We start from the raw sequence: 111,482 nt of genomic DNA, 5'->3' as shown, positions 1-111,482 counted from the left end.
CAGATCCTGCTGCAGCGCCTTGGCGCGGCGGTTCCATTCACGCATACCCGGCGGGCGCTCGCGCTCTTCCACCGGGATCGCGTCGCGCCGCGGCACGTCACCGCAGAAGATCGCGAACACCAGTTGCTCGCCGCTCGGCATGTCGACAAAGCCACCAAGGCCGCTGACGAAGTTCAGCGTGCCGGTCTTGGCGTGCACCTTCAGCGGGTGATCCTGCACCGGTCGCCCGCGCCCATCGAGCATGGTGATCGGTTTCAGCAATGGCTTCAGCCCCAGCCGCCGCTCGGCCTGCAGCAGCGCCGAGGCCACATCCGCCGCCGCAACCCGGCTGTTGCCGCCAAGGCCCGAATGGTCGGTCATGGCAATATGGGTCAGCCCCAACTCGTCGCGCGCCCAGGTGTTCATCACCTCGGCGGAATGCACGATCGATTCGGCATGCCCCAGCCGCTTGCGGGTGGCGGTCAGCCCGACCAGTTCGGCGGTCAGGTTGGTGGAATACTTCAGCATCTCCTTGAGGATCACATGCAGCGGCTCGCTCTCGCGACGCGCCACCAGATCCACCGTCTCGACGCCATGTTCGATCACCGGCTCGGGCAGTTGCAGCCCTTGCGATCCGGCCAGTGCCTGAAACACCTCACCGGCGTAAAGCTCGGGCTTGCGCACCGGCAGCCAGCGCGAGCCGCCCTTGCCAAGCGCGTGGCTGGCCACGCTCCATTCGTCGCGCCCGTCCTGATCGGCGTAGGTGTAGATCGGCCCATTGCGGTCCGAGACCGCCATATGCGCCATGCGCACTGACTGCCGCCCCGCCATCGAGGGCGCGTCCATGCTGACATCATAGCCGTTGCCGTCGCGCTCCCACTCAAAGCTGACGCGGTTGTAATTGAGGTTGATCGCCGAAACGGCCGGGTTGTAGCTGACGTGCACCGGCTGCTCGAGGTCGATCTGCGCCGCATAGGGCAGCGCGCCACCATCGACGATGAAGCGCCCGGTCACTTTCTTGATGCCGATCTCGGCAAGGCTGCGCGCCATCTCGGCCAGCCCGTCGGTGTCCAGCGTCGGATCGCCGCCGCCGACCAGCACCAGATCGCCCTTCAACTCGCCACCGACGATCGCGCCCGTGGTCCAAAGCTCTGTGGAAAAACGGTAATCCGGGCCCAGCGTGTCAAGCGCATAAGAGGCGGTCAACGACTTGGCGACGCTCGCGGGCGGCAGGCCCAGCGTGCCCTGATGGCTCTCGAGCAGCTTGCCCGTCGCGGCGCTGAGCACCGCGTAGCCGACCAGCCCGTCACCAAGATTGGCCTTGGCGATCAGGTCTTCGGGCGAGTCGAGCGTGCGCAGCGCGACATTGTCGCCGCGCCCAATCGGTCGCAAAGACCGGTCGACCGCGCCAGCAAACGCCGGGGCCGCAGCCGCGGATACACCGGACGCAGCGAGGAAAGACAAAAAGTGACGACGAGACAGACCGCGGTTCATGCCGCCGATCTAACCGAAGCGGGCGAGGCGCAGCAAGCGTCCTGCACGCGCGAATACTTCACATTTGCGCCGGTTCGGCACGCGTCCGCGCACGAATGGCCGTGGAACTGAGGTCCGACATCGGCAGGTTCACGAAGCACCAGCGCGGCGGCGAGGCAAGCGGCAGCACCGCCGCGGCACGGCTCGGCAGGCGGGCGTGGCGAAACACCGTCGCCGCCACCGACTCGCGCGCGGCCAACCGGCTGCCCGGACGCGCCAGCACCCCCACCGGCACCCGGCGCATGATCTCGCGCCAGTCTTCCCAGCGGTGCAGCTGCGCCAGATTGTCGGCGCCCATCAGCCATGTGAAGCGCACACCGGGGTGCCGCGCCTGCAGCAGCGCCAGCGTGCGGGCCGTGTGCCGCGTCCCGGCCAGTGCCTCAAAGCCGCTGACCATGACCCGCGGATGCTGGATCAACGCGCGGGCCGCCGCGATCCGCGCCTCCAGCGGTGCCGGGCCCTGAACCTTGAGCGGATTGCCGGGGCTCACCAGCCAGATGATCCGGTCGAGGCGAAAGCGCTTCAAGGCCTCCAGAGTGATGCGCACATGGCCTTCATGCGGCGGGTCGAACGATCCGCCGAGCAATCCGATCCTCTGTCCGGCCCGCAGATGGAAGCCGGTTTCATACGCATTCCAGAGCATTGCGCCCCTTCCTTTAGGAATGAATGCCCAAAGACACAGGATTTCGCTCGGGGATCAACCGCATTTTTCCACAGGGAGCGGGCCGCATCCCGGCAAACAAGGCATTTGCTTTCCCCCGTCGCGGTGCCATACACCCCCGCAAAGCTTTTTCACCGGAGGAACCGATGGCCAGCTATCAGTACGTCTACCACATGGACGGCGTCTCCAAGACCTATCCCGGCGGCAAGAAATGCTTCGAGAACATCCGTCTCAGCTTTCTGCCCGGGGTGAAAATCGGTGTCGTCGGCGTCAACGGCGCCGGTAAATCGACCCTGCTCCGCATCATGGCGGGCATTGACAAGGACTTCTCGGGCGAGGCCTGGGCCGCCGAGGGCGCCAAGGTCGGCTACCTGCCGCAGGAGCCCGAGCTTGACGCCTCGCTCGACGTGCGTGGCAACGTCATGCTTGGCGTGGCCGAAAAGAAGGCCAAGCTCGACCGGTTCAACGAACTGGCGATGAACTATAGCGACGAGACCGCCGACGAGATGGCGCAGCTGCAGGACGAGATCGATTCGCAGAACCTGTGGGATCTCGACAGCCAGATCGACGTCGCCATGGAAGCGCTGCGTTGCCCGCCGGACGAGGCGGATGTGACCACGCTTTCGGGTGGTGAGAAGCGCCGCGTCGCGCTCTGCAAGCTGCTGCTTGAAGCGCCTGACATGCTGCTGCTCGACGAACCGACCAACCACCTCGACGCCGAGACCATCGCTTGGCTGCAGAACCACCTCATCGAGTACAAGGGCACGATCCTCTGCGTCACGCACGACCGTTACTTCCTCGATGACATCACCGGCTGGATCCTCGAGCTCGACCGTGGCCGCGGCGTGCCCTACGAGGGCAACTATTCGAGCTGGCTGGAGCAGAAAGCCAAGCGCCTCGCGCAGGAAGCCCGCGAAGACAAGGCCAAGCAGAAGACCCTCGAGCGCGAGCTTGAGTGGATGCGTCAGGGCGCCAAGGCGCGTCAGGCCAAGTCGAAAGCCCGTATCGCCGCCTATGAAGAGATGGCGGGCCAGTCCGAACGCGAGCGCGTCGGCCGCGCCCAGATCGTCATCCCCAACGGCCCGCGCCTTGGTGGCAAGGTGATCGAGGTCGAAGGCCTGAAGAAGGCCATGGGCGACAAGCTGCTGATCGAGAACCTCGACTTCTCGCTGCCGCCGGGCGGCATCGTCGGCGTGATCGGCCCCAACGGCGCCGGTAAATCGACCCTGTTCAAGATGCTCACCGGTCAGGAACAGCCCGACGAGGGCACCGTCACCTACGGCGACACGGTCAAACTGTCCTATGTCGACCAGTCGCGCGACGATCTCGATCCGGACGCCAACGTCTGGGAAGCAATCTCGGGCGGTGCGGAAATCATCCAGCTCGGCGACGCGCAGATCAACAGCCGCGCCTATTGCGGTGCGTTCAACTTCAAGGGCGGCGACCAGCAGAAGAAGGTCGGCCTGCTTTCGGGTGGTGAACGCAACCGCGTGCACATGGCGCGCCTGCTGAAAGAGGGCGGCAACGTCCTGCTGCTCGACGAACCGACCAACGATCTCGACGTGGAAACCCTGCGGGCGCTCGAAGACGCGCTTGTCGATTTCGCCGGCTGCGCCGTGGTGATCTCGCACGACCGCTTCTTCCTCGACCGTATCTGTACCCACATCCTCGCCTTCGAGGGCGAAGCGCATGTGGAATGGTTCGAGGGCAACTTCGAGGACTACGAAGAAGACAAGAAGCGCCGTCTCGGTGCCGATGCGCTGGAACCGACGCGGGTGAAGTTCAAGAAATTCGCCCGCTGAGCGGCACTCCGCCCAGCATTTCAGAAAATGAAGATGACCCCGCGTACACATTCGTGCGCGGGGTCTTTCGTTCCGGCGCGTGGATCATTAGGTGCCCGCTCGCGGAAGATGCGGCGAAGCGCCCGGCCTTCCGCGAAACACACGCATAGACCTCAAGAGTTCAAAATGAGCACGCAGTCCGCACAGAAACAGCGCCAGTCGGCACCGAAGAAACGGGATCCCGAGCCAGAACCCACGTTCCGCTTTACCGACTGGGCGATGATCTGACACTCAGGTGGCGATCAGCGCCACCGCATACATGCCCAGACCAAAGACGGTATGGGCGATGAGACCAAGCGCCCGCCCCTTCCAGGGGGTGGGCGTTTTCGACAGCGCCCAGCCCAGCCCCATGCCGGGGTGCAGCAAGAACCATCCCGCCGCGATGGTGACCAGCGCGAAGGCCCAGAGCGGCGCCCATGTGGGCGCTTCCAACCAGCCCTTCCCCGCGAGCAGCACGAAGAGCACGCCGTAGATGGCCCCCACCACGTAGTGGAAGGCCCAGCCGATGGCGCTTTCGCCCGGCACAGGTTCGGCAGCGTTTATGTCGTCGTGGAAAACCTTGCCCCGCGCCACATGCGCGACCCAGCGGCCGGGGTTGCGCCATGCCGGACGCGGATAGCCCAGCACGAAATGCAGGCAGAGCGCCCAAAGGTCCATGGCCACGGTGCCGCCCAGCCCCATGGCGATCCCGATCATCAGTTGCTGCATCGATGGTCTCCCTGTTTCGCCTAGAGGTGCCGCAAGGGCAGCCGCGCCGCAAGCCCCCTCCCCGCCCCGTCCCGGCCCCATCCTGCCCGCGAAGAGGCGTGGGCCGATCTGATCGGCGCGCTGCGCCCCTGCACGGCACCGGCGATCCTTCGCCAAACGCTGTGTGTAAATCCCGATTATCTTCAGCGCGCGAAGGCCGGGGCCCGCCCGGAAGTGGCCGAATCCCCTTGAAATTAGAGAATTGCCATGTAACGCTTGAGGCCGCTTAGGCTTCTATTCGACGACCCAGTTCCGACCCGGCACGCAGTCTATCGATACAGACGTTTCTACGCCGGGCTGCCGCAGTTCCGTGGGCAGCACAAGACAGGAAAGGGGTTTAACCCATGGCAACTGGCACCGTGAAGTGGTTCAACACCACCAAGGGCTACGGCTTCATCGCACCCGATGGCGGCTCCAAGGACGTTTTCGTGCACATCTCGGCTGTTGAGCGTTCGGGCCTGACCGGCCTCGCCGACAACCAGAAAGTGACCTACGAGCTGCAAGCCGGCCGTGACGGTCGCGAAAGCGCCGTGAACATCCAGCTCGCCTGAGCATCGGATTTCGCGGGGGACCTCCCCCGCACAGGAAAGGGGCGGCCCGTTTGGGACCGCCCCTTTTTCATGTTTGGATATACCTGCTTTGATATATCTGCGCCGCGTCGGGCGTCAGACGCGCCGCTTCACCTCCCGCAGCGCCCGTTCGGCCAGCCGCAACTTCTGACTGTGGCTGCGCTTCACCGGACGGCGGCGCACGGGTCGGTTGCTGTGATGGGTGCTCGCAGCATAGCTCTTGGCGGCACGGCGGATGATGTTTGCAAAGGACATGGGTTCCTCCGGGTTTCGTCCAATGCCCCTCCCGGGGCTTGCAGGACAAACCCGCGCAGGCCCGCCACGGTTCCCCGCCTGCCGTTCCGAAGCGGAAAACCGCCCGTGTGGCTTATGTGAAAACGGTGCCCGACTTCACACCCAGCTTGCGGAACATCATCGCTGCCGGGCAGAACCCGGTCACCGATGCCTGCATCAGATTGAGCCCGACGAAGACCGTCAGCCACACCCAATAGGGCGACACCCACACAGTAAGCGCCACGCTCAGCAGCACCATGAACCCGGCAAACAGCATGACAGCACGATCAAGTGTCATATCCTGCACTCCTTGCAATGCCCGGATGCCCCGGCGGCATCCGCCTGTCAGGAATCTAGGCGCATCCCCTTTCACATTCAATATACGGAATGTCGCACCCCAACGCCTATGCACCTAGAGTGAGGCGATCAGCGGAACAGCCGCCATCCCGCCAATATGCGGGTCGCCGTGGTGATCGCGCAGGCCGCCGCAAAGATGCAGGCCAGCGGCGCGAAGGCACCCGGCCAGAGGCAGATCGCCGCCAGAAAGACGATGGTCTCGGCGCCTTCGGTCAGCCCGCCAAGGTAGTAGATGCCCTTCGAGGGGTACTCCGCCGCCGTCATCCCGCGCCGCTCGGCGATAAGCGAGAAGGCGAGGAAGGACGAGCCGGTGCCGATGAAGCTGGCGATCACCAAGGCCGCTGCGAGCGCGTTGGCCTCAGGATCGGCGAGCGCGAAGCCCAGCGGGAAGAGCGCGTAGAACAGAAAATCCAGCGCAATGTCGAGAAAAGCGCCCCGGTCGCTCGGCCCGGCCATGCGCGCCACCTCGCCATCCAAGCCGTCTGCGAGACGGTTTGCCAATAGCCCCGCCAGCGCCAGCCCCGGAAGCCCAAGCGCCGCCGCCCCGGCCCCGGCAAGACCAAAGCCAAAGCCCGCCAGCGTGATCCAATCGGCCTTTATCCCGGCGGCATAGAGCGTGCGGGCGACGGGATGCAGCAGGCGGCGCTGCAGCGGCAGGAGGAAGGCATCAATCATCGGCGCAGTCTTGGGCTGCCTGCGCAGCGCGATCAAGGGGGCCGCGACGCGAGACCGGTGCTCAGACCCGACGGGCGCGCAGCGCCAGCACCTGCCGCAGCGTCTCGGTGGGCGGCACGGTGCGGAAAATATCCCCCAGCATCGCCGCATCGGCGCGCAGCCCGGCAATCCAGCCGCCGCGCTTGTCGTGCTTATAGGGGCTTTCCACCTCGGGCCAGCGCACCACGGCCACGCGCAGCCCCGCGTCGATCCACAGCCGGTTCATGAACACTTCGAGCCCGAAGCGCGGCAGCGCCTCGAGCGTTGCCAGTTGCGACGCCAGAACCGCGCGCGGCATCACCCGCTCGCCCGAGATATAGTCGATGCCGATCATCCGCCACAGCAGCGGCGCGTTGCGGCGCAGGCTGATCGCCGCCCCGGCATGGCCCTGCAGCACGGGGGTGGCCAAGGCCGACAGATGCTCTGGCCCCAGTCCCAGCAAATCGCTGTCCAGAAGCAGCACATGCTGCCCGCGCGCCTCGGCGATGCCGCGCGCGACGGCGCGTGTCTTGCCGCCGTTGCGGGGCTGACGCAGCACCCGCAGATGCCCGTGCCCCTGCCCCGCCGCCTCGGCGGCCTCGGCAGTGCCATCGCCAGAGCCGTCGTCGACCACCACGACCTCTCCGACCAGCGGATGGTCCAGCACCGCCTCCAGCACCCCTCCGATGCGCGGCGCCTCGTTATAGGCGGGGATGATGCAGCTGAGCGCGATCTCGGTCATTTCTTCACTCCCACCTTCAGCCCGCGGCGCAGCCCCCAGCCCACGGCGAAAAGTACCAGCCCGCCCAGAAGCACCAGCGAGGCGCGGGCGATCCAATTGTCGATCTGACTGTAGGCCGAGCCCAGCGTGTAGCCGAGCGCCACGAAGAACAGGCTTTTGGGGATGGTCGCCAGCGTGTTGACCCAAAAGAAGCGCCACAGCGACATGCGCGCCATGCCCGCGGCCACGAGGATCGGCGCGCCAGCGCTATGGGTGATCTTGCCGATCACCAGCGTGCGCCCGCCCTTGTGGTGGAAATGCCCCGCCAGCGCCGCCAGACGCGCCCGGTTCAGCCCCATCTTCATCAGCCAGCGCTGCGGCAGCCGGGTCAGCCCCCAGCGCCCGATGCCGTAGTAGAGCACGTCGCCAACCACATCGGCGACGATCACCACCAGCGTCACGCTCCAGATGTCCAGCAGGCCGCGGCTCGCCAGCCACGCGGCGATCACCGTCACGATCGGCCCTTCGAGCATGGCGATGGGGGCGAGGATCGCCAGCCCCTCCTTGGCGATGAGGGCGGTTACCGTTTCCAGTCCGATCAAGGTCTTACTCCGCAGGCCCCGCAGCCGAGGAGGGTGTGCTGCCGGGAGCCATATCCGTTCCGCGCCAGGATATTCCGCGCCCCGCCCATGTGGCCACCCAGATCGCCGGAAGCAAGAGGTCGCGCATCAGCATGGCCGCGACATCCCGCGCTCCGGCAGGCCAGCCCGCCACTTTGCACAGGGTCCATTCCGCACCGTACCACAGGATCAGAAGCACCGGCAGCGCCCACAGCGGCGCCGCCCCAAGGCTGATCAGCCCGATAAGGCCCAGCAGCGCCAGCAGCGGGCCCTGCGCGATCTCACCGATGAAAAGCCCCGGAAACCCGTCGCGCCGCACCCGCGACCAGCGCAGCTGCCGGTCCCAGACCGTGCGCGCAGCCCGGCTGCCGATGGGCTGCGAGAACAGCCTCCGAGACAGCCGCACCTTCAGCCCCTGCGCGCGCACCAGCTTGGTCGCGGCGACGTCTTCGGCGAGGTTGCGCCCCAGCGCCCGCAGCCCGCCGCCCGCCTCCAGCACATCGCGGCGCCAGAACAGCGTCTTGCCCTGCGCAAAGCCCAGCCCAAGGCTGTCCGCCGCCAGTTGCCAGCGCCCCTGCGAGCTGTTGAGGAACGCGCATTCCACCGCGCCCCAGAAGTTTTCGGGGCGGCTGCCCGCAGGCGGGGCCGAGACCAGCCCGGTACCCTCGCGCCATGTGGCCACAAGCCGCGTCAGGTAATCGCGATCAAGCAGCAGGTTGCTGTCGGTCATCACCAGATGCTCGCTGCGCGCCGCCGCGATCCCCTTGAAGAGGTTGTTGAGCTTGGGGTTGCCGGTCTGCGCCACGTCGCCGATGAGCAGCTGCGCCTGCACGTCAGGATGCGCCGCGATCAGCCGCCGCACCAGCGGCACCGCGGCGTCCTGTTCTCGCGCGGCGCAGAAGATCACCTCATAGCTCGGGTAGTCCTGCACAAAGGACGAGGCCAGCGTCTCTTCGTCAAAGGCATCGAGCCCGCAGACCGGGCGGATAAGCGACACGAACGGCAGGTCCGCCTGCGCAGGCCCCTGCTCGGGCCCCACATAACGTGCGCCCGCGAGCACCGCACTCAGCAGGTGGATCATCAGCGGCACAAGCACCAAAAGCAGCAGCAGCGTCAGCATCACATCGCCCCCTCGGCCAAAGCGCCTTTTTCGGGTGTGGCCTCGGCGGCACGAGTGGGCATCGGGCGCGGCAGCGCCGCCGCCGGGGCGCGCTCATAGCTCACCAGTTGCAGCCGCCCGTCGAAATCCTCGGCCAGCGCGGTGAGGCTGTCGACCCAGTCGCCGCAGTTGGCATAGGTGATGCCGCTGCGCAGGCGCACGCCCGGCTTGTGCGAATGACCGCAGATCACCCCGCGCGCACCGGCCGCCTCGGCCAGCCGCGTGAGCTTGCGCTCAAATCCGTCACCCATCGCTAGCATTCCGTTGGCCCAGGCAAAGACCCGGTCCACAAAGCTCTGCTCCCATTCGGTCAGCCCCGCGCGGCGGCGCAGATAGGCGTCGAGCTGGCGCAGCGAGGCGTCGATGCGGCTGCCAAGCCGGGTCATGAAGTGCCAGCGCAGAATCCGCGGATCGCATTGATCGCCATGCAGCACGAGATAGCGCCGCCCGTCCGCGCCGTGGTGGATCACCGCCTCACGCAGCTCCCACCCCTCGATCGCCGCACCGGGCGCGCGCATCTTGGCGTCGTGGTTGCCGGGCAGATAGACCACCCGCGTCCCGTCCTTCGCACGGTTCCGCAACTCGGCCATGATCTGATCATGCGCCGCCGCCCAATGCAGCCGCCCGCCGTGCCACAGATCGAAGATGTCGCCGACGAGATAGATGGTCTCGGCCTCGACCCCGCGCAGAAACTCGAGGATCGGCCCCGACCGGCAGGCACGCGCGCCGAGATGGAGGTCGGAAATGAACAAGCTGCGGTACGAGGTGCGGGCAATCTTGCCTGCGGAAAAGGTCGGCATCCGGGCATGTTCCTTCACTGTTCGCCCGCCTTATGGCGAATCGATGTATCGCCAATGTGACGAGGCACCGACGAGAACGCGCAGCCGCCGCGAGCAGTTCCTCACACAAGGAAAACTATTTTGTGATTTCGGGAGCTTACCGTGCATCACGCCAGATATGACAAAGCGCCAAAAGGCGCCGCGGAGCGCGGGAAAAGATGGCCGGAGCCGCGGGCTGGCAACGCTCATGTCGGTGTCTCGGAAATCAAGATCTCGGTAGAATTCGTAAAATAACGTCTCGCCGTGACCTTAGGGCAATTCCCGCAAGAGGCGAAACATGTTTTCCCAAGGCAGCTTACATTGGCGGAAAGCCGACCGATCGGCCTCGCCAGACGCAACGAAGGGCGCAAGCAGATAAACCGCGCAAACCATGTCAGCAATCTCGGAAAGAGTGGTGCACCAACCCGGCCCTCTGGGCGGTGGTACGTGGCAGGGGCAGCAGGGTTCGAACCCGCGACCTACGGTTTTGGAGACCGTCGCTCTACCAGCTGAGCTATACCCCTACTGTGTTGCGCTCTCTAGAAGGTTCTGCGGGCGTGGTCAACCGGATATCTCCCAGAAATCCGGCTTCCGTTGCGCAGGCTGCAGCCGCCAGAGATATCCCTCCGCCAGAGCCCGCCGCGCAGGGCTATTTCCCATCCGCCGGAGGCTCATAGGCGATGAGCAGCTTATAGGCGCAGATCGCCCCCAGCCCCAGAAAAACCACCGCCCAGCCCGGCCCGCCGATGGCGATCTCCAAAAGCCCCCAGCCGAGGCAGATCGCGGTGATCGCCACGCGCAGCCAGAGCGGACGGAAGAACGGGTGTGAAAAGTCGAACATGCGCCTGAACCGCCGGGTACGCCCCGGCCCTCCTCCTGTGGTCCTGCCCCTCCTAGCAGCATCACGCCGCGCAGGCACCCTGCAACCTTGCGACGCGCGACGCGAGACCCTGCGCCGGTGAACAGGCCCCCCGCGATGGCGCGCAGGACGGCGGGGCGACAGCAGCACCGCGCGCGCCTATCTTCTTGCAAGCAACAAACTCGGACACGCGCCATGACCACTGCCGCCTTCGCCCATCACCTGCACCGCCCCGACGCCGCGGATGGCTCCGCGCTGCTGCTCTTGCATGGCACCGGCGGCACAGAGACCGATCTCATCCCGCTGGGGCAGATGTTGGCGCCGCAAGCCACGCTTCTGGGCCTGCGTGGCCGCGCCACCGACGAGGGGGTGACCCGCTGGTTCCGGCGGCTGGAAATGGCGCGCTTCGATCAGGCGCAGATCCGCAGCGAGGCGCAGGCCTTCGCCGAGGCCCTGCCCGCGCTGCTGCAGCACGAGCGCATCGACCCGACCCAGCTGACCGTCCTTGGCTATTCCAACGGCGCCAATTTCGCCGCCGCGCTCATGGCGCTGCACCCCAAGCTGCTGCGGCGCGCGATCCTTTTGCGTCCGATGCTGGTGCTGGAAGAGCCGCCCGAGCCGGATCTGTCGCATCTCGAAGTGCTGACACTCGCCGGTGAGGCCGATCCCTATGGCCGCTACGCCCCGGCGCTCAATGACTGGCTGGAGCGTTGCGGCGCGGCGCTCGACGCCCGCCTGCTGCCCGCCGGGCATGGTCTCGGACAGGGCGATCTTGCAGCGGCCTCGGACTGGCTGGCCAAACGCGCGAACTGACGCCGAAGCGCGACAGGTCTTGCGATGGGCGTAGCAGATCGCCCCGGCCTGTGTCACTCTTTGCGTATGAGCCCCGAAACCCCGCAGTCCGCAGATCTCAAAACCCTATGGCCCGGCGCGGCGACTCGCTTCCTCGCGCTGCGCCTGCTGCCCGGCGATGATCTGCGCGCCGCCCTGCAGGCGGCGTTCGCCGCCGAGCGCGAGCACGCGGGATTCGTCGTCGCCTGTGTCGGCAGCCTCTCCAAAGTCGCCCTGCGCCCCGCCGGAAAAGACAGCGCAATGCTGCTCGAGGTGACGCTCGAGATCGTCTCGCTGTCGGGCACCTTCTCGAAGGACGGCCCGCATCTGCATATCTCGGTGTCGGATTCGCGCGGCCAGATGCTCGGCGGGCATCTGCTTGAAGGGTCGATCGTGCGCACCACCGCCGAGGTGATCCTCGGCCTCGCCCCGGTGCACTTCCGCCGCGCGCCCGACCCGCGCACCGGCTACCCCGAGCTTTTCTTCGACTGATCCGCAAAACGGGGCCGCGCAACCGGGCCCTTCTTCTCTTTGAAAATACGCCGGGGTGAATGCCCGCAGGGCAGAGGGGCAGCGCCCCTTACCCGCCCTCAGCCAAAAAACGCCCGCCGCAGCAGGTTCAGCGCCGCCACCAGCAGTACGATCAGCGTGATCCGCCGGAACATCGCCTGATCGATCCGGTCATGCACGCGGCGGCCCAGCCACATGCCCCCCAGCGCCGGAATCAGCAGCGCCGCCGAGAAAGGCGCAGTCTGCGCGTTCAGCACCCCCGAGAGCGTATGCGCGGCGGTCAGCGAGATCGCCCCAAGCCCATAGGCCACGCCCTGCACGCGGATCTGATCGCGCTTTTCGGTGCCGATCGCCGTCAGATAGGCCACGAAGGGTGGCCCCCAAACCCCCGACATGCCGCCGATGAACCCGGCCACCGCGCCCACCGTCGCCTCGAGCCTCGGGGTCGAGCCGTTCGGCAGGTTCGGACGCCATCCCGCCAGTTGCATCAGGCAAAAGAGCGCCACCGGCCCGCCGATCATCGCCAGCAGCACCTGCGACGGCAGCACCCGCACCAGCTGCGCCGAGAGCGCCAGCATCACGAAGGCAACGATCAGAAAGACTTTGAAGCGCTTCACCGTCTCCCATGCCGCGCGCGGCCCCTCGCCAAAGGCCTGAAAGGCGTTGGTCGCCAGCGTCGGCAGGATCAGCCCCGCAAGCGCCAGTTCGGGACCGACCACCGATCCCAGCCCCGAGATCATGATCATCGGCATGGCAAAGCCCACCATGCCTTTCACCGTGCCCGCCAGTGCTGCGACAGCGAAGGCGAGGGCAAAGGTCTGCGGCGATACGAGAGAGAAAAGCGCGTCCATAAGTGGCTCATATCACGGGCGCTTCGCCGCGACAGCCCCGAACGATAGGGTAATATTAAGTCGCATGATTTTATCACAGGGTATTTTTGTTGCGCTGCGACTGCAAAATCGCTATCCCCTCTCTGGCACGAGGAGGAGATGATTCATGGCGCATGACGGACAGGGTGACATGCTGAAGGACGGCACGATTCTGGACGATCTTCTGGGGCTCACCGGCGCGGCGCTGGCCCCGGTGGAACAGATCTTTGAAGAGGCCCGCAGCGCCCTGCGCGCCCTGACCGAGGAAGACGGCCGCGTCTCCGGTCGGCTGATCGAGGAAAACCAGTTCGCCGCCCATGGTCTGGCATGGCTCGCCACCTATGCCGAGTCGCTGCGGCAGCTGCACGGCTGGGCCGAGCGCATGGCCGCCGAGGGCACCTTCGGCGAGATCGAACAGCTGCTTCTGCAGATCGGCTTTGGCGAATACCTCAGCCAGATCGCCGGGGGCATCCAGATGAATCAGGGCGAGATGGTGCGCCTCAGCGATCTCGGCCTGCCCGTCTCCGCCGCCGCGCCGCTGATGACCGGCGCCGCCGGAACCCTCGCCGCGCGCGGCAACAGCCAGAGCGCCCGCACGCGCCTTGTCGAACTGATGCAGGAGCGCGCCGCCGAGATCACCGTGGGCCGCACCGGGCTCGACGACGAGCTAGAGATGATCCGCGAGCAGTTCCGCCGTTACGCCGTGGAAAAGGTCGAGCCCTACGCGCATGAATGGCACCTCAAGGATGATTACATCCCCATGGAGGTGATCGAGGAACTGGCCGAGATGGGGGTCTTTGGCCTCACCATCCCCGAGGAACACGGCGGCTTTGGCCTCAGCAAGGCCTCCATGTGCGTGGTCTCCGAGGAACTCTCGCGCGGCTATATCGGCGTCGGCTCGCTTGGCACCCGGTCCGAGATCGCCGCCGAGCTGATCATCGCGGGCGGCACCGAAGAGCAAAAGGCGAAATGGCTGCCCCGCATCGCCAGCGGCGAGACGCTGCCCACCGCGGTCTTTACCGAGCCCAACACCGGCTCTGACCTCGGCTCGCTGCGCACCCGCGCGGTGAAGGACGAGAGCGGCGATTACACCATCACCGGCAACAAGACATGGATCACCCATGCCGCCCGCGCCCATGTGATGACGCTGCTCGCCCGCACCGATCCGGGCAGCGACAACTATAAGGGCCTGTCGATGTTCCTCGCCGAAAAGACCCCCGGCGACGACGACACCCCCTTCCCCACCCCCGGCATGACCGGCGGCGAGATCGAAGTGCTGGGCTATCGCGGCATGAAGGAGTTCGAACTGGGGTTCGACGGCTTCAAGGTGAAGGGCGAGAACCTGCTCGGCGGCGAAGAGGGCAAAGGCTTCAAGCAACTCATGGAGACCTTCGAGAGCGCCCGCATCCAGACCGCCGCCCGCGCCATCGGCGTGGCGCAATCGGCGCTCGACGTGGGGATGCGCTATGCGCAGGAGCGCAAGCAGTTCGGCAAGCCGCTGATCGCCTTCCCGCGTGTTTCGGGCAAGCTGGCGATGATGGCAGTGGAGATCATGATCGCCCGCCAGCTCACCTATTTCTCGGCCCGTGAGAAAGACGAGGGCATCCGCTGCGACCTCGAGGCCGGGATGGCGAAACTGCTCGGCGCCCGCGTGGCTTGGGCCAATGCCGACAACGCGCTGCAAATCCACGGCGGCAACGGCTTCGCGCTGGAGTATTCGATCAGCCGCATCCTGTGCGACGCCCGCATCCTCAACATCTTCGAGGGTGCAGCCGAGATCCAAGCGCAAGTGATTGCACGTCGCTTGCTCGGCTGATCCCGGCCATATCGGACCACCGGCAAGGCCCCGCCCAGCGGGGCCTTTTGCCCTGCGCGCCACGCAATCCGGCTACCCTGCTCTTGTCTGATCTGCATCAAGGCTGCGCCGCCGCCATCATGGTCTGGAGGGGCGAAATACATTCCAGGAGACTGATATGTCCTACAAGGAACAACTCGCCGACAAACGCCGCGAACTGCGCGAACTGCGCAAGGCCATCCCCGACACATTCGCGGGTTTCGTCGAACTGGAAAAGGCCGCCTCCGCCGAGGCCGCGCTGGACCACAAGCAGAAGGAATATGTGGCGCTCGGGATCGGCATCGCCATCCGCTGCGATTCCTGCATCCTCAGCCACGTCAGCGCGCTGGTCCGGCTCGGCGCCACCCGCGAAGAGATCGCCGACGTCTGCGGCATGGCGATCCAGATGGGCGGCGGGCCGGGCCTGATGTATGCCGCCAAGGCGCTGGCCGCCTATGATGAGTTCACCGCCGAAGGCTAAGCCCGCGACGGAATGCTCTGCGCGCTGCGTATCAGAGGGGTCACAGGCAGAAAGGACGCCCGATGAACCCTCTGATTGCAGCCGCCGCCGCCCTTCTCGTTTCCACCACCGCCCTCGCAGCGCAGCCGCAGGCCGCCGCCCAAGCCGGCCCGGGCGGTGACCCCATCAAGCAGATGGACGCCAATGGCGACGGCAGGGTCACCCTTGCCGAGGCCGAGGCGCAGAGCGCGCGCATGTTCGCCCGGCTCGACGCCAATCGCGACGGCAGGCTCTCGCAGGACGAAGCCCGCCCGCGCGGCCCGCGCCAAGGCTCGGCCAACCGCCCCGCCCCGCGCGACGGCGCGCCTGCGGGCCGGCCCGGCGGTCCGCGCATGGACAGCAACGGCGATGGCGTGATCACGCAGGCCGAGTTTACCGGCGGCGCACGGCAGATGTTCAAGCGCATGGATCGCAACGGCGATGGGGTGCTGAGCGGCGCCGAAATGACCCCGCCCAAGCGCCCGGGGAACTAGGCCGCACTCCGCCAGCCCCCTGCGCAAACAAAAAGGCCCCGGCGGATCGCTCCACCGGGGCCTTTGATCTCTCAAAGCCAGAGGTCAGCCGCGCAGCGCGCCGCCGGTGGCCTTTTCGACCTTGGCGACGATCTTGGCCGCCACCTCCTCGATGTCCTTTTCCTTCAGCGTCTTATCGCTGGGCTGCAGGCGCACGGTGATGGCGAGCGACTTCTTGCCCTCGCCGAGGCTGCCGCCGATGAACTCGTCGAACACGCGGACCTCTTCGATCAGCGCCTTGTCGGCACCCGCAGCGGCATTCACCAGATCGAGCGAGGCGACCTCCGCGTCCACCACGAAGGCAAAGTCACGCTCGACCGCCTGCAGATCGTTCTGCGCCAGCGCCGGGCGGGCCGCATCGGTCTTGCGCGGCAGCGGGATCTCCTGCGGGTAGAGCGTGAAGGCCACGACAGGGCCTTTCACGTCCATCTCCTGCAGCACCTTGGGGTGCAGCTCGCCGAAGACGCCCAGCACCTTCTTGGGGCCGAGGCAGAGCTTGCCGTGACGGCCCGGATGCCACCATTCCTCGGCGCCGCGCAGGATCTGCATCTTCGCCGGGGCCCCCATGGCCGCAAGCAGCGCCTCGGCATCGGCCTTGGCGTCGAACACATCCACCGGGCGCGAGGCGCCATGCACGTCCTTCGGACCGGTGCGCCCGACAAGGATGCCGGTCACCTGCGTCGCCTGCTCGCCCGGCTCACCGCCAGCAAAGGCCGGACCGCATTCAAAGAGCGCCATATCCGCAAAGCCGCGCGCCTGATTGCGCGAGGCCGCCTGCAGCAGCCCCGGCAGCAGCGAGGGGCGCATGTGGCTCATCTCCGAGCTGATCGGGTTGGCCAGCATCGTCGCATCGGTGCCGCCGCCAAACATCTCGGCCGCCGCCTGATCGATGAAGCTGTAGGTCACGCACTCGTTGTAGCCCAGCTCCGCCGTGGTGCGGCGGGCCACCTGCTCGCGCTTCTGCATCGGCGAGAGGATCGGCTTCGGCACGCCCGGCTGCGCGCGGCGCATGGGCTGCGGCTGCAGCTTGGTCAGCGAGGCGACGCGGGCCACCTCTTCCACCAGATCCGCCTCACCCATCACGTCGGGACGCCAGCTCGGCACCGAGGCCATGTCGCCCTCGAACGTGAAGCCCAGAGCGGTCAGCGTGGCGCGCTGCTCCTGTGCCGGGATCTCCATACCGACGAGGCTGATCACCCGGTCGGTGTCGAGCTTATAGGCGCGGCTCACGTCGGGGATGGCCCCTGCCACGATCACCTCGGAGGCCTCGCCGCCAGCGATCTCGAGGATCATCGCGGTCGCCGCCTCGATGCCCGGCGCCACCGAGGCCGGGTCGATGCCGCGCTCAAAGCGATAGCGGGCGTCGGAATTGATCTTCAGCGCGCGGCCCGTGTAGGCGGTGCGGACGGTCTCGAAATAGGCCGCCTCGAGGAACACATCCACGGTCTCGTCCGAGACGCCCGTCGGCTCGCCGCCCATGACGCCGCCGAGGCTTTCGACGGTGTCCCCGGCCGAGATCACAACCATGCCCGGCTCGAGCGTATAGGTGCGCTCGTCCAGCGCCTCCAGCGTCTCGCCGCCCTTGGCGCGGTGCACGCGCAGATCGCCCTGCACCTTGCCCGCGTCAAAGACGTGCAGCGGGCGGTTGCGGTCGAAGGTGAAATAGTTGGTCACATCGACGAGGAAGCTGATCGGGCGCAGGCCGATGGCCTTCAGCCGGTCCTGCAGCCATTCCGGCGACGGACCGTTCTTCACGCCGCGGATGACGCGGCCATAGAACACCGGGCAATCGTCCAGCGTGTCTTCGTCGATCGTCACGTTGATCGGCGAGGCGAAACTGCCGGGCACGGTGACCTCGGGCAGCGCCTTCAGCGTGCCAAGACCGCGCGCCGCGAGATCGCGGGCGATGCCATGCACACCCAGTGCGTCGGGCCGGTTCGGGGTGATGGCGATCTCGATCACCGGGTCGACCTTGGCCGGATCATTCGCCGCCAGCCAGTCGATGAACCGCTCGCCGACCTCGCCCGAGGGCAGCTCGATGATGCCGTCATGTTCCTCGGACAACTCCATCTCGCGCTCGGAGCACATCATGCCGAAGCTCTCGATGCCGCGGATCTTGCCGACCTGAATGGTGGTGTCGATGCCGGGCACATAGGTGCCGGGCGTGGCCACGACGACGGTGATCCCCTCGCGCGCGTTGGGCGCGCCGCAGATGATCTGGCTCTCGCCCGCATCGGTCATCACCGTGCAGACGCGCAGCTTGTCGGCGTCAGGGTGTTTCTCGGCCTTGACCACCTTGCCGATTTTGAAATCGGACAGGCGCTCGGCGGGGTTTTCGACCCCTTCGACCTCGAGCCCCAGATCGGTCAGTGCTTCGGTGATCTCGTCCACCGTGGCGGAGGTGTCGAGGTGGTCTTTCAACCAGGAAAGCGTGAATTTCATCTCTCGGCCCGGCTTGGTTTCGCTTGGGTCCGGTCCTTAGCGGAATGAGGCGGAAGGGGAAAGGGGGTTGGCCTCAGCGCGGGGCGTGCGCGGCCTCTGTGCTGCCCCAAGGGGGTAAGGGGCGCTGCCCCCTCGCCGCTGCGCGGCTCACCCCCGGCGTATTTTTAAAGAGAAGAAGCGCAGAGGTGGCGTAGAAGAAGAGTGGGGCTCCGGCCCCCGCGTCGCCACGCGGGCCGGAAGTGAATTGTCTGCGGCTCAGACGATCTTGCAGGCGTCTTCCATCTTCAGGCGCGGCAGGCGGTCGAACACTTTCGACGGCTCGCCATAGCCGAGGTTAATCATGAAGTTCACCTTCCACGTGGTGCCGGCAAGGAAGGCCTCCTCGACCGCCGCCGGATCGAAGCCGGACATCGGGCCGCAGTCGAGCCCGAGCGCGCGCGCGGCCAGCATCAGGTAAGCGCCCTGCAGCGAGGAGTTGCGGAAGGCGGTGTCGTTGATCATCGCCTCGGACCCGGTGAACCACGGCTTGGCATCGGCGTGGGGGAAGAGCTCGCCCAGCTTTTCGTAAAACTCGATGTCGTGGCAGACGATCACCGTGACCGGCGCGGTCATGGTCTTCTCGCGGTTGCCGCTGGACATGGCCGGGCTGAGCTTTTCCTTGGCGTCTTTGCTGCGCACGAAGACGAAGCGCGCCGGCGCGCAGTTCGCCGAGGTCGGGCCCATCTTGGTCAGGTCATAGAGCTTTTCGAGGATCTCCTCGGGGATGTCCTTGTCCTGCCACGCGTTCTGCGAGCGGGCCTCGAGGAACAGCGTGTCGAGGGCGGCGGTGTCGAGCGCGCCGGGGAGTGCGATATCTTTCATCAATTTATGCCTTTCGAGCGGTCATGCGGGTTCGGCCACCGCGCCCTGCATCTGCGGGCGGGCGACCTCGAAGGTCTGTGCGAGGTCGGCGATCAGATCCTCGGAGCCGCGCGGCCCCATGATCTGCACGCTGAGCGGCCCGTCCGAGGTCCATGCCACGGGCAGGGTCAGAACCGGAAGCCCAAGGATCGAGCCGGGACGGGTGAAGCCGGTCATGCCCGAGATCATCCGGGCGATCTCGGCCCCCTGCGCGTGCACCAGCGCCTCGGCCTGCGGCGCCACATCGGCAAGGCCGGGCAGCACGATCAGATCGGCGGCGCCGAAGATCTCGGCCTCGGTGCGGGCCATGGCGATCTCGCGGATCTGCCGGGCGCGCAGATAGGCCTGCGCCGGAATGCCCGCCGCCTGCGCCAGCCGCGCACGGACCTGTGTGCCATAGGTTTCGGGCGTGTCGCGCAGCCGGTCGGCATGCACCGTCGCCGCCTCGGAGATGGCGATGACATTCGCCGGTTCGGTCAGGTCCGAAAAGAACCCCATGTCGAGCGAGACGGTCTCATGCCCCTGCCCGCCAAGCGCGGCGCGCAGCTCGGCCATGGCGGCGCGCATCCGCTCCGAGGCGCCCTCGACGAAGCCGCCGCGGTCGAACCCGATACGCAGGCGGCCGGGGTCTTGGGCGGTGGCGCGGGTGCGCCCGCCGGAGATCACCGACAGCACGCGCCGGGCGCAATCGACGCTGGCGGCAAGCGGGCCGACGGTGTCCTGCGTCCAGCTCAGCGGCATGGCCCCGGTCAGCGGCACCACACCGAGGCCGGGCTTGAAGCCGACGACGCCATTGCAGGCGGCGGGCACGCGGATCGAGCCGCCGGTGTCCGAGCCGAGCGCCGCGGGCACCAGCCCCATGCCCACCGCGACACCCGAGCCGCTGGAGGACCCGCCGGGCACGCCGCCGGGCACCGCCGGGTTCTCGGGCATGCCGTGGTGGTGGTTCTGCCCGGTCGGGCCCATGGCGAACTCGGACATCTGCAGCCGCCCGAAATCCACCGCCCCCGCAGCGTCGAGCCGGTCGAGCACCGCCGCGGTGCCCTGCGCGGTCTTGCGCGCCGAGGGGTGACCGCCGCACCCGACGGTCGAGCCCTTGCGGTCGAACATGTCCTTATGCGCCATAGGCACCCCATGCAGCGGACCCAGCGGGGCACCGTCGCGGCGGGCGAGATCGGCGGCGCGGGCCTGCTGATAGGCGCGCTCCCATTCGAGCCGTTGGAACGGCGAGAGTGTGCCGCGCGCGGCGATGCGCGCCTGCAGATCCTCGAGCAGCGCGACCGAGGTGGTCTCGCCCCGGTCCAACCGTCCCTGAAGCTCGGCGATGGTGATCAGCGTCATGCCCCGCCCTCCGCGAAGGGATCGGTGGCCGCCAGCGCGCCGCAACGCCCCATCGGGCGCAGCGTGCCATTGCCCGGCGGGTCCAGCAGCGGGTTGGCGAAAATGCCGGTCTCGACCCGCGCGCGCTGGTCGCGGGCGATGGCAAGCTCGTCTTCCGAGGGCGCGCGGCCCAGCAGGGCGGTCAGCTCCTGTTCCATGTCAGAGGTCCTTTCCCAGCCGTGGGGATACGGCTGCTCTTGCGGCTGTGCTGGGTGCGGGCGGGGGCAATGACCAGAGCGGCGCGGGAAATTTTCCGCACGCCGCGCCAGCCTGCCAGCGGCGCGGTCAAGCGCTGTGCACCCGTGATGAGAAAATAGACGTTTGCCGGATATGCGCCCCGTGCCGCTGCCTGTCCCCGCGGGGACAGCCGTGTCCCGGCGGAGCCGCGCCAGAGGTGTCCCCGCGGGGACGGCGCTGCGGTGCGGGTGCCGCTGGGGGTGGAGGGGATTGAGCATGTCTTGTCCGCGGTCTCGGGGCATGGGTCTTAGGGCATGGGTCTCGGGGCATGGGTCCGGATGGCTGCAGCGGGTGGCATCGCGCCGCTGCTGCTTTCGCTATTGTCCGTACTAATGCAGAAAGGATGTCAACGGCGCCCGGACGCCTTCGGGGGCACGATGCGCGCGGACGTCCCGCTTAGCCTGAAAATTCATCGCTGGCTTGCCGCGCCGCGAGAGACGCGCCTAGGCCGCCTGCCCGGCCCGCGCCTGTGCGCGCACTTGCCGCCATGAGAGCAGCGCGCCGAAGAAGCCCACCGCCGAAAACAGCGTGAAGCCCAGCCCGTAGTCGCCGACCATCCCGTAGATGAAGGCAAAGCACGACGGGCCGATAATGACCCCGATGAACGTGTAGACCAGCAGCGCGCCGGTGTTGGCGCCCACCTTGCCCTGCGGCGCGGTGCGCGCGGCGGCGGCGAGGAAAACGCCGTTCCAGCCCGAGGCCACGCCGCCAAGCCCGGCCAGAAGGATCACCTGCAGCGCCGCGGGGAACTCGGCGATCCAGTAGAGCGAAAACAGGATGCCCCCGGCGATCAGCCCGATCAGCGCCAGCGTGCGGAACCCGCCCAGACGGTCCGCCGCCACACCCCATGCGACGCGGCCAATCGCGCCCATCAGTTGCGAGGCGGCGGCGACGCTGCCTGCGGCCACCAGCGTCCATCCATGCTCGACCAGCATGACCACGATGAAGGCGGTGGCGATGAGTTGCAGCGCCGAATAGAGCCCTCCGAGCAGGGCGAGCGTCTGCAGCCGTGGGTCCGCGTGGATGGCCTTCTGCTCGCGCAGCATGCGGCGCCAGACCCCCTCGGAAGCGGCACCGCGCTGGATCGGTTCGGGCCGGTCGGTGAGCAGCGACCACAGCAGCAGCAGCGCCGGTGGCAGCGCCGCAAGCATCAGCGCCACGCGCCAGCCCGCCCCAAGCGCCACCGCCAGCGCAGGCAGCAGCACATTGGCCAGCACCGCGCCAAGCGGCACGCCGCTTTGCTTGATCGAAAACACGAGGCTCTGGCTGCGGCGCGGGGTGAACCGATGCAGGATCACCGAAGAGGCCGGATTGTTGAGCCCATAACCGATGCCAAACAGCAGCGAGGCAAGCACCATGAGCACCGGCTGGCCGCTCGCCAGCATCAGCAGCCCGAGCACGAAGATCGCCAGTTCGAGCCGGATCACCCGCTCGGCGCGCAGGGTCTCGACCACCGCACCGGCAAAGCCCGAGGCGAACATGCCCGAGAAGTAGATCAGGCTGATCTGATAGCCGATCCAATGGGCGCCGATGCCAAGGCTTTGCGCGACTTCCGGCGCCAGCGCGGTCAGCGCGAGAATGCTGCCCGTGGCGGCGATCTGCACCAGCGTCATCACCGTCAGAGGCTTGATCCACTGGGTCGGCGCAGCAGGCGCGCCTTGGGTCGACAAGCTGTCGGTCATTCGCGTAAAGTCCGGACTTGATGGGGTGCCAGAGGGCGGAAACTGCGCACCACTAGTAAATAAGTCCGTACTTATTGACAAGATTTTGATCCGTGGGAGGGGAGCAAGCGTCATGAGCGATCTGGACAGCGACCAATTGCCGGGCAGCGCATCGGAAGAGGGCAGCACCTCGACGCCGCTCTATTTGCAGGTGGCGCATCGGCTTGAACGGCAGATCGTGTCGGGCGAGCGCGCGGTGGGCAGCCTGCTGCCGCCCGAGGCGGAACTGGCGGTGCAGCTTGGGGTGAGCCGACACACCGTGCGTCAGGCGATTGCGCAATTGCGCAAGCGCGGAATGCTGGCGGCGCGCAAGGGCGTAGGCACGCGGGTCGAGGCTTCGAAACCCGACTGGCGCGACCGCTTCCGCAACGACAGCCGCGACGACCTTTTCGATTTCGCCAGCCAGAGCGAGTTCTTCATCGAGCAGAAAGAGCGCCGCGAGGTGCGCGGCAAGACCGCTGCCGAGATCGGCTGCCGCCCCGGGAAACGCCTGATCTATATGGCCGGGCCGCGGCATTTCATTGGAGAACCTGCGCCTTTCTGCTGGAACGAAGTCTATCTCGATCCGATTGCGCAGGACGTGGTGGCCGACATGAGCGTGCTGCGCTCGTCGCTGTTTCAGCTTGTGGAGCAGCGCACCGGCGAGCGGATCGAAGAGATCCAGCAGGAGATCCGCGCGGTGGAGATCGACGCCGAGGTCTGTGCCGCCTTGGGCCGCCCTCAGGGCACCATCGGACTGCGCATCACCCGCCGCTATCTGGCCTCGGGCGGGCGGCTGCTGGAATACGCGATCCAGACCTCGCCCGCGGAGTCCTTCGCCTATCGGACGAATCTCTCGGCTGAATAGGTGCGGCCCGCACGGCTTGCGCAGCGCCCAAGCGGGTGACAGCGCGCCGCCGGTTTGCCCAGAAAATCACCAGCCGACTGGACAATGCGCAAAAGTCCGGACTTTCCTGCGGTCCCTGCTGGACCTGCGTCGCAATGCCCGGACTAAGTTCGGACATACAAAAAAGACGATACGTCCAGCAGGAGAATTCACATGGATATGGGTGTCTTCATTCCGATCGCCAACAACGGCTGGCTGATCTCCAAGGGTTCGCCGCAGTACATGGCGACATTCGACCTCAACAAACAGGTGGTGCAGAAGGCCGAGAGCTATGGGCTGGAGTTCGCCCTGTCGATGGTCAAGCTGCGCGGCTTCGGAGGCGAGACCGAGTTCTGGGACCACGCGCTGGAAAGCTTTACCCTGATGGCCGGGCTTGCCGCCGTGACCTCGGAGATCAAGCTCTTTGCCTCCACCGCCATTCTGACGCTGCCGCCGGCGATCGTGGCGCGCATGGCCTCGACGATCAGTTCGATCGCGCCGGGCCGCTTCGGCGTCAACATCGTCACCGGCTGGGCCGAGGGCGAATACAGCCAGATGGGCCTGTGGCCGGGCAATGAGTGGTTCGGCTACCGCTATGATTACGCGACCGAATACGTGCAGGTGATGAAGGACCTCTGGGGCACCGGAAGCTCGGACCTCAAGGGCGAGCATTTCACCATGGACGACTGCAAGCTCTCGCCGCCGCCGCAAGGCGATGTCGAGATCGTCGCCGCTGGCATGAGCCCGCGCGGCATGAAGTTCGCTGCCGAATACGCCGATTACAACTTCATCCTCGGCAATGGGATCAACACGCCCACCGCCTTTGAGGAAAACTCGAAGAACCTCGTCGCCGCAGGCAAGGAGTCGGGCCGGGACGTGGGCGCCTATGTGCTGTTCATGGTCATCGCCGATGAGACCGACGAGGCGGCCATGGCCAAGTGGCAGAAGTACCACGACGAGGCCGATATGGATGCGCTGAAGTGGCTGATCGACCAGTCCAACGTAGATCAGGGCCGCGACGGCACCTCCACCGCCAAACATATGGCTGTCCCCGAGGGCGCGGTGAACTTCAACATGGGCACGCTGGTCGGCTCTTATGCGACGGTCGCCAAGATGCTCGACGAGGCCGCCGAGGTGGAAGGCGTGAAGGGCATCATGATGACCTTCGACGACTTCCTCGAGGGGATCGACACCTTCGGCCAGAAAATCCAGCCGCTGATGCAGTCGCGCAGCCACAAGCTCAAGGCCGCCTGAGCCTGCGGGCTTCATTCAGCTGACTGGCGCGGCCGCCCCTTTGCTCCCCTCTGTGTTTTTGGGGGCGGCCGCACATACCACGGACCACCCGATGACTGACCTTTTCCGGCTCGACGCCACCTCCGCCCGCGCGCTGATGCGCGATGGTCGGTTGACGCCCCGAGACCTGACCCGCGCCTGCCTTGCCCGGATCGCCGAGCGTGACGGCGAGATCAGCGCGTGGCTGAGCCTCAACCCGCGCGCCGAGGCAGAGGCCAGCGTCGTTGCCGCCTCGGATCCGCGCCCGCTGGCGGGGATCCCTGTCGGCATCAAGGATGTCATCGACACGGCAGACCTGCCGACCACCCACAACTCGCCGCTCTACAGCACCCGCCGCCCCAGCGATGACGCGCCCTGCGTCGAACTGCTGCGCGCAGCGGGGGCGATCATTCTTGGCAAGACCGACACCACCGAGTTCGCCGCCGCCGGGCGCAACGCGGTCACCGGCTGCCCCGCCGATCCGTCGCGCACCGCAGGCGGCTCTTCCGCGGGTTCCGCCGCTGCCGTGGCGGATTTCCATGTGCCGCTGGCGCTTGGCACCCAGACCGGCGGCTCGACCATCCGCCCCGCAGCCTTTTGCGGCGTGCCGGCGATGAAGCCAAGCTGGGGGCTAATCTCTGCCGAGGGGGTGAAGCTCTATGCCGCCAGCCTCGACACGGTGGGTCTGTATGCGCGCTCCTATGCCGATCTTGACCTCTTGGGCGAGGTCTACGGTTTCCCCGGCGGTGACGCGCCCCCTGCCCGGCCCCGGCTGGCGCTGTGCCGCACGCCCTATGCCGACGAGCTGGCCCCCGAGATGCTGGCGCTGCTTGAGGCGCTGCCCGAGCGGCTGGCGCCGCTCGCCGATGTGGACTGGCTCGACCTGCCCGAAGTGATGGCTGATCTCGATGCGCTGCACCGCTGCGTGCTGCTGAGCGAGGGGGCCGCCGCCTTCCGCAACCTGCGCCACCGTGGCCCGCTGGTTCACGATGATTTCATCGCCCGCGCAGACCGCCGCGAAGGCCATAGCGCGCGGCAGATGTTCGAGGCCTACGACCGGCTTGCAGACCACCGCCGCGCCTTTGAAACTCTTGCCGCGCCCTATGACGCGGTGATCGCCCCCTCGGCCCCCGGTTTTGCGCCGCCGGGCCGCACGCCGGGCAACCCGAAATTCAATGCGCTCTGGACGGCGATGCAACTGCCCTGCATTCATGTTCCAGTAAGCGCGGACCCGCTGCCGCTGGGTGTACAACTGGTGGCAGCGCGCGCGCAGGACCGCCGGCTGATCCGGCTGGCCGCGCAGATCGCACCGGCGATGGCTCTCTCCCGGCCCGCCGTGATGGAAAGAAAGGACGACTGATGGACCCCAATGATTTCAAGAACGGCATGCGCCGGCTCGCCGCCGGTGTCTCGCTGATCACCTGTGAGACGGGTGGCGCGCGGCATGGGCTGATCGCCACCGCCGTGACCTCGCTCAGCGCCGAGCCGCCGAGCCTGCTGATCTGCGTCAATGCCTCTGCCTCGATCCACGAGCATCTGAGCGAAGCCGAGTCCTTCTGCGTGAACGTGCTGTCGCGCGACCAGCAGGACATTGCCACGCGCTTTGCCATGCCGAAGGACCGCGAGACCCGTTTTGAAGTGGGCGAGTGGAGCGAGCTTGAGACCGGTGCCCCGGCGCTGCGCGGCGCGCAGGTGAGCTTTGACTGCCGCCCGGCGCAGAAGAGCAGCTTTGGCACCCACACGATCTTTATCGGCGAGGTGATCGCGGTGACCGACTGGGGCAGCGACTCCGATCCGCTGCTCTACCACGACGGCAAGTTCGAGCATCTGGTCAAGGCCGAGGTGGTCTGAACATGAGCGGCGCGGCGGAGAATTATGCAGGTGTCTACGACCGGCAGGTGGGCTTTGGCGCACGTCCGGCGCTGGTGCTGATCGACTTCGCCCACGCCTATTACGACGAGGCCTGCCCGCTGTTCGCCGGACCCGGCGCGGTGAACGCGCTGGCGGCGGCGCTGGACCTGCGCGCCGCGGCGCGGGCGGCGGGGGTTCCGGTGGTGCTGACGCGCATGGCGCTGCACCCCAGCGGCATCGACGGCGGGCGGTTCTTTGAAAAGGCCGCCCCGCTGGAAGCGTTTCTGCCGGGCCGCGCCACGGCAGACTTCGCCGAAGGTCTGCGGCCCGAGGACGACGAGTTGGTGGTTCCCAAGCAATACCCCTCGGCCTTCTTCGGCACCTCACTGGCCTCGACCCTGCACGCCATGGGCTGCGACAGCGTGATCCTGACGGGGCTGACCACCTCGGGCTGCGTGCGCGCCTCTTGCGTCGATGCCATGAGCCACGGGTTCCGCACGCTGGTGGTGCGCGAGGCCTGCGGCGACCGGCACGAAGGCCCGCATGAGGCCAATCTTTTCGATATGAATGCGAAATACGCCGATGTGATCGGTCTGGACGCCTGCCTTGCGGAATTCGAGCGCAGGGCGGGCCATGTTGCGGTCAGGGCCTGACGTCCCTAGCAGGGTCTGATCCATTCGGGGACCGGGGCAAACGCCCCGGCACCCCGTTTTTTGATCCGGCGCAGATCAGCGCGGGTCGAAATAGTTGAGCGGGATCTTCAGGTAGCTGCGACCGTTGTCCTCGGGGTCGGGCAGACGCCCGCCGCGGATGTTCACCTGCAGCGCCGCCAGCATCAGTTTCGGCAGAGGCAGCGTGCCGTCGCGCTTGTCGCGCACCGCGCGGTATTCCTGCTCGGACGGGTCGTCCTTGAGGTGGATGTTCTTCGCCTTGTGCTCGGCCACCGTGGCGCAGCACTGCGCCTCGCGCCCCTCGGGGGCATAGTCATGCCCGACGTAGAGCCGCGTGTCCTCGGGCAGCGAGAGGATCTTCATCAGGCTCTCATAAAGCTGCGCGGAACTGCCGCCGGGGAAATCCGCGCGCGAGGTGCCGCTGTCGGGCATCATGAAGGTGTCATGCACAAAGGCCGCATCCCCGGCGACATAGGTGATCGAGGCCAGCGTGTGACCGGGGCTGAAGATCACCTTCACCGGGATCGCGCCGACGGTGAATTCGTCGCCATCGGCAAAGAGCACATCCCATTGCGCACCGTCGGTGGGCAGATCGGGCAGGTTGTAGATGCCCTGCCAGAGCTTCTGCACGTCCTTCACCTTTTCGCCGATGGCGGTGGTGCCGCCGATCTTCGACTTGATGTAGGGCGCGGCAGAGAAATGGTCGGCATGCGGATGGGTGTCGAGGATATGGGTGATCTCGATCCCGGCCTCCTGCACATAGGCGATGATCGCATCGGCGTTATGGGTGCGCGTGGCCCCGGCCAACGGATCGAAATCCAGCACCGGATCGACGATCGCGCCCTTCATGCTGTCGGGGTCATGGAAGACGTATTGCCAGCTTCCGGTCGGCTCGTCCCAGAAAGTCTTCACGACGGGGCTGATGGTCATTTGGCTTTCCTTCTTCGGCTGTCTGGCGGGTCGGTGCCGCGCTTACATATTCATCACGGGGAATGTATTGCGGGCAAAGCCGAAGTCATCCCCCCACCTGCGGAAATTTTGTCGCAGGGTTTGAGCGGTCAGCTGTCCACCACCTTGCGGGCGAGCGCGATGAACTGCGCCCGCTCTTCTTCGGTCAGCCCGCCAAGGATATCGGGCTGCAACTGCGCCACCAGCGGCGCCACCTCGGCCCGCGCCGCCTCGCCCGCCTCGGTGAGGCTGAGGCTGCGGGCGCGGCGGTCTTCTTCGTTGACCTGCCGGGCCACCAGCCCTTTTTGCACCAGCCGTTTGACCACCTCGCCGATGGTCGCCCGATCATAGGCGATGAGCGCCGCCAGCTTCGCCTGATCAATGCCGGGGTTCTGCGACAGCACGTCGAGCGCGGCATATTGCACCGAGGTCAGCTCTATCGGCGCCGCTTTCATCCGCTCGTGGAACACCGCCGTCGAGCGCTGGTTGAGCCGCCGGATCAGGTGGCCGGGCATCGAGGACAGGTCGTTGCGCTGGGTCAAAGGGTGGGTCTCCAAATATGATACGTATACTTACCATATTGACTCCAACCCGGTCCAGCGCTGTATAGTAAGTACACGTATCATCTGGGAGGACCTCGCCATGCAATTTCACCTCAACGGGTTCCGCCCCGGCGATCCGGCCATCGCTGAGCCGCAGGAAGCAACCACATCGCAAGACGTCGACGTTCTGATTGTCGGCTGCGGCCCGGCCGGGCTGACGCTGGCGGCGCAGCTTTCGGCCTTCCCCGAGATCTCGGTGCGCATCACCGAGCGCAAATCCGGCCCGCTGGAGGTGGGACAGGCCGACGGGATCGCCTGCCGCTCGGTCGAGATGTTCGAGGCCTTCGGCTTTGCCGAGAAGGTCATGAAAGAGGGCTATTGGGTCAATGAGGTCTCTTTCTGGCGCCCCGGCACAACCGGCGCGCTGCACCGCGCCGACCGCATTCAGGACGTCGAGGACGACCTTTCGGAGATGCCGCATGTGATCCTCAATCAGGCGCGGGTGCATGACTTCTACCTCGAGATCATGCGCAATTCCCCGCGCCGCCTGACCCCGGACTACAACCGCGACTTGGTGGAACTGACCGAGACCGGCGATGCCGACCACCCGATGCAGGCAACGTTCAAATGCCTCGATGGGACCGGCACCGAGACGATCCGCGCCCGCTATGTCGTTGGCTGCGACGGCGCGCGCAGCACGGTGCGCGCCTCGATGGGCCACGCGCTGAAGGGCGAGTCGGCGCGCCAGCTTTGGGGGGTGATGGACGTGCTGCCGGTCACGGACTTCCCCGACATCCGGCTCAAGGCGGCGATCCAGTCGGCTGATGAGGGCAGCGTGCTGATCATCCCGCGCGAGGGTGGCTACATGGTGCGCATGTATATCGAGCTGTGCGAATTGCACGGCGACGAGCGCGCCGCCGACCGCGATGTCAGCGCCGAGATGCTGATCGCCAAGGCGCAGGCGATCCTTGCGCCCTACACGCTCGAGGTGCAGGAGGTGGCGTGGTGGTCCGCCTATGAGATCGGCCAGCGCGTCTGCGATGCGTTCGACGACGTGCCCGAAGCGATGCGCGGCAGCCGCAGCCCGCGCATCTTCATCGCCGGGGACGCCTGCCACACCCACAGCCCCAAAGCCGGGCAAGGCATGAACGTCAGCATGGCCGATACCTTCAACCTCGGCTGGAAACTTGCCGCCGTGCTGCGCGGGCGCGCGGCCCCTGCCCTGCTCGACACCTATTCCGAAGAGCGCCGCGCCAAGGCCAAGGAACTCATCGATTTCGACCGCGACATGGCGCGCCTGTTCAGCGCCAAGCCCAAGGATGCCGCCGAGGCGGAGCAGTTCCAGCGCTATTTCAAGCAGCACGGGCGCTACACCGCCGGGGTCGAGACGCGCTACGACCCCTCGCTGATCACCGGCGGCACCGAACATCAGGAGCTGGCGGCGGGGCAGCTTGTCGGCAAACGGTTCCATTCCGCACAGGTGGTGCGGCTGGCGGATGCCAAGCCGGTGCAGCTTGGCCATGCCTTCAAGGCGGATGGGCGCTGGCGGGTGCTGGCCTTCGCGCCCGCTGGCGACGCCGGGCAAGCGGGCGGTGCCGTAGCGCAGCTTTGCGCTGAAGTGGCGCCTATGATCGCGGACTTCACCCCCAAGGGGGCAGACCCCGACAGCGTGATCGACCTGCGCGCCGTCTTCCAGATCCCGCACCGCGAGATGCGACTCGAGGAGCTGCCGGGCCCGCTGTTGCCGAAGAAGGGAAAATACGGACTCACCGACTATGAGAAGGTCTTTTGCCCGGCGCAAAATGGCCCCGATATCTTCGATCTTCGCGGCATCGACAGGGCCCGCGGGGCGCTGCTGATCCTGCGCCCGGATCAATATGTGGCGCAGGTGCTTCCACTCGATGCGGCAGAGGAAATCTCTCATTTTTTCAAGGGCTTCCTGCTGCGCGCGTAAGCCCGAACGCCCCTTTGAAATCTCCTCGGGCCGCCGCCCCCAACGGCGGCCCGCAGCGCACCTTCGGAAATAGTTATTGACTATAACTATTATCCTCCATAGCCTTTTGAGAGAGGAGGAACCCGATGACGCATCCCGACGATATTTCGGAGGCGCCCAAAGGGCCGAAAGTGGAGGATACGGTGCTCGGCAATCTGATCGGCTACCGGCTCAAGCGCGCCTATATGCAGATCCAGCCCGAGGCACAGCGCGTGCTGGCCGAGGACGATCTGCGGGTGGTCAGCTTTTCGTGCCTGTCGATCATCACCGACAACCCCGGCATCGTTCAGTCCGAGCTTGCGGACGCCCTGCAGATGGAACGCTCCAACCTCGTCGTGATCATCGACGAGCTGGAACAGCGCGGGCTGATCGCCCGCAAGAAGGTTCCCACCGACCGTCGGCGCTATGCGCTGACCGCCACGCTGCGCGGACGCCGCTTGCGCGACCACGCCGCCGAGAGGGTGAGAACGGCCGAGGACGAAATCATCGGCCGCCTCAACGATGAAGACCGCGCCCACCTGATGACCGTCCTCGGACGGCTCGAGGACAAGGCGCGCTAGAGGAGTTGCGCGGGCGGCAGAGGAGGCCGGCCGTGTTGTTCAAACGGGAGGAAATTCATGAATAAGCGCATTGCCGCGAGCCTGCTCGCCTGCTCGATCTCGGCGCTGGCCGTCAGCGCCTCGGCCGATACCATCCGCGCCACCAGCGCCTTCGGCCCCAACCACGCCATCGCCAAGGATGTCTATCCGGTGATGTTCAAGAAGCTCGAAGAGCTGACCGACGGACGCTGGACCGGGATGGATACGCCCTCGGGGCTGGTCGCACCCAACGAGATGTCCACTGGCCTGCGCGACGGGGTGACCGAGTTCGGCCCGCTGCTGATGCCCTATTTCGTCGCCGAATATCCCGACAGCGTGCTGGTGTCAGAGCTGTCGATGCTTGGCTCGAGCGCCATGGTCGTCTCGTCCGCCGTCACCGAATACATCGCCACCTGCGAGCCCTGTCAGGCCGAGTTTTCGCGCAATGGGCAGGTCTATCTCGGGTCCGACACCACGCCGCTTTATGACCTGCTGTCGACCAAGCCAGTGAAGACCGCCGACGACATGAAGGGGCTCAAGGTCCGCTCGGGCTCGCCCTTCTACGCGGCCTTCGTGGAAAGCGTCGGTGGTGCGCCGGTGCAGATGCAGTCGAGCGAGCTGTTCGAAAGCCTCAGCCAAGGCGTGATCGACGCCACCTTCTCGTCGCCGCATGAGATCATCGCCAACCGTCTGGGCGATGTGGTCGACTATGTGACCGAGATCGAGCAGGGCGTGTTCAACGGCGCCGCCGTGGCCACCGCCAGCAAGATGCTCTGGGATCGCATGGATGGCGATGACCGCAGCGCGCTGGCCACCGCTGCGCAATACGGGCTCGCCGCCGGTCTGGCCGGGTTCGACACGCAGATCGAAGAAGTGCGCGCGGGCGATATGGTCGAGTTCATCGAGCCCGACCAGAGCCTGATCGACGCCCGCGACACGTTCAACGAAGACCGTCTCGCCAATGCCGCCTCGATCCTCGAAGAGCGCGGCGTCAGCGACGCGCAGACCAAGATCGACCGCTACAAGGCGCTGATCGACAAATGGGAAGAGCTGGTCACCCCCGGCATGACCCCCGAAGAACTGGGCGCGCTGCGTGCCGAGGAGATCTGGTCGAAGATCGACCTCTCCAGCTACGGCAGCTAAGCCCAAACGGCACGCGCTGGCGCTCCCCCGGCGCGTGCCCCCTCTCGCAAACCCCGACATTCTCCGGAGGATCGGATGTTCACCCCGATTGAGTCCGCCGTGGCGCGGATCAGTATGGTATTGGGCGGCTTCGTGCTGCTGGCGATGATGGGACAGGTCGTTGTCGACGTGTTCATGCGCGCCTTCCTTGGCGCGGGCTTTCCCGGCACCTCCGACCTTGTCGGCAAGTATTACATGGTCGCCGTCAGCGTGCTGCCGCTGGCCCTGACCGAACTGAACCGCCGGCATATCGAGGCCACGGTGTTCACCCAGACCCTCACCGGCGTGCCGCTGAAGCTGGTGCAACTGCTGGGCTTCGGCGTCTTCGCTGCGGTGCTTGCGGTGCTGACCTACGGCTCGGGGCTGGAGGCGATCCGCCAGATGGAGCGCGGCGCCTACATCGAGGCGGGCACCCTGCGCTTCGTCACATGGCCGAGCTACTGGATCCTGCCGATCTCTTTCGCGCTGGCCCTGCTGATCATGGCGATCCGCATCATCGAGGTGCTGACCGGCCGTTTCGGCGATCATGACCACGACCCCGTGGGCGCCCTAGAAGACATCACCAAGTCCGGGGAGGACATCTGATGGACCCCGTCACCATCGGCATTCTCGCCCTCGCCGCCCTACTGATCCTCATCGCCCTGCGGGTGCCGATCGCCGCGAGCCTGATCCTCGTGTCCTTCGTCGGCATCTGGGCGGTCGCGGGCATCCGCCCGGCGCTCTCGATGCTCTCGACCATCCCCTACACCACTTCGGCAAGCTGGACGCTCAGCTCGATCCCGATGTTCCTGCTGATGGGCTACATCGCCTATCACTCCGGCCTGACCCGAGGCCTGTTCGAGGCGGCGCGGGTCTGGTGGGGCTGGCTGCCCGGCGGGCTGGCCATCGCCTCGCTGGCGGGGGCCTCGGGCTTTGCCGCCGTGTCGGGCTCGTCGGTCGCCTGTTCCGCCGCCATCGGCCGCATCGCGGTCCCCGAGATGGCCCGCCAGAAATACGACCTGCGCATCGCCACCGGCGCGGTCGCTGCGGGCGGCACCATCGGCGCGCTGATCCCGCCCTCGATCATCCTGATCCTCTTCGGCATTCAGGCCGAGATCTCGATCAACGACCTCTTTCTCGGCGGGCTTTTCGTCGGCCTCGCCTCGCTGGCCTTCTACATCTGCGCCGTGCTGCTGGTCTGGCTGCGCAGCCCCGAGAGCCTGCCCCGCGCCGAGCCCTACACCATGGGCGACCGCTGGAAGAAGACCGCCGAGATCTGGCCGGTGCTGCTGCTGATCGGCGCGGTGTTTGGCGGGCTCTTCACCGGCTTTTTCACCGCCACCGAGGCGGGCGCCTTCGGCAGCTTCGTCGCACTGGTCCTCGGCATCGCCCGCCGCTCGCTGAGCTGGGCCGATTTCAAGGAAAGCCTTGTCGACACGCTGCTTTCGTCGGGCGCGCTTTTCATCATCGCCATCGGCGCCAACCTCTTCACCCGGCTCGTGGCCATGTCGGGCCTGTCGATGCAGATGGGCATGTTCGTCGAGGGGCTCGGCCTCGGCACCTTCGCGCTGCTGCTGGTGATCGTGGTGATTTACCTGATCCTCGGCATGTTCCTCGAGCCGATCGGGGCGCTGCTGCTGACCCTGCCGCTGTTCCTGCCGATCCTCGCCCAGCACGGCGTCGACAAGCTGTGGTTCGGCCTGCTGGTGGCCAAGCTGCTGGAGATCGGAATGATCACGCCGCCGGTGGGGCTCAACGTCTTCGTCATACATTCGGTCGCCCGAGACTACGTGCGGCTCGAGCAGGTGTTCGCGGGGATCGTGCCCTTCATCCTTGCCGACCTCGTGCTGGTCGGTGGCATGCTCGCCATCCGCGGCTTCTTCTGAGGACTATTGCAATGGACATCAAAGGAACCATCGCCCTCGTCACCGGCGCCGGAAGCGGCCTCGGCGAAGCCACCGCCCGGCGGCTGGCCGCCGAGGGCGCGAAGGTTGCAGTGCTGGACCTCTCGGCCGACGCCGCCGCGCGCGTCGCGGGCGAGATCGGCGGGATGGCGGTGGCGGTCGACGTCTCGGACGCTGCTGCGGTAGAGGCCGCATTTGCGCAAGTTGCGCAAAAGCTCGGCACGCCGCGCATCGCGGTCAACTGCGCCGGGATTGGCACCGCCACCCGCATTCTGCCCCGCGACGGCTCGCTGCCCATCGAGGCCTTTGAGCGCACGCTGAAGATCAACACGCTCGGCAGTTACATCGTGCTCAGCCACGCCGCGCGCGCCATGTCGGCGCTGGAGCCGGTGGATGCGGACGGCGCGCGGGGGATCATCCTCAACACCGCCTCGGTCGCCTATCAGGACGGGCAGATCGGACAGGCCGCCTATGCCGCCTCCAAGGGCGGGATCGCCTCGCTCACCCTGCCCGCCGCGCGCGAACTGGCCCGCTTCGGCATCCGCGTGATGACCATCGCGCCGGGGCTTTTCGAGACCGCCATGAGCGCCGGACTGCCGCCCGAGGCGCGCGCCGCGCTGGAGGCTGGCCTGCCCTTCCCCTCGCGCATGGGCAAGCCCGATGAGTTCGCGCTGCTGGTGCAGCAGATCATCCAGAACCCGCTGCTGAACGGTGAGGTGATCCGCCTCGACAGTGCCGTCCGGCTCGCCCCGAAATGACCGCCCGCCCCAAGTTCCCGAAGGAGACAGCCATGTCTGACCACGCCAAATATCTGACCACCGAGGTGGACGGCCAGATCGCCACCATCACCATGATCCGCACCGACAAGCGCAACGCCATGAGCGACGGGCTGATCGCGGCGCTGGAGAACGCCTATGTGACCCTGCCCAAAGAGGTCCGCGTGGTAATCCTGACCGGCGCGGGCGGGCACTTCTGTTCGGGGCTCGACCTGTCGGAGCACGTCTCGCGCAGCGCCGAGGATGGCGTTTATCACTCGCGCAACTGGCACCGGGTGATGGAGATGATCCAATTCGGCGGCAAGGTGACGATCTCGGCCATGGAAGGCGCGGTGATCGGCGGCGGGCTGGAACTGGCGGCCTCGACCCATGTGCGCATCGCCGAGCCTTCGGTGATCTTCCAACTGCCCGAGGGGCGGCGCGGCATCTTCGTCGGCGGCGGCGCTTCGGTGCGCGTCGGGCGAATTCTTGGTGCCGACCGGATGGTCGAGATGATGCTGACCGGGCGCAAATACGGGGCCGAAGACGGGCTGCGGCTGGGGCTGACCCACTACAGCGTCGAGGCGGGTGAGGCGCTGCCGCTGGCCCGCAAGCTGGCCGAGCAGATCGCCGGGAACGCGCCCATGTCCAATTACTTCATGGTGCAGGCGCTGAGCCGGATCAACGACATGTCGCGCAGTGATGGTCTCTTTACCGAAAGCCTCTGCGCGGCGCTGGTGCAGACCACCCCGGACGCCGAAGAGGGGCTGAACGCCTTCCTCGAAAAGCGCGCGCCCGTGTTCCGCTGAACCGAACCGGAGGGAGGAGGAATGGACATGACAGTCATCGAACGCGCCCCGGCGGGCCTCGAGGCCCGCGCCGATTGGGCCCGCCGCCACACGCTGACCCGCTTCGTGCCGCATAAGGTTGTCCGCGAAGACCGCACGGATGGCACCATCCTGCTGCGCTCGGGCTATGACCTGCCCGAGCCAGTGCCCAACACCGGCGCGTGGCTGCACGAATGGGCCGTCAAAGCCCCCTATCGCGTCGCCGTGTCGGAGCGTCCCACCGAGGGGCCCGGCTGGCGCAATGTCACTTATCAAGAACTGCTGCAGCAGGTCCGCGCCATCGCCTCGGCGCTGCTGGCGCGCGGGCTGGGAGAAGGCGACACGATCGCCATGCTCTCGGGCAACGGGCTCGATCACCTGCTGGTCTCGCTGGCGGCGCAATACATCGGTGTGCCGGTGGTGCCTCTGGCCGAGCAATACTCGCTGATCCCCGAGGCGCATGGCCGCCTGATCTATGTGCTCGACAAGGTGACCCCCAAGCTCGCCTTCGTTGATGACGCCACGCGCTATGCCTCCGCCCTTGCGCTGCCGCAGCTTGCGGACGTCGAGGTGGTCGCCGCGCGCGGCGAGGCGGGCCGCCCGGTCACCCTTCTGTCGGAGCTGATCCATACCGAGGAAAGCCCCGAGCTTGATGCTGTCCACGCGAAGGTCGGGCCGGACACGCTGGCCAAAATCCTCTTCACGTCCGGCTCCAGTTCCGACCCCAAGGGCGTGCTGACCACCCACCGCATGATGTGCGTCAATCAGGTGCAGATGCAGGTCGCCCTGCCCTTCCTGATGGACCACGCGCCGCGCATCACCGATTGGCTGCCGTGGAACCACGTCTTTGGCGGCTCGCACAACGTGAACATGATGCTCGCGCATGGCGGCACGCTGACCATCGACAGCGGCAAGCCTACCGGCAAGGGCTTTGCCACCACCCTCAAGAACCGCACCGACCGCCCCGGCACGCTGGCATTCAACGTGCCTGTTGGCTGGAACATGCTGGTGGATGCGATCAAGGACGACCCGGCGCTGCAAGCGCATCTCTTCAAGGATCAGCAACTGCTGTTCTACGCCGGGGCCTCGCTGCCGCAGGACGTCTGGGAGGCACTCGAGCAGTTCTGCATCCATGCGCGCGGCGGGCTGCCGATGATGATCTCGAGCTGGGGCCTCACCGAAACCGCCCCCGCTTGTCTGATGGTGCACGAGCCCATCGGCCGCTCGGGCGTGATCGGCGTGCCGCTGCCGGGTGTCGAGGTGAAGCTGATCCCCGACGAGGACATGCGCTGCGAGATCCGCGTGAAGGGCCCCAACGTGATGCAGGGCTATTTCAACGACCCCGCAAAGACCGCCGAGGCCTTCGACGAGGAGGGGTTCTTCATCACCGGCGACGCGGTGCGCTTCGTCGATGCCGAGGATGCCAACCGCGGGCTGATCTTCGACGGGCGCGTGTCCGAGGACTTCAAGCTCGACACCGGCACCTGGGTGCAGGCGGGCAACCTGCGCATGTCCGCGCTGAAGGATCTCGCCGGGCTGGCGCAGGACGTGGTGATCTGCGGCCATGATCGCGGCGAGGTGGGGCTGTTCATCTTCCCCGTGCCCGGTGCTGCCAAGCCGGGCGAAGAGACGCAGGGCGCGATCACCGACGCCGAACTGATGACCAAGATCGAACTGCGCCTGCGCGAAATGAACGCCCATGTAACCGGCTCTGCCAAACGCATCACCCGCGCGCTGGTGCTGGCCGAGCCGCCCTCGCTGGAGCACCACGAGATCACCGACAAGGGCTCGCTCAACATCAAGAAGATCCTGACCCGCCGCGCCGACCTGTTGGAGCGGCTCTACGACAACGAAGACCCGGCGCTGATCCGCGTCTGAGGAGGCATCCCCATGATCGACTTCGCAAAGATCCGCGCGATCGATTTCCACACCCACGCCGAAGAAGCCTGCGGCTGCCACACCGACGATGGCTATGACGAGCTGCAATCGACCATGGCCAAATACTTCGGCGCGCCCTGGGCGCATCCGCCGACCATCGACGAGACCGCCGCGCATTATCGCGAGATGAACATCGCGGCGGTGATCTTCCCCGTCGATAGCGAGCGCGAGACCGGCTACCGGCGCTATGACAACTACGAGGTCGCCGACGCCTGCGCCAAGAATAGCGACATCCTCATCCCCTTCGCCTCGATCGACCCGGCGAAGGGCAAGCTGGGCGCGCGCGAGGCCCGCGATCTGGTGGAGAACCACGGCATCAAGGGCTTCAAGTTCCACCCCACGATGCAGGGCTTCTACCCCAACGACCGCATGGCCTATCCGCTCTACGAGGCGATTGCCGAGGCCGGGGTGCCGGCGCTCTTTCACACCGGGCAGACCGGCGTCGGCTCGGGCATGCGCGGCGGCAACGGCATGCGACTGAAGTATTCGAACCCGATGTACATGGATGATCTGGCGGTGGACTTTCCGGACATGCCAATCATCCTCGCGCATCCCTCCTTTCCTTGGCAGGAAGAGGCGCTCTCGGTCGCGCAGCACAAGCCCAATGTCTACATCGACCTGTCGGGCTGGTCGCCGAAGTATTTCCCCAAGATCCTCGTGCAATACGCCAACTCGATCCTGAAGAAGAAGATGCTCTTCGGATCCGACTGGCCGATGATCGCACCCGAAAAATGGCTCAACGCCTTCGACAAGGCCGAGTTCAAGGATGAGGTGCGCCCGCTGATCCTCAAGGAAAACGCCATGCGCCTGCTTGGCATCGACGCCTGAAGACCCGCCCGCGCGCGGAGGAGGCGCGCGGGCATCAATGACACGGGAGGACACTCATGAAATCGCTTCTGGCCAGCACGGCCCTCATCTGCATCGCCGCCCCTTCCTTCGCCCTCGACTGCGAGGGGCTGACGCCCGAGGCGCTCGGCCTTACGGGGGTCACCTTTACCGAGGTCGCCGCCGTCCCCGCGGGCGAGGACAGCCCTGCCGCGCAATGCCGCATCCGCGCCCGCACCGCCGAGCGGGTGGGCAGCGACGGCAAGGACTATGCGCTGAACTTCGAGCTTTCGCTGCCGGACGAGTGGAACGGCGATTTCGTGCATCAGTTCAACGGCGGCAACGATGGCGAGGTGAAGCCCGCCACCGGCGCGCTCAAGTCCGGCACCGGCGAGACCTCTCCGCTGGCGCAGGGCTTTGCGGTGGTCTCCAGCGATGCGGGCCACGACGGCAAGGCCAACCCCGATATGGGACTGGCGGGCGGCGCGGCCTTCGGCTTCGATTTCGAGGCGCGGCAGATGTACGGCTACAAGGCGGTGGAGATCCTCCAGCCGCTGGCCCGGCAGATGGCCGAGGCCTACTACGAAACGCCGGTGAACCACGCCTATGGCATCGGCTGTTCGAACGGCGGGCGGCACGCGATGGTTGCCGCCGCGCGTATGCCCGAGGCCTTTGACGGGCTGCTGGTCGCCGCGCCGGGGTTCAACCTGCCCCGCGCCGCGGTCCAGCACGCGCTGGACGTGCAGGCCATGACCCCGATCACCGGCGATCTGCGCAGCGCCTTCTCGAAGGACGATCTTGCTCTGGTCGCGCAGGGCATCCGCGCCAGTTGCGATGCGCTCGACGGGCTCGAGGATGGTCTGGTGATGGACACCGCCGCCTGTCAGTCCGCCTTTGACGTGACCGCGCTGCAGTGCACCGAGGGGCAGAACTCCGGCTGTCTGTCGGAGGCGCAGGTGACTGCTCTGCAGACCATCCACGCCGGGCCGAAGGGTTCGGGCGGAGAGCAGCTTTACTCCGACTGGAGCTGGGATGCGGGCATCGAGGGCGGCAACTGGCGGTTCTGGAAGGTCGAAAGCACCGTGCCGCCATGGGAGCAGATGCCGATCATCGCGGTGATGGGCGCGGCCTCACTGGCGCAGGTCTTCACCGTGCCGCCGAGCACGGTCGAGGGGGCCCCGCAGGCGCTGGCCGACTTCCTGATGCAGTTCGACATTGCCGCGCAGGCGGGCGCAATCGACGCCACCTCCGAGGCCTTCCCCGAGTCGGCGATGGAGGTGATGAGCCCGCCGGGTGCCGATAACCCCGAACTGGCGGCTTTCCGCGATGCGGGCGGCAAGATCATCGTCACCCATGGCGTTGCGGACCCGGTGTTCTCGGTCAATGACACCGCCCGCTGGTATGCCGCGCTGGATGCCAACAATGGCGATGACGCCGAGGCCTTCGCCCGGTTCTACCCGGTGCCCGGCATGAACCATTGCGCGGGCGGCCCGGCCACCGATGCTTTCGATCTGCTGACGCCGCTGGTGGCCTGGGTCGAGGACGGCGAGGCGCCCGGCGCGGTGACCGCCAGCGCGCGGGCCGACAACGCCGAACTGCCGGACGCGCTGCAAGGCGCCAGCCGCCCGCTCTGCCCGGCGCCGCAAGTGGCGCGCTATCAGGGTGGTGACGCCAAATCCGCCGACAGTTTCAGCTGCGAGTGAGGCCCGAATGATCCCCTTCCAAGCCCCCACCGACGAGATCTTCGACAGTCTGCGCCGCTTTGCCGGGGACGCCCCCGGCTGGGATGCCGAACTGTCGCAAGAGATCACCCGGCATTTCGCCGCCTTCGCCGAGGGCGTTCTGGCACCGCTCAATGAACCGGGCGACCGGCAGGGGTGCGCGCTGGAGAATGGCCGCGTGCGGATGCCCGAGGGCTTCGGCGCCGCCTATGCGGAACTGGCGGAAAGCGGCTGGCAGGGGCTCACCGCGCCCGAAGAGTTCGGCGGTCAGGCGCTCGACCATCTGACCGCCGCCGCGGTGTCCGAGATCTTCTCGGGCGCCAACCATTCGCTGCAGATGGTGACGGGTCTGGTGCCCGGCGCGATCTCGACCCTGCTGGCGCATGGCACGCCCGAGCAGCAGGCGGGCTATATCCCGCGGCTCACCTCGGGAGAGTGGCTCTCGACCATGTGCCTGACCGAGGCCGGGGCCGGATCGGACCTCTCGCGCATCCGCTGCAAGGCGGTGCGGGGTGACGAGGGCTGGCGGATCGAAGGGCAGAAGATCTTCATCTCCGGCGGCGATCAGGACATGTCGCAGGGCATCCTGCATCTGGTTCTGGCGCGCAGCGGCGCGCCCGAGGACGGGGTGAAGGGGCTGTCGCTGTTCCTCTGTCCCTCCGAAACCGACGGCCTGCGCAATGCGATCACCGTCACCCGCATCGAGGAAAAGCTGGGCCTGCACGCCTCGCCCACCTGCCAGATGGAGTTCGACGGCGCCAAGGCCGAGCTGATCGGTGCCGAAGGGCGCGGGCTGGCGGCGATGTTCACCATGATGAATCACGCGCGGCTCGACGTGGCGCTGCAGGGCGTCGCCCATGCCACCCGCGCCCATGCCATCGCAGCCGCCTATGCCGCCGAGCGCAAACAGGGGCGCCTGCCCGATGGCAGCCCTGCCCTGCTCAGCGATCATCCCGACGTGGCGCGCATGCTGTCCGAGCAACTGGATCTGGCCCGCACCGCCCGCGCCATGTGCCATATCGCGCTGGCGGAACTGGAAAAGCGCGAGGCCCCCGCGCTGATCGAATTCCTCACCCCGCTGTGCAAGATCTACGGCACCGAGGCGGGCATCCGCTCTGCCGATCTGGGGATCCAGATCCTTGGCGGCTATGGCTATCTCGAGGAATATGGCGTGGCGCAGGTCTGGCGCGACGCGCGGATCACCTCGATCTACGAGGGTGCCACGGGCATCCACGCGCTGACGCTGGCCACGCGCGGGCTGAAGCTGGACGGCGGCGCGGCGATCGAACAATTCGCGGCGCTGCTGATGCGGCTTGGTGGCGAGGATGCCGATCTGGCGCTGCGCTGCGAGGCTTGGCAAGGACACGCAAGGACGCTGGCCGAGGCCGAGGACGTGCGCGCCGAGGCGCATGGCTTTGCGCAGGAGACGGCGGCGGTGCTGGCCCAGGCGATCCGGGTGAAGCTGGCGGCGGGCTGATCTCTCGGCGCGCTGCCTTGGCAGCGCGGCCCGCCCGCGTTATGGGGGCGCCAAGCAACCCAGAGGCCCGACGATGCAGATCACTCACCTTGTCACCCATTCCGGCGGTTTTCACGCCGACGAGCTGCTGTCTTCGGTCATTCTGACCCGGCTGCACCCGCAGGCCGAGATCATCCGCACCCGCGATGCCGCGTGGATCACCCCCGGCGAGGGCAAGGTGATCTATGACGTGGGCCGCGACTATGACGCCGAGCAGCGCATCTTCGATCACCACCAGAAGGACGCGCCCCTGCGCGACGACGAGCAACCTTACAGCTCGTTCGGCCTGATCTGGAAGCATTTCGGCGCCGACTACCTGCGCGCGCTGGACGTGCCCGAAGAACAGATCGACAGCATCCACGGCAGCTTTGACCGCGGTTTCGTGCTGCCCGTCGACCTGATGGACAATGGCGCGCTCAGCCCCTCCGAAGCGGGGCCGATGCTGACCGGGCTGACGCTGCCGGTGCTGCTGGAGAGCCTCAAGCCGGTGTTCGACGACACCGCGCCCGAAGCCGATGACATGGCCTTTGCCGATGCGCTGCAGATCGCCCGCGCGCTTGTCGAGGCGCAGATCCGCCGCAAGGCCGCCAAGCGCCGCGCCGAGGCGCAGGTGATGGCCGCCATCGAGGCGGCGGGCGAAAGCCGCGTGCTGGAGCTGCCGCAGGGCATGCCGTTCCGGTCGGCGGTGGACGCAGCCGGGGCCGATCATCTGCTCTTCGTCGTCACCCCGCGCGGCGAGGATTGGACCCTCGGTGGCATCCGCAAGAATTCCGACGGTTTCGAACAGCGCGCCGATCTGCCCGCCGCATGGGCCGGGCTGACCGACGCGGCGCTGGAAGAGGCCAGCGGCGTCCCGGGTGCCAAATTCTGCCACAACGGGCGCTTCATCGCCGTTGCGAGCAGCCGTGAGGCGGTGATGAAGATGGCCGAACTGGCCGTCGCCGAGGCGGAAGCGGAGCAGCAAACCGGCGCGGCCTGAGCCACGCCGGTCCGGCCTTTCCCTCGCCCGCGTCAGCCGTTGTTGAGCACCGGCTCGAAGCTGATCATCAGCACGTCTTCGGGCGCCAGCGTGGCGGTCGGGCTGACCCGCTCGGCCGTGTCGGACCCACCGCGGAAGACCTCGTAGACGGTCTCCACCGCAGTGCCGAGATCGGCGGCCGCCGCCGGGCTGGCGCGGCGCAGGTAGTCCAGTGCCATCTCCAGATCGGTCTGCTCCAGAGCCACGCGCTGATCGGCCTCCAGCTTGTCCTGCAGCAGCTTCAGCCGGTATTCGGTCTGCGCCTCCTGAATGTCGCTCTCGGCATTGGCGCGGGTCTGCTTCGCGCGCGAGACGAAGGCGGCGATCTCCAGCAGGTCGGCGTTGTACTCGCTGAGGTCGATCTTCAGGCCCAGCGTTTGCTCTTTGCGCGCTAGGCCGCGGGATTCCAGCTCTTGCATGCCCTCAAGCTGCTCCTGCGTGGCTTCGAGCCGTTCGAGGATCAACTCGCGGCGCTGGTCCAGCATCCCCGCCTCTTCGTCGGCGAGCGAGCTTTTCAGCGTGGCACCTTGCTTGAGGTCCTCCAGCAACGAGCGGCGCAGCCCCACCAGATGCTCTTGCTCCTGATCGAGCGTGCTGCCCTCGCCCACGCCTGCGGGCGCGTCGCCGCCGTCGAGCCGCGCCAGTTCGCGCGCCAGCGCGTCGCGCTCGCTCTGGGCAAAGTTGAGACGGCTCTTCGCCTCGGCCACGGTGTTGCGGGCGTTCTGGATCTCGCGGTCGCTCGACATCTCTTCCTGCAGGCGCTCGAAGCCGCCCGCCATGGCAACCGCCTTCATCACCGTCAGGCCCGGGCGGTACTCATAAGCGCCCGGCGTATCCACGGCCCCCAGCACGAAGACGTCGCGGTATTCCTGCATGTCCACCAGCACCGACTCGCGGCTCGAGAAACGCTCGCGCGCCTCGGTCTCGATCCGCTCCTCGATCTCGCGCATGGTCAGCCCGGCCACGGTGACCGGCCCAAGCAGATGCAGCGCGACATTGCCGTCGGCGCGCACCTGAAACGTGCCCGAAAGCTCTGGCTTGCCATAGACCGAGATGGTCAGCCGGTCGCCGACATCGACCTTGTAGTCTTCGGCCTCTGCCGCGGCGGGACTGCCGGCAGAGATCAGGGCTGCTGCCAGAATAAGGGCCGACGTCAGGCCGGCGGTCAGGTGGCGAAGGAAAAATGCCATTCTCGCTACTCCTCAGTTGGAACTGTCCAGACGGGGCGCCCCCGGCTGGCGGCGCGCGCTGCGACGCGGCCGGTGGTTGCTGTCGTAAAGGGCGAAGATGCGCTCGCGCATAACGTCGGCGCTGAAGCGGTCGGCCACGGCCCCGCGCGCGGCGGAGCCAAGAGCCTCTGTGGCGGAGCGGTCGGACAAGAGCCCCTCCACCGCCGCAGCCAGCGCCGCGGGGTCCTGCGGCGGCACAAGCCGCCCGCTGCTGCCGTCCTGCAGCACGTCGGGAATGCCGCCAACCGCTGTAGAGGCGATGGCGCATTGCATGGCCATGCCTTCGAGCAGGATCATCGGCAGCCCCTCCCAAGCGGAAGAGATCACCAGCACGTCAAGCGCCGCAAGCAGCTCGCGCATCTGGGTGATCGCGCCGGTCAGGATCAGCCGCTCTGGCCCCAAGCCAAGGCTGCGCGCCTGCGCCTCGATCTGCGTGGCAAGCGGCCCCTCACCCACGACGAGGAACACCGCCTCGGGCAGACGCTGCGCGAGGATGGCGGCGCTGCGCAGGAAATTCTCGTGATCCTTCTGCGGCGTCAGGCTGCCGACCACGGCGATCACCGGGGAGCCGGTCTGCACGCCGTAGGGCGACAGATCGAGCGGCTGCACCTGCGCGGGATCGAAGTGATCGAGGTCGATGCCGTTGGCGATGGTCTGGATGCCGTCGGCGCGGAAACCGCCGGTGCGCGCCACATGCTCCGACACGCGCTCGGACACGCCGATACAGGCATCGGCCCCGGCGGTGACCGTGCGGTAGGCAAGGCTCTTTGCCTTCTTCTCGCGCCACGGGTCGGTGTTGTGCAGGGTGATGATCCGCGGCACCCCCGAAAGCCGCGCGGCCATCTGCCCAATGAGATCGCTCTTTATCAGATGGGTGTGCACGATGTCCGGCTGCCATTCGCGGATCAGCTGCATGCAGCGCGCCAGCGCGCGCGGATCGCGCAGACCTTTCTGGCTCAGCCGGGTCATCCCGACGCCGCGCTCGGCCACCCGCGCTTCAAGCGGACCTTGGCTGAAATAGGCCACATGCACCTCGCCGCCCCGCGCCCGGACCGCATCGAGCAGCCCAAGCAGCAACATCTCGGCGCCGCCGATCTTCAGGCTGTCGATCACGTAAAGGATACGCTTGCTCACCATGTCACCTCCAACTCTGTACGCGGGAACGAGGGCTCGCCGGGGAAATGCGCGGCGATGCGGCTGGCCACGGCGTCCCATGTGAACTGGGTCGCACGGTCCTTTGCCGCCGTGCCGAGGCGCTGGCAGCGTTCGGGAATGGCCAGCGTCTGGAAAAGTGCCTCTGACAGCGCCTGCGCGTCCCCGCTGGGCACCACGTGGCCGGTCTCGCCCTCGACCACGATCGAGCCGATGTCGCCGACGTCGGTAGAGACCACCGGCAGGCCAAATTGCATCGCCTCAACAAACACCACGCCAAAAGGTTCGAGCCGCGACGGCATGCAAAAGCACGAGGCGTCGTGGAAATGCTCGGAGACCTCTTCGAGCGGCAGGCGGCCCAGCACCTCGATGCCGTCGCCAGCCACCTCAGGGCTACAGCCGATGATGGTCAGCGTGGCGTCGGGCAGGCGTTTGCGCAGCAGCTTGTAAGCCGCGACCAGTTCCGGGCCGCCCTTGCGCTCCCAGTCGACGCCGACAAACAGGATGCGGCGCTTGGCGAAACGCTCGGTGGTCAGTTCGACCGGGCGCTTGGGCAGAACCGAAGCGCCCGCGCCGATGGCCGACGCCTGTTCCGGCGCGATCCCGTAGTGTTCGATCAGCAGGCGGCGGATCTTTGGCCCGAAGGTAAAGACATGCTCGGCCTGCGTGTAAATCTGCCGCTCGCAGTCGAACCAGCCGCCGCTGGGTGCGCCGAACTGGCCTTGCAGCGCGGACATTCCTGCCCGCGCCACATGATCGGTATAGACGAAGTTGGGAATGCCCGGCAGCGCCGCGTTGAACAGCGACTGGGTCTGCAGGGTGAAGTCGAACTCCATCGGGTGGAACCGGTCGCGGATCATGTCGTTGACCGCCTTGTAATAGGCCTGCGAGCGCGACAACCGGTAGCGCAGCATGTCCTTCGAACTCCAGCTCGACAGACCGTATTCGCGCTGCACACCCACAAGGCAACGCAGCTGGCCGAGCATGTCCTCTTTGAACTCTTTACCCGCATCGAACACTTCGAGATCGATGTCCGGCCTGACCCGGCGCAGCGCTTGTTCGAGCTGCGCATTGATGTGCGAAAAGCTGCCACGAATGACCATCAACCCCCGCAAAACTCCGGGGCGGGCCGAGCTAAAATCCTTCATATCAACCAATGACCTCGTCCACATATACGTATTCCAGATAATCAATTCGAAGCGGCTCGCCGCCGTCCGAGATGCCGCTGAAGGTGATCACGTCGCCCGCCTGCAGATCGACGCTGCTGGTCAGATGTTCGGCGAAAGAGGTCTTGTTGACCGTCGCGTCGCCGGCATCCGCATTCCAGATGAAGCTGTCGACCAGCGCCCCGTTGACGAGAATGTCCAAGCTCGACTGCCCGTCGGACTCGTCGAAGTGGCCAAGCGTCAGATCGTAGCTGCCGGTGGCATCCGCGAACACAAAGCTGGCGCTTTGCGTGGCGGCTGAGCTGGCCTCGATCATCTGGCCAGCCGAAGCATGACCGTTGCTCTTGATCACAAAGCCCGTATCGAGCGAGAAGGTCTCGGCCTCGACACGCACGGGATCGCTGGGAGGTGTCGTGCTCGAGCCACCCCCGGACGAAGACGATCCGCCATCAAGTGGCGTGAAGTCGATGAAGTCGATCCGCAGCGGCTCGCCACCGTTCGACACACCCGAGAGTTGCAGCACATCCCCCGCATCCAGCGCGATGCCAGAGATCGTATGTTCGGCGAAGGAGGTCTTGTTCACCGTGGCATCACCGGCATCCGCATCCCACACGAAGCTGTCGATCACCGTGCCGTTGAGGATCACGTCCAGCACCGACTGGCCGTCGGACTCGTCGAAATACCCAAGCGTGATGTCGAAGGTGCCGGTGCTTTGATCAAAGGTGTAGCTGGCGATCTGGGTGCCAGAGTTGGTGGCCTCGATAAAGCTGCCACCCGAAGCATGGCCGTTGCTCTTGGCCGTAAAGCCCTGCACCAGCGTGATATCCTCGGCCTCGACACGGAAGGGATCGCCCGTCGCGGTGCCCCCGCCGCCCGTGCCGCCACCGCCAGTACCACCACCGGTGCCGCCGCCACCCGAACCGCTCCCCTCAACCGGGGTGAAGTCCGCATAGTCGATGCGCAGCGGCTCGCCGCCATTCGAGACGCCCGAGAGTTGCAGGACGTCCCCTGCTGCCAGCGCGATGCCAGAGATCGTGTGCTGGGCGAAAGACGTCTTGTTCACCGTCGCATCACCGGCATCCGCATCCCACACGAAGCTGTCGATCACCATGCCGTTGAGGATCACGTTCAGCACCGACTGGCCGTCGGATTCGTCGAAATACCCCAGCGTGATGTCGAAGGTGCCAGCGCTTTGATCAAAGGTGTAGCTGGCGATCTGGGTGCCCGAGCTGGTGGCCTCGATAAAGCTGCTGCCCGAGGCATGGCCGTTGCTCTTCGCAGCGAAGCCCTGCACGAGCGTCATATCCTCGGCCTCGATGCGGAACGGATCGCCGATCGGTGTGCTGCCGCCACCGCCAGAATTGCTGTCCGCATCATAGGTGAGGTAGATCGCATCGCTCGTCGGACCGAGCGGCAGGTCGCCGTTGCCGGGATCGATGACTGAGGCGACGATCCCGAGCGGCAGCTGGTCTTCGCCGGTGAAGTCATAGGCCGCGACCCCCGACAGATCGAACAGCGACGTGATGTCCTGCGCACCGCCGGTGAGGGTCACATCCACCGTCTGCACCTCAACCGCATTGTTGGCCGGGAACTCCGACGCTGCCAGCGCGGCAAGCTGCGCGTCGAGGGTCGGCGCATAGGCCTGCTCGGAGGTGGTGCCTGTGCTGAAGGCATTGGTGGTGGGCTGGATCATGCCCTTCATCAGCACCACGCGCAGAACGCTGCCTGCCGCACCGTTGACGACGACGCTGAAGTCATCCTCGGCATAGGTGCCGACGCCGCCTTCGCTGAGGCCGTTGACCGTGATGCTCGCCGTGGTGCCCGGCACGGATTGCGACGACAGGCCCTTCGCGCCAGCCTGCGTGTCGGTGCCCTGCAGATAGCCGGTGCTGGTGGTGCCATCGGCATAGGTGACGGTGAAGCTGGAGCCGATAAGCTCTGCCCCCGAGACCCCGCCGACGTCCCACGCCGGATCGGTGCCCGCGTCGAGCGTCGCCTTCTTGGCCCCGGCAACCGAGTTGGGGTCCATATCGACCGAGAAGGTCACGCTCTCGCCGCTTTCGAACCCGCCGCTGGTCGCTTGGTCAAAGGTCAGCACGATGCCTTCGTAGCCGGCCGTGCCCCCCGCCCCGACATAGGTTTCATTGTTCGGGTCGCTCGCGTCATTGTTGGGCGCGTCCACCCCGGTGCCACCTGCGGAGTTGATGGTCAGAGCCTTCGAGATGGTGTCGCCCGCAACGCCAAAAGGATCGAACACCGCGTCGGTGAGGATCGCATTGGTCACGTCGATCTCGACCTTGGTGACAACCTTGTCGCCGACGTTGGTCAGCACGAAGGAGCCGTTGCCATAGTTGGATTGCTGCACGTCGTTGGCGTTTTCGGTGATCGCAAGCGTCACCGCGCCGCCGCTCGTCGCGCCGCCGTCGTTGTCCGTGATCGTCACCATCGCCGTATCCTCCCCGATGGTCGCATTGGCCCCGGCCACGGCGGTGATCACCACTTCGAAGGTTTCGGCGGCCTCCCCCAGCGCGTCATCGAGAATGTCGATGGTCACGCTGGCATCCGCCGAACCCCCGGCAATCTCGCGCGTGCCGGTGTAGACACCCGTGCTGGCATTGAAGGTCGCATTCGCAACGCTGTAGTCGCTCGCCGCCGTGGCGGTGAGCGGACGCACCTCGAACTGCACCAGCACCTGACTGTCGGACGGCACATAGTTGCTGGCCGAGATCGCCACGGTCACCGAGCCATCGCCTTCGGCGACCGAAGCACTCGCGACCGAAATCGCCGGCCCCTCTGCGACGCTGTCGATGGCGACGATCTCGATGGCGTTGATCAGCGGGTTCTCGATCACACGGGCAAAGTCGATGTCGGCGATGCCGTCGTCGATCGTGCCGGTCCATTGCACCATGCCGCCCACGGCATTGCCGAAGGCCGCCACGATATCGAAGTCGTCAAGGAACAACGCGCCCTCGATCGAGACGTCGAACACGCGGTCGCCGATCTCCGAGGTGCCGCTATAGCCATCGCCCATATAAAGCCGGATGGCGTAGGTGCCCGGATCGACGGCGAACTCATACTGCATGCCCTCGCCGGTGTTGCGCGCCCAGCGTTCCTGCGTGAAGACGCCCACGGGGGTGGTGCCGGGCACCGAAGTGTCGAGCGAGGTGATGTTGAACGTCGCGACGGTGGTGGTGCCAGCCACGATCACCGAGGTGTCGCTGGTCCAGTCCATGCCGCCATCGATCGCCGCCACATCGGCATTGCCGGCCACCCAGCGGTGCACAACCGCGCCGTCCGATGCATTGCTCACCTCGATCCAGTCCCACGACGCGGCAAAGCTGTCGTCCCCGACATCGGTCGAGGCCACCATGCCGACAACGGCGCCGGTGGTGCTGCCGAAGTTGTTGTAGGTCCCAAGGACGGATTCGATCACCGCCGAGGGCAGAACCAGCGCGGCGGTCGACACCCAGTCGGTATAGACGCCGTTGTTGACGTAGCGCGCCTTCGCGATTGCGGAGCCCGTGCTCATGTCGAGGTCAATCGCCACCTGAAAGTTGGGATCGCCCACGCCGAGGATCTCGGGGTTTTCGATCCCGGCGATCTCGGCAAAGCTGGTGACATAGCTGTCGTTTTCTTCGACCAGCAGTTGCACGCCGTATTTGATCGTACCGCCGTCATCGACCACCGCGATGGTGGCTTCGGCGAAATTGTCCTGATCGCCCGGCCCAACCATAAGGCCGACCTTCTCGCCGCCGTCCCACGTCTTGGCGGGCGCATCGGTGTTGAGCGAATAGGTGAAGATGTTGACCATCTCTGTGGTGATCGTCAGCGCGCTTGCACCCGAGGACATGAAGCCGATGCCCAGCACGTTCTGCTGGCTGTCCGCCGTGCCCTCTGCACTGCCGGCATAGGCCTCGTCGATCGACACGAAGCTCGAGGCACCGCCGACGTTGAACACACCGCCATTGAACAGGCCCTGCGTCGGATCACCGCCGTTGTCGGTGGCGGGCAGCACGTTGTTGCGCCAGACCGCGTTGATGCCGATGCCGCCCGCGATGCTGTCGCCGTCCGGCACCGCGCCAAGCGGCGTGGAAGAGGGGTTGTTGAGTTCGAAATCCCACTTCGCTGTGCTGTTGGGGCCGACAACGACGCCCTTGCCGTCGGTCGGATCGCCAACATGGCTGTCGAGAATGTTGTCGACGCCGTCGAGATCGAGATCGTCGCTCGGATCCAGCGGCTCACCGCCGGGAACGAAGATCGCGATATTGTTCGCGCCGTAGACCGCGCTGACGATCAGCCCGGCGAAATCGTCGAGGCCGTCGCCGTCATTGTCGATGAAGGTGCCAAGCCCCTCGTCGCCCAGCGTCGTCACCGCCAGCGGGTTCGAGCCAAAGTTGGTGAGCGTGTAGACGATCGAGGCGGAATCCACCCTGCCGTCGCCGTCGGTGTCCTCGGGCTGCACGAAGTAGAGCGTCTCGTCGAAGCTGGCGCCGATGATCGTGCCCGCAAGCTGACCGCCAAAGAACGTTGCGGTATATTCCGCCATGCCGTTGGTGGATTCCGGCGTCACCAGAAGCGAGCCATCCGCATCCTCGTCCAGCGTCTGCGCCTCTGGCGAATAAGCCGTGCCGTCCATGACCGAGGTGCCGTCGAAATGCGCCAGAACGTCGGCGATCGAACTGCCGGGATGCTCCCAGTCGTAGCCCGAGACCACGTCGAAGAAATCCGCCGGTAGCCCGGTGTCGCCGGTCACGTCCACCCAGTTTCCATCGCCCTGCTGCTGGTAGATGATCAGCAGTTGCGACAGGAAATCACGGGCCTCGGCCTCATTGGCAAACAGCACTTCGCCATAGGCGATGATCGGATCGCTCGAGGTTGCGCCCGCGTAGGTGCCGTCGCTGTTGAACGCCAGAGACAGCGCTTCGGCGGCGGCGCGGATGACGTTGGCATGGCCACCGTAGGGGCCGTATTCATCCGTGATCTCGCCCAGATAGTGCAGCTGATCCCCAAACCCGCTGCTGCTGAGTTCCGAGAACTCGTTGGTGGCGAACTCCGAGGTCCAGTCGTTGACCACCGAGCCGTCGGAATAGGACAGCGGCTGGCCGCCCCACCCGCCGTTCGGGCCGTTGTCCCATGTGTAGACTTGCCCGTCTTCGGTCACCAGCACGTCATAAGGGTTGCGGAACCCCGGTGAGTGGATCGTCAGCGGGTTGTCCACCAGCGTCAGTTGACCCGCGTCGCTGACCAGAACGTAATCGCTGATCTTGGCCATGTTCAGGCCGTTGTTGCCGCCAGCCCAGTCGGGCTGCAGCACACCGTTGATGCTGCCGTTGTCGTCGAGCGTGAAATTCGGGTCGAGATCGAGGTTCGCGATGTTCAGCGTGCTCAGATCGACGTTATCGCGCGAGGGATCATCCAGCGTCGGCAGGTCGAGGATGAAGAGATTGCCGTTGGCATCGGTGCGGATGTCGTAGGACTCGAGGTCGGTCAGGTTGATCTTGATGACCGAGGCCGAGTAGGCAAAATCTGCCGTGCCCGCAAAGTTGTTGCCGGGCGCACCCTTGTTGGTGTTGCCGCCGATCGCCACCCAAAGATAGGTGTCGCCGGTGTCGGGATCGACCGACAGATCAAGTCCGTTGACCGCGTGGTTCTCTTCCGAGCGGGGCAGCCCGCGCACGATGGCGACATTCGACAGCACCTCACCGGTGTCGGCGTCCAGCACGATACGGTGAATTTGGCTGGAGTTGGTGTCTAGGCCGCTGTCCTCACCGACCGCGATCCGCCAGTCCGAGGAGGTGACGTAGAGCACGTCATTGCCATCCTCATCGGTGGTCGCCACCAGCCCGGTCATCTGCCGTTTGCTGGTGGAATTGGTCGTGCCGTCGTCGTTGAAGTTCTGCGTGTCGTCCGCGATCACATCGATCGCGATGGCAGAGGTGACCACGAAATCAGAGGTCGTATCCGCATCCGATCCGTCGGGCTGACGCTCGATCTCGTAGCGGTAGATCGTGCCATCCTGTTGGGCAACGAAGAGCACAGGGTTGCCGGTCTCGCTGAAATCCAGCGCTGTGGGGTTCGTATTGAGTTCACCGCTAAGATCGGTGACGCCAAATGTAATTTCCTCGGGCATTGGGAGTTCCTCAGAGGAGAGGGGAAAAATGAAATTGTGTTAAAAGCACTTTTTGTTCTGCCAGGTCCGTGGCGTGCCAAGGCGGTCGAAATTCCCGCCCGGCGCAGCCTAACTCTCTAACATCACAACGTCTTGGATCCTTAGGAGGGAAGGAGCGGGCCCGCCGTCATGGCGCGCCCGCCTGAGATATTCAGGTGCCCCGGCTCAGGGCGCGGCGCAGTCGGGCCGAGAGGAACTCGGAGCGGTGCGGCACCACAACCGATTGGAACAGGTAGCGGCTCAGAATGTGCGTGCTGAAATCGCTCTTGGGGCTGTATCCAACCTGCACACGCCCGTTCGGCGCGGTGGCCTGCACGGTGCTCAGGTCAACCGTCGCGCTGCGGGTCTGGCCATTGGGCAGGTGCATCACCAGCCGACCGGTGAGCGGCACGTTAAGAGCGCTGCCCTGCTCGAGGATCAGCTGATCCTCATCGACCCAGAACACCGCGCGTTCCGAACCGTCGTCGCAGACGAAGCGCATGTCGTACTGTCGTGCGCGCGCCGCCTCGATCCGCTCGGCCTTACCACCGAACAGCCGCGACAGGATGCGCGAGCCAGTACGCGCCATCACGCAGACCCCGACGATGAACACGAGGGAAATCTCTCCCAGATAAGAGACCTCGGTCCGGCACAGCTTGTTGTTCAGCCGCGAACGGATCGCCTTGGAGGTGCCATGGCTCATGAAGGCCTGCGCCGGGCCGATCATGCCGGGCTTGACCCGGAAACGGCGCTCATAGTTGGGGATCGACGAGGCATATTGCGCGGCGATCTCGGGGCGAACCGGGCGCGGCCCGCACATGTTCATGTCACCCTTGATGACGTTGAGGAGCTGGGGAATCTCGTCGAGCCGGGTCTCGCGGAGGAAGAGACCCATGGGCGTTTCAAGACCGGACCCTTTGGGAAGCACTTTGTCCTTGGTCAGTTGCGCCGCCTTTGCGGTGTCGAGGGTGCGGAACTTCAGCACGTCGAACAGCTCGCCGTTCTCGCCGATCCGCGGGCCACGATAAAAGATCGGCGCGCCCTGAGTGATCGCCACGAGTGCGGTGATCACCAGAAACAGCGGCAACACCAGCAGGAAGAGGGTCATGGCGATCGCGAAGTTATAGGCGCGGTAAAAGACGCGGGACCGAGGCTGGAAGCCGACCGAGAACCGCGGCCAAGACGCGCTGCGGCCCGGCGCCGGAAGCGCTGCAGCCGACGCGGCAAAACCCGAGGAGTGCGCGACGGAAGGCTTCGGATCGGTGCGGTACTGGGTCTTGGTGAAAGCTTTGAGGCGGGCGGTGGTATCGTCTAGAGGCTGAAAACTCTTCGATTTTTCGAGATCATTATTTGTAGAAAAATCCATCATAAATATCCTCGGCAGACTTAAAACGGCAACAGGGGCAAACCCCCGGCCCAAAAGTACGAACAATAAGGGCCGCGCTAATCCGCGGCATTAAAATATGCGCTGGCAGTGCGCCGGATAGTGGCCAAAAAAAGGCCGGAACATGCTCCTGGAAAATGTGGCGGAGCGGTAAGAATTCAAACTAAATCAATGGCTATGATCGCTAGGAAAACAGTAACTTTTCACGCGGTGAGTGGAAAGATGTTTTTTGGAACAAGGAAGTCAACTTCGCGAAAACAGCCATCATTCAGACGCGTCTTCGCCGCATTTGCCTGTGGACTGAGCAGCGCCGCAGCCCTTGCCCTCAGCCGCCGTTTCCTCCGGCCGTGCGCGTGGAAGGCTCTTTCTCACAACTCTGGGTTACACAACCGTCTGCGGCCTCAGCCTCTTTCCCAGTGTCTGGGTCCGGCTCTGGCTCTGGCTTGGGGATGCGCCCCCTGATCACCCACTCAGGCGAATCGATAATGTAGCCGCTGCGGCTGCGCACCTCCTCGATGATCCGAAGATCGACCGTATCGCGCTCTGGCAGCAGGGCACCCGCATGCGCCAGCACCGCCTCTTCAACCTGCGCCGAGGGCAGAACCGGCGCGCCGCTGCCTTCGAAGACAGGCTGTTGCGACGGCGTGACCACCGCGTCCTCGCGCAGCGCTCCGACATTGTCCTGAAGGTAGAACTGCGGCTCTGTCGCGTCGCCGTCCTGAAGGTGCAGCGGCGGGCGTTTGGCGCTGTCCGGCCCGGGCACATAGACATTTCCAAGGATATGGACCTCGGACTCTGTGCCCTGAAAACCGCTCGGCCCCCAGTTGTAGACGAGGTTGTTGATCACCTCGATGCTGCGGCTGTGATCCTTGATGTTCGGGTTTCGGTGCCGGTTGTGCGCCAGAAGGTTGCCGACCAGCGTGATGCGCTGCGCCGCGCCGCCACCGACCAGCAGACCCATGCTGTGCCGCCCCTTGGGATGGATCGACTGATCAAGCGCTTCGGCGATGATGTTGTTCGAAATCGTCACGTCCGAGACGTTGCCCCAGACCGACAGCGCCTCATCCACCGACCAGCTTATGGAATTGCCGTCGATCAGCACGTTGCGGATCGCTGCCTTGCCCTGGCCGATGGAAATCCCGTCACGGTCCTCGCCGCCATCGCCGGGCCCGTCGCCGGGGCGCACACGCAGGCCGCGCAGGATCACATTGCTGCCGATCACCCGCAGGCGCCCCCCGGTCAGCGTGACCGGAGAAGGCGCGCCGCGCCCGTCCACGGTGGTGTCCGAGCCGATCTCGATCTGTCGGCTCAGCGCGATGGTGCCGCCGATGTCGAAGTGGATGACCCTTGGTCCGCCCGGAGCCTCGATTGCCGCGCGCAGGCTGCCCGGCCCCTCATCCGCCAGCGAGGAGACGGCCACGCTCCGGCCCCCTGCCCCGCCCGTCGTCGCGGCGCCGAAGCCGACCGGCGGCGCGTCTTGCGCTTCGGTGGGCAGGGTCTGCGACACCGCTTCGCTGGCGACAAAGACCCAACCGGCGATCACTGCGCCGATGACGAATACAGCCAGCCCCAAAAGACCGGTCACACGCACCGAGGGTGCCATAGTGGCTATCCTAACACTGGTTGCGACCCGGACACCGCAATGTCCGGGTCATGACTTTCGGCAGCCGCAGAGGGCTGCGCTCAGGAGGTGGCCTGCATCTGCCGCGCGGGCTTGTTCAGCAGGTCCTCGAAATAGGCGATCGTCTTTGCAATGCCCTGCGAAAGCTCGACATTCGGGGTCCAGCCAAGGTGCTCTTGCGCAAGGCTGATGTCGGGGCGGCGCTGCACTGGGTCATCGCTGGGAAGTTCGCGCGACACCAGTTGCGAGCGCGAGCCGGTCTGCGCGACGATCATCTCGGCCAGTTGCTTGACCGTGCATTCCTGCGGATTGCCAAGGTTGACCGGTCCGGTGAACCCGTCGGGCGTGGCCATCATCCGCATCATCCCGTCGATCAGCTCATCCATGTAGCAGAACGAGCGCGTCTGGCTGCCATCGCCATAAATGGTGATGTCTTCGTCGAACAGCGCCTGACGGATGAAGTTCGACACCACCCGGCCATCCTGCGGATGCATCCGGGGACCATAGGTGTTGAAGATGCGCACGACCTTGATCGGCAGCCCATGCTGGCGGTTGTAATCGAAGAACAGCGTCTCGGCGCAGCGCTTGCCCTCGTCATAGCAGGACCGCACGCCGATCGGGTTGACGTTGCCCCAATAGCCTTCGGCCTGCGGGCTCACCAGCGCGTCGCCATACACCTCCGAGGTCGAGGCCTGCAGGATCGGGCATTTCAGACGCCGCGCCAGACCCAGCATGTTGATCGCCCCATGCACCGAGGTCTTGGTCGTCTGCACCGGGTCGTGCTGATAGTGGATCGGCGAGGCCGGGCAGGCGAGGTTGTAGATCTCGTCGACCTCGACATAGAGCGGGATGGTCACGTCATGGCGCAGGAACTCGAAGCGGGGATTGCCCAGCAGGTGCTCGATGTTGCGCTTCGTGCCGGTGAACAGGTTGTCGACGCAAAGCACCTCGGCACCGCTTTCAAGCAGGCGGTCGCACAGGTGAGAGCCGAGGAAACCCGCCCCGCCCGTGACGAGGATGCGCTTGCGGCTGTTGTAGTTGCGCTTCAACATGATGTTTCCTTTTCAAATAGGCAAAAATCAAAAGTCTTAAAAACAGTGTGCCGCGGGCTCAGCGCCCGGCGGCGGCTCTTGGGGATGGGCGTGCCGGCATCGGCCAGCCCAGTTTTGCAAGGTCACGCCCCAGCAGATCCTGCAGCTGCAGCATGTCTTCGGCGTAATGACGCGCGATCTCATCGGCGAGGTCCGGCGGTATCTTGAGCTTGCCGAGCTTGGTGTTGTTCAGCGCGTCCATCTTCTTCACAAGGCCCAGCGACTGCACGCCCAACGCCCGCTTGATCGGGCGCGAGACCACCTCGCGGGCGGGACCGGCGCGCGACACCATGAAGCGCACCAGCTTCGAGCGCGCCCGCTTGGCCTCGTTGACCGGGGCGAAATCGGTACGCCCATCGTCCGGCAGCCCGAGAAATTCGAGAGTCCGCCGGTACGTGCCCGCGGTGTCCGCGCGCATCTCTTCCTGAAAAAGCACCAGCACCCGCTCTTGCGGGACGCGGGCGTAGAGCCGCGCCATCATCTCGCCGAAGGCGGCGGTGCGGTGATAGAGCAGCGTCGAGGGGGCACGGCAGCCGCGCGGGATCTTCTCGCCTTTCGCGCGCGCTTCCGAAAGCTTCCACGCGGTGCGGAAATCCTCGACGTTCTCGTCCAGCGAGTGGATCAGCTGCCGGTGCAGCGAGACCAGCATCTTCACCGGGTTGCGCAGCATGACGATGAACCGCGCATCCGGGCGCGCCTTGAGGATCTCGGAAATCGCCGTCTCGGAATAGAGATACCAGACCGAGCCTTCCATCATCACCCGCGCCGCCGGATCGCTTGGGAAGATGCCGCGATACTGAGCGGCATCGTCACACAGGCACAGCCCGTTCAGATCATGCGAGAAGTAATGCGGCTCTTTGGGGCTGGAAAAGGCAACCTCTGGGTGTTCGGACAGATAGTGACCCAAGGCTGTGGTGCCGCATTTCGGCGCGCCGATCAGATAGACGGCGGGCGGGAAAAGCGCGGTGTCCGAGACCAATTCGGACGCGAGCGGCAAAGAGTGGGTCGACACGGCAGTCTCCTACTGCGTCGCCGGACCGGCTGACCGCCTTGACGGCGGCAGAAGCTGTACATGGATCGGGACGCAGGCCCGCAGGGGCTACCGGGGATGCGATCAGAGGATGATCGCCAGAATATACCCGGCCAGAGCGCCAAAAAATGCAATACCAATCCAGGCCATCGCCCCGAGGCTGAACCCGACGAAAAATGAAATAAGCCAAGCGTAAAAAATTGCTGTAAGTGCACAAGTTGCCGTTAAAACCAAGATACGGACGAGACTGCGGTCGCGCCGCGGTGCCTCGTCAGCGTGCCGGTTCAACGACGGATTTTGCGATCCTTCGGCAGCGCCGTGATCGCGCCTCAAGCGTAACCTCCTTTCCAAAATATTCAGCGGCATCAACCAATCCTGACCAGCCGACAGACATCCAACGGCGTATTTCCCCGGAGTGGCAAGATGACTGACACAATGTCCCCCTGGAGCTCTGGGACGAATTCCAACAATTCCGGGTCTGCAGCGAAAACGGCTTGGACCCATCTTTCATAACTATACCTCGACGATACGCAGCGCCCCGAAGAGGCGTCAAGGCTTTATGGCCCGGCCTCCGCTGGCGGTGCGGCCGCGTTGCGCGCGTGCCCGTCAACGGAGCGTTCGCCGCTGCTGGAGCGGCGGCGGCGGCACATCAGCCCGCGGGTGGTGCCAGTCGCGGCGCTGGCCGGTTTCGGCATAAATCGCCAGCAGCCGTTCCACCCATGTGGCAGTGCCATAGCTCCCAAGCGCCCGCTCGCGCACAGCCTCGGCGGTGGCGCTGCGCAGCCGCGGCGTCTCGATCATCTCGAGCAGACCGCGCGCCAGCGCCTCGGGATCGCGGGGCCGCACGAGGATCGCGCCGGTGCCTTCCAGCACCAGCCCGTTCTCTCCGACGTCGGTCACCACCGGCGGAAGACCGTTGGCCATCGCCTCCAGAAGCGACACCGGCGCGCCCTCCCAATGCGACGAGCTGACGAAGATGTCGCTGGCCGCCAGCACCTCGGGGATGTCGCTGCGCATGCCAAGGAACCTCAGCGCGCCCTCCAGCCCAAGCTGCTCGGCCTGCGCCAGCAGCGCGGCATGGCGCGGCGCATCGCGGGCATCCCCAACCAAGAGAAGCACCGTGTTGGGCGCGGCCTCATGCACTGTCGCAAAGGCATCGAGCAGAACCTCATGCGCCTTTTGCCCAATAATCGCCCCGACGCAGCCCAGCGCCAGTTGATCCTCGCCAAGCTGCAACTCTCGCCGCAGCCGCGCTCTCGATCCGAAGGGCGCGACCACGCTGTCGGCCACGGCGTTGGGCACAACGCGGCACCCCGAGCGGCCGATCTCTTTCGCCGCGGCCTCGGCCACCGCTTCACCGACAGCGATCTTGTTCACGCCGGGCAAGCGCATCGCCACGCCCTGCAACAGACGCCGCCCAGCGCGGATACGCCGGACCGAGGGTTTGACGTTGTGGATCGTCGTGACAAAGGGGATGCCCAGCAGCTTCGAGGCATAGGCGCCAAGCGTGCTGGATGAGGCCAGATGCGCGTGCAGATACTCGATCCGCCGCTCTCGCAGCGCCGCAACCAGCCGCCGGAAGCGCCCGATGTCGGCGAGATTGCGCCCCGGCAGCATCACCACATCCGTGCCAAGTGCCCGCAGTTTCTCGTAAAACGGGGTCCGCAGATCGCTCAGCACGAACACGGTCAGCGCCACGTCGGCGCGGGTGCGGACCGCCTCGGCAAAGGTCAGCACAAGGCGCTCGGCCCCGCCGGTGACAAGTGTGTCGATCAGATACCCCAGACGCAGCGGCTCGGGGCTTTCAATAGCCATAGCCTGCGCGGGAAGATCAATCTTCGCAGCCTTCATGGGAATATTCCGTCCGTAAATGGGCTCGGACGCGCGCAGCCTCGGCCGCGCGCGAGACAGACTCAGCGCGCCAGATGCGCCGGACGATCGTCGCCACGGGGCGACTGTTTCATCACGGTGACGCTTGGTCCCTGAAGCTCGTCTTCGTCGCGCGTCTTCTTTGGGCGCGAGCCCAGAAGCATGGCGATCATATATGCGGCAAAGGCAGCGATTGCGGCGACCACCAAGGCAATTGCGAATTGCGTGCGCGGCGACATGTTGACCGGGTTGATCGGCGGCGTGCCCTCTTCGATCACCCGCACGTTGTCAAAGCCCGAGACCTCGACGGCGCGCGCATCGCGCAGGCGCAGGTCAAGCTCGGCGATCCGGCCCGTCTGCGCGGCCTGCCGAGTCTGCAGCAGACGCGCCCGCGGCAGCACCTGCGACAGGTCCGACACCTGCGTCTGCGTGCCCGCAAGCTCGCGCTCGAGGTAGGCGATGCGGCTCTGGGCCTCTTCCACCTGCGTCTGCGCCTCGACCGCCTCTGCCTCGAACCCAAGACGGTTCTCGAAGGACGTATGGCGCTGGCGCAGGGTGATCAGTTCGAGCTTCGCCTCGCGCAGCTCTGTCTTGAGCTGCACCTCGTCGTTGATCGCGTTTTCATACTGCACTTCGAGACCGCTTGCGTCCGGCCCACCCAACAAGGCGGTCAGTTCGGCGTCGATCTCTTCGGCCTCCTGCTGCGCCTTGTCGAGACGCGCGGTGATGGTGACAAGCTCGCGCTCGGTATACATCTCGCGGCGATGGTCGAAGAAGGCGGCGATCAGAGCGTTGACCAGATCGGCGGCGACCTCGGGATTGGTGTGAAAGACCGAGACCTTCACCACATAGGATCCGGTGATCAGCTCGATCATCGTGTTCTCATCCAGACGGATCGTCGCGCCGACGAGCCCCGCTTCGGTATTCGGCATATCCGGATAGACGCGATCCAGCCCGACTGACTCGATCGCCTCACGCACCAGCTTGGGGTTGTCCAAAAGCAGCATCTCGGCGTTCACGAAGCCCTGAAAGTCGCCTGCGTTCGGCGCTTTGATGTCCGTAAGACTGGGGTCGGGAACGTAAACATATTCGCGCCCCAGCGCGAAGGAGACCAGAGATCTCGCCTCGTAAACTGGCTGGGACTGCTTGATGGCATAAAGAAGCGGCGTGAGAACTGCGCCAAATACGACGAGTGCAAGAATGATGCGTTTCACGGTCAAAACCAATCCAATGACACCCGGAGGCATCGGTAAAAAAAGAAATTGAAATAGTGCGAAATCACTTAGTCTGATACCGAACTGTAGCACTGGCCCCTGCTTGCGGCAACAATTCCGCGCCACGCCGCGGAAAAACACGGGGTCGTGACCCGAGGCTCTTGGCGAACGCGCTAAACTTGGGCAACCGGCCCGACGATGCGCTTTATTCCTTTGCCGCGCCCGGCGCAGACCTTAGACTTAACTCGATTCTCTATACTTCGGCCGCGTGTCGCTCCGTGCGATGGCATTTTCAGGCCGCTGCATTTTTCATTTTCCCTCCTCATGTTTTCGAGGATTTTCCTGCATGGCGTTTTCTCCCGGCAAGGCCACGACCAAGAACCTGTTCTGGGCCTATCTCTCCTTCGCTTCCACAAAGCTTCTGAACTTTGTCGCGGTGATCATCATCGCGCGTTACGTCGATCCGGCCGAGTTCGGCCTGATGGCGATCTGCCTCGCGATCATGGGCTATTTCGAGATCATCTCGAAGTTCGGCCTCGGCGCGGCGCTGATCTCGGTCAAGGACCGGCAAGAGGAAACGGCGAACGCCGTATTCTTCTGCGCACTCTTCACATCGGGCCTGATGGCCCTGCTGCTCTGGTGGGGGTCCGGCGGCATCGCCGGGCTCTTCGACTCGCCCGAGTTGCAACCGCTCTTGGGCACCATCTGCCTCGTGCTGGTGGTCCGGGCGGTCAGCTCGGTACACATCAGCCTGCTGTTCCGAGAACTCAGCCTGCGCAAGAAGCTGGTGCCAGATGTGGCGCAGGGGCTCGCCAAAGGGCTGATCTCGATCACTTTGGCGATCATGGGCTACGGCGTCTGGGCCTTGGTGCTAGGCTATGTGGTTGGGGCGCTGATCGGCACGGTGATGCTGTTTTGGATGCGGCCGTGGCGGCCCACCGCCCTGCCCGACTGGCCGACGGTGCGATACGTCATGGGCTATGGCTCGTATCTTATCGGCGCCGAGACGATCAATTCCACGCCGCGTCTGCTCGACAACCTGCTGGTCGGCAAGTTCCTCGGCCCTGCCGCACTGGGGATCTACGCGATTGCCTTTCGCATCCCCGAATTGGCGATCAAAAGCTTCACCTCCGTCGCTGGCACGGTGCTGCACCCGGTGATGTCGAAGATCCAGACCCACCCCGAAGAGCTTGCGACCTATTATTACCAGTCGCTGCGCTACTGCGCGCTGCTGATGTTCGGCGTGGGCGCCGCCATCGCTGTGCTGGCGGAGCCGACGGTGCATGTGCTCTACACCGACAAATGGTACGGCATGATCGCGCCGATGCAGTTCATCGCCGTGGCCTTCGCCGTCAGCACGCTCAACATGGTGCCCGGCGGATTGCTCAAGGCGCTGAGCCGCACCGACCTGATGTTCCGCGTGGCGCTGTTCAATCTGCCGGTGTTCGTGCTGCTGCTGGCGGCGGCCATCCCCTTCGGCATCACCGCGGTCGCAGCGGCGCAGCTTGTGCTGGCCTTCGTGCGCTTCGTGCCCACCTACCTTGCAACCAAGCGGGTGATGGATGTCACCGCCGGAAAGGTCTTTGCAGCCCTGCGCCCGGCGCTGATCTGTGCCGGGACCGCCACGGTCTCGGCCTTCCTTGTGCTGCAACTGCACAGCGGATCGGAATTGCTGCGCCTGCTCGCCGGGGCTGCCGCCTTTGGCGCGACCTACCTCGTGGCGCTGCGCATCCTCGTCCCCGAGGCGTTCAGCGCCGGGCAGAGGTTCATTCTGAAGCGGAGGCGCGCATGACCTTCACATCGCATCCCGCATCATCCGCCGCGTCAGCCAAGAAGGGAGCACAGCCATGAGCGATACGATGCTGTCTCCCACCCGCAGGGGAATCGACTGGCGCGGAATATTCGGCGTTCTCGGGGCCGGGCTTATGGCGCTGGCGCTGTCCTACGTTCTGGCCAGCCGCTCGCTGACGCTGCTGATGATCGCCCCTGTCGCGCTGCTGATTTTCGCCGTCGGTATCCGCTGGCCGATGATGGCGCTGGCCGGGCTGATCGCGATGATCATGTCGAACCTTTCAGACAACCTGATCGAGTTCTACGGCCTGCCCTCGCTGGCCAAGATCACCGCGCCGGGCCTCTTTGTGCTGCTGGCGGCGCGCTACGCGGTCTACAAGGAAAAGCCCTACGTGCCAAAGGTCGCCATCACCTTCCTTTGCATCATGTTCGCGCTGAAACTGATCAGCGCGACCTACGCCCTGCGCTGGGGCGTGAGCGTCGAGTTGTCGCTGGATTTCATCAAAGAGGCACTGGTGGCGATCCTCGCGCTGGCCTTCATGAACCACAAGCGCGGCTTCGAGACGGTGGCATTGTCGGCGACCATTCCGATCGCCATCATCTGCGTGCTGGGTCTTTATCAGCTCATCGCTGGCCCATCGCCCACAGGTTTCTCGGGCTTCTCGCGGCTGACCGAGACCTCGGGGCGATTCTCGGGAATGCTTCTAGATCCGAACTTCTTTGCGGCAATTGTCGTCTTCACCGTGCCGCTGGGGCTCTTCCAGCTGCTGAATGCGCGCAACCCGCTGACCATGGTGCTTTGGGCGCTTGTCTCTGCGGCGCTGATCGCCGGGCTGCTGGCCACCCAGTCACGCGGTGCGCTGATCGGCCTTGCGCTCGGGCTGATCGTGCTGAGCACCAGCTTCACCCGCCGCCAGTTCCTCGCCGCCTGTGCGATCGGCGGGCTTGTGGTGGTTCTGGCGGGCGTACTTGCCAGCGATCAGCTGATCGAACGCTTCTCGAGCATCTTCAGCACGGCCGCCGCAGGCGAGGCGCAAGACACCAGCACCGAAGGCCGTCTGGCCAGTTGGACCGTGGCCTACAACGTCTTTAACGAGAACCCGTGGTTCGGGGTCGGCGTGGGCAACTTCAAGGCGCACTATCAGAACGGCGCGCTTGAGGCCGGGCTGATCTTCCGCGGCGAGGGGCGGGCGACTCACAGTCTCTATCTGGAGTTCCTCACCGAACAGGGAATCGTCGGCCTACTGGTGTTCCTTGGCTTTGCTGCCTTCGGAGCGGTCAACTTCTTCCGCGGTGCGGCACTGGCCCGAAGCTGCGGCGACGAGTTGATGGCGCGGCGGCTGATCGCCTATTGCGGTGCCTTCGTCGGCTACCTCGCGGCGATGACCTTCCTGCAGGATTCGATTCCCCGCTTCCTGTGGTTCGTCACCTCTCTGGCGGTCGAATCCTACATGATCACGCGCTGCATCTACGCAGATCACCCGGCCCTGCGCTTTCGCAGTCGGCGCGTCCCCCGGCCACAGCCGGTTGCGGTGAACTGAGGCGTCAAACTGAGCCTGAAAAAGCAATGCGCCGGCCCGTTTCGGGGCCGGCGCATTTTGCGTCCGATGTCTCGGAAAGAGTTCCAGTGGTGAGCCGTGCAGGATTCGAACCTGCGACCCACTGATTAAAAGTCAGTTGCTCTACCAACTGAGCTAACGGCCCACTCTGCAGGAATTTTGACACATGGTGAGCCGTGCAGGATTCGAACCTGCGACCCACTGATTAAAAGTCAGTTGCTCTACCAACTGAGCTAACGGCCCACTATGTGTGGGGCGGCTTCTAGAAAGTGTGGCCGGGAGGGTCAAGCGGTAAAATGAAAAATCTGTCCAACTTGTTTCGCTCCCCGATCCCGCTGCCTGTCCGCCGGGCTCTGACGGGCCGGGGTGCCCGCTTTCCGATCCGACCTCTGTGCAAGGCTGCATCCCGCCCTGCAACACAGGCTGGAAACGTTTGGTCAACGCGCGTATATGCGCGCGGATGAAACACGCGCCCACATATCACCTGCCCTTCATGAAGATGCACGGGCTTGGCAACGACTTCGTCGTGCTCGACGGTCGGGCGCGTGACGTCGCCATGACCCCTGCCCTCGCCATGGCCATCGCCGACCGCCACCGCGGCGTCGGCTTCGACCAGCTGACGGTGATCTCCAAGACCGACGCCGGGGATGCGCATCTGACCTTCTACAACGCCGACGGCTCCACCGCCGGGGCCTGCGGCAACGCCACGCGCTGCATCGCGCGCTTCCTGATCGACGAGACCGGCAAGGACGCCCTGACGCTCACCACCGAGCGCGGCGTGCTGCTGGCGCGCGATGCCGGGAACGGGCTGACCTCGGTCAACATGGGCCAACCGCAGCTGCGCTGGGACGAGGTGCCGCTGGCGCACGAGATGGACACGCTGGAGCTGCCGATCGAGGGCAGCCCCACCGCCACCGGCATGGGCAACCCGCATTGCACCTTCTTCGTCGAGGATGCCGAGGCGGTGGATCTGGACAGCTTCGGCCCCGCGCATGAGCATCACCCGCTTTATCCGCAGCGCACCAATGTGCAGGTCGCCAGCCTCATCGGCCCCGATCACCTGCGCATGCGCGTCTGGGAGCGCGGCGTGGGCCTCACGCTGGCCTCGGGCTCGTCCTCCTGCGCCACCGCCGTCGCCGCCGCGCGCCGCGGCCTGACCGGGCGGCGCGTGACCATCGAGCTTGATGGCGGCACGCTGCAGATCGACTGGCGCGAGGATGGCGTCTGGATGACCGGCGGCACCGCGCATGTGTTCGACGGCAATTTCACCCACGATTGGCTCGAGGCGGTGTCATGACCAGCGCGCCCAAATTCACCACTCTCGGCTGCCGTCTCAACGCCTATGAGACCGAGGCGATGAAGGATCTGGCGTCTCAGGCCGGCATGGAAAACGCGGTGATCGTGAACACCTGCGCCGTGACCTCCGAGGCCGTGCGCAAGGCCCGTCAGGAGATTCGCCGCCTGCGCCGCGAGAACCCCGACGCCAAGGTCATCGTCACCGGCTGCGCCGCGCAGATCGACCCCGACAGCTTTGCCGCGATGACCGAAGTCGACGCGGTGGTCGGCAATACCGAAAAGATGGCGCCCGAGACATGGTCGCGCCTGTCCAGCGGCTTCATCGGCGAGACCGAGCGCGTCATGGTCAACGACATCATGTCGGTGACCGAGACCGCGGGCCATCTGATCGACGGCTTCGGCACCCGGTCGCGCGCCTATGTGCAGGTGCAGAACGGCTGCGATCACCGCTGCACCTTCTGCATCATCCCCTATGGCCGCGGCAATTCCCGTTCGGTGCCCGCAGGCGTCGTGGTCGACCAGATCAAGCGGCTGGTGCAGCAGGGCTATAACGAGGTGGTGCTGACCGGGGTGGACCTCACCTCTTGGGGCGCCGACCTGCCGGGCACGCCGCGGCTTGGCGATCTCGTCATGCGCATCCTGAAGCTGGTGCCGGACCTGCCGCGCCTGCGCATCTCGTCGATCGATTCCATCGAGGCCGACGAGAACCTGATGCAGGCCATCGCCACCGAGACGCGTCTGATGCCCCACCTGCATCTGTCGCTGCAGCACGGAGATGATCTGATCCTCAAGCGGATGAAACGCCGCCACCTGCGCGACGATGCCATCCGCTTCTGCGAGGAGGCGCGCAAGCTCCGCCCCGAGATGACCTTTGGTGCCGACATCATCGCGGGCTTCCCGACCGAGACCGAAGAGCATTTCGCCAACTCGCTGAAGCTGGTCGAGGAGTGCGACCTCACGTGGCTGCACGTCTTCCCCTACTCGTCGCGCCCCGGCACCCCTGCCGCGCGCATCCCGAGCAAGGTGAACGGCAACGACATCAAGGCCCGCGCCGCGCGCCTGCGTGCCGCAGGGGATGCCGCCGTGCAGCGCCATCTTGCCGCGCAGCCGGGCCGCACGCATCAGGTGCTGATGGAGAGCCCCGAGATGGGCCGCACCGAGCAATTCACCGAGGTGCTCTTTGACACGCCGCAGACGGAAGGCGCGATCGTCACCGCGACGATCACCGGCATCCGCGGCACGCAGCTGACGGCCTGAGGCCATGCATCCGAACCCGACCTTCCGCCGGACCGAGCTTGCCCGCAGCCTCGATCTCGTGCGCGCGCGCTCTTTCGGAACGCTGGCGGTCAGCGCCGAGGGCGCGCCGCTGCTGTCGCATGTGCCCTTCCTGCTGTCGGAAGATGCGAGCTATGCCGATCTGCACCTCGTGCGCTCGAACCCGATCTGCCGCGCCGCCCGCGAAGGCACCCCCGCACGGCTCGCGGTGAATAGCGCCGACGGCTACGTCTCGCCCGACTGGTACGGCGATCCCGGACAGGTGCCGACGTGGAATTATGTGGCGGTGCATCTGACCGGCACGCTCGAGCCGCTGCCACACGCGCAGATCGACCCGCTGCTGGCCGAACAAAGCGCCGCCTTCGAGGCCCGCCTTGCCCCCAAGACCCCTTGGACCATGGACAAGATGGACCCGGAGACCCGCGCCAAGCTGCAGCGCATGATCTTGCCCTTCCGGCTGCGCATCGACGAGATCGACAGCACGTGGAAGCTCTCGCAGAACAAGACCGCTGAAATGCGTGAGAGCGCCGCCGAAAAGCTGCAGACCGGCTTTGGGATGGACCTGGGCACGCTGGCCACGCTGATGAAGGATCCGCCGCCCGATGGGGCGTGACGATTGCGCGGCGGCCTCATTTCCGCCAAGACGGGCGCCATGACACTTCAAGCCCGTGCCCTCATCGTTCACCTGCTCACCGCAACCGGTGCCGTTTTTGCCATGCTGGCCATGCTGGCCGCCGCGCAGGAGGACTGGTCGATCATGTTCCTGTGGCTGGTGGTCGCTTTCGCCGTGGATGGCGTCGACGGCCCACTGGCCCGCAAATACGACGTCAAGGTCAACTCACCGCGCTTCGACGGCGTGCTGCTCGACCTGATCATCGACTATCTGACCTATGTGTTCATCCCCGCCTTTGCGCTCTTCAACTCGGGGCTGTTGCCGGGCTGGACGGGCTGGTTCGCGATCATCGTCATCACCTTCGCCTCGGCGATGTATTTCGCCGACAGCCGGATGAAGACCACCGACAACTCGTTCCAAGGCTTTCCCGGCTGCTGGAACATGCTGGTGCTGGTGCTCTTTGCGCTGAAGCCGGATTTCTGGGTGATCCTGACGCTGGTGGCGGTGCTGTCGGTGGCGATGTTCCTGCCGCTGAAGTTCATCCACCCGGTGCGCACCGTGCGCTGGCGGCCGTTCTCGCTGCCCATGGCGCTGATCTGGACCGGCTGTGCGGGCTGGGCAGCCTGGACCAACTTCCACGCCGGAAGCTGGGCGCATTGGGGGCTGGTGATCACCTCGGTCTATCTGATCTTCGCGGGCATCGCCCAGCAGGTGATTCCCCAGCGCCGCTGATCCGAACCCGCACCACCCAACGAAAAACGCCGGCCCCCGCAAAGAGGCCGGCGTTTTCTTTCGAGGGGCGGTCCGGGGCTTGCCCGCTCAGGCCTTGAGCCGCCAGCCGGTGCGGAAGAGCCCCCAAGCGCCGAGACAGACCACCGCGGTCGCCACGATCGAGACCACAGCCCCCAGCGCCGGGTCCGCATCAGACACGCCCAGCACGCCATAGCGGGCGCCGTCGATCAGATAGAACACCGGGTTGAACTGGGTGATCTCGTACAGCAGCGGCGGCAAGGCCTCGCGCGAGTAGAAGGTGCCCGACAGGAACGCCAAGGGCGTCACGATGAAATTGGTGATCGCCGCCATCTGGTCGAACTTATTGGCAAACAGCCCCGCGACGATGCCAACGGATGACAGGAACGCCCCACCCAGCAGCACAAAGCCCAGCACGATCAGCGGATGCGCGGGCACCAGCCCGGTCGTCGCCCAGAGCCCGAGCAGGATGGCGCAGGCCACCACCAGCCCGCGCGTGATGCCGCCCGCGAGATAGCCGATCACCAGTTCGAACGGCGCCAGCGGCGGCATCAGCGTGTCGACGATGTTGCCCTGCACCTTCGAGATCACGATCGACGAAGAGGTGTTGGCAAAGGCGTTCTGGATCACCGTCATCATCAGGATGCCGGGGGCGATGAACTGGGTGAAGGGCACGCCCATCACCTCGCCGCGCGTCGGACCTATCGCAATGGTGAAGATCACCAGAAACAGACCGGCGGTGACCAGCGGCGCCAGCAGCGTCTGCGTCCAGACCGCAAGAAATCGTTGGGTTTCGCGGCGGCACAGGGTGGCAAGGCCGAGCCAGTTCACCGCGCCGAAACGCCGGGCGCCGGGCTCAAAGCGGGCTTGGCTGTCCATGAGGTCTCCTTTCCGTTTGGGTCCGGCTTGTAACTCGCCATACGATGACTACAATAGGGCCCCTGATGGAATTTTCAGGCGGCCCTTGATCACGGGCCGCTTTTTCTCAAGCAAGGATCGGACATGTCCTGGACGGATGAGCGCGTCGAGCTTCTCAAGAAGATGTGGGCCGAGGGCCAGTCGGCCAGCCAGATCGCCAAGGAACTTGGCGGCGTCACCCGCAATGCGGTGATCGGCAAGGTGCACCGGCTGGGCCTCTCGAACCGCACCGCCCCTGCTGGCGGCGCGTCGGCCCCTGCTGCGCCCGCAGCCCCGGCCAAGGAAGCCAAGCCCGCAGCGAAGGAAAGCAGGGCCAAACCTGCGCCCAAGCCGGAACCCGCGGCAGCGCCCGAGCCTGCCGCGCGCGAGGCGGCCCCGGTGCCCGAAACCCGCCCGGCGCCCGTCGGCCCGTCGCGCAAGCCGATCGTGCCGGCTGGCCAGCCGCTGCCGCCGCAGCCCTCGGCCAATGAGATCAGCCCCGAGGCTCTGGCCAAGGTCAGCGAGGTCGAGAAGAAGGCCAAGAAGCTGTCGCTGATGGATCTGACCGAGCGCACCTGCAAATGGCCGGTGGGCGACCCGGCGACCGAGGACTTCTGGTTCTGCGGCCTGCCGGTGCAGCAGGGCAAACCCTATTGCGAGGCGCATGTGGGCGTGGCCTTCCAGCCGATGTCCTCGCGCCGCGACCGCCGCCGCTGAGCCGCGCATCGCCAAGCATTCAGAAACCGCCCGAGGCTCCGGCCCGGGCGGTTTTTTTGTGCCTGCATCGTTGTGCCTGCCCGCCCGCATAGAAGCTGCGCCGATTTTCGCCCGTTCCGCATGGGGTTGCGCAACCTTGCCGTGACCTCCAGCGTTGTGCCCAAGCAATGGGTGAACACGCATGACCGAACTTCAGACCCTCATCGGGGACTATGCCGCGCTGCTGTCTCTGGCGTTGATCGTCGGCCTCTTCGTGCTGTTCATGCTCGAGATCTACCCACCCGAAGTGCCTGCAGCGGGCCTCGCCGCGCTCTTCGTGGCCTTGGGGTTCGTCTCGACCGACGAGCTGCTCTCGGTGTTCTCGAACCCTGCCCCGCTGACCATCGGAGCGATGTTCGTGCTGTCGGGCGCGCTTGTGCGTACCGGGGTGCTCGAAGCGATCTCCAACATGGTGATCACCCAAGCCAAGGAAAAGCCTGCGCTGGCGCTGGTGGTGATCCTTGGGGTGACGCTTCTGGCCTCGGGCTTCGTCAACAACACGCCCGTCGTTCTGGTGCTGATCCCGGTGGTGATCCGGCTCGCCGCGGCGCTCGGCAAGGCGCCGACCCGGCTGCTGATCCCATTGAGCTATGTGGCCATCCTCGGCGGCACCTGCACGCTAATCGGCACCTCGACCAACCTGCTGGTCGACGGCGTCGCCCGCGGTCAGGGGCTGGAGCCTTTCGGCATCTTCGAGATCACCCCCATCGGCCTACTGGTGGCGCTGGCGGGCGGCGGCACTCTGGCCTTGCTCGGCCCGTGGCTGCTGCCCAACCGGCAGGCCAGCGATCCCGACCAGATGCTCGGCGAGACCACGTTTCTGTCGGAAGCCGTGCTCACCGACGACAGCCTCGACGGCACGCCGCTCTCCGAGATCGCCCCGTTCAAACGCGGCGGCGTCAGGGTGATCGGCCTACGCCGCAAAGGCCGCGCCCTGCCCGCCCCGCTCGAAGAGCAAGAGCTCGAGAAGGGCGACACGGTGATCTTCCGCGCGCCCACCTCCGAGCTTCTGACGCTGCATGACGATCCGGCGCTGAAGATCGGCCTGCGCCGCGGCGAGCCCCCCGAGGGCGAGCTTGTCACCGTCGAAGTGGTGGTCTCGCCGCGCAAGGCGAGCCTTGGCCGCAGCCTCGGCAGCATGTCGCTGGGGCGGCGCTTTGGCGTGCGGGTGCTGGGCGCGCACCGGCACGAGCACAACCCCGGCCCCGACCTCGGCTCGGTGCGGCTGCGTCCCGCCGACAAGCTGCTGCTCGAAGGCCCGCCCACGGCGTTCCAGACGCTCGAGGACGAGGCGCAGCTGGTCTCCGTCAGCCGCCCCACCGGGCGCGCCTTCCGCCGCGGACGTGCGCCGCTGGTGCTGGCCGCACTGGCCGCCGTTGTGCTGCTTGCGGCCTTCGGCGTGATGGAGATCGCCACGCTCTCGCTGCTCGCGGTCGCCGCCATTCTCATGCTGCGCTGCATCGACGCCGACGAGGCATGGGGCGCCGTCGATGGCGCGATCCTCGTGCTGATCTTCGCCATGCTGGTGGTCGGGCTGGGCCTGCAGAACACCGGCGCGATGGATCTGCTCGTTGGCTGGCTGGCCCCGCCGATCTCTGGCATGCCGCCCTTCCTCGCGCTGCTCTCGGTCTATCTGCTGGCCTCGCTGCTGACCGAGACCGTCACCAACAACGCCGTTGCCGTGGTCTTCACCCCCATTGCCATCGGGCTCGCCCAGAGCACCGGGCTCGATCCGCGCGCGCTGACCGCCGCCGTGATGTTCGGCGCCTCGGCCAGTTTCGCCACGCCGATCGGCTATCAGACCAACACGCTGGTCTATGGCGCGGGCAATTACCGATTCTCCGATTTCCTGAAGATCGGGCTGGCGATGAACCTCGTGGCGGCGCTGGCCGCCTGCGCCGGCATCCTCTGGCTTTATGGCTGACCGGGCAAGAGGGGGCGCTGCCCCCTCGGCGCTGCCGCGCCTCACCCCCCTTGCGTATTTGAAAAGAGAAGAAGAACTGGGACCCTCTTTGGCTTCTTCTCTTTCAAAATACGCTGGGCGCGCCCGCCCCATGCGCGCAGCGGCGCAGAATGAAGCGCCACGGTGCCAAGCGCCCTTTCCCGGAGCCCAGAGAGCGCGTATATGCCGCCCATGCAGAATCCGCCCGATCTTCGCCCCGACCTTGCCCGCGCCCGCGTCACGGAAACCCGCCGCGATGGCCAGCCGACCATCGGCATGGTCTCGCTTGGCTGCCCCAAGGCGCTGGTCGACAGCGAGCGCATCCTCACCCGGCTGCGCGCCGAGGGTTATGGCATCTCGCCCGACTATTCCGGCGCCGATGCGGTGATCGTGAACACCTGCGGCTTTCTCGACAGCGCCAAGGCCGAGAGCCTCGAGGCGATCGGCGAGGCGCTGAAGGAAAACGGCCGGGTGATCGTCACCGGCTGTCTCGGCGCCGAGCCAGAGTATATCACCGGCACCCATCCCAAGGTTCTGGCGGTCACCGGGCCGCATCAATACGAGCAGGTGCTCGACGCGGTGCATGGCGCCGTGCCGCCCTCCCCCGATCCCTTCGTCGATCTGCTGCCCGGCTCGGGCGTGAAGCTCACGCCGCGCCACTACAGCTATCTGAAGATCTCGGAAGGCTGTAACCACAAGTGCAAGTTCTGCATCATCCCCGACATGCGCGGTCTGCTGAGCTCGCGCCCGCAGCGCGCGGTGCTGCGCGAGGCCGAGAAGCTGGTCGAGGCGGGGGTGAAGGAACTGCTGGTGATCAGCCAGGACACCTCGGCCTATGGCACCGACTGGAAGGACCGCGACGAGAAATTCCCGATCCTGTCGCTGGCGCGCGAGCTGGGCCAGTTCGGCGCATGGGTCCGGATGCATTACGTCTATCCCTACCCCCACGTGCGTGAGCTTATCCCGGCCATGGCCGAGGGGCTGGTGCTGCCCTATCTCGACATCCCGTTCCAGCACGCTCATCCCGACACGCTGAAGCGCATGGCGCGCCCCGCCGCCGCCGCGCGCACGCTCGACGAGATCGCCGCCTGGCGCGCCGATTGCCCGGACATCACCCTGCGCTCGACCTTCATCGTCGGCTACCCCGGCGAGACCGAAGACGAGTTCCAGACGCTGCTCGATTGGATGGATGAGGCGCAGCTCGACCGGGTTGGCTGCTTCAAATACGAGAACGTCGAGGGTGCGCGCTCGAACGCGCTGCCGGATCATGTGCCCGAGGAGGTCAAGCAGGACCGCTGGGAGCGCTTCATGGAGAAGGCGCAGGCGATCTCGGAGGCCAAGCTCGAAGCCAAGGTCGGCCAGACCCTGCAGGTTCTGGTGGATGAGGTCGACGAGGATGCCGCCACCTGCCGCACCAAGGCCGATGCGCCGGAGATCGACGGCAACCTGTTCATCGACGAGGGCTTCGAACACCTCAAACCCGGCGACATGGTCACCGTCGAGGTGGATGAAGCGGGCGAATACGATCTCTGGGGCCGTTTGATCGAATCGAACTGAGCCCATCCCGCCAGCAGGCCGCGGCAATGCCCGCGGCCAACTGGCACTTTTGACAGGTTCTGACACAAATCGCGCCAGCGCCGGGCCCCTTTGAGGCCCGTTTTATTGCGCCAGCGCAATCCGTTGCGCGCATCACCCGTGCTATCCTTCTGTCATTGGGCCAATGGAGGAGGGGCTCGGAGATTTTCTGGTTCCAGCGGCACTGGCCGCGCCGGGAGGCGGCGACAATTTCGGTCGGCTTGCGACCGCATCCCTGCGTGATCACCCTTTATCTCTTCGGAGACCGTCGATTTTTCTTTTGGATTTCATCACGGCGCGATGCTCCCGGTTTTCCGGGAGCATTTATTTTTGGGGCTCCTGCTGGGCCGTGACTGAGCCACGACCAGAGCGCTAGAAGACGCAGCGCGCCGCCTCTGGCCCCGAGGGATCGGTGCCCGGCTGCAACGGATCGGGCAGCACCCCAAGCGACATCGCCAGCGCTGCAAGCTCGGCGCGCGATGTCATGCCGGTGCGCGCGCAGAGCGCCTGCAGCCGCTGCCGCACCGCCGAGACAGATATCTCGAGCACGCCCGCGATGTCCTTGTCGTGCAGCCCCGATCCGATCAGCCCCAGCAATTCCATCTGTTTTTCGGTGACCTGTCGGCGCAGCGGAAACTCGCGGGCAAAGCAGGCCGCAAACCGCTGGTGGCCCAGCAAGGCGGCGGTGCTGAGCGTCCAGCCATGGGCGTGGAGGATCGCCAGCATCTCGCGCCGCGAATGATCCCCCGCAAAGCTGAGCATCCCGGCGCGCGGCGGTGTGCCCTGGCGCAGCGGAAAGGCCACGCCCGCCCGCATCCGGCGCCGCGCCGCCTCGCGCAGCACCTCGATCCTGCGCTCGGGCAGAACGCGGTATTCAGAGAGGAACTCCAGACCGATGGTGATCGGCGTGAGATGCGCGGCGGCGTGACCGCGCAGATAGGACCAGCGGCCGATCTCTGCATCGCTGCCAAAGGCCTCGAGCCAGCCGGTGTCATGCGAGCTTCGGACAAAGAGCGGGCGGCGGCACGCACTCTGCAGGCTCGAGGCGATCAGATCGACGAACGGCAGATCGAGGGTCCGGCCAAGCCGGACAATGAGCTGCCAGACCTGTTCGGTCGTCTCGGTCATCTCCAGTTCGGTCAGGAACCATTGCAGCAGGTCCGGGACATGCCGCTCAGCCTCCAGCATGGGCCGCCGCGGCGCGGGGCCCTCTCCCGCATGCCACATCACTCAACCTCCCGATCATGACCCCGGCAACAGGACCCCCATCTTCGGACAAGACCCTCGGTTTGGCAAATTTTTCGCGCAACACTTCCGCTCGGGCGCGCGTGGTCAGGCTTGCGGAGCGCGCGCGGCTGCGGCAGGACAGCGCGCATGGCCAAGCTGCATTTCCACTATTCGACCATGAACGCCGGCAAATCGACCCTGCTTCTGCAGGCGGCGCACAACTATCGCGAACGCGGCATGGAGGTCTTCCTGCTGACCGCAAAGCTCGACACGCGCGCCGGGCAGGGCCGCATCGGCTCACGCATCGGGCTGGGACAAGACGCCGAGACCTTCGCCGCCGAGGACGATCTTTTTGCGATGATCGCCGCCGCGCGCGAGGCGACGCCGCTGGCCTGCATTTTCATCGACGAGGCGCAGTTCCTCACCGAAGAGCAGGTCTGGCAATTGGCGCGGGTGGTCGATGACCTGAAGCTGCCGGTGATGGCCTATGGCCTGCGGGTGGATTTCCGCGGCAAGCTGTTTCCGGGCTCGGCGGCGCTGCTGGCGCTGGCCGATACGCTGCGTGAGGTGCGCACCATCTGCCATTGCGGGCGCAAGGCGACGATGGTGGTGCGGCAGGATGGCGACGGCAACGTGCTGACCGACGGCGCGCAGGTGCAGATCGGCGGCAATGAATCCTACGTCTCGCTGTGCCGCAAGCACTGGCGCGACGCGATGGGCGACCACGCCGCACAGGGCTGAGTTCCGCGGGCGCCACGCGCCCACGGAAAGCTGAAGACTGGCTCAGACCGGGTTCGGCACCGCTTCACCCGCAAAGAAAGCCCGCAGGTTGGCCACCGCCATACGGCCCATCTCCTCGCGCACTTCCAGCGCCGCCGTCCCCAGATGCGGCAGCAGCACCGTGTTGTCGAGCAGGCGCAGCGCCTCGGGCACCTGCGGTTCATGCTCGTAGACGTCGAGCCCCGCGCCGCCGATCTGGCCTGCCTCCAGCGCCGCGATCAGCGCCGCCTCGTCGACCACGTCGCCGCGCGAGATGTTGATGAAATGCGCATGCGGTTTCATCGCCGCCAGCACGTCGGCATTCACCGTGTGCCGCGTCGCGGCCCCGCCCGGCAGAGCGGTGACGAGGATGTCGACATTGGCCGCCAATTCCTCGGGCGTCTCATAGCGCGTCGCCGGATGGGCGAGACTTTTCTCGGACCGGCTCATATAGGCCACCGGCATGCCAAAGCCGAAATGGCAGCGCCGTGCGATGGCCTGACCGATGCGCCCCATGCCAAGGATGCCGACGGTCTTGCCGGTCATATGCAGCCCCAGCATCTGCACCGGGTGCCAGCCCTGCCAGCTGCCCATGCGCACCATGCGTTCGCCCTCGGCGGCGCGGCGGCAGGACATCAGCATCAGCGTCATGGCGATATCGGCGGTGGCGTCGGTCACCGCGCCGGGGGTGTTGGTCACCGTGACCCCGGCGTTGCGCGCCACCTCCACGTCGATGTGATTGAAGCCCACACCGAAGTTGGCGAGGATCTTCGCGCGCGGCACACCGGCGGCGGCGAACACTTCGGCGTTATACTGGTCGCCGAGCGTCATCAGCACGCCGTCGTAGTCCGCCAGCGAGGCCAGCAATTCGTCGCGGCTCATCGGATCGGGCCGGTCGCGGTAGGTCACGTCAAAGCTGTCGCTGGCCTCGGCAACAACGCTGTCGGGCAGGTTTCGGGCGATCAGGATCTTGGTCAATGCAGGCGTCCTCCCAGCGGTACACTCTTGTCAGGGGTGGCAAGCACCACCGCGCCCGCCTCGTCGGAGAAACCTAGAACGAGAACTTCCGACATGAAGGGGCCGATCTGACGTGGCGGGAAATTCACCACCGCCATCACCTCTTTGCCCAGCAGCTCCTCGGGGGCGTAATGCACGGTGATCTGGGCGGAGCTTTTCTTCTCGCCGATCTCCGGGCCGAAATCGATCCAGAGCTTGATCGCAGGCTTGCGCGCCTCGGGGAAGGGTTCCGCGCGGACAACTTTGCCCGCGCGGATGTCGACCTTGAGAAAGTCGTCGTAGCTGATCTCAGCCATTGGCCAGTTCTTCCGAGCGGCGTACCGCTGCGCCGACCGTGGCGCGGATCAGCGGAGGCAGGCCCTTCTGCTCGTCCATCAGCACCTCGAGCCCGGCCTGCGTGGTGCCATTGGGCGAGGTGACGTTCTTGCGCAGCTGTGCCGGATCATCGTCGGCCTGCATCGCCAGCGCACCGGCACCCGCCACCGTGGCCTTGGCCAGCTGCATGGCCAGCTCGGGCGCCAGCCCCTCGGCCTCTCCGGCCTTCGCAAGGCATTCGATCATGTGGAACACATAGGCCGGGCCCGAGCCGCTGACGCCGGTCACCGCGTCCATCTGGCCCTCGCCTTCGAGACGCACCACCTCGCCCACCGCCGAAAGCAGCTCTTCGGCCATGGCCATATTCGCCTCGCTGGCGTTGGTGTTGCCGGCGAGCGCGGTGATGCCCTGACCCACCGCAGCGGGCGTGTTGGGCATGGCGCGGATCACCGGCGTCTTCTCGCCCAGCATCGTCTCGTAGGTGGCAATGGTGACGCCTGCGGCGACCGACAGGAACACCGTCGAGCCGTTGCCCAGCTTGGCCAGCACCGGCAGCGCATCGGCCATCATCTGCGGCTTGACCGCCACCAGCACAATCGCCGGGCTTTCGGGCAGGTCTTCGTTGATATGCACGCCCTGCGCCTGCAGCCAGTCCGAGGGGCGCGGATCGTTGACCCAGACCGAGCCCGCCGGCAGACCGCGTTTCAGCCAGCCCTCCAGCATGGCCGATCCCATCTTGCCACAGCCCAGCAGCACGAGCCCGCGCTGCGCCAGTTCACCGTCCGTCATCCGATCCTCCTGTCGACGTTCGCGCAAGTGATACGCGCGCCCCGAAAAGGGTGCAACGGCCCGCCTCCCGGCAAGTCCTTCCTCTTGGCGAAAATATCCCGGGGGAGCAGCGCGCAGCGCGGCGGGGGCAGCGCCCCCATCCGCCTCGCTGCCCATCCGCCTCGGCCAGAGGCCTCAGGCGATGATATCGGGCGTCAGCCGGTCCTCGATCATCGCGATCTTGTCCTTGAGGAAGAGCTTCTTCTTCTTCAGCCGCTGCAGGGTCAGCTGGTCGGCTGTGCCGCGCTCCTGCAGGGCGCGGATCGCCTCGTCGAGGTCGCGGTGCTCGTGGCGGAAGACTTCAAGCTCCACCCGCAGCACCTCTTCGGTCTTCATCGAGATGTCTTGCGGCGCGTTCATGGCTGTCCATCCTTGGAACTCACGGGAAGCATTACGATACCAAGACTTGCCGCGCCCGCAAAGCCCTTGCAAGGGTCTTGCGCTGCCCGGCGCGGCTTCCCATATTCGATGGTGTCGGGTTGCCGCTCACGGGGCCCGGCGGACGGTCGCTTCCCTGTCAAGGACATGTCATGAGCAAACTGACCCTGGGTTCCTATCCGCATATGCTCGGCTTCGAGCAACTCGAGCGCCTGCTCGAGCGAACAGCCAAGTCGAGCGAAGGTTACCCCCCTTTCAACATCGAACAGACGTCGGATCACTCCTACCGGATCACGCTGGCCGTGGCCGGGTTTTCAGAGGCCGATCTCGCCATCACCGTCGAGGACCGCCAGTTGGTGATCCGCGGACGGCAGCGCGACGACGGGTCCGACCGGATCTTCCTGCACCGCGGCATCGCGGCGCGGCAGTTCCAGCGCAGCTTCGTGCTGGCCGATGGTGTCGAGGTGGGCGAGGCGGTCATGGAGAACGGTCTGCTGCACGTAGACCTGACCATGTCCCGTCCAGAGACGGTGGTGCAGACCATCAATATCAGAAAGGGTTGAGCCATGAACACGAAGTACGACTTCCCCGAATTTGACGCCGAGCGCATCGTCTATGTCCGCTCTGTCGAGGTGAGCGAACTGCCCGAGGACGTGCAGGAGCAGGTCGGTGACACCACCCGCCTCTACGCGGTGCACCGCGCCGATGGCGAGCGGCTGGCACTGGTCCGCGACCGCGGCATGGCCTTCGCGCTGGCCCGGCAGAATGACCTCGCCCCCGTCACCGTCCATTAAATTGGCCACTCACCTTGGATGAGCCCTTGAGCACGCTGCCGCTGGACTGGGTCGACGCCTTCACCGATCGCCCGTTCGGCGGCAACGGCTGCGCGGTGCTGCATGGCGGCGCGGCGCTGGATGACGAGATCTGCAAGCGCGTGGTGCGCGAGACCTCGCTGGTCGAATGCACCTTCACCGGCCGCTCGGATGTGGCCGATGTGCGGGTGCGCTACTTCCTCGCCAGCGGCGAGATTCCCTTTGCCGGACATCCCACCGTGGCCACCGTCGCTGCGCTGCTGCATCGCGGGCTGGTGAGCGGCGATCGTCTGACGCTGGAGACGCTTGCCGGGGTGATCCCCATCGAGATCGACCGCTCGGTCTCCCCTCCCCGCATCGTGATGACCCAGATCGCGCCCACCTTCGGGGCCAGCCCCGATAAGGCGCTGGTGGCTGATGCGGTCTCGCTGTCGCCGTCGGATATCCTCGGGCAACCGCAGTTGGTCTCCACCGGGCTGCCCTTCTGCATCACCGTGCTGAAGGACAGAGGCGCGCTGGAGCGGGCGAGCCTCGACACGGAGGCGCTTGCAAGGCTGGCGCAGGGCACCGGCGGGCGCGTGGATCTCGCCGAACCCTTCCTCGTCACGCTGGAGGGCGCCACCGAGGCCGGCGATACCTTCTCGCGCCTGATACTCGCACCGCCAAGCCCGCCCGAAGATCCGTTCACCGGCTCGGCCACCGGCGCCATGGCGTGCTACCTCTGGTCCAAGGGGCTCATCGACGCGCCGCGCTTTGTCGCCGAGCAGGGCCATGGCATGGGGCGGCCCGGTCAGGCGCAGGTCGAGGTGCTTGGCCCGCCCGAGGCCATCACCGGCGTGCGCGTGGCCGGACAGGCGCATGTGCTGATCTCGGGCGAGATACACCTTTAGGCCACGGCCCTCAGAAGCGGATGCTGTAATTGGTGCTCAGCACCAGCGGTTGCACCGGATCGAACACCTGCGTGCCGTTGAGGTTGAGCGTGAAGCTGCGCTTCTTGTGGGTCCAGCTGAGGCCGGTCTTCAGGCTCGGCGTCTCGTAGTCACCGGAACTGCCCGCATCCACCCACGCGCCATAGCTGTAGCCCAGTTCGAAATAGGGGCGGAAGTTGCGCTCCAGCCGCAGCGTCGCGCGGGTGCGCAGCGTCGCGGTGAGCTTGCCGACCTGCCAGCCCGAGACATCCCCCACCCCGCTGCTGGCCTGCCGCGACATCGACAGACCCGCGGTGCCCGACAGATCGAGCGTGCGCAGCTTGTAGGCCCCGCTGGCATCCAGCCCCGCCGCTGTCCGCCATGCCGCCCGCGGCGTGCTGCCGAGCCGGTAGTCGGGCCGGGCCAGCGCCGCCCATGCCTTGAACCCCAGATTGTCGTTCAGCTTGGTCTGCAGATAAGGCGCGAAGCTGAGCGTGCGCGAGCGTATCTCCCGCCCGGTATCCAGGTCTGCCACGCCGTAGCCGGTGGCAAAGCCCAGCCGGGTGCGCACCCCCAGCGGCTTTTCGAACCCCAGCAGCATGTCGAATTTCCGGCCTTTGGTATCGCCGTGATACTCGCGCGCCTCGAACGCCCACCACATGCGTGGGGCGCGGCTGCTGCCGGGCGTCGCCAGAAAGAACCCCTTGTCGGTCAGCCGCACCTGACCATAGCCATTCGCCGCATGACCCAGCACGCTGTTGAACGCTCCGACCGAGGCGCTGAGCGTGGTCGACACCCCGCTGCGGTAGGCAGAGCGCAACGCATCCGCCGCCCGCACCGGCAACGCCGGGAGCAGGCAGATCAGCAGCAGCGCAAGCGCGCGCAGGATCGAGGCGGTCTTCATGGCGGTCTCCGGCGGCAGACTTCCGGGCGACATGGTTCCGGGTGACGTTTCTGATCCGAACGCCTGAGTGTGGCGCCGGGGCGAGGTCTTCGATTCTGGTGGTTGGATCCGAAATAATCGGCCTGCCGCAGCGCATCAAACCCCTGCTGGCGCAGAGCTCCTCAAATCTACGAGAGAGACGCAGCGTTACCGCAGTCGCGGGGCGCGCCCGCGACTTTTGAGGCCTTCTGCGCGGTGCGACGCCCGCTTCAGTGCCCGGCGATCAGCCCCATTGCCTCAAGTTTCAGCACAACCTGATGGGCGCAATTGTCGACATCCGTGCCTTCGGTCTCGACCCGCAACTCTGGGTTCGCGGGCACGTCATAGGGGTCGGAGATGCCGGTGAATTCCTTGATCTTGCCCTCACGCGCCATTTTGTAGAGCCCCTTGCGGTCGCGCCGCTCGCATTCTTCGAGCGCGGTCGCCACATGCACTTCGACGAAGGCACCATACTCCTCGATCCCCTCGCGGACCTTGCGCCGGGTGGTGGCATAGGGGGCGATCGGGGCGCAGATGGCGATGCCGCCGTTCTTGGTGATCTCCGAGGCGACATAGCCGATGCGCAGGATGTTGAGATCGCGGTGCTCTTTCGAGAAACCCAGCTCGGAGCTGAGGTTCTTGCGCACGATGTCCCCATCAAGCAGCGTGACCGGGCGCCCGCCCATTTCCATCAGCTTGGTCATCAGCGCGTTGGCGATGGTCGATTTGCCCGAGCCGGAGAAGCCGGTGAAAAACACCGTGAACCCCTGTTTCGAGCGTGGCGGCTTGGTCTTGCGCAGTTCCGAGACCACCTCGGGGAAGGAGAACCAATCGGGGATCTCCAGACCTTCGGAAAGCCGCCGCCGCAGTTCGGTGCCCGAGATATTGAGGATTGTCACCGTCTCCTTGTCGGCGATCTCGTCGTTGGGCTCGTATTGCGCGCGCTCCTGCACGTAGACCATGTGTTTGAACGGCACCATTTCGATGCCCATCTCCGCCTCATGCTCTTTGAACAGGTCCTGCGCCTCATAGGGCCCATAGAAGTCCTCTCCGGCGCTGTTCTTGCCCGGCCCCGCGTGATCCCGCCCCACGATGAAATGCGTGCAGCCATGGTTCTTGCGGATGAGCCCGTGCCAGAGCGCCTCGCGCGGGCCCGCCATACGCATGGCCAGCGGCAGAAGCGACATGGTGGTGGTGGAGGCGGGGTATTTGTCGAGCACCGCCTCATAGCAGCGCACACGGGTGAAATGGTCGACATCGCCGGGTTTGGTCATGCCGACGACCGGGTGCAGCAGAAGGTTCGCTTCGGACTCGCGCGCGGCACGGAAGGTCAGTTCCTGATGCGCGCGGTGCAGCGGATTGCGGGTCTGGAACGCCACCACCTTGCGCCAGCCGAGCTTGCGGAAATAGGCGCGCAACTCGTTCGGCGTGTCGCGCCGGGCACGGAAATCATAGTGCACGGGCTGCTGGATGCCGGTGATCGGCCCGCCAAGATAGACCTCCCCCGCCGAATTGTGCAGGTAGTTCACCGCCGGATGCGCGTCATCGTCGGCCCCAAAGACCATCTGCGCTTCCTTGGCCTTGTCCGGCACCCACTTGTCGGTGACGGTCATGGTGGCGAGGATCACCCCCTCTTGATCGCGCAGCGCGATGTCTTGGTCCAATTCGATGCTGTCGGCGAACGCGGCCTTCACATCGAGGGTGATCGGCATCGGCCAAAGCGCCCCATCGGCAAGCCGCATGTTCTCGACCACGCCATCGTAGTCCTCCTCCCCCAGAAACCCCTTGAGCGGATAGAAGCCGCCGTTCATCAGAAGTTCGAGGTCGCAGATTTGCCGCGGGCTCAGATCAAGGCTGACAAGCTCCGCCGCCTCGAATTTCATTTTCTGCGCGCTGTCGTAAGAGACATAGAGCTCCGGAATAGGAGCGAGGTTTTTGGACATGGTCATGTAAAAATCTCTTGTATCAATATTGGCAAACGGATGCCGGTACGGGCAATGACCTCAGTGAAAGCCCTGCCCGAAAAAATTTCAACTCTCGCTTGAAGTTGGCGCGCGTTAATGCGGCGCCAGTGCCGAAGCTGCCTTTACGGCAGGCGCAGTGCGGGCCTGCCTGACCTGCGCTCAGCGCCTTGCAGACGCGCCACGGCGGCGCAGCAAAGCGCCCCCGCCAAGAAGCAGCCCGGCAAAAACCGGCAGCGCCGGCGGCAGTGGCACCGGTGACGGCATCTGCGCCGAGACGGTGAACTGCGCAGACCCCAGCCCCGCCCAGACGCTGAGCGGGTCCACGGTCAGGCTGAACTCATACGCTCCCGGATCCAGATCCGCCTCATAGACACCGTGAAACGGGCCAGTGTCGGAAGTATAGGTCCAGTCCAGCGCCGCACCTCCGGTGCCGGTCAGGCTAAAGCTGGCGTTGGGCCACAGCTTGTCGCGGACCGAGATCGTCACTTCGCTGGGATCGGAGAGCAGCAGCGACCAGCTGTCGCCGCCGCCCGGCAGGATCAGGTCTATGGTGTCGCCCGGCCCATGCCACGCGAAGAGGTAGGACGAGGTCCCATCAGGCGCCACGGTGACCGCCGAAGCGGCGGAAGGACCCACAAAGATCGCCACAACGACTGCGATCCGAACAAGAATAAACGTCAACATTTGCATCCCTCACACTGGGCCGACCGAAGCAATCAGTGCGAGGTCGCGACCCCGCATAGGTCGCGCATAAAACGTTATAGTGGTTAAGATATCGTAAGAAAAACCCGAAGCCCTATATCCGAGGGCTTCGGGTCTCAGTCATTCATGCCGCCGCCGGGATCACCTGCGGCGCTATCTCGGCTCAGTTGCCGGTCGCAGCCGCCGCTTCGCCCTGCGGCGCGCCATGGCCGAGCGGCTCGGTAGTGTCCTTGCCCGCCTCGAGGCCCTGCTCTGCCAGCCACCGCTCCGCTTCCAGCGCAGCCATGCAGCCCATGCCCGCCGAGGTCACGGCCTGACGGTACTTGTGGTCGGTCAGATCGCCCGCGGCGAAAACGCCGGGGATCGAGGTCTCGGTGGTGCCCGGCTTGGTCACCACATAGCCGCCCATGTGGGTCTCGAGCTGGTCTTTCACCAGTTCCGACGCGGGCGCGTGGCCGATGGCGACAAAGACGCCCTTCGCCGGGATCTCGGTGATCTCGCCATTCCGCACGTCTTTCACCTTCACGCCGGTCACGCCCTTGGGCATGTCGTCACCGACCACCTCTTCGAGCTGGTGATGCCAGAGCGTTTCGATCTTGGGGTGCGCGAAAAGGCGTTCTTGCAGGATCTTCTCTGCGCGCAGCGTGTCGCGGCGGTGAACCAGCGTCACCTTGGAGGCGAAGTTGGTCAGGAACAGCGCCTCTTCCACGGCGGTGTTGCCGCCGCCGATCACCACGATCTCCTGCCCGCGGTAGAAGAAACCGTCACAGGTGGCACAGGCCGAGACGCCAAAGCCCTTGAACTCTTCCTCGGTGGGCAGGCCCAGCCATTTGGCGCGGGCCCCGGTGGCGAGGATCACCGCGTCGGCGGTGTAGGTAGTGCCACTGTCGCCATGCGCCACGAAGGGCCGCTTGTCGAGTTCGAGCTTTGAGATGATGTCGCCCTCGATCTGGCAGCCCATGGCGCGCGCATGCGCTTCCATCTTCACCATCAGTTCGGGGCCTTGAATCTCGGTCTCGCCGGGCCAGTTCTCAACCTCGGTGGTGGTGGTCAGCTGGCCGCCGGGTTCGAGCCCCTGCAGCAGCAGCGGCGAGAGCATCGCCCGCGCCGCGTAGACGCCTGCGGTGTAACCGGCCGGACCGGAGCCGATGATCAGAAGCCGTGTGTGGCGGGTGTCGGACATGTCGTGCCTCTCGCGAGCTATGGCATTTGCTTTGCGAAGTGCATATAGCCACGCGCGGCGGCGACGCAAACCCCGTGCCGACCGGTTCCCAACCCGATTTCCGCACCGTTAAGAATCTTTCAAGAATATGAAAGATTATTGCGCTGGAGATCTGATTGCTATAATATTCGCGAAAAGCTTCAAGGAAGACGCATGCCCGCCCACAGGCTCGACCCCATCGACCGGAAGATTCTGGCAGAACTGCAGGCCGATGGCCGCATGACCAATGTCGAACTTGCCCGCCGCGTGGGCATCTCCGCCCCGCCCTGCCTGCGCCGTGTGCGCACGCTCGAGGAGCAGGGCTTCATCAAGGGCTACCACGCCGAGGTTGATTCCCGCGAACTTGGCTTCGAAGTGCAGGTCTTTGCCAGCGTCGGGCTGCAAAGTCAGGCCGAGGCCGATCTGCGCGCCTTCGAGGACCGCTGCCGCAACTGGCCGCTGGTGCGCGAGTGTCACATGCTCAATGGCGAGGTGGACTTTATCCTCAAATGCGTGGCGCCCGATCTTTCGACCTTTCAGGCCTTCCTGACCGAGGATCTGCTGACCGCTCCGAATGTGGGCTCGGTCAAGACCTCGCTGGTCATCCGCTGCGCCAAGGATGAGCCCGGCGTGCCCTTCGACGTGCTCGAAGAGCGGCTGAGCCGGACCGCCTGATCGGCGGACCGGCAGCGCGGCATTACAGCTCGATCAGCTGATCCAGCGCCTCGCGGGTCGAGCGCATCATCGACAGCTCGCCAAAGTCCTGCAGACCTTCGATGTTTTCGAACATCGACAGGAACAGGGCGCGCATGTTCTCGCTGCTGAGCGCCGACAGCGCCGTGCCCGGATGATAGGTCTCCATCTCGATGCCGCCGACGCGGATCGTCGCATGGCGCTGCACCATCAGGTGGTAAAGCTGCACCGCCCCGCCCGGTTTGACCGGCACGATGCGATCCCAGTCGGCCTCATCCGAGACCGGCACCATCACGCTGTCCTTGCCCAGCAGGCTGCGCAGCTTGGCGTTTTTGACCACCATGCGCGCCGCCGGGCCGAGCAGCAGGTCAGAGCCGGGCCGCCCCACGCCATAGGCCTCTGCGGTCACGCGGGTCAGCGTGTCGAGCGCGCTGCGCTCGCTGCGCACACCGGGCACATAGGTGGTCGATCCGATCCATGTCACCGACTGCACGCCACGGCTGGTTTCGATGTAATCGCCGGGCAGAAGGTCTTCGATGGCGATCGGCCCGCGCGCCGTCTGAATCAGGGTGCCGCGAGCGAATGCCGAGCAGGCCTCTTCGAACAGAGGGATCGCCGGGGCGATCTGCTACTTCATCGCCAGCGACAGATCCGGCAATAGAGCGGCGACCTCGTATTTGCGCATGAGAGAAGTTGCGCGCCGAGGTCGCCCACTCCGGAGAGATACCGGATCGCGAGGAATGGATTGCGAAAACGCATCGTCGCGGCCTCGTACCGCGTGATGAATACTGGTCATGTGAACATCCCTTGAGAGGCTGTCACATCCGTGTTGGCCCCCACCAACAACGACAGACGGACGTTTAACCGACTTGGCCTTGAACAGGCCTCAATCTGGCATTTGTGTCAAAATCGGCAAGGTTTTGTCGGGAAGCTGGATCCCAATACCCACGACCTGAAGAGATTGTCGCGAGATCACGAACCAGCCCGCCACATTTTGGTACAGAGAATTTCGAATCAATGCCCGGAAGCTGAAAGGTTTCAGCCGCAATCGCGCTGAGGGTGAACCGGGGTCAGAGGCGGATGGCCGAGATCAGACGTCCGTAATCCGCTTCGCGCTGATGCGTGGTGCGGCGGAACGAATAGAAGCGCTCGGGATCGGAATAGGTGCAATGGCGGGTCCACTCCGCCTCGACCCCCGCCGCGCGCAGGCGGTGCAGGCCATAGGCCGGAAGGTCGAACTGCATGCGATCGCCCTCGCCACCCGCGAAGAAGCGGGCGTTGCCCTGATCCTCGGCCAGAAACTCCTCGAAGAATTCCGGGCCGACTTCATAGGCGCGCTGGCTGATGGTCGGACCGATCACCGCGCGGATCCCGTCGCGGCTGGCACCAAGCGCAATCATCGCATCCACCGTCTCTTCGAGAACGCCGCCCTGCGCCCCGCGCCAGCCCGCATGGGCCGCACCGATGACCCCCGCCTCCACATCGGCGAAAAGCACTGGCTGGCAGTCCGCGGTCAGCACCGAGAGCGCCAGCCCCGGCTCACGCGTGACGAGCGCGTCGGCCTCGGGGCGCGGCTCGGAAAGTGGGCCAGTCACCGTGACCACGCGCGGCGAATGCACTTGGCTGACGGTGATCAGCGCCTCCAGCGGCACCTCCATGGCCTGCGCCACGCGGGTGCGGTTGATCGAGACGATCTCGCGTTGGTCAGAAGACCCCGGCCCGCAGTTGAGCCCGGCAAAAACGCCCGAGGACGCGCCGCCCTTGCGGGTGAAGAAGCCATGCCGAAGCGGGGAGAGCGTGTCTACGGTGATTATTTCCAGCGTCATGCGTCCAATCCGGGCGGGGTAGCTGTGCCCGGACCGTAGAGCCCCAGCACCTTGAACAAACTTCCCATTTCGGCGGGGTGCGTCAACCGGCGATGTGCACGGATGTGCGTGTCGAGTGCAGCGCCGGTCAGCTCGGCGGCCAGCGCACGGGCGCGCTCGGTGATGCCCAGCCGCTCCAGAAACACGCCCTGAGCCGTCAGCCCCGACACCTGCGCCGGGGCCGCCGCCGCGGCCAATGCGCGGAAGTCCACATGCGCGGTGAGATCCGCATCCCCCGGCGTGTCCAGCGGACCGGCCTTTTGATGCGCGCGCACCGCCTGCAACGTATCGCCAAGGCTGCCCCAGCTGCCGTAGTCCACCAGCAGCGCGGCACCGCCATGCGCGGCGATGCGCCTGCCGATCTCCTGTGTGAGCGCCTCGGCGGGTGCGCAGGTCTCGACCAGATCGCCCTGCTGAGTGCCCGCAAGCCGGTGCTCCAGCGCCGCCTGCGGGGCGATGTCGGTCAGACCGAAGGACAGCGCGCCCTCGTGCCAGCCGACCACGCGCTCGCGCCAGCCGTTTCCGTCGCGCAGGAATTGCCGCACCGGCAGCGCGTCGAAAAACTCATTGGCGATCAGGAAAAGCGGCGCCTCGGGCAGATCGGCGAGGCTGTCGTGCCAGACCGGCGCATGATCCCCAAGCCGCGCGGCCTGCTCGGCGCGCAAGGCCGGAGAGGCCTCCACCAGATGCAGCTCGGCGGCGTCCAGCAGCCCCGGCACGCCGCGCATGGCGCGCAGCGCATCCGCCATCAGCGTGCCGCGACCCGGCCCCAGCTCTGCCAGAACGAACCGCGCGGGCCGTCCCTGATCGAGCCAGCTTTGCGCCAGCGCGAGGCCGAGCAACTCGCCGAACATCTGGCTGATTTCCGGCGCGGTGGTGAAGTCGCCCTTGGCGCCCAGCGGATCGCGGGTGGTGTAATAGCCGTGCTGCGGGTGCAGCAGGCACCATGTCATATATTCGGCCACCGTCATCGGCCCCTCGGCCGCAATGCGCGCCTGAAGGAGCGGCAGCAGCGCGCTCATGCCCGGCGCCGCGCCCAGAGAATGAGGCCGATGCCCACAAGGATCATCGGCAGCGACAACATCTGGCCCATGGTCAGCCCGTAGCCGCCCACCTGCCACGCCAACCCCAGCGGGTTGCCGGGCGAGACGAACTGCGCGTCGGGCTGGCGCACGAACTCGACGAGGAACCGCGCCACGCCATAGCCCGCAAGGAACACGCCCGCCAATTGCCACGGCGTCTTGAGCCCGCCCTTGCGCAGCGCCAGCCACAGCAGCAGCGCGCCCAGCAAGATGCCTTCCAGCGCCGCCTCATAAAGCTGCGAGGGATGGCGCGCGCAAAGCTCACCAACCGCCTGCCCGCAGGCCTGCGCCGCGTCGCCCGGAAAGATCACCGCCCAAGGCAGATCCGTGGGCCGCCCCCAAAGCTCGCCGTTGACGAAATTCGCCAGCCGCCCGAGGAACAGCCCCGGCGGCACCGAAATCGCCAGCATATCGGCGGTCGAGCCAAGCGGGATGCGGTTCTTCAGGCAAAAGCCGAGGAAGCCGATCAGCACCCCAAGGAAGCCGCCGTGGAACGACATGCCGCCGTGCCAGACCATGAGGATTTCGGCGGGGTGCGTCAGGTAATAGGCGGGCTGGTAGAACAGCACAAAGCCCAGACGCCCGCCAAGGATGATGCCCAGAATCACCCATGTGAGCAGTTGCTCGACCTGTGCCGGGCTCATCGGCGGCGTGTCTGCGGGCCAGAGCCGCGCGCGCTTCACCGCCGCGACGGCGATCCGCCAGCCGATGATGATGCCCGCGATATAGGCAAGCGCGTACCAGCGCAGGGCGAATTCCATGCCGAAAGCCGAGATCGAAAAGACCTCGGAGGACAGGGGCGGAAAAGGAATGGCAGCTTTCATGCGCGATGTGTGCCGGGAGTTTCGAGACGAAGTCAACCTTGTGACCGGGGGCTCGCCGCTCCATATAGATCCCAATCACATGACGGAGAGCCCAATGCAGACGCGCAACAAGGTATTCGAAGATCTGTCGCAGCTCATGACCAACGCCATGGGCGTGGCGCAGGGCGCGAAAGACGAAGCGGAAACCGCGATGAAATCCATGATCGACCGCTGGCTGGCAGATCGCGATTTCGTGACGCGGGAAGAATTCGACGCGGTCCGCGCCATGGCGCAGAAGGCCCGCGAAGAGAACGAAGCGCTGAAGGCCCGCCTCGACGCGCTGGAAAAGGGTCAGGGCTGACCCGCGCAGGGCTTCGGCCCTGTTCGACATCATGAGCAGGGCGGGCCGTGCCCGCCCCTCATCAACTGGCCTTCGTTGTCTGGCCGCTTCTCAGCCGGCCCGCATCACCCCGCCTGACGCTGCGCGACCAGATCGCCGCCCGTCAGCTCCGCTGGCGGGTAGAGCACGATCTCATCGCCCTCGCTCAGCCCCTCCAGCACCTGCACCTCGATGCCATTGCCCTGCCCGAGCGTGACGGGCACCTGTACGGCGTGCCCCTCCTCGACCCGGAAGACCGCCCAATCCGCACCTGCGCGGAAGGCCGCGCTTTGCGGGATTTGCAGCGTGTCCTGATCTTCCCAAGTCACGATACGCGCCAACACCCGATAGCCATGCCCCAGCGCCGCACGCGCCTCTGGCGGCGCGGTGAAGCGCAGGATCACCCGCACCCGCTGCTCCTCGACCCCCAGCGCCGAGACCTCGGTGGTGCCCAGCGGCGCGATCCGCTCGACCTCGGCATCCAGCGCGCCCGGCCCGCCCCAATCCTCCAGCAGCGCCCGCGCGCCCGGGCGCACCTGCACCGCGTCGGACGACAGCAGATCCACCGCCACCTGCAGGTCCTGCGCGATATTGCCGATCTCCAGCACCGGCGCCCCGGCAGCCAGCGAGGTCTCGGACTGCTCGACCACCTGCAGGATGCGCCCGTCCACCGGCGCGCGCAGCGGGATGTCGCTCGCCCCGACCTCGGCCAGCGCCTCGGCCAGCCCCTGATCGTCGAAGCCGATGAGCTGCGCCTGCGCATTGGCCAGCTCCGCCTCGCGCATGGCCACCGCCGCGCGCGAGGTCTCGAGCCGCGCCTGCGCCGCCAGCGCTGCCGTGCGCGCCTGATCCAGCGCGGCGGTCGAGATGGTGCCCCGTGCCGCCAGCGCCTTGGCCCGGTCGTGGTCCGAGACCGCCAGTTCGACGTCGGCCTGCGACGCGCTGACCTCGGCCTTGGCCTGCAGCAGCGCCGCCTGCGCGGCAGCCACCGCGGCCCGCGCCTGCTCGCGGGTGCGCAGGTCCAACACCGAAGGTGCGGCGGGGCGCATATGCGCCACCGTATCGCCCTGCGCCACCGCATCGCCGTCGATCGCCTGCACCCGCAGCAGCCGACCGGCGACGGGCGTGGTCACCACGTAAACATCGCGTACCTCGGTTTTGCCTTCTTCATCGATGGTCACCACCAGCGGCCCGCGGGTGACCGCGCCAAGATCGACAAGCACCGGGCGCGGCCAGAAGGCGGCTGCCAGCGCGACCCCGAGCAGCAGCGCAAGGCCAAGGCCAAGGATCAGACGGGTGCGCGTGCGTGTGTGATTGAGAGCCATGAGATCAGTCCCGTGTCTTGAGCGCCGCCACCAGATCGGCGCGGTCCACGTCGCGTTTCACCAGCAGCCCCGACAGCACCGCCCCGGCGATCACCACAAGCGCGGCGAAGCCGAAGGCGGCAGGATCGAAGACCACCGAAATCGTGTAGAGGTCGGACGAATAGGCCGCCGCCAGAAGATGCGCGATGCCCCAGCCCAGCAGCGCGCCGCAGGGCAGCGCCAGCAGCGTGACCAAGCCCAGCTCGCCCAGCAGCACATAGGCGGCCTCGCCCTTGGAAAAGCCGATGACCCGCAGGCTGGCAAGGTCATGCGCCCGCTCCGCGAGTGCGATGCGGGCGGCGTTGTAGATGATGCCGAAGGTGATGGTGAAGGCCACCGCCGCCATCACGAAGCGCGTCGCGCCGGTGCCTTGGTTCATCACCCGCTCAAAGGCCTCGCGGGCCTCGGCCTTGAGGCTCACGCCCGCCACCACCGGCAGGCCGCGCAGCCAGATCTGCACCGCCTCGGCCTGCGCCGGATCAAGCCGCAGCGCCGCGCTCGAGATGCGGCGCGGCTCGAACAGCGCCCGTCCCAGCGCGTCGAGCGACATATAGGCCGGCGCGCCCAGCACCGTCTCTGACACGCCCGTGACCGGCAGGCGCAGCACCGGCTGCGCACCTTCGCGCACTTCGACGGTCAGCACGTCACCCAGCCGAGCGCTCAGCGTGCCCGCCAGCGCATGGCTCAGCACCAGCCCCGGCCCGTTCAGGGCGATCGGCTGCAAATTCGGCGTCAGCGCCCGCACCAGCGCGGGATCGGGCGGCAGCCCGGTGATGGCACCGCGATAGCTCGCGCGGCCATTGTGCAGCACCACCGGCACCATACGCGCGCCCTCGGCCCGCAGCACGCCGGGCTGCCGGGCAAGCTCCAGCAGGGTCTTTTCCGACACCGCGTGGGTGAAGGTGACGCTCGCCTCGGAGCGGTCGAGCACGTCGAAACTCATCGCCACCGCCTGATTGAACCCGGCGTGGATGGTCAGCATCGCCACCGAGAGCCCCATGCCGAAGGTGATGCCCACCACCGCGCCCAGCATCCGGAACGGCGTGCGGGTGAAGCGGCGGATCACCATGCGGGTCGGCTGATCGAAGAGGCTCAGCGCCCCGGCCCAGCGGCCCGCGCGGCGGTAGTCGGCGGGGGCTGGCGGGCGCATCGCCTCGGCGGGCTGCAGCGCGAAGATCCGGCGCAGCACCACCGCGCCGCCCGCCGCGGCGGCCAGCACGCTCACCGCCAGCCCAAGCGCCAGTGCGGCGGGATCGAGCCGGAAGACGAGGAAGGGAAACTTGAAGAACTGCAGGTAGAGCTGCACCATCCCGCGCCCGCCGAGGATACCCAGCCCCGCGCCCAGCAGCGCGCCGGCGACGGCGATCACCAGCACCAGCTTCATGTAATGCCCGCCGATCTCTGCCCCGCGGTAGCCAAAGGCTTTGAGCAGCCCTATCTCCTCGCGCTCGGCCTGCACCATGCGGGCGATGACGATGTTCAGAAGGAAGGCCGCGATGCCCAGAAACACCGGCGGGATCGCCCCCGCGGTGTCGCGCAGCCCGCTGATCTCTTCCGACACGAAACGATGCGAGAACTGGTCCTGACGGTCATAGGCCCCCGCCGAGCCCCATGGTTTCAGCACCCGGTCGAGCGCTGCAATCACGCCGCGCGGGTCCGTGCCCCGGGTCAGCGTCACGATGATCTCGGAGAAGGCCCCCTTCATGTCGTAGGCCGCGGCGAGCGAGGTCTCCGACATCCACAGCACCGCAAAGCGCGCGTCATCGGGCACCATTTCGCCCGGCGCGGCGGCGTAGAGAAACTCTGGCGAACGCGCCAGCCCGGTGATGCGCAGGCCGCGGCGCGCGCCGTTCATCACCACCTGCAGCCGGTCGCCGGGGTGCAGCCCATGCGCATCGGCAAAACTGTCGAGCAGCACCACCTCCTCGGGCGCGCCGGGCGCGAACATGCGCCCCTGCTGCAGACGGATGGCATTGAGTACCGGAGCGCCGTGGTCGGGCAGCGACAGCGCCTCGGCAGAGACCGGCACCGCGCGGCCCGGCAGTTCGATCCGCGCCAGACCGGCGATGCGCCCCTCGGCCCGCGCCACGCCGGGCAGCGCGGTGACCTGATGCAGCACGTGGCGCGGCGCGCGGGTCACCGGCGCAAAGACCTCGGCGAAGCGGTAGCGCTCGTAATAGCCGCGCCGCGTCTCATCGAGCGTATCAACCAGCCCGGCCATCATCACCTGCATCATCACGCCCAGAGCCATGACCACGGCGATGGCCGCCGCCTGCCCCTTCATGCGCCACAGATCGCGCGAAAGCTTGCGGTCGAGCGCGCTCATCCGGTCACCACACGATCTCTTCCGCCGGGCGCGGCGCGTGGTTCATCTCGACCTCGCGGATCGCGCCATCGGCAAAGCGGATCACCCGATGCGCCATGGCAGCGGTGGCGGCGGCGTGGGTGACGATCATCACCGTGGTGCCGAGGCTGCGGTTGAGATGCTGCAGAACCCCCAGAACCTCGCGCCCGGTAGCGCTGTCGAGCGCACCGGTCGGCTCGTCGCAAAGCAGCACCTCGGGGCGTTTGGCCACGGCGCGGGCGATCGCCACGCGCTGTTGCTCGCCGCCCGACATCTGGCTTGGAAAGTGGTCCTTGCGCGCCTCGAGCCCGACCATCGCCAGCGCCTCGGCGGGGGCCATGGGATCGGGCGCGATCTCGGTCACCAGCGCCACGTTCTCTTCGGCGGTGAGCGAGGGCATCAGGTTGTAGAACTGGAAGACGAAACCAAGGTGGTCACGCCGGTAACGGGTGAGCGTGCGGTCGGGCATCTGCGTCAGGTCCTCGCCCCGGAACCAAGCCCGCCCCGCGCTGGGGCGGTCGAGCCCGCCGAGAATGTTCAGAAGCGTCGACTTGCCGCTTCCCGAGGGTCCTAGCAGCACGCTGATCTCTCCGGGCGGCAGCACGAGATCGACGCCGCGCAGCGCATGCACGGCAGAGGCCCCGTCCCCGTAGACACGGGTGAGCCCTTCGACACGGTAGATCGGCTGCTCTGTCACGGCGCCTCCCTCTTTCGGCACCAGCCTAAGGCAGAGGGCGCGCGTCTGTCTTGAGACGGATCAAATGGCGCCGCGTCAGCCCGGACGCGCCAGCCCCTTCGCCTCGTCGAGCAGCGCCTGCAGCACCGGGGTATAGGGCTCCTGCCACGGCGCGATCAGCCCGACCTCATGCGCACGGCTGTCCTCGGCCATCGGCACCAGCGCCAGCGGTTTGCCCTCGGCAAGGAAGGTCGCAAGGTCGGTGGGCAGGATCGTCACCCAATCGCCCATCAGCACGTTGCTCACCAGCACCACGGTAGAGTTCGATTCGATCGCCGAACTGGGCTCGATCCCGGCTTCCATGAACTGCCGGTTTATGATCCGCCGGTTCTGCATTTCGGGCGTCAGCAGGCATAGGTTCAGCCCGGCCAACTCGCGCCATGACAGCTCGGCCCGCCCCGCCAGCGGATGATCGTCGCGGCACACCAGCCGATAGGCCTCGCGGTAGAGCGGGCGGGTGGTGACGCGGCCCAGCGGCTCGTTGTCGAGATAGGAAATGCCCGCGTCGATCTCGAGATCGTCGAGCATCGACAGGATGTCAGCCGAGGCGCGCGACAGCACGGTGAAAGTGACGCGGGGGTGGCGCCGGTTGAACTGCGCGGCCAGCGTCGACGCCCATGTCAGCGCGGTCGGGATGACCGCCAGCCGCAGATGCCCGGCCAGCCCCTCGCGCGAGGCGCGCATCTCGTCGCGCAGCCGCCGGGTGTCGCCGACAATCTGCCGCGCCCAGACCAGAGCGCGCTGCCCTTCGGGGGTCAGCCCGCCAAAGCGAGACCCGCGCTGCACCAGCTTGACGCCCAGTTGTTCCTCAAGCTGGCGGATGCCGGTGGACAGCGTCGGCTGGGTGATACCGAGGCTGACCGCCGCGCGACCGAAGTGCTGCTCCCGGGCGAGCGCGATGAACATCTCCAGCTTGGGGATCATGATTGCCTATCGAAATTGCGCATTTTCATCATGATCGCCTCTCAATGCAGGCGGCGCAATCCTCTGCCCGCAAGGAACTGCACGGCGCGCGGAACATTGTCTTGGCGTGCGACCAACCGCGCGATCCAAGGGAGTTACCATGACCGCCTACCTCATCGGCATTGCCTTCATGCTGCTGACCGCCTGCCTTCACCACGCGCTTCTGGTACTGGCGACGTCCAGCGTGCCGGACCGCCTGCGCAGCAGCAAGGCGCTGCCGATCACCGTCTTTGGCCTGCTGGCCCTGATCCACCTGATCGAGATTCTGGCCGGGGGCGGTGTTTACCTTGCGCTGCACCGGACCCTCTATCCCGAAGCCTTTGGCGGCGGCTTCAGTGGCACATGGAACGACTATGTCTATTTTTCCGGGATGAATTTCACAACGCTCGGCCAGACCGGCATGAAGGTGACCGGGCCGCTGCGCATCGTCGCGATGATGCAGGCCCTCGCCGGATTCATGGTTCTGACCTGGTCGGCGAGCTATCTCTACGGCGCGTGCAGGCAACAATTCGTCGGGGAATACGAGCAAAGCCGCGAGGGCTGAAACGCCCTGGTACGGCAGTTTAGCACGACCACGCCGCGATCTTGGGAAGGTGGCGATCCCGGCAGGATTCGAACCTGCAACCTGCCCCTTAGGAGGGGGCTGCTCTATCCAGTTGAGCCACGGGACCGACGCCCCTCCCTTAGCGTGGGCGCGACCGGTTGTCACCACGCAAGCGGAAATTCCGCCACGCCGTGGGCTTGTGCTTGTATGCCCTGACAGAAAGGCTAACATTCAGGTATTTAGAGTATTGGAGGAGCCTGCCGTGGCCGACACAGATCCCCGCCCCCTCACCCTGCGCGACGTGTCCGAAGCCTCCGGCGTCTCCGAGATGACCGTGAGCCGCGTGCTGCGCAACCGGGGCGACGTGTCCGAAGCGACCCGCGCCAAGGTGCTCGAAGCCGCCAAGGCGCTTGGCTATGTGCCCAACAAGATCGCAGGCGCGCTGGCCAGCCAGCGGGTGAATCTCGTCGCGGTGATCATCCCCTCGATGCGCAACATGGTTTTCCCCGAAGTGATGGCGGGCATCTCTTCGGTGCTCGAAGACACCGAGTTGCAGCCCGTGGTGGGCGTCACCGACTATATGCCCGAAAAGGAAGAGCGGGTGCTCTACGAGATGCTCTCGTGGCGCCCGTCCGGCGTGATCATCGCCGGGCTTGAACACACCGAAGCCTCCAAGGCGATGATGAAGGCCAGCGGCATTCCGGTGGTCGAGATCATGGACATCGATGGCAAGCCGGTGGATTGCGCCGTCGGCATCTCACACCGCCGGGCAGGCCGCGAGATGGCCAAGGCGATCCTGCGCGCGGGCTACCAGAAGATCGGCTTTCTCGGCACCAAGATGCCGCTCGACCACCGCGCGCGGAAGCGGTTCGAGGGGTTCACCGAGGCGCTTGCCAAGAGCGGCGTCGAGGTGGTGGATCAGGAGTTCTACTCTGGCGGCTCGGCGCTGAAGAAGGGCCGCGAGATGACGCAGGCCATTCTGGAACGCGAGCCCGAGATCGATTTCCTCTATTATTCGAACGACATGATCGGGGCGGGCGGCTTGCTCTACCTGATGGAACAGGGCCGCGATATTCCTGCCGAGATCGGGCTTGCCGGGTTCAATGGGGTCGAGCTGCTGCAGGGTCTGCCGCGACAGCTGGCCACGATGGATGCGCACCGCGCCGAGATTGGCCGCAAGGCGGCGCAGATCATCGCCGCACGGGTCGAAAACCCCGAGGCCGAGTACGAGAGCATCGTCGAGCTGACCCCCAAGATCGCCTATGGCGACACGCTGCGCCGCTGACCTAAAGCAGCGGTCGCCGCGCCGGTTCTTCGGTGTCGGTCATCGCCAAGTCCGCGAGTTTCTCCACGTCGCTGATATGCAGCTCGCCGTCGTTCCATTCGGCGAGCTTGCGGCTGCGCAGCTTGGCCAGCGTCTTGTTGGTGTGCACCAGCGACAGGCCGAGCGCGTCGGCTAGGTCCTGCTGGCGATAGGGCATCGGCACGCGCGGCCCCTGCCCGATCCCGAGGTCAGAAAGTCGGCTGTAGATCTTCAGCAGCGCCCAAGCCACGCGCTGTGTTGCATCGCGCTGGCCCAGCGTCGCCACCGTCTCGCCAAGGAAATGTTCTTCCGCCGCAGCGATCCACGTCACATCGTAGGCCAGCGACGGCTGCTTGCGATACAGCGCCCAGAGGTCCGAGCGGTTGAACACGCACAGCCGCATCTCGCTGGTGGCCTGCACCGAATGTTTCATCTCGCCCAGCAGCCCGGCCTGAAGCCCCACCAAATCACCCGGCAGCAGGAAATTGATCACCTGTCGGCGGCCGTTCTCCAATGTCTTGTAACGTAGACCCATGCCTTCGAGCACAGTGAAGATTTGCGGCGAGGGTGCGCCTTCGATCATCAGATGCGAGCCGCGATCCACGGTCAGCTCACCGGCTTTGAAGCCCTTCATAAAGGCCAGTTCGTCGTCTTCGAAGGCACGGAACAGCGACTTGCGGCGCAGCGGGCAGTGTTCGCAGGAAATCTGACGCATGAGGGCTCTCCTATGTCACAGATTAATGCGCGCCACCCCCATCTGGTTCCACATTGCGCCCAGCGAGAGGAGACCGCGAATGATTCCCGACGACACGCCCGACACCGGGCCGGGTTTTCTCGTGCTGCTGAGTGACCCCTTTGTGGCCGAAGATGTTGCCCGAAGCATTTCCGAGAGCGCGCCCGAAGCGCGCGTGCTCTGCGCACAGACCCCCGAAGCGGCCCTTCTGATGGTTCTGGCCGAGCCCAGCGTCTCTGTGGCGCTGCTGCAGATGCCGCCCGACGATGTGCCGCAAAGCCCGCTCGGCAGGCTTTTGCGCGAGAAGGGCACCCGCATTGCCTTGGCTGGCGATGCCGCCGAGGAAGCGGGCGAAGCCTGCCCCTATGAGGTGCTGCAGCGCCCGTTCAACAGCAGCCAGTTGATGCAGGTGTTGAAGCGCGCGCGCCCGGCCTGAGCCCCGCTCCAAGGCCAGCTTCATCATAGGGTCATCACACCGTTACATCCGCGTCACCGCGCCGTCACCAGACGCCCTTAGGAGTCGGGGCGTCTTTTGATGAGTGCCGCGGTTCAATGCACGGAGTATTGGTTCCGTATCCCCCGGTCAAAAAAACGCAGTGATTTTATGAAGAAAGGGGTGGCGCTGGCGCCACCCCCATTTTCATTGCCGAGGCTTTGCGCTTACTGCAGCGCGGCGTCGCTGATCTTATGGGTCCAAGCCGCCTCGCCCGGATCCTTGGTGATCACCGGATCGGCACCGGCGCTCATCAGCACGTCGACGGTGCGCTGGAAGTCCGCCGGATCAAGCGCGCCGTTCGAGCCCGCGGTCAGCTTGGCCACTTCGCCCATCATGCGTTTCTGGTGCTTTTCGGTCTGTGCGCCCGTGGCGTCGTTTTCCAGCACGATTTCAGCGGCCTCGTCAGGATTTTCCTCGGCCCATTTCCAGCCCTTCATCGAGGCGCGCACGAAGCGGGTCAGCTTGTCGACCATCTCGGGATCCTCGAGGTTCTCTTCGGTGGTGTAGAGACCATCCTCAAGCGTCGCGATACCCTCGTCCTGATACTTGAAGACCACCAGATCATCGGGCGTCAGCCCCGCGTCGATCACCTGCCAGTACTCGTTGTAGGTCATGGTGGTGGCGCATTCGACTTGCTTTTGCAGCAGCGGGTCGACGTTGAAGTTGATCTTCTGGATGGTCACCCCACCCTCGGATCCATCGGTCGGATAGCCGAGCTTGGACATCCACGAATAGAGCGGCAGCTCGTTGCCGAAGAACCACGTGCCCAGCGTGTGGCCGGGGAAGTCCTCGGGGCTCTCGATGCCATGCTCCTTGAGACAGGTCAGCATCAGGCCCGAGGATTTGAAGGGCTGGGCGATGTTGACGATCGGCGCGCCGTTCTCGCGCGCGGCCAGCGCCGAAGGCAGCCAGTCGACCATAACGTCGGCCCCGCCGCCCAGCAGCACCTGCACCGGCGCGATGTCGGGACCGCCCGGCTTGATCGTCACGTCGAGGTCTTCTTCGTCGTAAAAGCCCTGCTCCGCCGCCACGTAGTAGCCTGCGAACTGCGCCTGCGTCACCCATTTGAGCTGCAGCGTCAGCTCGTCGGCGGCCTGTGCGCCGCCCGCGGCGAGCCCCATCGCGGCAGCGATCCCCCATGCAGTAAACTTGGTCATCATACACTCCTGTTGCGTTGCGCGTTTCTTGGTCTTTTCGTTTTCATTGGTCGTCTTCACTGGTCGTCTTCACTGGCCCCGCTGCGACGGGTGCCAGAAGGTCGCGGCGCGTTCGATCAGCGCCACGCCGCCGTAGAAGGCCGAGCCCGCAAGCGCGGCCACCACGATCTCTGCCCACACGAGGTCAAGCTGCAGCAGCCCGACACTGGTGGAGATACGAAACCCCATGCCGCGGATCGGCGAGCCGAAGAACTCGGCCACGATGGCGCCAATCAGAGCGAGGGTGGAGGCGATCTTCAGCCCGTTGAAGATGAAGGGCAGCGCCGCGGGCAGCCGCAGCTTCCACAGCGATGTCCAGTAGCTGGCGGCATAGGTGCGCATGAGATCGCGCTGCATGGCGCTGGTGTCGCCAAGGCCCTCGACCGCGTTGACCAGCACCGGGAAGAACACCATCACCACCACGACCGCCGCCTTCGAATGCCAGTCGAAACCGAACCACATGACGAGGATCGGCGCGATACCGATCACCGGCAGCGCCGCCACGAAGTTGCCCACCGGCAGCAGCCCGCGCCGCAGGAAGTCGAACCGGTCGACGATCACCGCCGTCACCAGCGCCGCGCCGCAGCCGAGGATGTAGCCCGAGAGCGCGCCCTTCAGCACGGTTTGCACGAAGTCCTCCCACAGCACGCCGCCCGACTGGGCAAAGCGCAGGGCAACCGCCGAAGGCGCGGGCAGCAGCACCGGCGAGATGCCGAATCCGCGCACCACCGCCTCCCAGACAAAGATCAGCGTGAGCCCGAAGATCACCGGCACCGCCAGCGCCGCCCAGCGGCTGCCCTTGCGCCTCGACAGGCGGACATTGAGCGCGAGGCCCGCCGCCCAGACGATCAGCCCCAGAACGATCCAGATCATGCCATCCCCATGCGCTTGAGTGTCACCCGCTGGAGAAGCCCGATCAGCCCCACCAGCACCGCCGCCAGCGCCGCTGCCATCAGCAGCGCCGACCATATCTGGATGGTCTGCCCATAGTAGCTGCCCGCCAGCAGCCGCGCCCCAAGGCCCGCGACCGCCCCCGTCGGAAGCTCGCCAACGATCGCCCCCACAAGACTTGCCGCCATGGCGATCTTCATCGACGTGAAGAGGTATGGCATGGACGAGGGCAGCCGCAGGCGCAGAAACTCCTGCCCGCGCGAGGCGTTCCACGTGCGCATCTGGTCAAGCTGCATACGGTCGGGGCTGCGCAGCCCCTTCACCATGCCCACCACCACCGGGAAGAACGACAGATACATCGAGATCATCGCCTTGGGCAGCAGCCCCGACAGCCCCATGGCGTTGAGCACCACGATGATCATCGGCGCGATGGCGAGGATCGGGATGGTCTGGCTGGCGATCACCCAAGGCATCACCGACATGTCCATCACCCGGTTGTAGACGATGCCCAGCGCCAGCGCGAAGCCCAGCAACGTGCCAAGGCCAAAGCCCAGCACCGTGGCGCTCATGGTCACCCAGGCGTGATAGACGAGGCTGCGCTTCGAGCTGGGCTTTTTCATCGCCACCGTGTCCCAAAGTTCACCCGCCACCTGATGCGGCGCCGGCAGCTTGGGCTTTTCCTGTGACCATGTGGCAGCGATCAGCTGCGGCGAGGTGAGCACCTGCTCCTGCCGCGCCGCCTGATCGAGCACCCACTGTTTGTTGAGCATGACCGCCGCCGCGTACCAGATCACCACGATGGCCAGCACGACAGTCAGAACGGGAACGATCTTCTTCATCGCGTCCACTCCATGCTGATCTCCTCGACGGTCTCCGGCGGCTCCGGCGCGATACGGCCCGTTTCGACGAAGCCCTCGCGGCGGTAGAAGCGCTGCGCGGCAAGGTTCGGCGCATGAGTGTGCAACCACAGCCTCTCGCGCCCTTCCTTGGCGCGATCCAGAAGCGCCTTGCCCAGCCCCGCCCCGGTCCGCGCGCAATAGAGCGCGCCGATCTTCAGCGTGGCAGGGTCGAGCGACAGATAGGCCTCGATCGGGTCTCCGCTCACCCAGATCTCGCGCTCCGGAAAGGCCTCGCGGATGAACCCTTCGATCTCGCTGTCCGAAAAGATCCGCGGAAACCAAGGCGTCGCGTCGATCCAGCCGTTGACCACCGCGGCGCAGCCCGGAATGTCGGCCTCGCCCGCGCGCCTTACCTGAAGATCGGTCATGGCGCCGCCCCCGCTGCTTCATTGTTCCGCAAATACGCAAACAGCGCGCCCTCACCCAAGGTCGGTGCCATGCGTATTTTAAGAACAATGAAAGGTTTGAGTGCTCCCATGGCCAAGCGGTACAGGCTGGCGAGCCGATGACCGCGAACGATGAAGGGGGAGCCCGCGTTCCGAGACAATCTGCGGGGCGGCACCGGGGCGCGGCGCAAAAGCGGCGCGCTCCGGGTCGCAGCGCGGGCTGTGTGCGGTGCCGCTTGCGTGTCGATCACTCGGGCATCAGTCACTGGCAGCTCAGTCATAGGCACCTCAGTCACAGGTAGCTCAGTCATAGGCATGCCCCGCCCGCAGCCCCTCGCGCACGCGGTGCGCGATCTCGAGGAATTCCGGCGTGTCGCGGATATCCAGCGGGCGCTCTTTCGGCAGCGGGCTCTCGATCACGTCGGTGATCCGGCCCGGGCGCGGCGACATGACGACAATCTTGGTCGACAGATACACCGCCTCGGGGATCGAATGGGTGACGAAGCAGATGGTCTTCTGGGTCCTCGCCCAGAGCGCCAGAAGCTGCTCGTTGAGGTGATCCCGGACGATCTCGTCAAGCGCCCCGAAGGGCTCGTCCATGAGCAGAATGTCCGCATCAAAGGCGAGAGCCCGGGCAATGGAGGCCCGCTGCTGCATCCCGCCCGACAGTTGCCAGGGGTATTTCTTCGCGAAGCCCGACAGCTCGACCAGATCCAGCACGCGCTGCACCCGCTCGGCCTGATCGGCTTTCGAATAGCCCATGATCTCCAGCGGCAGGCGGATGTTGCCGCCAATCGTGCGCCACGGGTAGAGCCCCGCGGCCTGAAACACATAGCCATAGGCGCGGGCCTTGCGGGCGGCTTCCGGCGTCACGCCGTTGACCAGCACCGTGCCCGAGGTCGGCGTCTCGAGGTCGGCCATCACCCGCAGGAAGGTGGTCTTGCCGCAGCCCGAGGGGCCAATGAACGAGACGAAATCGCCCTTGCCGATCTTCAGATCGACGTCTTTCAGCGCCTGCACCGGGCCGTCGCCGGTCTCGAACACGAGGTTCAGCCCCTGCGCCGAGATCACCGGCGGCATGTCCGCATGGACCGCTTGTGTCTGTCTCATCTCTTGCCTTCCCTGTTCTTCCGGCGGAGGCGTCTGGCGGCCCCCTGCCCAGTTCCTTGCCGTCCCTCTTTCCCGGCCACGCTCAGACGCCGCTGGCGGGGATGCCGCCGCGCGCCACCGGGCGCGGCGCGGTCAGGTCTTTCCACGCGCTGAGTGCCCGATTGACCGGCCCCGAGGGTGGGCGGGCGACGAACTGCCCGTGGCCCTCTTGCGAGCTCATCGCGCCTTCGGTCACCGAGACCCGACCGCGGCTCAGCACGAACCGTGGCAGGCCGCTGACTTTCATGCCCTCGAAGACGTTATAGTCGATGGCCGATTGCTGGCTGCCTGCGGAGATCACCTTCTCCAGCTTGGGATCGAGCACCACGATATCGGCGTCGGCGCCGGTGAGGATCGCCCCCTTGCGCGGGTAGATGTTGAGGATCTTGGCGATATTGGTCGAGGTCACCGCGACGAACTCCTGCGGTGTCAGCCGCCCCGTCACCACGCCCTGCGTCCAGAGCATCGGCAAACGGTCCTCGAGCCCGCCGGTGCCATTGGGAATCTTGGTGAAATCCCCCAGCCCGTAGCGTTTCTGCTCGGTGGTGAAGGCGCAATGGTCGGTGGCAACGCAGGACAGCGAGCCCGCCGCCAGCCCGGCCCAGAGGCTGTCCTGATGGCGCTTGTTGCGAAACGGCGGCGACATCACCCGGCGCGCGGCGTGATCCCAGTCAGGGCTCGCATATGCGCTGTCATCGAGCGTCAGATGCTGGATCAGCGGCTCGCCCCAGACCCGCTTGCCCGCCTGCCGCGCGCGGCGGATGGCCTCATGGCTCTCTTCGCAGCTGACATGCACCACGTAGAGCGGCACCCCCGCCATATCGGCGATCATGATGGCGCGGTTCGTCGCCTCGCCCTCGACCTGCGGCGGGCGCGAATAGGCATGCGCCTCGGGGCCGGTATTGCCCTCGGCCAGCAGCCGCGCCGAAAGCTCGGCCACCACGTCGCCATTCTCGGCATGCACCAGCGGGATTGCCCCCAGTTCGGCGCAGCGGCGGAACGAGGCGAAAAGCTCGTCGTCGTTCACCATCAGCGCGCCCTTGTAGGCCATGAAATGCTTGAAGGTGGTGATGCCGCGATCCACCACCTGCTGCATCTCCTGCCAGACCTGCTCGGACCACCATGTCACCGCCATGTGGAAGGAATAGTCGCAATGGGCGCGGCCCGCCTTGTTGTCCCACATCTGCAGCGCGTCCAGCAGCCCCTGCCCCGGCGACGGCAGCGCGAAGTCGACAACCATGGTGGTGCCGCCCGCCAGCGCGGCGCGGGTGCCACTGTCGAAATCATCGGCGGAATAGGTGCCCATGAAGGGCATCTCGAGATGGGTGTGCGGGTCAATCCCGCCGGGCATCACGTAGCAACCCGAGGCGTCGAGCACCTCATCGCCGCTCAGGTCCGCACCGATCTCGGCAATCCGGCCGTGTTCGACCAGCACATCGGCCTCGTAGCTCAGATCGGCGGTGACGATCGTGCCGCCTTTGATCACCGTGGACATGTCTCTCTCCCTGTCGTCTAGCGCGGGTCCGGGCTTCCTCTTGGCGAAAATATCCCGGGGAGTCCGCGGCCCCCGGGCCGCGGACGGGGCAGCGCCCCGCTTCAGCCCACGACCTCCGCCGTCTCCAGCACCGCATGCAGCAGCACGTCGGTGCCCGCCGTCGCCCAGTCCTTCGAGATCTCCTCGGCCTCATTGTGCGAGATGCCACCGACGCAGGGGCACATGATCATCGTGGTCGGCGCGACCTTGGCGGCCCAGCAGGCATCGTGCCCGGCGCCAGAAACGATATTCATATGCGAGTACCCCAGCGCCTCGGCGGCCGCGCGGACATTGCCGACAAGCTCTGGCGTGAAGGTGACCGGGTCGAAATGGCCCACCGCCTCCACCGCGCAGCCAACGCCCAACTCGGCGCAGATCTCGGGCGCGCGCTTCTCGATCTCGGCCCGCATCCCGTCGAGCTTGGCCTGATCGGGCGAGCGCAAATCCACGGTGAAGATCACTTTCTCGGGCAGCACATTGCGCGAGTTGGGCTCGAAGGTCATCTGGCCGACGCCCGCCATCGTGTGCGGCTGCGCGGCCATGGCCACCTCCTGCGCCATCTCGAGAATGCGGCTCATCGCAAGCCCGGCGTTGATCCGCATGTCCATCGGCGTGGAGCCGGTGTGCGCGGCACGGCCGGTCAGAGTGAATTCGAGCCACCACAGGCCCTGACAATGGGTGACCACGCCGATGTCCTTGCCCTCGGCCTCGAGGATCGGTCCCTGTTCGATGTGCAACTCGTAATAGGCGTGCATCTTGCGGTCGCCGACGGTCTCGTCGCCCTTCCAGCCGATGCGTTCCAGCTCCTCGCCGTAGGTTTTGCCTTCGAGGTCCTTGCGTCCATAGGCGAACGCGAGGTCATGCACCCCGGCAAAGACGCCGGAGGCCAGCATCGCCGGGGCGAAGCGCCCGCCTTCCTCGTTCGACCAGTTGGTGACGACGATCGGGTGCTTCGTCTTGATCCCCAGATCGTTCATCGTGCGCACCGTCTCCAGCGCCGCAAGCACGCCGAGCACGCCGTCGTATTTGCCGCCCGTGGGCTGGGTATCGAGATGCGAGCCCATATAGACCGGCAGCGCCTCGGGGTCTTCGCCCGCGCGGGTGGCGAACATCGTCCCCATTTCGTCGAGCCCCATGGTCATGCCCGCCGCTTCGCACCATTGCTGAAACAGCGCGCGGCCTTCGGCATCCTCGTCGGTGAGCGTCTGGCGGTTGTTGCCGCCCGCCACGCCCGGACCGATCTTGGCCATCTCCATCAGGCTGTCCCACAGCCGATCGCCATTGATCCGAAGGTTCTTGCCCTGTGCCGCGATACCCTGTGCCGCCATAGTCTTGTCCTCGTCGCCTTGTCCTGCGATGTGCATGTCCTGCAATGAGGCGCTTGCGCGTCTCCCGCGTGTTTTTTACCGTTTGGTAAAGGCACGATTGCAATGCGCCCCGGAGGGTTCCGCGAAGTGCCCTTCCGACAGTCGCAGCATATGCACAACGAACGGGCAGATGCGCCCGCAAAAACAGCAAGTCAGGAACCGGATGCCCGTTTCTCCCGCGAAAAAGCCCAGCCGGATCCAGATCCGAAACCGCCGAAAGATCATGGAGGCGGCGCTGGACGAATTCTCGCAAAACGGATTTCGCGGCGCCACGCTCGACCGGATCGCCGAGGCGGCGGGCATGTCGAAGCCCAATCTCATCTATTATTTCGACAGCAAGGAAGCGATCCACGTCGCCCTGCTCAACGCGCTGATGACCGAATGGCTCGACCCGCTGCGCGAGATGAACCCCGAGGGCGAGCCGATGGAGGAGATTCTCGGCTACGTGCGGCGCAAGATGGAGATGAGCCGCCAGTATCCGCGCGAAAGCAGGCTCTTCGCCACCGAGATCATTCAGGGCGCGCCGCGCATGTTGCCGCATCTGCAAAGCGACCTGAAACCGCTGTTTGACGAGAAATGTGCGCTGATCGCGGGCTGGATGGAGAGCGGCAAGCTGGCGCGGCAGGATCCGCAGCAGCTGATCATGTCGATCTGGGCGCTGACCCAGCATTTCGCGGATTTCGACACGCAGGTGCGGGTTCTGGTGCCCGACGAAGAGCCCGGCTGGGCCGCCGCGAACGCCCATGTGGAAACGGTGTTCCGCAAGATCCTCGCGCCAGAAGGCTGAGGGCTGGGGGCTGAGGCCCCCTCTCACCCACTCATCGAGCGGCGGCGAACAGCACGACGCAGAAAGCAGAAAGGCCGCGCTTTGCAGCGCGGCCTTTCCAACATCGTACGGACAGAAGGATTAGTTCTGTGCGTAGTATTCGATGACGAGGTTCGGTTCCATCTGAACCGCGTAGGGCACGTCGGCGAGGCCGGGGGTGCGCACGAAGGTCGCGGACATTTTGGAGTGGTCTGCCTCGATGTAGTCGGGCACGTCACGCTCTGCGAGCTGAACAGCTTCCAGCAGGACGGTCATTTGCTTCGACTTCTCGCGGACCTCGATCACATCGCCTTCCTTCACACGGTAGGAGGGGATGTTCACGCGCTTGCCGTTCACCAGCACGTGGCCGTGGTTCACGAACTGACGCGCTGCGAAGACGGTCGGCACGAACTTGGCGCGGTAGACAACGGCGTCGAGACGGCGCTCGAGCAGGCCGATGAGCAGCTCACCGGTGTCGCCCTTGATCCGCTCTGCTTCTGCGAAGATGCGGCGGAACTGCTTCTCGGTCATGTCGCCGTAGTAGCCCTTGAGCTTCTGCTTGGCGCGCAGCTGCAGACCGAAGTCCGACATTTTGCCTTTGCGGCGCTGACCGTGCTGGCCGGGGCCGTATTCACGCTTGTTCACCGGGGACTTCGGACGGCCCCAGATGTTTTCGCCCATGCGGCGGTCGATTTTGTACTTGGCAGACGTGCGTTTGGTCACGGCTGATCTCCTTCATAAGTTGCGAAGGGCGTTGTCCTCCTGCCCGAAGGCCGACAGGCATCCCCTTGCGGGGGCCACCAACACCAATGAGCGCGCGCTTATATGGGCTTTGGCAGGGGAGTCAACAGGCCAAACCTGCCCTGCCCGCTTTTCCCGGCCAATTTCGCCATGCAGCTCTGCGCCGGGCCGGGCTTAGCCGGGAATTAACCCCTCTGCGCGCAGCATGACAAGGACGGCGACAGGAGAGCGTGATGACAAAACCAGACGCAGAGCGCGGCGCGCCGTTTGGGGCGAAGCGGCGAAAGGCGGCGCAACGAAACCAAATGGGCGCCCAGATCGCCAGCTTTCCCGCCGCCCCGCGCAAGGCGGCGAAAGCCCCGCCCACCGATCTGCTTGCAACAGCGACGGACCTGCGGGATCGCGACATCCTGCAGCGCGTGCGCGAGGCGATCCGCCATCGGCAGGTGCTCTTGGTCTTCCAGCCCGTGGTGCGCGCCGCCGCGACAGAGCAGATCGCCTTTCACGAAGCCATGCTGCGGGTCATGGACGAAACCGGCCGGATCGTCCCCGCGCGCGAGTTCATCTTCGAGATGGAAGAACGCGAGGAGGGCCGCCTGCTGGACTGCATCGCGCTGGAACAGGGCCTTGCAGAGCTGATCCGCACCCCGGATCTGCGCCTTGCGATCAATATGTCCGCCCGCTCGATCGGCTATCGGCGCTGGATGCAGGTGCTGGAGAAGGGGATCAACGCCGATCCTACCGTGGCAGAGCGGCTGATCCTCGAGATTACCGAAAGCTCGGCCATGCTGCTGCCGGAACTGGTGATCGGCTTTATGGCCGACCTGCACCGCCGCGGCATCACCTTCGCCATGGATGACTTCGGCGCAGGGCAGACCGCGCTGCGCCATTTCAAACGCTTCTCCTTCGACATCCTGAAGATCGACGGCCAGATCATCCGCGGCATCGCCCGCGATCCCGACAATCAGGTTCTGGCGCGTGCCATCGTCGCCATCGCCGAAGAGTTCGACATGTTCACCGTCGCCGAATCGGTCGAGTCGCTGGAGGACGCGCAAACTGCCGCCGCCAGCGGTATCGACTGCCTGCAGGGGTATTTCTACGGCGCTCCCACCGTCAGTCCGGACTGGCGAGAGAGTGCCGCCCAAAACGTTGCGGGCCGGAGCGGTTCCGTGAACCGTTAGGACGATCCCGCCCTACCCTCTGAAACTGCGACGAATTGCGCTATCACGCGCAAAACCGTGAAGCTGCCTCTGTGCAGTTGCAGATCCCCGCGTTATCAACAACGGTGAGGCCAATACGCGGAGCCCCTGACCCCGCCACGAGGGCGGCGGACGGGCACTCCGACTGCACGCTTTGCTTGGAGGGAGAACTTCATGACCAATGTCGTAATCGCGTCTGCCGCACGTACCGCCGTCGGCAGCTTTAGCGGCGCTTTTGCCAATACACCTGCGCATGATCTGGGGGCCGCCGTGCTCGAGGCGCTGGTGGCACGCGCCGGAATCGAGAAGGGAGAGGTCTCGGAGACCATCCTCGGTCAGGTGCTGACCGCCGCGCAGGGCCAGAACCCGGCGCGTCAGGCGCATATCAATGCCGGTCTGCCCAAGGAAAGCGCCGCATGGTCGATCAATCAGGTCTGCGGGTCGGGCCTGCGCACCGTCATGCTGGGTGCCCAGCACATCCTGCTGGGGGACGCCGATATCGTCGCCGCGGGCGGTCAGGAGAACATGACCCTCTCGCCCCACGCCGCGCATCTGCGCGCCGGTCACAAGATGGGCGATGTCAAATATATCGACACGATGATCCGCGACGGCCTGTGGGACGCGTTCAACGGCTACCATATGGGCCAGACCGCCGAAAACGTCGCCGAGCAGTGGCAGATCAGCCGCGAGCAGCAGGATGAATTCGCCGTCGCCTCGCAGAACAAGGCCGAAGCTGCGCAAAACGCTGGGAAGTTCGACGACGAGGTGATCCCCTTCGTGGTCAAGCACCGCAAGGGCGACATCACCGTCGACAAGGATGAGTACATCCGCCACGGCGCCACGATCGAAGCCATGCAGAAACTGCGCCCGGCCTTCACCAAGGACGGCTCGGTCACCGCGGCCAACGCCTCGGGCATCAACGATGGCGCCGCCGGTGTGCTGCTGATGAGCGCCGAGAACGCCGAGAAGCGCGGCATCCAGCCGCTGGCGCGCATCGCCTCTTATGCCACCGCAGGGCTCGATCCGTCGATCATGGGCGTTGGTCCGATCCACGCGTCGCGCAAGGCGCTGGAGAAGGCAGGCTGGAAGCCCGAGGACCTCGATCTGGTCGAGGCCAACGAAGCCTTTGCCGCGCAGGCCTGCGCCGTGAACAAGGACATGGGCTGGGATCCGGCGATCGTGAACGTGAACGGCGGCGCCATCGCCATCGGCCACCCGATCGGCGCGTCGGGCGCGCGCATTCTCAACACGCTGCTCTTTGAAATGCAGCGCCGCGACGCCAAGAAGGGCCTCGCAACGCTCTGCATCGGCGGCGGCATGGGCGTTGCCCTCTGCGTCGAGCGCGACTGAGCTATCGCCGCGGGCGCCGCTGACCCCGTCAGCCCGGCGCCCGTGGCACACGTGCCCACACTCAGGACACGAAAGGCGGCCATGACGACAGGTCCACACATGCCGCGGATTCCCCGCGACCCCGCGCAGATCGTCTTTTCCGGCGGCGGGCTGCGCTGCTTCTGGCAGGGCGGCTTCATGACCGAGCTTTGCCGGCACCGCGAGCGCCCCACCCCGCAGCGCATCACCGGGGTCAGCGGCGGCGCGCTCGCCTCCAGTGCCTATATCGCCGGGATCGAGGAGCGGCTGCTCGACCGCATGTGTGCCGCGTTCGAAAAGCAGGACAGCAATATCGACCTGCTGCGCCCCGACGAAAACGGAATCACCCCGCATCAAGAGCTTTACTGCGAGGTGGTCGCAGAGGTCATCGACGCTGAGGCCGCGCGCAAGATCGCCGAGGGTCCGCAGCTGCAGATTCTCATCGCCCACCCGCCGGAAACGCCGCTGCCGACGATGACCGGCACCGCGCTCGCCGCCGCCTATGAGGCCGAGCTGCATCTCGTCGGCTCGCCGCATTTCAACTGGGCCGAGAAGATGGGCCTGACCGCCAATCTCATTGATGCCAATGCCGCCGCCCGCGAGGGCCGCCTCGTCGAGCTGATTTGCGCCGCTGCGGTGATCCCCCCGGTGTTCGAGCCGCCGCTTTGGGAGGGACGCCGGGTCGTCGATGGCGGCATGGCCGATCAGGCTCCGCTGCCAGAGCCGAACGAGGGCGAGACGATGGTGCTGCTCACCCGCGAGTATAAGCGTCTGCCCGAGGTGGAGGGCCGCCACTACCTCTGGCCCTCGCAAGAGACCGCCGCAGACAAGATCGACTTCACCGACCCGCAGAAATTGCGCGACACTTGGGCACAAGGCGCCCGTGACGCACAACAAATGCTGGACAGCTGAAAACTTCTGCGCAACAAAGTTACTCAAAAATTAACAAAAATATAACAAGCTTTCAAATCACGACGGACTGGACTGGAGGATACTATGGCGAAAGTTGCACTGGTCACGGGAGGGAGCCGAGGGATCGGGGAGGCGATTTCCAAGGCGCTCAAGGCCGAAGGGTATGAGGTGGCTGCGACCTATGCTGGCAATGACGAGAAGGCCGCGGCCTTCACCGAAGCGACGGGCATCAAGACCTACAAATGGGACGTCGCGGATTACGACGCGTCGAAAGACGGGATCGCTCAGGTAGAGGCGGATCTCGGCCCGATCGACGTGGTGGTGGCCAATGCGGGCATCACCCGCGACGCGCCGTTCCACAAGATGACGCCGCAGCAGTGGAATGAGGTGATCAACACCAACCTCACCGGCGTGTTCAACACCGTGCACCCGATCTGGCCGGGCATGCGCGAGCGCAAATATGGCCGGGTCATCGTGATCTCGTCGATCAACGGTCAGAAGGGCCAGTTCGCACAGGTGAACTACGCCGCGACCAAGGCCGGGGATCTTGGCATCATCAAGTCGCTGGCGCAGGAAGGCGCGCGCTACGGCATCACCGCCAACGCGATCTGTCCGGGCTATATCGCCACCGAAATGGTCATGGCCGTGCCCGAGAAGGTGCGCGAGTCGATCATCGCGCAGATCCCCGCAGGCCGCCTTGGCGAGCCCGAGGAGATTGCGCGCTGCGTGGTCTTCCTTGCCGACGAGAAGGCGGGCTTCGTGAACGGCTCGACGATCTCGGCGAATGGCGCGCAGTTCTTCGTCTGACCCATCCGGCAGACGCCTGACATAAAAGACGGGCCCCGGCTGCAGATCGCGCCGGGGCTTCGTCGTTTACCCCCAAACTCCACCCCACTGTGCACTGATGCAGCCCTTCCGCGCGGTGGCGTTTGTTTTCTGCTAAGCACTTTCTTCCTATGTCTCTGACAATTCCGCATCAGGAGAGAGACCATGCTCACGCAAATCAAAGGCCTGCACCATGTGACTGCGCTGGCCAGCAGCGCGTCTCGGAACAATGATTTTTTCACCCACACGCTCGGCCTGCGCCGAGTGAAGAAGACCGTCAACTTCGACGCGCCCGACGTCTATCACCTCTACTACGGTGATGAGGTCGGCACGCCGGGCTCCGTCATGACCTATTTCCCCTTCCCCAACGCCGCCCGTGGCAAGCCGGGCAGCGGCGAGGTGGCGACCACCGCCTTTGCCGTGCCCGAAGGCTCGCTCGACGCTTGGGAAGCGCGGCTGACCGAGGCGGGCGTGAAGGGGCTGGAGCGGCTCAACCGCTATGGCGAGCACCGTCTGGTGTTTGAAGGCCCCGATGGCGACGGG

The 111,482-nt window shown here is 65.8% G+C and carries 105 protein-coding genes and 4 tRNA genes (2 of these 109 cut by a window edge); 48 read left to right on the top strand and 61 right to left on the bottom strand.

The window, feature by feature from the left end; all coding sequences use genetic code 11:
• Together dacB and G0A00_RS04760 are read right to left on the bottom strand one after the other, a co-directional pair.
• A protein-coding gene (gene dacB / locus G0A00_RS04765) for a D-alanyl-D-alanine carboxypeptidase/D-alanyl-D-alanine-endopeptidase (protein ID WP_368667661.1) crosses the window boundary here: on the bottom strand, positions 1-1,371 show its 5' portion. Its footprint begins 141 nt before the window's first position; only the first 1,371 of its 1,512 coding nucleotides appear in the window; its start codon is at positions 1,369-1,371; its stop codon lies off the left edge, out of view.
• A 160-nt stretch (positions 1,372-1,531) separates the two neighbouring features.
• Positions 1,532-2,155, bottom strand: coding sequence for a nicotinate-nucleotide adenylyltransferase (locus G0A00_RS04760; RefSeq protein ID WP_164182232.1), 624 nt, complete (start codon positions 2,153-2,155; stop codon positions 1,532-1,534).
• 164 nt (positions 2,156-2,319) lie between these two features.
• Between G0A00_RS04760 and ettA the strand changes: the two genes are divergently transcribed.
• Complete coding sequence (gene ettA / locus G0A00_RS04755) at positions 2,320-3,975, top strand: energy-dependent translational throttle protein EttA (protein WP_066104557.1); 1,656 nt, start codon at positions 2,320-2,322, stop codon at positions 3,973-3,975.
• Between the two features lie 270 nt (positions 3,976-4,245).
• Here ettA and G0A00_RS04750 read toward each other — a convergent pair whose 3' ends face one another.
• The gene (locus G0A00_RS04750) at positions 4,246-4,722 is read right to left on the bottom strand and encodes a DUF2938 domain-containing protein (RefSeq protein WP_164182230.1); all 477 of its coding nucleotides are present in this window, start codon (positions 4,720-4,722) and stop codon (positions 4,246-4,248) included.
• A gap of 383 nt (positions 4,723-5,105) precedes the next feature.
• Here G0A00_RS04750 and G0A00_RS04745 point away from each other — a divergent pair, with 383 nt between their 5' ends.
• Positions 5,106-5,312, top strand: coding sequence for a cold-shock protein (locus G0A00_RS04745; protein WP_066104551.1), 207 nt, complete (start codon positions 5,106-5,108; stop codon positions 5,310-5,312).
• Between the two features lie 114 nt (positions 5,313-5,426).
• Here the strand turns inward: G0A00_RS04745 and G0A00_RS04740 are convergent, their stop codons facing one another.
• The 9 genes from G0A00_RS04740 to G0A00_RS04700 all read right to left on the bottom strand — a co-directional run bounded on the left by G0A00_RS04740 (position 5,427) and on the right by G0A00_RS04700 (position 10,812).
• Entirely contained in the window at positions 5,427-5,585 is a 159-nt protein-coding gene (locus tag G0A00_RS04740) for a hypothetical protein (protein ID WP_157374054.1), read from the bottom strand.
• Between the two features lie 112 nt (positions 5,586-5,697).
• Positions 5,698-5,901, bottom strand: coding sequence for a DUF2892 domain-containing protein (locus G0A00_RS04735; protein ID WP_164182228.1), 204 nt, complete (start codon positions 5,899-5,901; stop codon positions 5,698-5,700).
• A 128-nt stretch (positions 5,902-6,029) separates the two neighbouring features.
• Positions 6,030-6,635 (bottom strand): CDP-alcohol phosphatidyltransferase family protein, encoded by a 606-nt coding sequence (locus G0A00_RS04730; protein ID WP_164182226.1) that lies wholly within the window; start codon positions 6,633-6,635, stop codon positions 6,030-6,032.
• Positions 6,636-6,696: 61 nt separating this feature from the next.
• Complete coding sequence (locus tag G0A00_RS04725; RefSeq protein ID WP_203595275.1) at positions 6,697-7,395, bottom strand: glycosyltransferase; 699 nt, start codon at positions 7,393-7,395, stop codon at positions 6,697-6,699.
• Positions 7,392-7,976 carry a DedA family protein gene (locus G0A00_RS04720; protein WP_066104541.1) on the bottom strand — a complete coding sequence of 195 codons (585 nt, stop codon included), beginning with the start codon at positions 7,974-7,976 and terminating at the stop codon, positions 7,392-7,394. Before G0A00_RS04720 ends, G0A00_RS04725 begins: the two co-directional genes overlap by 4 nt.
• Before the next feature lie 4 nt (positions 7,977-7,980).
• Positions 7,981-9,114: a ceramide glucosyltransferase gene (locus tag G0A00_RS04715; protein WP_164182224.1), complete on the bottom strand. Its 1,134-nt coding sequence runs from the start codon at positions 9,112-9,114 to the stop codon at positions 7,981-7,983.
• Positions 9,114-9,953 carry a UDP-2,3-diacylglucosamine diphosphatase gene (locus G0A00_RS04710; protein ID WP_164182222.1) on the bottom strand — a complete coding sequence of 280 codons (840 nt, stop codon included), beginning with the start codon at positions 9,951-9,953 and terminating at the stop codon, positions 9,114-9,116. The genes G0A00_RS04715 and G0A00_RS04710 overlap by 1 nt, the downstream gene beginning before the upstream one ends.
• Before the next feature lie 466 nt (positions 9,954-10,419).
• Positions 10,420-10,495 (bottom strand) — tRNA-Trp (locus G0A00_RS04705).
• Positions 10,496-10,620: 125 nt separating this feature from the next.
• The gene (locus G0A00_RS04700) at positions 10,621-10,812 is read right to left on the bottom strand and encodes a DUF3329 domain-containing protein (protein WP_164182221.1); all 192 of its coding nucleotides are present in this window, start codon (positions 10,810-10,812) and stop codon (positions 10,621-10,623) included.
• A 213-nt stretch (positions 10,813-11,025) separates the two neighbouring features.
• Between G0A00_RS04700 and G0A00_RS04695 the strand changes: the two genes are divergently transcribed.
• Positions 11,026-11,643, top strand: coding sequence for an alpha/beta hydrolase (locus tag G0A00_RS04695; protein ID WP_164182220.1), 618 nt, complete (start codon positions 11,026-11,028; stop codon positions 11,641-11,643).
• Between the two features lie 66 nt (positions 11,644-11,709).
• Positions 11,710-12,153 carry a PPC domain-containing DNA-binding protein gene (locus tag G0A00_RS04690; protein ID WP_164182219.1) on the top strand — a complete coding sequence of 148 codons (444 nt, stop codon included), beginning with the start codon at positions 11,710-11,712 and terminating at the stop codon, positions 12,151-12,153.
• Between the two features lie 98 nt (positions 12,154-12,251).
• On the opposite strand, the gene G0A00_RS04685 is transcribed toward G0A00_RS04690, so the two are convergent.
• Positions 12,252-13,022: a sulfite exporter TauE/SafE family protein gene (locus G0A00_RS04685; protein ID WP_164182218.1), complete on the bottom strand. Its 771-nt coding sequence runs from the start codon at positions 13,020-13,022 to the stop codon at positions 12,252-12,254.
• A gap of 145 nt (positions 13,023-13,167) precedes the next feature.
• Between G0A00_RS04685 and G0A00_RS04680 the strand changes: the two genes are divergently transcribed.
• The 3 genes from G0A00_RS04680 (at position 13,168) to G0A00_RS04665 (ending at position 15,867) form a co-directional block, all read left to right on the top strand.
• Entirely contained in the window at positions 13,168-14,856 is a 1,689-nt protein-coding gene (locus G0A00_RS04680) for an acyl-CoA dehydrogenase family protein (protein ID WP_164182217.1), read from the top strand.
• A 157-nt stretch (positions 14,857-15,013) separates the two neighbouring features.
• Positions 15,014-15,355, top strand: coding sequence for a carboxymuconolactone decarboxylase family protein (locus tag G0A00_RS04675; RefSeq protein WP_164182215.1), 342 nt, complete (start codon positions 15,014-15,016; stop codon positions 15,353-15,355).
• A gap of 62 nt (positions 15,356-15,417) precedes the next feature.
• Complete coding sequence (locus tag G0A00_RS04665) at positions 15,418-15,867, top strand: EF-hand domain-containing protein (RefSeq protein WP_164214195.1); 450 nt, start codon at positions 15,418-15,420, stop codon at positions 15,865-15,867.
• 84 nt (positions 15,868-15,951) lie between these two features.
• Here G0A00_RS04665 and pheT read toward each other — a convergent pair whose 3' ends face one another.
• The 5 genes from pheT to G0A00_RS04640 form a co-directional block, all read right to left on the bottom strand.
• Entirely contained in the window at positions 15,952-18,348 is a 2,397-nt protein-coding gene (gene pheT / locus G0A00_RS04660; RefSeq protein WP_164182206.1) for a phenylalanine--tRNA ligase subunit beta, read from the bottom strand.
• 255 nt (positions 18,349-18,603) lie between these two features.
• Entirely contained in the window at positions 18,604-19,209 is a 606-nt protein-coding gene (locus tag G0A00_RS04655) for a malonic semialdehyde reductase (RefSeq protein WP_164182204.1), read from the bottom strand.
• A gap of 21 nt (positions 19,210-19,230) precedes the next feature.
• Positions 19,231-20,589 carry an amidase gene (locus G0A00_RS04650; RefSeq protein ID WP_164182202.1) on the bottom strand — a complete coding sequence of 453 codons (1,359 nt, stop codon included), beginning with the start codon at positions 20,587-20,589 and terminating at the stop codon, positions 19,231-19,233.
• On the bottom strand, positions 20,586-20,786 hold the full coding sequence (locus tag G0A00_RS04645; protein WP_066104504.1) for a hypothetical protein: 201 nt from the start codon (positions 20,784-20,786) through the stop codon (positions 20,586-20,588). Before G0A00_RS04645 ends, G0A00_RS04650 begins: the two co-directional genes overlap by 4 nt.
• 522 nt (positions 20,787-21,308) lie before the next feature.
• Positions 21,309-22,547, bottom strand: a complete 1,239-nt coding sequence (locus G0A00_RS04640; RefSeq protein ID WP_164182200.1) for an MFS transporter — start codon at positions 22,545-22,547, stop codon at positions 21,309-21,311.
• 112 nt (positions 22,548-22,659) lie between these two features.
• Here G0A00_RS04640 and G0A00_RS04635 point away from each other — a divergent pair, with 112 nt between their 5' ends.
• The 5 genes from G0A00_RS04635 (at position 22,660) to G0A00_RS04615 (ending at position 27,227) form a co-directional block, all read left to right on the top strand.
• Positions 22,660-23,433, top strand: coding sequence for a GntR family transcriptional regulator (locus tag G0A00_RS04635; RefSeq protein ID WP_164182198.1), 774 nt, complete (start codon positions 22,660-22,662; stop codon positions 23,431-23,433).
• 192 nt (positions 23,434-23,625) lie between these two features.
• On the top strand, positions 23,626-24,705 hold the full coding sequence (gene rutA / locus G0A00_RS04630) for a pyrimidine utilization protein A (RefSeq protein ID WP_164182196.1): 1,080 nt from the start codon (positions 23,626-23,628) through the stop codon (positions 24,703-24,705).
• Positions 24,706-24,796: 91 nt separating this feature from the next.
• The gene (locus G0A00_RS04625) at positions 24,797-26,083 is read left to right on the top strand and encodes an amidase (RefSeq protein ID WP_164182194.1); all 1,287 of its coding nucleotides are present in this window, start codon (positions 24,797-24,799) and stop codon (positions 26,081-26,083) included.
• On the top strand, positions 26,083-26,574 hold the full coding sequence (locus tag G0A00_RS04620) for a flavin reductase family protein (RefSeq protein ID WP_083191208.1): 492 nt from the start codon (positions 26,083-26,085) through the stop codon (positions 26,572-26,574). Before G0A00_RS04625 ends, G0A00_RS04620 begins: the two co-directional genes overlap by 1 nt.
• Positions 26,575-26,576: 2 nt before the next feature.
• Entirely contained in the window at positions 26,577-27,227 is a 651-nt protein-coding gene (locus G0A00_RS04615; RefSeq protein WP_164182192.1) for an isochorismatase family protein, read from the top strand.
• Between the two features lie 75 nt (positions 27,228-27,302).
• Here the strand turns inward: G0A00_RS04615 and G0A00_RS04610 are convergent, their stop codons facing one another.
• Positions 27,303-28,175 (bottom strand): MBL fold metallo-hydrolase, encoded by an 873-nt coding sequence (locus G0A00_RS04610; RefSeq protein WP_164182190.1) that lies wholly within the window; start codon positions 28,173-28,175, stop codon positions 27,303-27,305.
• 128 nt (positions 28,176-28,303) lie between these two features.
• Complete coding sequence (locus G0A00_RS04605; protein ID WP_368667660.1) at positions 28,304-28,735, bottom strand: MarR family winged helix-turn-helix transcriptional regulator; 432 nt, start codon at positions 28,733-28,735, stop codon at positions 28,304-28,306.
• A 100-nt stretch (positions 28,736-28,835) separates the two neighbouring features.
• Between G0A00_RS04605 and G0A00_RS04600 the strand changes: the two genes are divergently transcribed.
• The 12 genes from G0A00_RS04600 (at position 28,836) to G0A00_RS04545 (ending at position 42,932) form a co-directional block, all read left to right on the top strand.
• Positions 28,836-30,689, top strand: a complete 1,854-nt coding sequence (locus tag G0A00_RS04600) for an FAD-dependent monooxygenase (RefSeq protein WP_164182188.1) — start codon at positions 28,836-28,838, stop codon at positions 30,687-30,689.
• 125 nt (positions 30,690-30,814) lie between these two features.
• The gene (locus G0A00_RS04595; protein WP_066104481.1) at positions 30,815-31,288 is read left to right on the top strand and encodes a MarR family winged helix-turn-helix transcriptional regulator; all 474 of its coding nucleotides are present in this window, start codon (positions 30,815-30,817) and stop codon (positions 31,286-31,288) included.
• Positions 31,289-31,345: 57 nt separating this feature from the next.
• Entirely contained in the window at positions 31,346-32,449 is a 1,104-nt protein-coding gene (locus tag G0A00_RS04590; protein WP_164182186.1) for a C4-dicarboxylate TRAP transporter substrate-binding protein, read from the top strand.
• A gap of 75 nt (positions 32,450-32,524) precedes the next feature.
• Positions 32,525-33,073 carry a TRAP transporter small permease gene (locus G0A00_RS04585; protein WP_066104474.1) on the top strand — a complete coding sequence of 183 codons (549 nt, stop codon included), beginning with the start codon at positions 32,525-32,527 and terminating at the stop codon, positions 33,071-33,073.
• Positions 33,073-34,353, top strand: coding sequence for a TRAP transporter large permease (locus G0A00_RS04580; RefSeq protein WP_066104471.1), 1,281 nt, complete (start codon positions 33,073-33,075; stop codon positions 34,351-34,353). The genes G0A00_RS04585 and G0A00_RS04580 overlap by 1 nt, the downstream gene beginning before the upstream one ends.
• A gap of 11 nt (positions 34,354-34,364) precedes the next feature.
• Positions 34,365-35,129 carry an SDR family NAD(P)-dependent oxidoreductase gene (locus G0A00_RS04575; RefSeq protein ID WP_164182184.1) on the top strand — a complete coding sequence of 255 codons (765 nt, stop codon included), beginning with the start codon at positions 34,365-34,367 and terminating at the stop codon, positions 35,127-35,129.
• A 32-nt stretch (positions 35,130-35,161) separates the two neighbouring features.
• Positions 35,162-35,935, top strand: coding sequence for a crotonase/enoyl-CoA hydratase family protein (locus G0A00_RS04570; RefSeq protein WP_092423731.1), 774 nt, complete (start codon positions 35,162-35,164; stop codon positions 35,933-35,935).
• 21 nt (positions 35,936-35,956) lie between these two features.
• Positions 35,957-37,831 (top strand): feruloyl-CoA synthase, encoded by a 1,875-nt coding sequence (locus G0A00_RS04565; protein WP_164182181.1) that lies wholly within the window; start codon positions 35,957-35,959, stop codon positions 37,829-37,831.
• A 12-nt stretch (positions 37,832-37,843) separates the two neighbouring features.
• The gene (locus tag G0A00_RS04560; RefSeq protein ID WP_164182179.1) at positions 37,844-38,719 is read left to right on the top strand and encodes an amidohydrolase family protein; all 876 of its coding nucleotides are present in this window, start codon (positions 37,844-37,846) and stop codon (positions 38,717-38,719) included.
• Between the two features lie 56 nt (positions 38,720-38,775).
• Positions 38,776-40,419, top strand: coding sequence for a tannase/feruloyl esterase family alpha/beta hydrolase (locus G0A00_RS04555; RefSeq protein ID WP_164182177.1), 1,644 nt, complete (start codon positions 38,776-38,778; stop codon positions 40,417-40,419).
• 7 nt (positions 40,420-40,426) lie between these two features.
• Complete coding sequence (locus G0A00_RS04550; RefSeq protein ID WP_164182175.1) at positions 40,427-41,914, top strand: acyl-CoA dehydrogenase family protein; 1,488 nt, start codon at positions 40,427-40,429, stop codon at positions 41,912-41,914.
• Positions 41,915-41,987: 73 nt separating this feature from the next.
• Positions 41,988-42,932: an MYG1 family protein gene (locus G0A00_RS04545; RefSeq protein WP_164182173.1), complete on the top strand. Its 945-nt coding sequence runs from the start codon at positions 41,988-41,990 to the stop codon at positions 42,930-42,932.
• Positions 42,933-42,964: 32 nt separating this feature from the next.
• On the opposite strand, the gene G0A00_RS04540 is transcribed toward G0A00_RS04545, so the two are convergent.
• From G0A00_RS04540 to G0A00_RS04490, 11 genes are all read right to left on the bottom strand, one after another.
• Positions 42,965-44,161 carry a polysaccharide biosynthesis/export family protein gene (locus G0A00_RS04540; RefSeq protein WP_164182171.1) on the bottom strand — a complete coding sequence of 399 codons (1,197 nt, stop codon included), beginning with the start codon at positions 44,159-44,161 and terminating at the stop codon, positions 42,965-42,967.
• 12 nt (positions 44,162-44,173) lie between these two features.
• Positions 44,174-45,337: a glycosyltransferase gene (locus G0A00_RS04535; protein WP_164182169.1), complete on the bottom strand. Its 1,164-nt coding sequence runs from the start codon at positions 45,335-45,337 to the stop codon at positions 44,174-44,176.
• Positions 45,331-46,455 carry a glycosyltransferase family 4 protein gene (locus G0A00_RS04530; RefSeq protein ID WP_164182167.1) on the bottom strand — a complete coding sequence of 375 codons (1,125 nt, stop codon included), beginning with the start codon at positions 46,453-46,455 and terminating at the stop codon, positions 45,331-45,333. Before G0A00_RS04530 ends, G0A00_RS04535 begins: the two co-directional genes overlap by 7 nt.
• A 46-nt stretch (positions 46,456-46,501) precedes the next feature.
• Positions 46,502-52,648 (bottom strand): malectin domain-containing carbohydrate-binding protein, encoded by a 6,147-nt coding sequence (locus G0A00_RS04525; protein WP_164182165.1) that lies wholly within the window; start codon positions 52,646-52,648, stop codon positions 46,502-46,504.
• Between the two features lie 190 nt (positions 52,649-52,838).
• Entirely contained in the window at positions 52,839-54,032 is a 1,194-nt protein-coding gene (locus G0A00_RS04520) for a sugar transferase (protein WP_164182163.1), read from the bottom strand.
• Positions 54,033-54,375: 343 nt separating this feature from the next.
• Entirely contained in the window at positions 54,376-55,653 is a 1,278-nt protein-coding gene (locus G0A00_RS04515) for a polysaccharide lyase family 1 protein (protein WP_164182161.1), read from the bottom strand.
• An 80-nt stretch (positions 55,654-55,733) separates the two neighbouring features.
• Positions 55,734-56,723, bottom strand: a complete 990-nt coding sequence (locus G0A00_RS04510; RefSeq protein ID WP_203595274.1) for a UDP-glucuronic acid decarboxylase family protein — start codon at positions 56,721-56,723, stop codon at positions 55,734-55,736.
• A 58-nt stretch (positions 56,724-56,781) separates the two neighbouring features.
• Positions 56,782-57,774, bottom strand: coding sequence for a sulfotransferase (locus tag G0A00_RS04505; RefSeq protein WP_164182158.1), 993 nt, complete (start codon positions 57,772-57,774; stop codon positions 56,782-56,784).
• 102 nt (positions 57,775-57,876) lie between these two features.
• On the bottom strand, positions 57,877-58,158 hold the full coding sequence (locus G0A00_RS04500) for a hypothetical protein (RefSeq protein ID WP_164182155.1): 282 nt from the start codon (positions 58,156-58,158) through the stop codon (positions 57,877-57,879).
• A gap of 240 nt (positions 58,159-58,398) precedes the next feature.
• The gene (locus G0A00_RS04495; RefSeq protein ID WP_164182153.1) at positions 58,399-59,643 is read right to left on the bottom strand and encodes a glycosyltransferase; all 1,245 of its coding nucleotides are present in this window, start codon (positions 59,641-59,643) and stop codon (positions 58,399-58,401) included.
• Positions 59,644-59,705: 62 nt separating this feature from the next.
• On the bottom strand, positions 59,706-60,875 hold the full coding sequence (locus G0A00_RS04490) for a hypothetical protein (protein ID WP_164182151.1): 1,170 nt from the start codon (positions 60,873-60,875) through the stop codon (positions 59,706-59,708).
• 346 nt (positions 60,876-61,221) lie between these two features.
• On the opposite strand from G0A00_RS04490, the gene G0A00_RS04485 reads away from it, so the two are divergent.
• Together G0A00_RS04485 and G0A00_RS04480 are read left to right on the top strand one after the other, a co-directional pair.
• Complete coding sequence (locus G0A00_RS04485; protein WP_164182149.1) at positions 61,222-62,667, top strand: lipopolysaccharide biosynthesis protein; 1,446 nt, start codon at positions 61,222-61,224, stop codon at positions 62,665-62,667.
• A 55-nt stretch (positions 62,668-62,722) separates the two neighbouring features.
• On the top strand, positions 62,723-64,207 hold the full coding sequence (locus tag G0A00_RS04480) for an O-antigen ligase (RefSeq protein ID WP_164182146.1): 1,485 nt from the start codon (positions 62,723-62,725) through the stop codon (positions 64,205-64,207).
• An 87-nt stretch (positions 64,208-64,294) separates the two neighbouring features.
• Here the strand turns inward: G0A00_RS04480 and G0A00_RS04475 are convergent.
• Both G0A00_RS04475 and G0A00_RS04470 read right to left on the bottom strand, forming a co-directional pair.
• Positions 64,295-64,370: transfer RNA gene (locus G0A00_RS04475), tRNA-Lys, on the bottom strand.
• 22 nt (positions 64,371-64,392) lie between these two features.
• Positions 64,393-64,468 (bottom strand) — tRNA-Lys (locus tag G0A00_RS04470).
• Positions 64,469-64,685: 217 nt separating this feature from the next.
• On the opposite strand from G0A00_RS04470, the gene dapF reads away from it, so the two are divergent.
• The 4 genes from dapF to G0A00_RS04450 are packed head-to-tail and all read left to right on the top strand — an operon-like array spanning position 64,686 to position 68,141.
• On the top strand, positions 64,686-65,522 hold the full coding sequence (gene dapF, locus G0A00_RS04465; protein WP_164182144.1) for a diaminopimelate epimerase: 837 nt from the start codon (positions 64,686-64,688) through the stop codon (positions 65,520-65,522).
• Complete coding sequence (gene mtaB, locus G0A00_RS04460; RefSeq protein WP_066104404.1) at positions 65,519-66,778, top strand: tRNA (N(6)-L-threonylcarbamoyladenosine(37)-C(2))-methylthiotransferase MtaB; 1,260 nt, start codon at positions 65,519-65,521, stop codon at positions 66,776-66,778. Before dapF ends, mtaB begins: the two co-directional genes overlap by 4 nt.
• A 4-nt stretch (positions 66,779-66,782) precedes the next feature.
• Positions 66,783-67,409 carry an FMN-binding negative transcriptional regulator gene (locus tag G0A00_RS04455; protein WP_164182142.1) on the top strand — a complete coding sequence of 209 codons (627 nt, stop codon included), beginning with the start codon at positions 66,783-66,785 and terminating at the stop codon, positions 67,407-67,409.
• Between the two features lie 39 nt (positions 67,410-67,448).
• On the top strand, positions 67,449-68,141 hold the full coding sequence (locus tag G0A00_RS04450) for a phosphatidylcholine/phosphatidylserine synthase (RefSeq protein WP_066106938.1): 693 nt from the start codon (positions 67,449-67,451) through the stop codon (positions 68,139-68,141).
• Positions 68,142-68,228: 87 nt separating this feature from the next.
• Here the strand turns inward: G0A00_RS04450 and G0A00_RS04445 are convergent, their stop codons facing one another.
• Entirely contained in the window at positions 68,229-69,038 is an 810-nt protein-coding gene (locus G0A00_RS04445) for an ABC transporter permease (protein WP_066104398.1), read from the bottom strand.
• A 123-nt stretch (positions 69,039-69,161) separates the two neighbouring features.
• Here G0A00_RS04445 and G0A00_RS04440 point away from each other — a divergent pair, with 123 nt between their 5' ends.
• The 3 genes from G0A00_RS04440 to rimO all read left to right on the top strand — a co-directional run bounded on the left by G0A00_RS04440 (position 69,162) and on the right by rimO (position 73,311).
• Entirely contained in the window at positions 69,162-69,773 is a 612-nt protein-coding gene (locus tag G0A00_RS04440) for a GcrA family cell cycle regulator (protein WP_066104395.1), read from the top strand.
• Positions 69,774-69,954: 181 nt separating this feature from the next.
• Entirely contained in the window at positions 69,955-71,736 is a 1,782-nt protein-coding gene (locus G0A00_RS04435; protein WP_164182140.1) for an SLC13 family permease, read from the top strand.
• A gap of 201 nt (positions 71,737-71,937) precedes the next feature.
• Positions 71,938-73,311 (top strand): 30S ribosomal protein S12 methylthiotransferase RimO, encoded by a 1,374-nt coding sequence (gene rimO, locus G0A00_RS04430; protein ID WP_164182138.1) that lies wholly within the window; start codon positions 71,938-71,940, stop codon positions 73,309-73,311.
• Positions 73,312-73,701: 390 nt separating this feature from the next.
• On the opposite strand, the gene G0A00_RS04425 is transcribed toward rimO, so the two are convergent.
• Entirely contained in the window at positions 73,702-74,556 is an 855-nt protein-coding gene (locus G0A00_RS04425) for a helix-turn-helix transcriptional regulator (RefSeq protein ID WP_164182136.1), read from the bottom strand.
• Between the two features lie 147 nt (positions 74,557-74,703).
• Between G0A00_RS04425 and G0A00_RS04420 the strand changes: the two genes are divergently transcribed.
• The gene (locus tag G0A00_RS04420; RefSeq protein ID WP_164182134.1) at positions 74,704-75,297 is read left to right on the top strand and encodes a thymidine kinase; all 594 of its coding nucleotides are present in this window, start codon (positions 74,704-74,706) and stop codon (positions 75,295-75,297) included.
• 42 nt (positions 75,298-75,339) lie between these two features.
• On the opposite strand, the gene G0A00_RS04415 is transcribed toward G0A00_RS04420, so the two are convergent.
• From G0A00_RS04415 to G0A00_RS04400, 4 genes are all read right to left on the bottom strand, one after another.
• The gene (locus G0A00_RS04415; RefSeq protein ID WP_164182132.1) at positions 75,340-76,293 is read right to left on the bottom strand and encodes a D-glycerate dehydrogenase; all 954 of its coding nucleotides are present in this window, start codon (positions 76,291-76,293) and stop codon (positions 75,340-75,342) included.
• Positions 76,290-76,628 carry a tRNA-binding protein gene (locus G0A00_RS04410; RefSeq protein ID WP_164182130.1) on the bottom strand — a complete coding sequence of 113 codons (339 nt, stop codon included), beginning with the start codon at positions 76,626-76,628 and terminating at the stop codon, positions 76,290-76,292. Before G0A00_RS04410 ends, G0A00_RS04415 begins: the two co-directional genes overlap by 4 nt.
• Positions 76,621-77,436 carry a pyrroline-5-carboxylate reductase gene (gene proC / locus G0A00_RS04405; protein WP_066104375.1) on the bottom strand — a complete coding sequence of 272 codons (816 nt, stop codon included), beginning with the start codon at positions 77,434-77,436 and terminating at the stop codon, positions 76,621-76,623. The genes G0A00_RS04410 and proC overlap by 8 nt, the downstream gene beginning before the upstream one ends.
• 174 nt (positions 77,437-77,610) lie before the next feature.
• Positions 77,611-77,835 carry a YdcH family protein gene (locus G0A00_RS04400; protein WP_066104372.1) on the bottom strand — a complete coding sequence of 75 codons (225 nt, stop codon included), beginning with the start codon at positions 77,833-77,835 and terminating at the stop codon, positions 77,611-77,613.
• Positions 77,836-78,005: 170 nt separating this feature from the next.
• On the opposite strand from G0A00_RS04400, the gene G0A00_RS04395 reads away from it, so the two are divergent.
• Genes G0A00_RS04395 through G0A00_RS04385 form a run of 3 tightly spaced genes read left to right on the top strand, consistent with a single transcriptional unit; the run spans position 78,006 to position 79,555 of the window.
• Positions 78,006-78,416, top strand: coding sequence for an Hsp20 family protein (locus tag G0A00_RS04395; protein ID WP_066104369.1), 411 nt, complete (start codon positions 78,006-78,008; stop codon positions 78,414-78,416).
• A gap of 3 nt (positions 78,417-78,419) precedes the next feature.
• Positions 78,420-78,647: a DUF1150 family protein gene (locus G0A00_RS04390; RefSeq protein WP_066104366.1), complete on the top strand. Its 228-nt coding sequence runs from the start codon at positions 78,420-78,422 to the stop codon at positions 78,645-78,647.
• Positions 78,648-78,673: 26 nt separating this feature from the next.
• Positions 78,674-79,555 (top strand): PhzF family phenazine biosynthesis protein, encoded by an 882-nt coding sequence (locus G0A00_RS04385; RefSeq protein WP_164182128.1) that lies wholly within the window; start codon positions 78,674-78,676, stop codon positions 79,553-79,555.
• Between the two features lie 10 nt (positions 79,556-79,565).
• Here the strand turns inward: G0A00_RS04385 and G0A00_RS04380 are convergent, their stop codons facing one another.
• The 4 genes from G0A00_RS04380 to trxB all read right to left on the bottom strand — a co-directional run bounded on the left by G0A00_RS04380 (position 79,566) and on the right by trxB (position 84,344).
• Positions 79,566-80,477, bottom strand: a complete 912-nt coding sequence (locus G0A00_RS04380; protein ID WP_164182126.1) for an autotransporter outer membrane beta-barrel domain-containing protein — start codon at positions 80,475-80,477, stop codon at positions 79,566-79,568.
• A 248-nt stretch (positions 80,478-80,725) separates the two neighbouring features.
• On the bottom strand, positions 80,726-82,444 hold the full coding sequence (locus G0A00_RS04375) for a bifunctional sulfate adenylyltransferase/adenylylsulfate kinase (RefSeq protein ID WP_066104361.1): 1,719 nt from the start codon (positions 82,442-82,444) through the stop codon (positions 80,726-80,728).
• A 174-nt stretch (positions 82,445-82,618) separates the two neighbouring features.
• Entirely contained in the window at positions 82,619-83,143 is a 525-nt protein-coding gene (locus G0A00_RS04370; protein WP_164182124.1) for a hypothetical protein, read from the bottom strand.
• 181 nt (positions 83,144-83,324) lie between these two features.
• Positions 83,325-84,344, bottom strand: coding sequence for a thioredoxin-disulfide reductase (trxB, locus tag G0A00_RS04365; RefSeq protein WP_164182122.1), 1,020 nt, complete (start codon positions 84,342-84,344; stop codon positions 83,325-83,327).
• A gap of 192 nt (positions 84,345-84,536) precedes the next feature.
• Here trxB and G0A00_RS04360 point away from each other — a divergent pair, with 192 nt between their 5' ends.
• A complete protein-coding gene (locus tag G0A00_RS04360) occupies positions 84,537-85,037 on the top strand; it encodes an Lrp/AsnC family transcriptional regulator (protein WP_066104353.1) in 501 nt (166 codons plus the stop codon).
• A gap of 22 nt (positions 85,038-85,059) precedes the next feature.
• Here G0A00_RS04360 and G0A00_RS04355 read toward each other — a convergent pair whose 3' ends face one another.
• From G0A00_RS04355 to lgt, 4 genes are all read right to left on the bottom strand, one after another.
• On the bottom strand, positions 85,060-85,662 hold the full coding sequence (locus G0A00_RS04355) for a Hint domain-containing protein (protein ID WP_255455332.1): 603 nt from the start codon (positions 85,660-85,662) through the stop codon (positions 85,060-85,062).
• A 463-nt stretch (positions 85,663-86,125) separates the two neighbouring features.
• A complete protein-coding gene (gene pgeF / locus G0A00_RS04350; RefSeq protein ID WP_164182121.1) occupies positions 86,126-86,881 on the bottom strand; it encodes a peptidoglycan editing factor PgeF in 756 nt (251 codons plus the stop codon).
• Positions 86,878-87,942, bottom strand: a complete 1,065-nt coding sequence (locus tag G0A00_RS04345) for a class I SAM-dependent methyltransferase (RefSeq protein WP_164182120.1) — start codon at positions 87,940-87,942, stop codon at positions 86,878-86,880. The genes pgeF and G0A00_RS04345 overlap by 4 nt, the downstream gene beginning before the upstream one ends.
• Positions 87,939-88,826, bottom strand: coding sequence for a prolipoprotein diacylglyceryl transferase (gene lgt, locus G0A00_RS04340; protein ID WP_164182119.1), 888 nt, complete (start codon positions 88,824-88,826; stop codon positions 87,939-87,941). Before lgt ends, G0A00_RS04345 begins: the two co-directional genes overlap by 4 nt.
• A 94-nt stretch (positions 88,827-88,920) precedes the next feature.
• Between lgt and G0A00_RS04335 the strand changes: the two genes are divergently transcribed.
• Positions 88,921-89,166 carry an accessory factor UbiK family protein gene (locus G0A00_RS04335; protein WP_066104340.1) on the top strand — a complete coding sequence of 82 codons (246 nt, stop codon included), beginning with the start codon at positions 88,921-88,923 and terminating at the stop codon, positions 89,164-89,166.
• Between the two features lie 104 nt (positions 89,167-89,270).
• On the opposite strand, the gene G0A00_RS04330 is transcribed toward G0A00_RS04335, so the two are convergent.
• From G0A00_RS04330 to G0A00_RS04315, 4 genes are all read right to left on the bottom strand, one after another.
• A complete protein-coding gene (locus G0A00_RS04330; protein WP_164182118.1) occupies positions 89,271-90,509 on the bottom strand; it encodes an efflux RND transporter periplasmic adaptor subunit in 1,239 nt (412 codons plus the stop codon).
• Positions 90,510-90,513: 4 nt separating this feature from the next.
• Positions 90,514-92,874, bottom strand: a complete 2,361-nt coding sequence (locus G0A00_RS04325; RefSeq protein WP_164182117.1) for an FtsX-like permease family protein — start codon at positions 92,872-92,874, stop codon at positions 90,514-90,516.
• Positions 92,875-92,878: 4 nt separating this feature from the next.
• Positions 92,879-93,589 (bottom strand): ABC transporter ATP-binding protein, encoded by a 711-nt coding sequence (locus G0A00_RS04320; RefSeq protein ID WP_164182116.1) that lies wholly within the window; start codon positions 93,587-93,589, stop codon positions 92,879-92,881.
• A gap of 75 nt (positions 93,590-93,664) precedes the next feature.
• Positions 93,665-94,552 carry a LysR family transcriptional regulator gene (locus tag G0A00_RS04315; protein WP_066104327.1) on the bottom strand — a complete coding sequence of 296 codons (888 nt, stop codon included), beginning with the start codon at positions 94,550-94,552 and terminating at the stop codon, positions 93,665-93,667.
• Positions 94,553-94,691: 139 nt separating this feature from the next.
• Between G0A00_RS04315 and G0A00_RS04310 the strand changes: the two genes are divergently transcribed.
• The gene (locus tag G0A00_RS04310; protein WP_164182115.1) at positions 94,692-95,135 is read left to right on the top strand and encodes an ion channel; all 444 of its coding nucleotides are present in this window, start codon (positions 94,692-94,694) and stop codon (positions 95,133-95,135) included.
• 50 nt (positions 95,136-95,185) lie between these two features.
• Here the strand turns inward: G0A00_RS04310 and G0A00_RS04305 are convergent.
• Positions 95,186-95,262 (bottom strand) — tRNA-Arg (locus G0A00_RS04305).
• Between the two features lie 135 nt (positions 95,263-95,397).
• On the opposite strand from G0A00_RS04305, the gene G0A00_RS04300 reads away from it, so the two are divergent.
• Positions 95,398-96,420, top strand: coding sequence for a LacI family DNA-binding transcriptional regulator (locus G0A00_RS04300; protein ID WP_066104321.1), 1,023 nt, complete (start codon positions 95,398-95,400; stop codon positions 96,418-96,420).
• A 1-nt stretch (position 96,421) separates the two neighbouring features.
• On the opposite strand, the gene G0A00_RS04295 is transcribed toward G0A00_RS04300, so the two are convergent.
• Positions 96,422-97,153 (bottom strand): Crp/Fnr family transcriptional regulator, encoded by a 732-nt coding sequence (locus G0A00_RS04295; protein ID WP_066104318.1) that lies wholly within the window; start codon positions 97,151-97,153, stop codon positions 96,422-96,424.
• Between the two features lie 79 nt (positions 97,154-97,232).
• Between G0A00_RS04295 and G0A00_RS04290 the strand changes: the two genes are divergently transcribed.
• A complete protein-coding gene (locus tag G0A00_RS04290) occupies positions 97,233-97,607 on the top strand; it encodes a hypothetical protein (protein ID WP_164182114.1) in 375 nt (124 codons plus the stop codon).
• Between the two features lie 224 nt (positions 97,608-97,831).
• Here the strand turns inward: G0A00_RS04290 and G0A00_RS04285 are convergent, their stop codons facing one another.
• From G0A00_RS04285 to G0A00_RS04255, 7 genes are all read right to left on the bottom strand, one after another.
• Positions 97,832-98,824: an ABC transporter substrate-binding protein gene (locus G0A00_RS04285; protein WP_164182112.1), complete on the bottom strand. Its 993-nt coding sequence runs from the start codon at positions 98,822-98,824 to the stop codon at positions 97,832-97,834.
• A gap of 69 nt (positions 98,825-98,893) precedes the next feature.
• Positions 98,894-99,736: an ABC transporter permease gene (locus G0A00_RS04280; RefSeq protein WP_164182110.1), complete on the bottom strand. Its 843-nt coding sequence runs from the start codon at positions 99,734-99,736 to the stop codon at positions 98,894-98,896.
• Entirely contained in the window at positions 99,733-100,593 is an 861-nt protein-coding gene (locus G0A00_RS04275; protein ID WP_066104306.1) for an ABC transporter permease, read from the bottom strand. The genes G0A00_RS04280 and G0A00_RS04275 overlap by 4 nt, the downstream gene beginning before the upstream one ends.
• Positions 100,590-101,021, bottom strand: a complete 432-nt coding sequence (locus G0A00_RS04270) for a GNAT family N-acetyltransferase (protein ID WP_164182108.1) — start codon at positions 101,019-101,021, stop codon at positions 100,590-100,592. The genes G0A00_RS04275 and G0A00_RS04270 overlap by 4 nt, the downstream gene beginning before the upstream one ends.
• Before the next feature lie 321 nt (positions 101,022-101,342).
• Positions 101,343-102,149, bottom strand: coding sequence for an ABC transporter ATP-binding protein (locus tag G0A00_RS04265; protein WP_235953092.1), 807 nt, complete (start codon positions 102,147-102,149; stop codon positions 101,343-101,345).
• Between the two features lie 82 nt (positions 102,150-102,231).
• Complete coding sequence (gene hydA, locus G0A00_RS04260; protein WP_164182106.1) at positions 102,232-103,683, bottom strand: dihydropyrimidinase; 1,452 nt, start codon at positions 103,681-103,683, stop codon at positions 102,232-102,234.
• Between the two features lie 101 nt (positions 103,684-103,784).
• A complete protein-coding gene (locus tag G0A00_RS04255; RefSeq protein WP_368667663.1) occupies positions 103,785-105,035 on the bottom strand; it encodes a Zn-dependent hydrolase in 1,251 nt (416 codons plus the stop codon).
• Between the two features lie 217 nt (positions 105,036-105,252).
• Between G0A00_RS04255 and G0A00_RS04250 the strand changes: the two genes are divergently transcribed.
• On the top strand, positions 105,253-105,876 hold the full coding sequence (locus tag G0A00_RS04250) for a TetR family transcriptional regulator C-terminal domain-containing protein (RefSeq protein WP_164182104.1): 624 nt from the start codon (positions 105,253-105,255) through the stop codon (positions 105,874-105,876).
• Positions 105,877-105,996: 120 nt separating this feature from the next.
• On the opposite strand, the gene rpsD is transcribed toward G0A00_RS04250, so the two are convergent.
• Positions 105,997-106,617 carry a 30S ribosomal protein S4 gene (gene rpsD / locus G0A00_RS04245; protein WP_066104289.1) on the bottom strand — a complete coding sequence of 207 codons (621 nt, stop codon included), beginning with the start codon at positions 106,615-106,617 and terminating at the stop codon, positions 105,997-105,999.
• Positions 106,618-106,868: 251 nt separating this feature from the next.
• On the opposite strand from rpsD, the gene G0A00_RS04240 reads away from it, so the two are divergent.
• The 5 genes from G0A00_RS04240 to G0A00_RS04220 form a co-directional block, all read left to right on the top strand.
• Positions 106,869-107,816 carry an EAL domain-containing protein gene (locus G0A00_RS04240; RefSeq protein ID WP_235953088.1) on the top strand — a complete coding sequence of 316 codons (948 nt, stop codon included), beginning with the start codon at positions 106,869-106,871 and terminating at the stop codon, positions 107,814-107,816.
• Between the two features lie 192 nt (positions 107,817-108,008).
• Positions 108,009-109,184 (top strand): acetyl-CoA C-acetyltransferase, encoded by a 1,176-nt coding sequence (locus G0A00_RS04235; RefSeq protein WP_066104286.1) that lies wholly within the window; start codon positions 108,009-108,011, stop codon positions 109,182-109,184.
• 99 nt (positions 109,185-109,283) lie between these two features.
• Positions 109,284-110,114, top strand: a complete 831-nt coding sequence (locus G0A00_RS04230) for a patatin-like phospholipase family protein (protein WP_164182101.1) — start codon at positions 109,284-109,286, stop codon at positions 110,112-110,114.
• Positions 110,115-110,198: 84 nt separating this feature from the next.
• On the top strand, positions 110,199-110,921 hold the full coding sequence (phbB, locus tag G0A00_RS04225; RefSeq protein WP_066104280.1) for an acetoacetyl-CoA reductase: 723 nt from the start codon (positions 110,199-110,201) through the stop codon (positions 110,919-110,921).
• 183 nt (positions 110,922-111,104) lie between these two features.
• Positions 111,105-111,482, top strand: partial view of a VOC family protein gene (locus G0A00_RS04220; protein ID WP_164182099.1) — the 5' end (the start) only. Its footprint extends 546 nt past the window's final position; only the first 378 of its 924 coding nucleotides appear in the window; its start codon is at positions 111,105-111,107; its stop codon lies beyond the right edge, outside the window.

It is taken from the genome of Salipiger sp. PrR002, from assembly GCF_010500775.1.
GTDB lineage: Bacteria > Pseudomonadota > Alphaproteobacteria > Rhodobacterales > Rhodobacteraceae > Salipiger.
The sequence above is the reverse complement of the archived record's forward strand: the minus strand, read 5'-3'. Positions and strand labels throughout refer to the sequence as shown.

Excerpts from the sequence above, each read along its gene's own strand:
- G0A00_RS04760 (WP_164182232.1), bottom strand. The coding sequence starts at position 2,155 with ATGCTCTGGAATGCGTATGAAACCGGCTTCCATCTGCGGGCCGGACAG.
- ettA (WP_066104557.1), top strand. The coding sequence starts at position 2,320 with ATGGCCAGCTATCAGTACGTCTACCACATGGACGGCGTCTCCAAGACC.
- G0A00_RS04750 (WP_164182230.1), bottom strand. The coding sequence starts at position 4,722 with ATGCAGCAACTGATGATCGGGATCGCCATGGGGCTGGGCGGCACCGTG.
- G0A00_RS04745 (WP_066104551.1), top strand. The coding sequence starts at position 5,106 with ATGGCAACTGGCACCGTGAAGTGGTTCAACACCACCAAGGGCTACGGC.
- G0A00_RS04740 (WP_157374054.1), bottom strand. The coding sequence starts at position 5,585 with ATGTCCTTTGCAAACATCATCCGCCGTGCCGCCAAGAGCTATGCTGCG.
- G0A00_RS04735 (WP_164182228.1), bottom strand. The coding sequence starts at position 5,901 with ATGACACTTGATCGTGCTGTCATGCTGTTTGCCGGGTTCATGGTGCTG.
- G0A00_RS04730 (WP_164182226.1), bottom strand. The coding sequence starts at position 6,635 with ATGATTGATGCCTTCCTCCTGCCGCTGCAGCGCCGCCTGCTGCATCCC.
- G0A00_RS04725 (WP_203595275.1), bottom strand. The coding sequence starts at position 7,395 with ATGACCGAGATCGCGCTCAGCTGCATCATCCCCGCCTATAACGAGGCG.
- G0A00_RS04715 (WP_164182224.1), bottom strand. The coding sequence starts at position 9,114 with ATGCTGACGCTGCTGCTGCTTTTGGTGCTTGTGCCGCTGATGATCCAC.
- G0A00_RS04710 (WP_164182222.1), bottom strand. The coding sequence starts at position 9,953 with ATGCCGACCTTTTCCGCAGGCAAGATTGCCCGCACCTCGTACCGCAGC.
- G0A00_RS04700 (WP_164182221.1), bottom strand. The coding sequence starts at position 10,812 with ATGTTCGACTTTTCACACCCGTTCTTCCGTCCGCTCTGGCTGCGCGTG.
- G0A00_RS04695 (WP_164182220.1), top strand. The coding sequence starts at position 11,026 with ATGACCACTGCCGCCTTCGCCCATCACCTGCACCGCCCCGACGCCGCG.
- G0A00_RS04690 (WP_164182219.1), top strand. The coding sequence starts at position 11,710 with ATGAGCCCCGAAACCCCGCAGTCCGCAGATCTCAAAACCCTATGGCCC.
- G0A00_RS04685 (WP_164182218.1), bottom strand. The coding sequence starts at position 13,022 with ATGGACGCGCTTTTCTCTCTCGTATCGCCGCAGACCTTTGCCCTCGCC.
- G0A00_RS04680 (WP_164182217.1), top strand. The coding sequence starts at position 13,168 with ATGGCGCATGACGGACAGGGTGACATGCTGAAGGACGGCACGATTCTG.
- G0A00_RS04675 (WP_164182215.1), top strand. The coding sequence starts at position 15,014 with ATGTCCTACAAGGAACAACTCGCCGACAAACGCCGCGAACTGCGCGAA.
- G0A00_RS04665 (WP_164214195.1), top strand. The coding sequence starts at position 15,418 with ATGAACCCTCTGATTGCAGCCGCCGCCGCCCTTCTCGTTTCCACCACC.
- pheT (WP_164182206.1), bottom strand. The coding sequence starts at position 18,348 with ATGAAATTCACGCTTTCCTGGTTGAAAGACCACCTCGACACCTCCGCC.
- G0A00_RS04655 (WP_164182204.1), bottom strand. The coding sequence starts at position 19,209 with ATGAAAGATATCGCACTCCCCGGCGCGCTCGACACCGCCGCCCTCGAC.
- G0A00_RS04650 (WP_164182202.1), bottom strand. The coding sequence starts at position 20,589 with ATGACGCTGATCACCATCGCCGAGCTTCAGGGACGGTTGGACCGGGGC.
- G0A00_RS04645 (WP_066104504.1), bottom strand. The coding sequence starts at position 20,786 with ATGGAACAGGAGCTGACCGCCCTGCTGGGCCGCGCGCCCTCGGAAGAC.
- G0A00_RS04640 (WP_164182200.1), bottom strand. The coding sequence starts at position 22,547 with ATGACCGACAGCTTGTCGACCCAAGGCGCGCCTGCTGCGCCGACCCAG.
- G0A00_RS04635 (WP_164182198.1), top strand. The coding sequence starts at position 22,660 with ATGAGCGATCTGGACAGCGACCAATTGCCGGGCAGCGCATCGGAAGAG.
- rutA (WP_164182196.1), top strand. The coding sequence starts at position 23,626 with ATGGATATGGGTGTCTTCATTCCGATCGCCAACAACGGCTGGCTGATC.
- G0A00_RS04625 (WP_164182194.1), top strand. The coding sequence starts at position 24,797 with ATGACTGACCTTTTCCGGCTCGACGCCACCTCCGCCCGCGCGCTGATG.
- G0A00_RS04620 (WP_083191208.1), top strand. The coding sequence starts at position 26,083 with ATGGACCCCAATGATTTCAAGAACGGCATGCGCCGGCTCGCCGCCGGT.
- G0A00_RS04615 (WP_164182192.1), top strand. The coding sequence starts at position 26,577 with ATGAGCGGCGCGGCGGAGAATTATGCAGGTGTCTACGACCGGCAGGTG.
- G0A00_RS04610 (WP_164182190.1), bottom strand. The coding sequence starts at position 28,175 with ATGACCATCAGCCCCGTCGTGAAGACTTTCTGGGACGAGCCGACCGGA.
- G0A00_RS04600 (WP_164182188.1), top strand. The coding sequence starts at position 28,836 with ATGCAATTTCACCTCAACGGGTTCCGCCCCGGCGATCCGGCCATCGCT.
- G0A00_RS04595 (WP_066104481.1), top strand. The coding sequence starts at position 30,815 with ATGACGCATCCCGACGATATTTCGGAGGCGCCCAAAGGGCCGAAAGTG.
- G0A00_RS04590 (WP_164182186.1), top strand. The coding sequence starts at position 31,346 with ATGAATAAGCGCATTGCCGCGAGCCTGCTCGCCTGCTCGATCTCGGCG.
- G0A00_RS04585 (WP_066104474.1), top strand. The coding sequence starts at position 32,525 with ATGTTCACCCCGATTGAGTCCGCCGTGGCGCGGATCAGTATGGTATTG.
- G0A00_RS04580 (WP_066104471.1), top strand. The coding sequence starts at position 33,073 with ATGGACCCCGTCACCATCGGCATTCTCGCCCTCGCCGCCCTACTGATC.
- G0A00_RS04575 (WP_164182184.1), top strand. The coding sequence starts at position 34,365 with ATGGACATCAAAGGAACCATCGCCCTCGTCACCGGCGCCGGAAGCGGC.
- G0A00_RS04570 (WP_092423731.1), top strand. The coding sequence starts at position 35,162 with ATGTCTGACCACGCCAAATATCTGACCACCGAGGTGGACGGCCAGATC.
- G0A00_RS04565 (WP_164182181.1), top strand. The coding sequence starts at position 35,957 with ATGGACATGACAGTCATCGAACGCGCCCCGGCGGGCCTCGAGGCCCGC.
- G0A00_RS04560 (WP_164182179.1), top strand. The coding sequence starts at position 37,844 with ATGATCGACTTCGCAAAGATCCGCGCGATCGATTTCCACACCCACGCC.
- G0A00_RS04555 (WP_164182177.1), top strand. The coding sequence starts at position 38,776 with ATGAAATCGCTTCTGGCCAGCACGGCCCTCATCTGCATCGCCGCCCCT.
- G0A00_RS04550 (WP_164182175.1), top strand. The coding sequence starts at position 40,427 with ATGATCCCCTTCCAAGCCCCCACCGACGAGATCTTCGACAGTCTGCGC.
- G0A00_RS04545 (WP_164182173.1), top strand. The coding sequence starts at position 41,988 with ATGCAGATCACTCACCTTGTCACCCATTCCGGCGGTTTTCACGCCGAC.
- G0A00_RS04540 (WP_164182171.1), bottom strand. The coding sequence starts at position 44,161 with ATGGCATTTTTCCTTCGCCACCTGACCGCCGGCCTGACGTCGGCCCTT.
- G0A00_RS04535 (WP_164182169.1), bottom strand. The coding sequence starts at position 45,337 with ATGGTGAGCAAGCGTATCCTTTACGTGATCGACAGCCTGAAGATCGGC.
- G0A00_RS04530 (WP_164182167.1), bottom strand. The coding sequence starts at position 46,455 with ATGGTCATTCGTGGCAGCTTTTCGCACATCAATGCGCAGCTCGAACAA.
- G0A00_RS04525 (WP_164182165.1), bottom strand. The coding sequence starts at position 52,648 with ATGCCCGAGGAAATTACATTTGGCGTCACCGATCTTAGCGGTGAACTC.
- G0A00_RS04520 (WP_164182163.1), bottom strand. The coding sequence starts at position 54,032 with ATGGATTTTTCTACAAATAATGATCTCGAAAAATCGAAGAGTTTTCAG.
- G0A00_RS04515 (WP_164182161.1), bottom strand. The coding sequence starts at position 55,653 with ATGGCACCCTCGGTGCGTGTGACCGGTCTTTTGGGGCTGGCTGTATTC.
- G0A00_RS04510 (WP_203595274.1), bottom strand. The coding sequence starts at position 56,723 with ATGTTGAAGCGCAACTACAACAGCCGCAAGCGCATCCTCGTCACGGGC.
- G0A00_RS04500 (WP_164182155.1), bottom strand. The coding sequence starts at position 58,158 with ATGCCGCTGAATATTTTGGAAAGGAGGTTACGCTTGAGGCGCGATCAC.
- G0A00_RS04495 (WP_164182153.1), bottom strand. The coding sequence starts at position 59,643 with ATGAAGGCTGCGAAGATTGATCTTCCCGCGCAGGCTATGGCTATTGAA.
- G0A00_RS04485 (WP_164182149.1), top strand. The coding sequence starts at position 61,222 with ATGGCGTTTTCTCCCGGCAAGGCCACGACCAAGAACCTGTTCTGGGCC.
- G0A00_RS04480 (WP_164182146.1), top strand. The coding sequence starts at position 62,723 with ATGAGCGATACGATGCTGTCTCCCACCCGCAGGGGAATCGACTGGCGC.
- dapF (WP_164182144.1), top strand. The coding sequence starts at position 64,686 with ATGAAACACGCGCCCACATATCACCTGCCCTTCATGAAGATGCACGGG.
- mtaB (WP_066104404.1), top strand. The coding sequence starts at position 65,519 with ATGACCAGCGCGCCCAAATTCACCACTCTCGGCTGCCGTCTCAACGCC.
- G0A00_RS04455 (WP_164182142.1), top strand. The coding sequence starts at position 66,783 with ATGCATCCGAACCCGACCTTCCGCCGGACCGAGCTTGCCCGCAGCCTC.
- G0A00_RS04450 (WP_066106938.1), top strand. The coding sequence starts at position 67,449 with ATGACACTTCAAGCCCGTGCCCTCATCGTTCACCTGCTCACCGCAACC.
- G0A00_RS04445 (WP_066104398.1), bottom strand. The coding sequence starts at position 69,038 with ATGGACAGCCAAGCCCGCTTTGAGCCCGGCGCCCGGCGTTTCGGCGCG.
- G0A00_RS04440 (WP_066104395.1), top strand. The coding sequence starts at position 69,162 with ATGTCCTGGACGGATGAGCGCGTCGAGCTTCTCAAGAAGATGTGGGCC.
- G0A00_RS04435 (WP_164182140.1), top strand. The coding sequence starts at position 69,955 with ATGACCGAACTTCAGACCCTCATCGGGGACTATGCCGCGCTGCTGTCT.
- rimO (WP_164182138.1), top strand. The coding sequence starts at position 71,938 with ATGCCGCCCATGCAGAATCCGCCCGATCTTCGCCCCGACCTTGCCCGC.
- G0A00_RS04425 (WP_164182136.1), bottom strand. The coding sequence starts at position 74,556 with ATGTGGCATGCGGGAGAGGGCCCCGCGCCGCGGCGGCCCATGCTGGAG.
- G0A00_RS04420 (WP_164182134.1), top strand. The coding sequence starts at position 74,704 with ATGGCCAAGCTGCATTTCCACTATTCGACCATGAACGCCGGCAAATCG.
- G0A00_RS04410 (WP_164182130.1), bottom strand. The coding sequence starts at position 76,628 with ATGGCTGAGATCAGCTACGACGACTTTCTCAAGGTCGACATCCGCGCG.
- proC (WP_066104375.1), bottom strand. The coding sequence starts at position 77,436 with ATGACGGACGGTGAACTGGCGCAGCGCGGGCTCGTGCTGCTGGGCTGT.
- G0A00_RS04400 (WP_066104372.1), bottom strand. The coding sequence starts at position 77,835 with ATGAACGCGCCGCAAGACATCTCGATGAAGACCGAAGAGGTGCTGCGG.
- G0A00_RS04395 (WP_066104369.1), top strand. The coding sequence starts at position 78,006 with ATGAGCAAACTGACCCTGGGTTCCTATCCGCATATGCTCGGCTTCGAG.
- G0A00_RS04390 (WP_066104366.1), top strand. The coding sequence starts at position 78,420 with ATGAACACGAAGTACGACTTCCCCGAATTTGACGCCGAGCGCATCGTC.
- G0A00_RS04380 (WP_164182126.1), bottom strand. The coding sequence starts at position 80,477 with ATGAAGACCGCCTCGATCCTGCGCGCGCTTGCGCTGCTGCTGATCTGC.
- G0A00_RS04375 (WP_066104361.1), bottom strand. The coding sequence starts at position 82,444 with ATGACCATGTCCAAAAACCTCGCTCCTATTCCGGAGCTCTATGTCTCT.
- G0A00_RS04370 (WP_164182124.1), bottom strand. The coding sequence starts at position 83,143 with ATGTTGACGTTTATTCTTGTTCGGATCGCAGTCGTTGTGGCGATCTTT.
- trxB (WP_164182122.1), bottom strand. The coding sequence starts at position 84,344 with ATGTCCGACACCCGCCACACACGGCTTCTGATCATCGGCTCCGGTCCG.
- G0A00_RS04360 (WP_066104353.1), top strand. The coding sequence starts at position 84,537 with ATGCCCGCCCACAGGCTCGACCCCATCGACCGGAAGATTCTGGCAGAA.
- pgeF (WP_164182121.1), bottom strand. The coding sequence starts at position 86,881 with ATGACGCTGGAAATAATCACCGTAGACACGCTCTCCCCGCTTCGGCAT.
- G0A00_RS04345 (WP_164182120.1), bottom strand. The coding sequence starts at position 87,942 with ATGAGCGCGCTGCTGCCGCTCCTTCAGGCGCGCATTGCGGCCGAGGGG.
- lgt (WP_164182119.1), bottom strand. The coding sequence starts at position 88,826 with ATGAAAGCTGCCATTCCTTTTCCGCCCCTGTCCTCCGAGGTCTTTTCG.
- G0A00_RS04335 (WP_066104340.1), top strand. The coding sequence starts at position 88,921 with ATGCAGACGCGCAACAAGGTATTCGAAGATCTGTCGCAGCTCATGACC.
- G0A00_RS04330 (WP_164182118.1), bottom strand. The coding sequence starts at position 90,509 with ATGGCTCTCAATCACACACGCACGCGCACCCGTCTGATCCTTGGCCTT.
- G0A00_RS04325 (WP_164182117.1), bottom strand. The coding sequence starts at position 92,874 with ATGAGCGCGCTCGACCGCAAGCTTTCGCGCGATCTGTGGCGCATGAAG.
- G0A00_RS04315 (WP_066104327.1), bottom strand. The coding sequence starts at position 94,552 with ATGATCCCCAAGCTGGAGATGTTCATCGCGCTCGCCCGGGAGCAGCAC.
- G0A00_RS04310 (WP_164182115.1), top strand. The coding sequence starts at position 94,692 with ATGACCGCCTACCTCATCGGCATTGCCTTCATGCTGCTGACCGCCTGC.
- G0A00_RS04295 (WP_066104318.1), bottom strand. The coding sequence starts at position 97,153 with ATGCGTCAGATTTCCTGCGAACACTGCCCGCTGCGCCGCAAGTCGCTG.
- G0A00_RS04290 (WP_164182114.1), top strand. The coding sequence starts at position 97,233 with ATGATTCCCGACGACACGCCCGACACCGGGCCGGGTTTTCTCGTGCTG.
- G0A00_RS04285 (WP_164182112.1), bottom strand. The coding sequence starts at position 98,824 with ATGACCAAGTTTACTGCATGGGGGATCGCTGCCGCGATGGGGCTCGCC.
- G0A00_RS04280 (WP_164182110.1), bottom strand. The coding sequence starts at position 99,736 with ATGATCTGGATCGTTCTGGGGCTGATCGTCTGGGCGGCGGGCCTCGCG.
- G0A00_RS04275 (WP_066104306.1), bottom strand. The coding sequence starts at position 100,593 with ATGAAGAAGATCGTTCCCGTTCTGACTGTCGTGCTGGCCATCGTGGTG.
- G0A00_RS04270 (WP_164182108.1), bottom strand. The coding sequence starts at position 101,021 with ATGACCGATCTTCAGGTAAGGCGCGCGGGCGAGGCCGACATTCCGGGC.
- G0A00_RS04265 (WP_235953092.1), bottom strand. The coding sequence starts at position 102,149 with ATGAGACAGACACAAGCGGTCCATGCGGACATGCCGCCGGTGATCTCG.
- hydA (WP_164182106.1), bottom strand. The coding sequence starts at position 103,683 with ATGTCCACGGTGATCAAAGGCGGCACGATCGTCACCGCCGATCTGAGC.
- G0A00_RS04250 (WP_164182104.1), top strand. The coding sequence starts at position 105,253 with ATGCCCGTTTCTCCCGCGAAAAAGCCCAGCCGGATCCAGATCCGAAAC.
- G0A00_RS04240 (WP_235953088.1), top strand. The coding sequence starts at position 106,869 with ATGACAAAACCAGACGCAGAGCGCGGCGCGCCGTTTGGGGCGAAGCGG.
- G0A00_RS04235 (WP_066104286.1), top strand. The coding sequence starts at position 108,009 with ATGACCAATGTCGTAATCGCGTCTGCCGCACGTACCGCCGTCGGCAGC.
- G0A00_RS04230 (WP_164182101.1), top strand. The coding sequence starts at position 109,284 with ATGCCGCGGATTCCCCGCGACCCCGCGCAGATCGTCTTTTCCGGCGGC.
- phbB (WP_066104280.1), top strand. The coding sequence starts at position 110,199 with ATGGCGAAAGTTGCACTGGTCACGGGAGGGAGCCGAGGGATCGGGGAG.